Here is a 115,343-nt window from a genome sequence, read left to right as displayed (position 1 = left end):
CGCACGCGCCAACACTAACACTAACGGCAAATACTCAAGTGTACCTGCTTGATACGATGGGCAAACTATTTGCGTTTTATCGTGATGCCCACGTTGCCTTTATCGGTGGCTCGTTAGTTAAGCTCGGTGGTCATAATCCTGCCGAAGCCATTGTCCAAGGGGCTGCTGTTGTAATGGGAAGTAGTCGACGAAATTGTGAAGATATATGTGCGCCGCTGAGTCAAGTTGGTGCACTTGTTGAGGGTAACGAACCACAGCAAATAGCTAAAGAAGTCATCGGCTTTTGGCAAAATAGTGCTGCAACAGCACAACAAGTACAGGCTGGGCAAGCCGCAATCGCAAAGCATAATGGCGCACTACACAAAACCACATTGCAAGTTTTATATCAGTTAAAGCAAGCGCAACGGCCAGTTCATAGTACCCGATTACATCCAATGGTGATCAGATAACATGCAATACAACAATATCCTTATTGTCCGGCTCAGTGCCATTGGTGATATCGTGATGGCGTCAGGCCTTATTTCTGCACTAAAGGCACGTTATCCAGAAGCAAAACTGAGCTGGTTAGCTGAGCCTGCTGGCGCGACCTTGCTACAACAAAATCCATTGCTAGATGAGGTGATCCTGTGGCCTCGCAATGAGTGGCAAAAAGTGCGAAAAGCAAAAGGGATCATAGCGCTACTGAAGCGAGTTAGTAGCTTTAAAAAGCAGTTGGCTAGTCGACAATTTGACTTAGTGCTCGACGCCCAAGGACTCCTTAAAAGTGGTGTGCTAGCTTGGCTTAGCGGCGCTCAATATAAGGTTGGGATCAATAGTCGCGAGGGCAGTCAGTGGCTTATGAATAAGGTAGTGACCTCGCCTTGGTCTGCTGATATCAGCTCGGAATACAGAGCTGCAGCGAAATTTTTTGGTGCGCCAGAAGCGGCGTTTCAATATTCGCTCATTGCCTCGAAAGAGACACAACAACACACAGAAGCACTGCTATTGGAGCATACTCAAGGTCAACCTTATGTGGTGTTTTGCCCGTTTACAACGAGAGTACAGAAACACTGGGTAGATGGGCATTGGCGTGAGTTGTATAAACAAGTAAATCAGTCTATTTGTGCGCATATTATTATATTGGGTGGACCAAGTGATATCGCTCATAGCGAGCGTTTAGCAAAACAGATGCCGGGGATCATTAATCTAACCGGGAAAACGACATTGCTTGAGTGCAGCGAGATCATTCGGGGGGCAAAAGGTGTGATTGGCGTCGATACAGGGCTAACTCACATGGCGATGGCGCATCATACCCCGGTTATTGCATTGTTTGGTTCAACCTTACCGTATGAAAACACCTTCAATCCAAATGGTCGCGTGTTGAGCGATAAACTTGCTTGCTCACCATGCAAACGCCGGCCAACCTGTGAGGCTCGTTTTGATTGTATGGTGGGGCTCACGCCACAAAGAGTCTCGAGCGCACTAGGAGAAGTGCTATGAAAGTTCTGCATATTGAAGCGGGTCGTCACTTATATGGCGGCGCACAACAAGTGGTATATTTAACCCAAGCGTTGCAGCAAAAGGGCATTGAAAACGTACTGGTTTGCCCGCCAAATAGTGAAATGATTGCAGCCGTTGATAAGCAAGTAGTTGTAGAGCCTGTGAAAATGGCAGGCGATCTCGATGTCATGCAATGGTTGCGGTTACGAAGGGCTATTACCCACCATCGGCCTGATTGTGTTCATATTCACAGCCGTCGAGGGGTTGATACTTGGGGATTACTTGCCGCGAAGTCGCTTAATGTCCCTGTTATTTTATCGAGACGAGTCGACAACACCGAGCCACGCTGGTGGTCAAAATTAAAATACCCAGCCTACGATAAAGTTATCGCTATCTCAGAGGGGATCCGTCAAGTATTACTCTCGCAGGGTGTTGCCTCTGAGCAAGTAAAGTTAGTCCACAGTGCAGTCGATACCCAGCGCTTTGCACCAAGTAGCGCGGAGCGGCAATGGCTGCTTGATGAGTTTGAGCTGCCACAAAATGCCTTGGTTGTGGCTAATTTTGCGCAGCTGATAGAGCGCAAAGGGCAAGATGTGATCATGCGTGCAGCCAAAAAACTCATTGTTGAGCATCCTAATTTGCGCGTATTACTGTTTGGTCGAGGGCCAAAGCAGCAACAGTATCAGGCGCGTATAGACGAGCTGGGGCTGCAAAAAGTTGTCCAGCTGGTGGGATTTCGACAAGACGTAGCGCGTATTTTACCTGCGGTTGATATTGTTGCACATCCAGCATCGATGGAAGGGTTAGGTGTCGCGTTATTACAAAGCTGCGCATCTGGCGTGCCTGTTGTGGGCTTTGCTGCTGGCGGCATTCCTGAAGCGGTTGCGCACAATGAAACCGGATTACTCGCTCCGGTTGGTAATCAAGTTCAGTTTACCCAAGATCTTAATCGTTTATTGCAGGACCAGATTTTACGAGAGCAAATGGGCCGTAAAGGTCGTGCTAAAATATGCAGTGAATTTGCCATTGAGGTGATGGCGGAAGGTAACTTGTCGGTGTATCGAAGCGTGTTAACTGAGTTGGGAAGAGCGCCTTTAACCAGCCAATCACAGAAAGTGTGAGTTCCAATAAGGATAATCACCAATGCGACCTACTAGCTTGGTTCTTAGTGGGTTTGCAGCAATATAGCGGGCAATGGTATGCCTATCTTCTGTGGACCTTAGCTGATGATCGTAATACGCGCTTTGCCAAACTTTGTATTTTGAATCCAGTTGGTTATTTAGCAGGTAAGCTGTTCTGCCTTTTAATTCTCCAACAACCTTACCAAGTTGCGTATTTCCAAGTGTCAGTAAGCCATGAAAGTGATCTGGCATTAATACCAATTGAATTAATTCTCTAATCAATTTGAAGGGTGAAATAGCATATTAGCTTCGTTAAAAATTTCTCATTTAGAACAACTAAATAGCAAAATTTTTGCCTTGCTACTAAAGCTATTTCCCCGCTTCAAAATAGATCATTTACTTAATACAACTGGTATAACACCCATGTTTGCCAGCAGCACTCAAACTTTTGTTCATTATGTGAGATAGATTGGCAAAACAATCGTGCCAGCCGATAATCCGTAAAATAGGGCGTGCGTTTATGGCAGTTAAACGTAATGAAGTATTCCGCGTACGGGATTGATATCCTGCCTTTTCTCAGGCCATTCCAGCTCATGTGCACTCCTTGCAATTGAGAGATGAATTTTAAAGATAATCCCTTCGATTAAATCTGTCGAGGTAAACCTCGACCCACATTTGGATGGTAGGTCGTGATTTATCACGACAACAGGTTCGCGACAAAACATTCACGACAATCAAGGTGAACCAAACACGCACATATGTCGTTTAATTATTAATCGGTTAAACGAGGAGAGTATTATGCTTGCTGCCACACTCAAAGAAAAAATCGCTAATAAAGAACTCCATGCCATCGTGCTTAGCTACGCGGATTCAAATCACTATCTTGCGGGTGGTCAGGATGTTGATGGGAACTTGCATATCTTAATGCATGCCGAGGGTAAACTAACGCCGTTTAACTCGCTGCGAGAGGCCGAGACAAAGCTGGCGGAACTCGGCGCAACTCAAGCCTACCTCAGAGTTGAGTCTGCCTATGATGAAATTGGTCCAGAGGACTCTTCGGGAACGCATATCAGCAATATGGAGATCCGTCACTTAACTCCATCCGACATATCCGTTTAAACAAAAAGGCTTAAGCGCCCATAGGTGAGTGCTTAAGCCTTACAAGGTATCGAGTAGAGAGACCTTATTCTACTGAGAGTGTTATCGTTTTAGTTGCAACGGAAGCGGACTTTTCATCAACAACACTTAAACTTACCTGATAGTCGCCTGATGCTACAGGAGTGAATTGTAGGTTCGAGTCATGAGCTGCGGTACTGTCAATCACTTCACCAGACGGAGCAACCACCTTCCAAAAATAGGTCAAATTGCCTGCGTTGCTGTCGCTATCCATAACAGTTGGAGTTATCCAAAGCGCTGCATCTGTTTTCAGTACACCTTGATAGTCCAGTGCCGTAATTACAGGAGCGCTATTTTGAACTGCATTTACTGTGATGAGTGCTGCGACTACTAGTTCAACCTTGCCATCAGACACTATGCATTTCAGCACATAGTTACCAGCTTCATCAAAGGTAATAGATGCGCGATTATCAGCATTATTGACCACTGCCGTGCTATTCTCTGGCCTCGTTTCAAGCGACCAGCGATAAGTGATCGGATCGCCATCTTTATCTTCTGCGGATACCACAAAGACTTTGGTTTCCCCTTCCGTAGCTGTAGATATTTGTGGGCTCATAGACGCTGTAGGTCCATAATTTTCAGGGTAACTCTTTATCACGCCACTGGCGGTTTGGCTTAGCTCACCGTTACTTACCTCCACAAAATAACGGTAACTCCCCTCTCCGTGAGGCGTAAAAATCACCGTATCGGTATCTTCATTCGTAACGGAATAGGTCAAACCGGCTTCAAATGGCTCAAACGTCCAACTAAAGGAGAGTGTTCTTCCGCTTGTATCTCTACTTCGCTTGGCACTAAGCTCGATGGCTTCATTGATTTTGGTTGACTCCGGCGCGTCGACGAATACAAGAGGTTTGTTTGCTTCGCCTAATTTGGCCGTTAAGGTATGGGTTGCTTCACTTAAACGGCCCTGTTTGTCTTTAAGGCTAAAGCGGATTTTATATTGTCCAGCCTTATCTAATTGAAGCGAGGTGAGAAATCCATTTGGTGTTGCCATTGCGGCTTGGCTGCCGCTCGGTTTGCTGTCAAAACTCCAAAGCGGTGTTACAGCGCCTTGATACTGACTACCATCGCTTTTCAGCTCAACAAAAGTCATTGAGCTTAATGTAACCTCTGAAGGTGCTGAAATAACCGCTTTAAGAGCTGGTTGGTTATCCACAACAATGACTTTTTCTGATTTGCTATGTGACGATTTACCATCATAAACGGTTAAAGTAATAGTGTATTCACCCGCAAATTTAGAGGCGAAAGAGGCAAGGTTATTGTTAGGGCTTACCAATGTGTATTCATCAACATGAGCAGGTGCAGTAACTTGCCATTTATAACTGAGATTATCGCCGTCTGAGTCTGAGCTGTTGCTCGCATCTAACTGTAGATGCTCGTTGATGGCAATTTCCTGTTTTGTGAGTGTGAAATCAGCGACAGGAGGCGTGTTCACACTTGGTGTGGTTTTTTCTTTTACACGGATCTCAAACTGTGTTGTCGATTCGTTACTACCTGACTTGATTGTTAGTCCTACTATGTAGCTACCTGCAACATCAGCGGTAAATTGCGCTTGCTTAGTGTTGGGGTTAGATAACTGAGCGTTACTGCCTTGGGGTTTGGCTTGCCACTGCCATGTTATTTCGGCATTTTCAGGGATCGTACTTCCCGCAGTGCTAAGCTGAATGACGTTGCCTGTCTCCCCAAAGGCACTTGCCTGAATTTTAGCGACTGGCTTAGTCGTGGTATCCGTTCCTGAATCTGTATTATCGTTATTTGAATCCGTGTTGCCGTTATTTGAATCTGTGTTGCCATTATTTCCATTTTTGCCGCTATCCTGATTGACTGGTGTGGTGTCACCGCCTGAACCGCCGCATCCTGCTAGTAATAGTGAACAACAAAGTATTGATGTTATTAAGTTTTTGTTCATTTAATTATCCTTTTAAGTACCTCAACTGGGAAATGTATCCTGATGACCAAAATATTTCCAGTTAAAATTTGTTCAGTGCAAAATTTAACTTGTTTAGGTTTTGAAGTTTCGACTATAATCGCCTTAAATTTCGAAACGAAACTTATTTAATGACTAAACGAAATACTCAACAGCGCAGACATACCATTCTTTCATGGGTGAATGAATACGGTGAAGTAAGCGTAGAATCACTCGCCGCTGAGTTTGAAACGTCAGAAGTTACGATTCGTAAGGATTTAACGGCACTAGAAAAAAGCGGCCTGTTACTACGCCGCTATGGCGGTGCGATAGCCCTTCCTAAAGAGATCATCGCATCAGGTAAAGACGAGCAAGACTCGGTACGTAAAATGGCCATTGCCAAAGCGGCCGCCGAGCTGATTAAAGATCACAATCGCATCATTATCGATAGCGGCAGAACCACTGAAACCCTAATTCCTGAGCTTGCGCAAAAGCGCGGTTTAGTCGTGATGACCAATGCGATGAATATCGCTAATCGATTGTTATCACTAGAAAATGAGCCAACCTTATTGATGACCGGCGGGACATGGGATCCGCACTCAGAATCCTTTCAAGGGCAAGTAGCAGAACAAGTACTGCAATCCTATGACTTTGATCAGCTTTTTATTGGTGCCGATGGCATTGATGTAGAGCGCGGCACAACTACATTCAACGAATTAATTGGGCTGAGCCGTGTGATGGCAAAGTCAGCCCGTGAAGTGATTGTGATGGTCGAATCCGACAAGATTGGCCGTAAAATTCCAAATTTAGAAATACCTTGGGCACAGATCACCACTTTGATCACCGACAACAACTTGGCCGATGACCTCCGCCAAGCGATCGAAGCGCGTGGCATACAACTTATCTGTGCTGAACTACACACAACGTGCAAATAATGGAGAGATTATGTGTGGAATCGTAGGCGCTGTTGCTGAGCGTCCAGTAAACAAAATTCTTATCGAAGGCCTAAAACGCCTTGAGTACCGTGGTTATGACTCTGCGGGTGTCGCGCTTTGCGAAGGTGGTGTACTCAACAGCGTGAAAGCCGTAGGTAAAGTGGTAAACCTAGAATCTGCGCTTGAAAATGCAGAAGTAAAAGGTACTACCGGTATCGCGCACACGCGCTGGGCAACACACGGCGGCGTAACAGAAGCTAACGCGCACCCGCATATTTCTAACAGCGAAATTGCGCTGGTACACAACGGCATTATTGAAAACCACGAAGGCTTGCGCGCGGCATTAAAAGAAGACGGTTACGAGTTTTTATCTGACACCGACACCGAAGTGATGGTGCACCTGATCCATCAACTCAGACAGCAACACACTACATTACTTGCTGCCGTGCAAGCAGCGGTAAAACAGCTTGAAGGTGCATACGGCACGGTATTGTTTGACAAAGCAAACCAAGATGAAATCATCGTGGCACGCTCAGGCAGCCCACTGGTTATCGGCCTTGGCCTTGGTGAAAACTTTATTGCCTCTGATCAACTTGCACTATTACCAGTAACACGCAGCTTTATCTTCCTAGAAGAAGGTGATGTAGCACGCATTACTCGCGAAACGGTAGAAATCTTCGACATTAACGGCAATCCTGTAGAGCGCGAAGTGGTTGAGTCTAACATTACTCAAGATGTGTCGGGCAAAGGCGAATATCGCCACTACATGCTAAAAGAAATCTACGAGCAGCCAATGGCCGTACGTAACACACTTGAAGGCCGTTTAGATAACGATCGCGTCAGTATCGACGCATTTGGCGACAAAGCCAACGAAATTTTTAAAGATGTAAAACACGTACAGATCATCGCGTGTGGTACGTCTTACCACTCAGGCATGGTGGCGCGCTACTGGCTAGAGCAATTTGCAGGCGTAAGCTGTAACGTTGAAATCGCCTCAGAATTTCGCTACCGCGACTCATTCGTTCACGAAAACAGCCTATTGGTAACCATTTCACAATCGGGCGAAACCGCAGACACGCTTGCGGCACTACGTCTTGCCAAAGAGCAAGGCTATATGGCGTCGATGACCATCTGTAACGTACCTGGCTCATCGCTAGTACGTGAGTCAGATCTTGCCTTTATGACCAAAGCCGGCGCTGAAATTGGGGTGGCATCAACCAAAGCATTTACAACTCAATTAGTTGGCTTATTGATGCTAACTGCATCGATCGCGCAGGAAAAAGGCCGTGATCAAAGCGCAATCGTCAACGCTATCAAAACCCTGCCAACCAAGCTTGAAGAAACCCTAACGATGGCCGATGGCATTGAGCTACTGGCAGAAGAATTCGCCGACAAACATCACTCATTGTTCCTTGGCCGTGGTTCACAATACCCAATCGCAATGGAAGGTGCACTTAAGCTTAAAGAGATCTCCTACATCCACGCAGAAGCTTATGCGGCAGGCGAGCTAAAACACGGCCCGCTAGCGCTTATCGACGCAGATATGCCTATTATCGTCGTTGCACCAAACAACGAGCTGCTTGAAAAGCTCAAATCAAACGTTGAAGAAGTGCGCGCACGCGGCGGTATCATCTATGTATTTGCAGACAAAGACTCAAACTTTGCCTCGGATGACACCATGCGAGTAATGAACGTCAATCACGTAGAAAACATCATCGCCCCAGTGGTTTACACCATCCCACTACAGCTACTTTCATACTATGTAGCCGTGATCAAAGGCACCGATGTTGACCAACCGAGAAATCTCGCAAAGAGTGTAACGGTAGAATAAGAAAAGGCGCGCAAGCGCCCTTTTTGTGGGTGAATAATAAAGTTCCCAACCTCAAATTTCCAAGCCGAAGAATAAGCCCTACAGCCCCGCTCAGTATGAAACTATATTGCTGGGCGACATTTTTGTGGGAGAAAGAGAAAATTTAATACATTGAATTTTGAGCAGTCGATAGACTAAGAACCAAGCTTAGGCTTTTTGTAATTTGAGTGTTGATGGAATGGTACTGATGAACTTACTCACCAATTTGTTGGGTTCAATCCATACGGGTACTTTTGGTTAAGCAATTCGCTTTATCTTCTATGATCTCGTTGATGTTAACAGAACATCCAAAACCTCTGAGTCTTCCATATTCACGCTTTCATAATGGCTTTCAAAAGTAGGATCTTTAAGACACGCTCAATAGGGCCAAAAAGTAGCGGCTGAAAGTGTATTAAGAACGGAATGTTAGTATGAAACCTGACGGGTAGAAGCTTTTGAGTGAGCATTTAAAAGGTACGGTTGCGCATTAACCCAAAAAATTGAGTGTCTAAGCATTAATGATACAGTAAGATAAAGTCAATATAAGCCAACTACTTGGCTACAGGTTTACCAAAGAGAATCATGATGTTAACAGGCAAAATTCGTAATCAGATCGACCAAGTTTGGGAAATGTTTTGGACAGGCGGTGTCGCGAACCCAATCTCAGTGATTGAGCAGATCTCCTACCTGCTGTTTATTCGTCGTTTAGATGAGCTGCAAAAGACCGCAGAGCGGCGCAGCCAGGCAACGGGTCTACCGATGAACAACCCAACCTTTTCGCCTGAAGAACAAGCCCTTCGCTGGAGTAGTTTCAAAGACAAAGATCCAGACGTCATGATGGAAATCGTCCGTGATCGCGTGTTCCCTAAAATCAAGGCGCTACAAAATGAAGGTAGCTTTGCTGAACACATGAAAGATGCGATTTTCATGATCCCATCGGCTAAGCTATTAGATCAGGTCGTACAGCTACTAAGTGCTATCGACATGAACGACAAAGACACCAAAGGCGATCTGTACGAGTATCTGTTAAGCAAGTTGCAACAATCAGGCGTAAATGGTCAGTTCCGTACTCCGCGCAATATCATCCAAATGATGGTCGAGCTGATGCAGCCAAAAGTGGGCGACACCATTTGTGACCCATCATCAGGGACATGTGGTTTCTTAATGGCGGCGGTTGAATACGTTGAAGAGCATCACGCGAAAGAATTGAACAAACCTGATAACCGTAAGCACTTTAACAACGAAATGTTTACTGGCTTCGACTTCGATAAACACATGCTACGCATTGGTGCGATGAACATGCTGCTGCATGGGATTGAAAACCCAAGTGTTCACTACCGCGATAGCTTACAAGACCAAGGTGACGAGAATATCTCTGAAGCCTACAACCTTATCCTTGCCAACCCACCGTTTAAAGGCTCAGTTGATTTCGATATTGTTGCACCAGACTTACTTCGTGCATTAGGTAAAAACCCAATTGTTAAGAAAACGGCACCGAAATTCAAAACTGAAACTGACGAAAACGGTAACGAGATCCAAGTTGAGGTTAAACAGAAAAAGCCGACTGAAAAATCAGAGTTATTATTCTTAGCCTTAATCCTTCGTATGTTGAAAGTTGGTGGCCGTGCCGCAGTTATCATTCCAGATGGCGTGTTATTTGGTTCAACCAAGGCGCACAAAACCATTCGTCAAAAAATCGTGCAGGACCAAAAATTGGAAGCGGTCATTTCACTTCCTTCTGGTGTGTTCAAACCCTACGCAGGGGTAAGTACCGCCATTCTTATCTTCACTAAAACCAACAGTGGTGGTACCGATAACGTTTGGTTCTACGATATGCAGGCAGATGGTTACTCATTGGATGACAAGCGCTCACAGCTGTTCAAGGATGGCGAACAGCCAACCCACGAGCAAAGTAATATTGCCGATATCATTGCACGCTTTAAATCGCTAACCAACGAAGACTGCACCCCAAACAGTGACAGCCCAGAACATAAGCGCAAGAAGACTGAGCAGAGCTTTATGGTTCCGGTAGAGGACATTACCAATAACGACTTTGATCTAAGCATCAATCGCTACAAAGAAGTGGTTTACGAAGAAGTGCAATACGATGCGCCGCAAGACATCTTGAAGCGAATAAAAACGTTGCAGGATAAGATGGCGAAGGGGGTAGCTGAGTTGGAGAAGTTGCTGTGAAAACCGTTAAATTAGCGACTTTATGTAATGTACTCTCGGGGTTTGCTTTTAAATCAGAATTGTTTGGAGAGAAAGGAATACCAGTAGTAAGAATAAGGGATGTTGTTAGAGGCACCTCAAACACTTACTACTCCGGTGAGTTTGACGAAAAGTACATTCTTGAAAATGGTGATATTTTGGTTGGCATGGATGGTGACTTTAATACTGCATATTGGCGCGGTGGAAAAGCTCTGTTAAACCAGCGCGTATGCAAAATAGAAGTAGACCCAACGAAAGTATGTAAGAAGTTTATCTACTACTTACTACCTCTAAAGCTAAAAAAGATTTGGGATGACACTCCTTTTGTTACTGTAAAACACCTGTCGGTTAAAAAACTCTTAGATATAGATGTCCCAGATTGGCCACTAGAAACCCAAAAGCAAATCGCAGCAGTGCTAGAACAAGCCGACCAACTGCGTAAAGACTGCCAGCAAATGGAGCAAGAGCTAAACAGCCTCGCTCAGTCAGTGTTTGTTGATATGTTTGGTGATCCGGTGACTAATCCGAAGAGTTTTGAAGTTACGAAACTCAAAGATCTTGTTTCAGTACTGAGTGGAGCTACGCCATCTAAATCAAATGATAGTTTTTGGGTCGGAGATGTACCTTGGGTTTCTCCGAAGGATATGAAAGTACCAGAATTATATGACGCCATTGATCATGTTAATGAGATTACTTTTACTGAAACTAATTTAAAAAGTATCCCCTTAAATTCAATACTTATTGTCGTTAGAGGAATGATTCTGGCACATACGGTTCCGTTGGCAATTACTCGAAAAAAACTTGCTATCAATCAAGATATAAAAGCATTAATGGTTAAGTCTGAATCTATCACCAGTGAATTTTTACTAGCGGCATTATCAAGTATGCACGCTCATTTGCTAGGTATTGTCTCTACGGCTGCACATGGTACAAAACGAATCGATATGGCCGATTTGTTGAACATTAGGATCATCGTACCAAGCCTTGAAAAGCAAGAAGAGTATATCAAGGCAATTCAAGTTATTAGAGAATTGTTGGCGAATCAAAAAGCGGAAGAAGCCTTGCATGAGTCTAATTTTAAAGCCCTTATGCAAAAAGCCTTTAAAGGCGAGCTAAACCTATAACGAATAATAACAATATGATGTAAAAAGGAAATTCAATGTCAGATACGGCTAACTCTTCATCTAGCTCTAAAGGCAGCTTTTCTCAAAAGAGCAATTTTGCGTTTATGGACGTTGCCCTTAACGGTGGCAGCGATATATACACCACACGTTGTGCCGAGATTCAAACTCGTGCCCAAAATGCGGAAAGCAATATCAAAACCGATCCGCGTATTGCTGGTTTCTATGCCCGTAACGCACTGGAGTTAATGGTTGAAACCGTATTTGACATTGATAACTGGTTAACTCGCCCTCGCCACGATGCGACCTTAATGTCGCTGATTCATGATAAGGGCTTTAAGCAAAACCTCACCACCAACCTCTTTCCTAAGCTTAAGCTGGTGATTAAGGTTGGTAACGAGGCTGTACACAGTAAAACCACACTGCCACAGCGTGATGCGTTGCAAGCTGTGAAAGAGCTGCACCATGTGCTCTATTGGTTTATTCGCACCTATACACCCGCTTTTGCAAACGGAGATTTGAATCGTAGGCAATTTGTCGTCCAACCATTTGATGAAGCGCTTATCCCACAGCGAGTCTCAATTGATGCGGCTGTAGCGACCAAAGCGCTAAGCAGCATCAAGCGGGTTCAAGAGTTAGAGAAGCGGCTAGAGCAAGAAGACAAAGTAGAGCGTGACACTTACCTCAAGCAGCTAAAAGAAAACGAAGCGCTCAAAGCCGCAAACCAAGCCTTACTTGAGCAGATTGAACAAGCTAAGCAAAGTGCCGAAAAGGTCACGGATACGCACGACTATAACGAAGTAGAAACACGTACTTATCTTATTGATGTGCTGCTTTCTGAGGCCGGTTGGGAATTAGCGCATCAGCGAGACCGTGAATACCCTGTATCAGGCATGCCAATTTCGCAAGTTAACCCTAATGGGAATGGGTTTGTTGACTACGTTCTATGGGGAGATGACGGTACGGCGCTCGCGGTTGTTGAGGCAAAGCGCACGCATCGTCGAGCCGAAGACGGGCAACAGCAAGCGAAGCTTTACGCTGATTGCTTAGAAAAACAGTGTGGTGTACGTCCAGTTATTTTCTACACCAATGGTTATGAGACTCATCTGTGGGATGACCATTTTTACCCGCCACGCCAAGTTCAAGGCTTTTACACCAAAGCTGAACTTGAGCTTATGGTGAAGCGTCGTACTGATCGTAAACCATTCTTTGAAAATGGCATGCCTAACAGCAATCTTGTTATTAACAACGAGATCACCAACCGTCACTATCAAAAATCAGCCATCACTAAACTATTACAGGACTTTGAACTAGAACATGAGCGCAAAGGGTTATTCGTGATGGCGACGGGGACAGGTAAAACCCGTACTGTGATAAGCCTTGTCGATTTGTTGGTGAAAAACGACTGGGTTAAGAACATCCTGTTTCTTGCTGACCGTAATGCGCTGCTCACTCAAGCCAAGAAGAACTTCGTTAAGCTACTACCCCGCGTTAGTTGTTCTATTCTGGATTCTGGTCAGAGTAAAAACAGTGTCGACAGTCGCTTGTACTTCTCGACATACCCGACCATGAAGAATCTACTGGATCGTGGCGCAAATGAGCGACCATTTGGTGTCGGTCATTTTGATTTGATTGTTGTCGATGAGGCACACCGTTCTGTCTACTCGAAATATCGGCAAATTTTCGAGTATTTTGATGGCTTCTTGGTAGGGTTAACCGCCACACCAAAAGATGAAGTTGAAAAAGATACTTATGGCATTTTTGACCTGCAAAAGGGGATGCCAACTTACGCCTATGAAGACGATAAAGCGTATGACCAAGGTTACCTTGTGCCACCAACTAAGATTTCTGTGGCGACCAAGTTCCTGCGTGAGGGCGTTAAGTACAAAGATTTATCACCTGAAGAGCAAGAAGAGTGGGAGGGCAAAGCTGAGCTAGAAGGCCGAGATGAAGTGTTACCATCTGAGGTGAATAAGTTCTTATTCAACGAAGATACAGCCGAGAAGATGTTTGCTCAGTTGATGAGTAAAGATGAACGTGGCGGTATCCATGTCGAAGGTGGAGATGTAATTGGTAAAACCATCATCTTTGCCGCTAACAATGATCATGCAATTTTTCTTGAGAAAATATTCAATAAGAACTATCCCAAGTGGGCGGGGAAATTGGCGCGAGTGATCACATGGAAAGAGACTTATGCACAAAGCCTCATTGATGAATTCAGCGGAGACGAGAACAAGATTGACGAATTCGACCCCAAGAACCCTACATGTCGTATTGCAATCTCCGTAGATATGCTCGATACCGGTATTGATGTACCGGAAGTCGTGAACCTTGTATTCTTCAAAGTCGTTCGCTCAAAAGTGAAATTCACCCAGATGATTGGGCGTGGTACACGTTTGTGTAAAGACCTCTTTGGTCCGAATGACGATAAGAAAACATTTAAGGTCTTTGACTACTGCCAAAACTTTGAGTATTTCGATGCTAACCCTGGAGGTATTGCGGTGGGTGTAGCGAAATCTGTGACTCAACAGGTATTCGAGAAACGCGTTCTACTTAGCACATTACTTAACAGCAAGTTGAATAATGAAGCGTTCCGAGAGCAAAATCCAGAAGACTACGAGCGTTATTCTGAGCTAAATCGTTACCAACTGGATATGTTGCACCATATTGTCAGTGGGATGAATCTTGATAACTTTATTGTAAGACCGAAGCGCCGAGCGATTGAGCCGTTTTTAGAGCGTGAGCATTGGAATAACATTGATGATGCTAAGTTTACTGAGCTAGAGAGTCAGATTTCACAACTACCAACGGAAGCAGAGGCATTTAACTCTGATGAGCAGCTTAATCACCTATCACATCGCTTTGATAATTTAGTTTTGACCATGCAATTGGACCTGCTAGAGAAAGGCATGATCTCGGAAGCGAACCGTGGGCGTGTCATCGAGTTTGCAGAGCAGTTAGAAGCCAAATCAACCATTCCAGCAGTACAGGCTCAGCTACAACTTATCCAAGATATCCAGACCCAAGAGTTTTGGCAAGATATCCAATTAGCTACACTGGAAGTGCTACGACGTAAGTTACGAAGTCTTATGTTTGCGTTGGACAAAGATAAAAAAGAGATGGTGTACACCAACTTTGAAGACGATGTTCAAGGTGTTCATGACGTGACTAATGTGTACAAGAACCCGAGCATTGATTTAGCCCAATATCGCAAGAAAATTGAGCTCTATATTCAAGATCACCAAGACCAATTAACCATCCAAAAGTTAAAGCGAAATAAAGCCATTACACAAGCGGACTTAGACGTTTTAGAAGGCCTGTTATTGGAAGCGAGTGGTATGAGTGATGTGGAAACCTATCGCGAAAAAATCCTACAAGATAAGCCTCTAGGCACGTTTATTCGCGAGCTTGTCGGCTTAGATATGAATGCAGCTAAAGAAGCATTCAGTAGCTTCCTTGATGAAGAGGCTTATAACGCGGAGCAAATTCAATTTGTCGACCAAGTGATCGACTACCTCGTTAATAATGGCATCTTAGATATGTCGCAGCTATTCGAGTCACCATTTACTGATAAGCACGGCGAAAGCGCCTATGGTTTCTTCGATGAAGGTACTGTGGTCGAGCTGTTTGGTGTGATCCGAGCTGTCAATGCGAATGCAGTGGTTACAGCAAACCAGAGTGCTTAACGTGGGTAGGATTTAAGTAGTGTCTTATTTATACGAGTATATTGATGAGCTCTTACGCCTTCAGTCAACAGCAGTTGAAAAATTTAAGCATAAAGGGGTATTAGGCGATGCTCGCGAGGAATTCCTTCGCGATCAAGTGAAAGGCAGGTTAGATCGCGTTGGTGACCGATTGCACAAAGGAGAGGTCTTCTACCAGAATATTGAATATGGGCAACACGATATTATTCTAAGACGAGAAGACACTGTGAACCCAAATATAGGGAATCAAGTTCGAATTTGTAGCACAGAATGTGCAGCAATCATTGAAGTTAAAACCAATGCAAAGTTAACAGAAATTCGAGACTTCGAACGTAAATCAAAGGAGCTCAAAAGGCATAATGCAAATCTAGTATGCGGTATATTTTGCTATAAGATCGCCGGTAAAACGAGCACTGTTCTTGCTAGATGTGGATATAAATTTGATAAAACGTATCAAACCTTTGAGTCAGATAACTCTAAAAAAGAATACTCGAGCATAGACTTTATAATTTGCTTAGATGAGGAAGAAGAGGTGAATGGTACTGACCATAATAGGGAGCCAATCACCTATAATAAAGGTTTCTTTTTAAAGAGGAGCTCTATTTCCTATGACTTGTTCAAAGGTGCTCCGTATTCAGAGTGGTTATTTCAAGAGCTTCTAAGGGCAGATAAACTGAACTCTTCTAACTAAGATATTTCTAACCCTGCGGTTTAATTGATTATTTATTATAAGCACTAAGCTCAGCAACATATCTGTGGTAGCCGTTTTCTTCTAGAGTTTCGATTATATCGGCAACGGGGAATACTGTGGCCCGGGCTATTAATGCGGTAATGCTGTCTGCGTATGTTGTTCAAATTGAATCTTAAACTAACTACGTGCTGTGTTAGAAAATATTTAAACTTGTTTTGTTTTATTTAAATTTGTTATGTGTTAGGTTTGCAATGCCTTAAATTTCAAGGGCTTTTCTAATAAATGAACTTAATAAATGTATAAAGGAATAATATACAATGAAAGTATTGAACAAAGTTTTTGGTGCAACCGTTTTAGCGCTAGGTGTATCTGCAGGGTCGGCTTCTGCTGCTGAAGTAAAAATCACAGAAGTAGATTATGGCAGCGTGGTCATTCAAACTGCTGAAGTTGTATTAAACCACAGCCAAGCAGGCACTTTCTCTATGAATGTGAGCGAAAACCATTTAACTGTAAATGCTCAAGACTCTAATGGACGTAAGTTCCGCTGCGTAATGAATGGCACTGTAAGCTACAGCGATCCTACTATTCTTGAAAGAGTAACGAACATCGCAGCGACAATCTCTGAAGGCGACAGAGTACAATTTGAGGTGCAAAAAAATGTATTACCTCAAGTTTGTCATGTTAAAAAAATGCTAAGCTTCTAAGCTTTGCTATTTCGCAATGGAAAGTGTGCGCACCTTCCATTGCTTTAGGTACTCAGCTGCAATTCAATTGCCGTGAGCAAAACACAACATCTAACTAGCAACAGCCAATAAGCCCTATATTCTAATTAGCATTAGCATATGTTCTAGTTGCTTACCTCTTTCTTGCTCAAACTTCAGGATTGATATTTCCTTATTCTGCAGGGACAATCTCCCACTCAGTGACATCAAGGTGCGTTTCAGTTGCTTTGCACAGTGCCGACCAAATCGTCACAAAATGCACTTTTTGAATATCGCTGCCACTGTGCATGATGCTGTTAGAAATCGCTTCTGTGCTCGGGGGCGCATAAAGTCTGGGGTGTGAGTCTTTATACTTCTTATAGGCCCAACTAGTTTGACCAAAAGTATCTTTTAGCTGTTGCTTACGTCGAGTGATTTGGTCATTTTTATCTTGTATTTCTTGATAAGCTTGTTTAGCCTCTGGCCGTTTGACGATGGTGGTCTTTAAAATCAAGTTAGGTAAAGGCACATTGGCTTGGGTGGCCATTTGCGTAAAGCCGTCTTGCATCTCTCTGAGGCGTTTGTTCCCTGTTGCTACACTTTGTGAGCGTATTGTGCTTGGCCAAACATTATCTAGCCTTAGCTTTGCCATGGTGGAGTTACTATGCACACCAAAGTACTCGTCAGGTAGCCCAAGCATATGCCCAAATTCATGCGTCATCACAATGTATTTATGCGGTACGGTGCGATCAACATTATGGGGTGTGCGAATAACGATAAGTACACCCCCATCTTGGCCAGATACGGTGTGATTTCGAGTTCTGGTTTTTAAAAAGGTCACGGCATCTTTTGCCCATTGCTGAGACGTGTTGGCCACAATAGCAAAGTTGTCGCCGACAATGCGTTGATTAATATAGTTGGCAATTGAATTTGCTCGGCGTGATTCTAAATTGTACGTAAAGGTGCTGTCATTTTGACCTTTGAGACCAATAATATAAGCTTTAATACCCACAACGTCAGGTGTGCGTCTCAATCTAACTATCGCAAGAAAGCGGTCGAGATAGGTTTTTATGCCAGTAGTGAGTAAATGTTGATCTGATGAGAAGGTAATATAGTCGCCATCGCCCGCAGGTAGCAACCCCCTCAATCCTGAGCGCAGCAAACCCTCTTTGTAATTGAAGATCCGCTCTTGGTTTTTTGTGATGTCAATTTCATTGGCAAAATTGTTGACGTCGCAGACATGTGGAACCACGCCATGATTGATGCCGCCGCTAGACTTATACCGCGCAAGCTTTTTAACTTCTACAACATAACGACAGTACGCTGGGTTGTTCACTTCTGCAATGACAAAGTTAATGTCCATCACAAATTCTTCCCAGTTCTGCTTGGTACAGCGGATCTTATAATTGTTCTTCCACTTTTCTAAAATTACGCGTCTTGCGTTGCGTTTAAACTCATTTTTTTCATTCATTGACCACGAGAGTTGATCTTCGGTGTTGTCGATAAATCGATAAAAGATTTTGACAATCACGGTGATTTTCTTTTTGTGTGGTTCTACTTTGAGATCAAACTTGCCGATTTTTGTGGCAGGCACAAAGTCTTTAACAACTAAGTTGCCCCTAATACCATCCCTGATGAAATTCTCTTTCATGTAAACCTCTAGATATGACCTCAATTAGCGCAACTATAGTTGAATGTAAAAGTTGAATCAAAGTTAAAAAAACATAATTAAAGTGTTTAATTTGATTGCTTTATTTTTGTTCGAAAAACGAAAAAACACCGCTTAAATTCATTTTTCATCCACAGTTGCTTGCTATTTTTGAATCATTTAAGGCTGATTACATTTGCGTTAATAACTTTAAATATTGATGTCAATATTTGGCCTGAATCAAGGACAATCACGGTTCTTATTTTACAAGATATTAATATCTTGACTTTGGATCATTCTGCTCCACAATGGAATGAAGAATAAATTATAAACGAGTATTAAGGTTGTAATTGGTCGCCTATGTTACTTTTTTCTCCGAGTACTGAGCTTGATGCCGGTGTATTTCTTAAAGAAGAGCGAACAAAGTTTCGGGAACTACGTAATTTACTCAATATTGCGCAATCTAGCCTACGCAAGTTGCTAGAAACGCCATCTTCAGCACAAGACCAAGAACTTCAGCGCCAAAATGCCGAGGATTGGTATCAACTACAACAAGCAACTGGCGAAACGCTAAAAAATGACTCAAGAGATATTGAAGTCTTTGTGTGGTGGTTGTCCTCGTTAGCGTACAAAAAAGAAGATCTATCCTTATTTAATGCAGGGTTAGACGACTTTTTGTTTGCACTAAAACAACTCGGTGAGTCAATTCATCCTAAACTACCTGAAAAAAAAGTAGCTAAGCTCGATGACGCTGAAGCTGCGCAAAAACACTGTGAAAATCAAACCAAACCGCTTGAACAGCTGACCGGCGATAGCCCAAGTTCAGGGCTGTTAAATGTGCCACTAATGCGCTATCCGTTTATTGATGACTACACTTACAGTGATTACGTTTCGGCTCAGAAAGACGGCAGTCTCGAAGCCAAAAAAACCGAATTCGCCGCAGTTTTACAATCCAGAAAAGCAGAACTGGTCTCACGTTTTAATACCTTGAGTGAGATTGAAAACAAGCTTAAAGAGGTTGATTTATTCGTCAACGGATACCGTAATAAGCACGGGCTTGCATTGCTTGGTTTTCGTTTTGTTCGCGATGCGATAAAGCAAATTAAGCTGATGTACCAACACTTCTTTCCTGATGTTGCAAAACAACAAGAAGCGACTGACGTTTTAGTACAAAAGGAAGAGAATCCAGTGGTTGTTGAAGCAAGTAAAGAGCCCGTACCACAACCACAAGCGACGGTGAGTGCAACCGTCGCAGAAGCGACCATCACCCAGCCTGTGATTGCCAAAGCGGCGTATACCCGTGAGCATGCACTGGAAGACTTAAATAAAATTGCGGTTTTCTTTAAGAAGACGGAGCCGCATAGCCCCATTCCCTATTTGCTCGCCAGAGCCATACGTTGGGGCAACATGTCATTCTCCGATTTGATGGGAGAATTGATTGCAAAAGATTCACCTGCGCTTGCTGAGATAAGCAAGTTAACAGGCGTTGACAATGACTTAGGTGAGTTGTTGTCGGAAGAGAGTGTAGCAGTATCTAGTCCGAATCCCGCGGTTGTAGAAACGGTGGTGCCTGAAGTAGTGCAACCGATTCAAACAGACGCAGAGCCAGTACCAGAAGTTAAGCCTGTAACCAAAGATAGTTCCTCGTCAGGGCCACTCTGGTAATTAATAAAGATTAAATTTATGCCTACACTTTGTAGGGAAAAATAACATAGCTATGGAGAATACAAATGGCGTCAATTTTCATGAGAATCGACGGCAATGACAGCATCAAAGGGGCTGCAACAGTTGCCGATTTAAACAGCAAAAAAGGTTGGTTTGCGGTAGATAGCCTATCTTGGGGCGCTATGCGTGGCGTTTCTGTAGATATTGGTAATGCAAACAACCAAGATAACGGTATGGTAGCACTTGGCGAGATCAGCATCTCAAAGAGCTATGACGGTGCAACACCTTACCTACTTACCTATTTATTCCAGCCAGGTGCAGACGGTAAAACCGTTGAGCTAGTAATGACTAAGCCATCTCGTGACGGTAAAGGAATTGTACCTTACTACGTTATTTCTCTAGAAGAAGCACGTATGGCGAACTTTAGCATCTCTGGTAGTGACGGTGGTCAGCCATCTGAGTCATTCTCGCTTACTTATACTAAAATTGAGCAAATCTTCTTCGTTGAGGATGAGGGCGGTAAGCTAGAGAAAGCAGCATCTGTTAAATACGATGCAACGACTAACCAGCTTACTTCTGCTGCAGATCTTAAGTAAGGTAAATCACTATGGCACTTAATTCGCAACATAAGCGCGTTAGTAAAAACCGCGTAAGTATTACCTACGATGTTGAAACTAATGGCGCAACTGAGAAAAAAGAGCTGCCGTTTGTATCAGCGGTACTCGGTAATTTCTCTGGAGACAGAGAAGACCCAAAAGAAGTTGAAGATCGTGAATTTATTCAAGTAGATCAAGACAACTTTGATGACGTACTGGGCCGTATCCAACCTTCATTGACCCTAAAAGTCGACAATGTGATTGAAGCTGATGACAGTCAGTTTGAAGTTAATTTAGATTTTGACTCAATGAAAGACTTTGAGCCTGATGCGTTGGTTCAACGCATTGAACCTTTGAAAAAGCTGCTTGAAACGCGTAATCAACTGAATGAATTGTTGAGCAAAGCGGATCGCTCTCGTGACTTTGAAAAGTTACTAAAAGACATTCTACAAAGCGCGGATTCTTTGAGCGCGTTGTCTGATGAACTTGGCGTTAAAGGAGAGGAATAATGTCTGAAGAATTACAGCAAGATGGTGGTGCAGCTGGTGAAAGCGGTTCGTTTTTAGACCGTGCAATCAGCGCGACAAGTCAAACTGCGCCAGACAGAACCAAAGAGTTACTTACTTCTTTAACCAAAGAAGCGATGTCAGGCACGGTGACTTGGGATAAAAACTTAACAGATACCATCGCGAATGCGGTGGCAGAAATTGATAAGAAAATGTCCCAACAGCTTTCAGCAATTATGCAACAAGATAGCTTTCAAGAGTTAGAAGGTTCATGGTTAGGTCTGCAAAAGTTGGTCCGTAACAGTGCGCTTGGCACTTCACAAAAGGTTAAGTTACTCAATATCAAAAAAGATGAGTTACTTGAGCAATTTGAAGATGCACCAGCGGTCGACCGTAGCCCGTTATTCAATACGCTATATCAGCATGAATATGGCACAGCAGGCGGTGAGCCTTACGGCCTAATTTTAGGTGATTACGAGTTTTCTCAAAAAGATGAAGACGTTGCGCTTTTGCGTTACATGGGTGAAGTGGCTGCAGCTAGTCACGCGCCATTTATCGCAGCAGCAGCGCCTGAAATGTTCGAATTAAGTAGCTTCTCAACATTTAGTGAAGGAAAGCCAATCGCACCGGCATTTGACTCGCCAAGCTATGCGTCTTGGAACTCATTTAGAGAAAGCGATGACGCACGTTATGTGGCATTAACTATGCCTCGCACGATGGCGCGTTTACCGTACGGTGGTAAAGGCAAAAAAATCAAATCATTCGAATTTGAAGAGCTAGCGACAGATACCGCAGGTAATCCAAAACCAGCGAGCAATGACGAGATTGTTTGGTCTAATGCTGCGTATGAAATGGCGCTGAAAATGAACCAAGCTTTTGAAGCATACGGTTGGTGTACTGCGATCCGTGGTATGGACAATGGCGGTAAAGTAGAAGCTTTGCCTAACCTGACTTATTTGACTGATTCCGGTGATATCACGCAGCAGTGTCCGACTGAAGTTAACTTAACGGATGAGCGCGAGAAAGAACTGAGTGATTTAGGTTTCCTTCCGTTAGTTCACTATAAGAACACCGATTATGCCGTGTTCTTAGGCGGACAAACAACGCAAAAACCTAAAGAGTATACCGATCCGGATGCGACAGCGAATGCCGCAATCTCAGCACGTTTACCATATATCATGGCGAGTAGTCGCATTGCACATTATCTCAAAGTAATGGGTCGCGACAATATTGGCTCTAATATGGAAGCGGCTGATATCCAGAAGGAAATGAGTGAGTGGATCGCAATGTACACAAACTCAGGTGCGATGGGCAATGCAGAGCGTGCAAAAACCCCACTTGCTGAAGCACAAATCTCAGTGATTGAGCAGCCTGGTCGTCCAGGTGCTTACTCGGCAATTGCGCATTTGCGTCCTTGGCTACAAATGGAAGAACTAACAACTTCTGTGCGTATGGTCGCAAGCTTACCGGGCTAAGTTTACAACGCCTAATTCAAGCGTTAAAAACACTAAGTGGAGCGAGGTATGCGATACCTCGTTTCACTTCTGCGTATTAACCGATTGATCGCTGGAATATTACTCCTCATGTCTAGGACTGAACACCATTCAAACAATGTTGCGCTGGTAAAGCACCTAATTGCTGATATTGACCGTTTGATCAGTGAACAGTTGTCTTTGGTTATGGCCCATCGCAAATTTACGGCATTAGAGGCGCGCTGGCGGGCGTTACATGAATTAGTTAATTTACCGGTCAACTATAAAACCGTCCGAGTAAAAATCTTAAATATTGCTTGGTCAGAAATTTCCCAAGATCTCAATATTTCTCCATCAGTCAAACAGGCTAAATTATACAACCTCATTGCGAATCGAGAGTTCAATACTATGGGGGGAGAACCTTATGGGTTAGTTGTGATAGATCACAACATTAGCCTTGATATCGATTATGCCAATGAATTTGACGATATTTACACGTTAGAGTTACTTGCTGAGTTGGGAGAGAAAAGCCTCTGTCCTATCGTCTTGGATGCTGATGAAGCTTTCCTCGGGGCGATAGGAGAGTCTTTTTTATGTGATACTGCGAAGATCAAACGAGTGCTGGCAGCGCACGATTTTGAGAGCTGGCATCGCTTGCGGGCTAAAGACAATAGTCACTTTATTGGCTTGGTTTTCAATAAAATAGGTTATCGTCGCATTTACCGTTTTCATCCTGCAGGGTTTGTGTTCGACGAAGAAGCCGATGACAATTTTCGTTGGGGAAACACAGCCACAACCTTTTTGAAAAACGTGATGATTGAGTTCAATCGCGTGCGCTGGTTTGGCTTTTTGAAATCTCGCAAGCTAGACGGTTCTGGTGGCAGTGCTATTAGCTACTATGGCGCAAAGAAAGATGACCTGCCAGTGGTTTTTAAAACTCGTATTTCAGCGAGTAATGCCGCCTTTATTTCTCAGCTTGGTTTGATCCCTATATTTCATAACCCATTAAATGAACGATACTTTTTTCAATCGAATAGCTCAATCAAAGTGGAAAATGAAACCGAAAATCGCTACCTGATCCAAACTACGTTGATGGTCAGCCGAATTGCACATTATCTCAAAGTACAACTTAGGGAGATGATTGGCTCTTCGATGGAAGCGCATGATTGCGAAAATCGACTTACCCATTGGCTTGAACAATACTGCTCGAACTCAATTGTTTCTGATGAAATGACGTTAGCGAAAATGCCACTCAAATCTGCGAAAGTCAGTGTTGTTGAAGAGTCCGGCGAATTTAAACGGTATGGCTGTCATGTTGACCTTGTGCCGCAATATCAATTCGACAGAGTGGCGAGTACAGTGAGTTTATCTACGGCGGTAGAGCGATGAGTTTTTTTAGTGCGTTTTACATGGATAGAGAAGACGTATCGGTCGACCAAGGTAACGAAGTGGTGCAGTCTATTCATCACAACATTGGCCTTATTTTAAAAACTGAAGCGGCATTTTTACACGACAGTGAGAGCGATCTGGTTAACCAATCCAGTATTTGTTTTGGCCTCGAAGATATCGCGCTATTTAGTCGGCTCAATAGTGGTGAGCAGATAGCGATGCGAATAAAAAATAAAATTAGCCAATTTGAGCCAAGGTTACACAGCGTTGAGGTCAATTATTTAGCTCAAGATGAGGAGAAGCACATCGCGAATACGATGCGCTTTGAGATTTCAGCGATGTTGTCGTTTGAGGGGAAAGAAGAGTTATTACAGTTTGATACGGACATCGACTTAACCCGTCTCACTGTGTTGATAGAGAACGAGAGCCAATATGATTAGCCGCATGTTAAAGCACTTTGAAGATGAATTAGCGAGCATTCGTTATGGCCTTGAGGGGTTCCGCAAGCGTTTCCGTAGAGAAGCTGAGCATATTAACCTCAATGATAAGGGGCAAGAAGATCCGAACGTAACCCGTCTCATTGACAGTTTTGCATGGGTGGCAGCGAAAAATGCCATGGAAATAGATGCTCTGCGCACACGTCATGTGGAAGAGTTTGCTGATATTGTCTCCCCAAATTTATTCAAATCACTGCCTATGGTGGTGCAAGCGCATTTTCAACCTAATGCGGATGACTTTAATAAGCCTGTGTTTTTAGACAAACAGGTAGAGGTTGAGCTTGATGTTATTAATAAAGGTGATGACAACACAACCGTGAAGTTGTGTAATTCTTTGCCCGTCACCTTTACGCCGATGACTGTTTCTCGTTTTAAGTTGGAGCAAACGCCGTTTCAACATGCTATCCCTGAAAATTTTGATAGCAAAGAGGCGCCTTATTGTCTGCGCGTCGAGCTATCACCGCTAAGTGGTGATGTTGATGTTCAGCAGGCGCTGACGCAACCAATTCAGCTGCATTTTAGTAATGAGTCGATAGGCCGAAATGTTGCCGACATTATTAACCAAGCGGTGAAGAAAGTCGCTATTTGTGTGGCGGATGACGAGTTTGCCTACGATATCGGTGAACACAATTTTCACCCTTTGCTCGCGGATGATGATTTTCTTATCTCACCAATCAAAAGCAATGAAATTCCGGTTTATTTTAAGCTCAAAGAGTATTTCTCAATCCCTGCTAAACGACAGTTTTTTATCTTGAAAAACCCTCATAAGATAAACGTCGCGCATGGCAAAAGTGTTTACATCGACTTTTATTTAAATGAGCTAGGCGCAGTGTTACTTGAAGAGAAAAACCTCTCGGTCAAAATCAATAAGACACTCTTTAGTAACTTATTTCATCAATCTTCGGAACCGGTGAGAGTCAACTATCAAGAGCTATCTTATCCCGTTATTGCAGACGCCAGTCAGCGTCATATTCAGATTTATTCAATCGATAAAGTTTACGTCGTAACTTCGGCTGGTCAAAAGGAAATCCCACCAGTGGTCGGCACGCAAACTGTTGATTTTCAGTCGCAACTATATTGGTCACAGAGCAATAAATTAGGCCATATTGAATCAGCAGATAAGGCCGCTTCTTTAGATGAAGTGAAGCACTTAGTGTTGCCAATCAATAAGGCGACCAAGGCTTACCCCAACGGGTTTACCGCATTTGCTGAGATCAGCTGTTACGATGCGCAGTTAGCCAACAAAATTCATGTTGGTAATCAAATCGTTGTAAACACAGAAGAAGCGCTAGCTGGGGAGTTTGAAGTCGGTGGCGTGACGATTCAACCCAGTAGCATGGTGACGGACGAGAAAAATTACTGGAGCTTGCTCAAGCTGATGTCCTTTAATTTATCTCAGCTGTTGCAGGCACAAGATGCGAAGGCTACCTTGATTGGTTTCTTAAAATTGTTTGTTAATGCCAATGCCACACACCAAGAACTCAATTCAATTTATGATGTCACGGCAAAAAAAATGAATGCCCCGTTTTTGGTTGAAAATCGCATGATCTTTGTACCGGGGATGTCGCTGACATTGACGCTCGATAACTCAGAGCTAAACGCGGATTTTTCGTTGTTTGCTGAACTACTCAATGACTTTTTAGCGGCGCAAACACCATTTGATCGCTGCAGTCAGCTAACAGTGAAATACACCAGTTATAACTGGCCAGCAAAGCGCTTTGAAGCACAGCTAGGAGCGCGCGTATGCAGTTAACGAAACGCTTATTTAGCAAAGTATCGTCGGTACTTCATTTTACGCGCTTACTGAGAGTCGCTGGGGCAAAAAAAATCAGCTTTAAACAGCACTTGTTTTCAGACACGTATGGTAAGCGAAAAATCGACTACCAAGAACTGGCTGATCAGCACTTTGTGGTCGATAGCAATGAAGCAACGTTATTTGGTGAGCGCGGCGGGTTACCTCATTTCATCCTAGACTGGCTGAAAGAGGCTTACTTACGTAATAATCGTGCGTACCTCCGGTTTTTAGCCATTTTCGACAATACCTTTGTTCATCAATCTTTAGAACTCAAAGCATTTGCATCTAAGGTGTTTCGTGCCGAGGCCACGACAACAGAGCAGCAACAGCGTCAGTTATTGCAAAGTTACTTCAGCTCGCTAACCGAAAATTACGAAACACTATCGATGATCCCAGCGACTTTGATTACGAGGGCTGAGCATTACTCTTTGAGTAATCTTCAGCGCTTGCTTAAGCATTATTTCCCCCATCCAATTCGGCTAGCGATGAGTGATATCGAGGTGAAGGAAATTCCCCCTGCTGCACGAAGTCGTCTAAGCGCTTGTCAACTTGGTAGAGGGGCTGTACTGGGAAAACAATTTGCCCAGTTAGGTAGAACCTTAAGGGTAACAGTTAGCTTTGATGATGCCATGGTTTTTTCAAAACTAGAGAAACAGGAAGCTGAACAGGTGGCGTTGTTAAGTGCCATCAAGTCACTTTGTTGCCACTACGTCAATCACGAGGTGGCGGTGGAAGTTGAAGCCGAATACATCGGAACAGTACCTTCTACTTTGGTACTCACTAATAATTATAAGGGCATTGTGCTTGGGGTAAACGCCAACTTAGCAAGGCGCAATGACGACCAGAAACGAACGGTAAGGGCTCTGTAGAGTTAGGGATAAATATGTCTCAAGTATCTATTTCAAAACTAATTTCTTATTTAGACAGTAATTTAAAAAATGCGCTGGAGTATGCCGCTGCAGATGCCATGAACAGCCAAGCTGGCGCCATTGAAATTGAGCATTGGTTCATTTCGTTACTGAAAGGACGTGATCCTAAGTTGCAACAGTTTCTTGAGTCGCAACAGGTTAATATTGCACAGTTTGTGCAAGAACTAGAGCATAAACTAGGTCAGTTGGCACCGAGTCATTCAGGACAGCCTACCATCAGCCCTGAGTTGATAGACTTAGTGAAGTCTGCGTGGTTGGTTGCGTCGGTTGAGTTTTCTCACAGTGCTGTTGCGGGGCTACATCTGTTACTTTGCATCTTGCAGCCTGATCCATTGTCGTTTAAGCAAAAAGAGTTTACTGCACTTAAAAATGTCTCTGTTGAGAGCTTAAAAGAACATATAAAAACGCTGTCTATTGCGGCGAAAACGCCAGCAAAGGGCGCAGCAAGTGCACCGCAGAGTGTGGTTACAGGGGCGTTAGACAAATATACCATCAATCTCACTCAGGCTGCTCAGGCAGGTGAGCTAGATATTGTTTCTGGGCGTGCAGACGAAGTTAGGCAAGCCATTGATATTTTATGTAGAAAACGACAAAACAACCCTATTTTTGTTGGTGAACCTGGAGTGGGTAAAACCGCCGTGGTGGAGGGGTTAGCGCAAAAAATTGCAGCGGATGAAGTACCTCCGGTTTTGTCTGGCGTGCAAATTCATTCACTGGATCTTGGTTTACTGCAAGCGGGTGCGAGCGTTAAAGGGGAATTCGAAAACCGCTTAAAAGACGTAATTAACGAAGTCAAAACTTCAGAAGTGCCCATTATTGTCTTTATTGATGAGGCACATACTTTGATTGGCGCAGGTGGTGCGGAAGGACAAAACGATGCCGCTAATTTGTTAAAACCAGCACTAGCGCGAGGCGAGTTTAGAACCATCGCGGCAACGACTTGGGAAGAGTATAAAAAATACTTTGAAAAAGACCCTGCACTGACACGTCGTTTCCAAGTGGTCAAAGTCGGTGAGCCGAACGCAGAAGATGCGTTGCAAATGCTGCGTGGTGTCGCAGAGTCGCTAAAGAGTCACCACAATGTGTTTATCACAGAGGCGGCGCTACAGGCAGCCGTTGATCTGTCTATTCGTTATTTACCTAGTCGAAAGCTCCCAGATAAAGCCATCAGTGTGCTAGACACATCGTGTGCTCGTATTGCCTTAACGCAAAACGCAAAACCTGCAAGTATCGAGGCAACAGAGCAGGGTATTCGCTATTTGGAGAAAGAGCTGGTAGCGCTGACAAAAGAAAACGACATGTTGGCGAACCAAGCAGCAGCCATAGCCGCAAAAGAACAGAAAAAGACTGAACTAGAAGCGCAACTGGTTACGTTGAATACGCAATGGGAAAAAGAAAAAGCGCTTGTATCTGAACTGGCACAAATCCAAGCGGGTGAGCAAGCGGGAGATTTTACGGCGAAATTGGCTGAACTCAAGTCGTTACAAGGCGAGCAGCCTATGGTTCATGCCATTGTCGATGAGCAAACTATTGCGGAGGTTATAGGCGCTTGGACTGGCATCCCAATTGGTAATTTAGTTAAAGATGAAGTGGCGAAACTACTGACATTAGAAACCGCTTTACATCAGCGTATTATTGGCCAAAAACATGCGCTACATGAGCTGTCAAAGAGTATTCGGGTCTCGCGTGCCGGTCTGACTGATAAACGTAAGCCAGTTGGCGTATTTTTGATGTGTGGCCCAAGTGGTGTGGGTAAGTCAGAAACTGCGCTTGCACTTGCGGATCAGCTTTTTGGTGGCGAGCAAGATATGACGGTCATCAATATGACCGAGTTTAAAGAAGCGCATAAGGTATCTATGTTACTTGGATCGCCTGCAGGTTACGTTGGTTATGGTAAGGGCGGTGTGCTAACCGAAGCGATTCGTCGTAATCCTTACTGTGTACTGTTACTCGACGAAATGGAAAAAGCGCACCCAAGCGTCCATGACATTTTCTATCAAATTTTTGATAAGGGCTGTATTCAAGATAGTGAAGGTCGTAATATCGATTTTAAAAATACCTTGATCATCATGACTTCTAACGCTGCTGACAGTGAAATTGTCGATTTTTGTAATGTCAGTGAATCTCGCCCTGATTTAGTGGAGTTGGTGGATAACGTACGACCTGCGCTACAAAGCTTTTTCAAGCCAGCCTTTTTAGGTCGTTGTAATATCATCCCATATTATCCTTTAAATACTGCGGAGTTAGCTGAGATCACGGGGATATCGCTAAAACGTGTTGCGCAAAAACTACAAGAAACCTATGGGGCAACATTAAATTATGATCAAGCCTTTGTGGATTATGTGGTTGCCAAAGGAAATGAACCGACCATTGGTGGTCGTGCCATTGAGCAAATAATCAATCGAAACCTGATGCCGCAATTGGCTGAACGCTGTATCGAACGGATCAGCTTAGGCGAACCTATCCGTGAAGTGGTGATCTCAGGTTCAGCGGATGTCTCGGGCTTTGAGTTAGCTATAAATTGATGAAATGATGCTAAAAACCAGACTAATACGAGGCCTTATGTTAGGCCTTACATTGTTTACCATGCATGTGACAGGCAAAGAAGTCGTACAGCTGGCGACGCATGATGCTTACCCCTATCACTATGTTGAAAATGAACTCGTGAAGGGTAACGTGATCAGGCAAGTTCAGTGTGCTTTTAGTCGAATGGAAGCTCCATATCGCGCAGAGTTTGATAGCTGGGTTGAAGCCGAGCTCAAGTTGCGTACTGGTAAACTCGATGCCATCTTTGCGGTTGCCCAAAGTGATGCTCGAATGCGTTACGGAACGCTTTCTATTCCGATGGCGAGAAAACACTTGTACTGGTATTTCTCTGGTGCTGAAATGGATATCAATGATAACAATCCGTTGTATAAGAAATATAAAGTCGCCGCTGAATTCGGCTCTGACGAGTGGTTTGATATCAAGCGCAAAGGTTATAACGTGCAAATGAAGCCGCGCAGTGGTAATGCACTATTAAAGTTGTTATTAGGCCATGAAGTCGATGCCATTTTAATAGATGAACATGAATTTGAGCATGAGTTGGCTAAGTTCAAGCTACAGAACACCAACTTTTCTCGACGTGAATATGGCACCATAGAGTTAGGTATATTGTTTTCAAAAGCCTTTTTAAAGAAGCGTCCAACCTTTCTAGAGGCGTTTAATACTGCTGCCTCGAATTGTATTGTTGCCGATGATAGGAAGTTATAGATGAATGCTGCAATGTTGCAAGTCACTGAGTGCCCTGAAGATGTTCGATTATTATCGAGAATGGCGACGGTTTCTCAATCCGGCGTGGTGCTCGGAGCGTCAATTGAATGTGATTTGATTTTGCCGCATGCCGAGCAAGAAACGCAGCAACATGACGTATATGCTCGCATCGAACAGGATAAAGATGCCAATCAACTACGGTTATATACAGAAGTTGAGGGGGTAAGTTTAAATGGTCGGCCACAGATCACCCACTCATCCTCCGTGCTTTCTGATGGTGACATCATTGTACTTTTTGGCTACACCCTATTGCTTTCCATGCAGTCGGAAATCGGTGAACCTGTTTTGGCCGCTGAAAAGCAAGAAGAGACTTTTTTTGATGTGATTGATGAAGTTGAATTTGATGCGAGTAATATTTTTGCCGATTTAGAGACTGAACTTGACCAAATAAACACGCAAAAAACGAGTCCTGAGCAAGAAGAATTTATAGAGTATAAAGCAACAGATATCGGCGCTCATGATACGCACAGTACATTAAATCAGGCTGCTATTGAGCAGAAACTGGATAAGTTATTAGAGGCGTCGCGTAGCCCTTGGCAGCAACAAAAGCAGATGTTGTTGATGTTGGATCAGGTGATGGATGAATTTCTAAAAGAATTCGATCCTCAGTTGATTGAAGACATGGTTGGCTCACCATCAAGGTGGAGTGGTAAGCACTGGGCGGCGTATAAAAATTACTACACAAGAAAAATGAACGAAGGACACTTTAAGCGTCAGTTTAAAGCGCTATTAATCGAATGTATGCAAAAGTAATCTTAGTCTCATTATTGATATGCTTAGCGGTTGGCTGCTCGAGTGCCGATCCGCTCCAGCGTTTCTCGTTGCCGATACAGTTGCAGCTGGAGACCAACGAAAAGCTCAATTGGGCCAATGAAGGTGCCAATCCGGTTGCTATCCGTTTATATCAGCTCACCAAGTCAGACCGATTTTCACAAAGTGAATTCATCGAGCTGTTTCAATCGGATACGCAAATATTGGCTGAGCAATTGATAGAGAAGCAGCGGTTATACCCAGTGATGCCGAATACAAAAGAGCAAAAGACAATTAAATTGCTTCCTGGAGTAAGATATTTGGCGGTATTGGTAGAATTTAGTGACTATCAGAAAGGGACGACAAAGGCCGTCGTGGAAGTGCCTGAGGACGTTTCTGAAAGTACAGTAATTTGGCTTGGGCTCCAAGGAACGACGATAAAGTTCTCGGTAATGCCACAGCAGAGCTGGATGGATAGTTTGTTTGGTTGGGGAGCATAGTTTTGAGTAATAAAATTGTTTGGCGAGAAGGTACCTTTTTATATCCTCAGCATTTTCAGCAGATGGAATCACACCTTGAAAACGTCACACAGCAATATAGTGCACTGACAACCAGTGAATTTGCACCGCATTGCGGTCTTGCTCAGCTGAGTATCAATGAAGGGTTACTAAAACTGGGTCAGTTTTCTGTGGTAGCGTGTGAAGGCATTCTACCCGATGGTCAGTACTTCAAGTTAGATCAAGAGGTCGCGCTGCACATTCCTGAAGGCACGATAGATCAAATGGTCTATCTGGTTGTGCCAGCCAATCTTGCTGGAAACAACAGCTTTGATAACGGGGCTTCTAGCTCTCGCTATAAAACCCAGTTTAATCGCGTTTTTGACTTTACCAATAACCAAGCTGCTGAACTTGAAATTGAAACCGCACGGTTAAACGTTGCGCTTAAGCTTGAGCAAGAAAACTTAGATGGTTTTGTCAAATTAGCGGTTGGTAAAGTGCTGGAGGTGGATGGTAATGGGGCTGTGATCATCGACCGCGCCTTTATCCCAGACTGCCTCAGCATTGGGGCTGCAGATATTTTGTTAGAGCGCGTGCGAGAACTCGACACTCTGGCAAATGCCAAAGTGAATCAGCTGCTCACACGATTACAATCCGTTGTTGATACACAAAGCAACAGCGCATGGTACAAAGAGCAGCAGTTGCTTACCGTGATCTATCATTGGCTACCTTGGCTTGAGGCAACCCAACGAACACAACATTATAAATTAGGCCGTTTCTATTTTGAGCTAAAACAGTTTGAGGCGGCGCTATTGAGTATCGATTTTGAGGTGCGCTCCCCGTGGACACCGCTTACGTTCGAAAGTTTATATGAAAAGTTTCATGGAGTATTGGCACGGATCAAAGACAAGCTGTCGATCACCCAGCAGCAAAATGTTATTGAATACACATGGGATAAGTCGCTTTTCGATAGCAGAAGAATGTTACTGGTAAAGGTGAAGCAACACGATATCAGCCAGACTAAACGTATGGTTATTGCGGTGACTAGTCCGCAAAGCCTCGCCAAAGAACTGTTCACAACAGGGTTTAAGCTCGCCGGTAACAAGAGCATCATTAATTGTATTAAAAACGCCACACCAGGCGTGCGAGTGAGTGCATTACCTTACGCTCCACCAGAGCTAAAAGAGCAAGGGTCGACGGAATATTTTCAAATTGATTTAGAAGATCCTCTGTGGGTGAAAATGGTGGATAACAAAGAAATGCTGGCGTTGCACATTGATGCCCGAATTCATGTCGATGACGTTAAATTATTTTTGATTAGCTAACTATGAGTGCAGCCAGTTATACGGTTAACCAATTCTCACTTGTTGATGAGAAAAATGCAGCGCTAAAGGACTTGCTAACGGAATTTAGTTGGCAGGAAGAGGCGTTATTGCAACTAAGCCTGCCGCTTCTTGCGATGGTTGAGTCTGTTTCTTCATTGGAAGATATCGCCGCGCTGGAAAATTTCAGAGCTAACCTCATTACCGAGCTCAAGAGCATTAAACAAAGAGGTCGGGAGCGAGCAGTATCACCAGCGCTACTGGATAAGTTGTGCTTTATTTGGGCGGCATTTTTTGACGAAAGGGTAAGCTATGGTTGTCAGTTGGATACGACACAGTGGCAAAACAAGACCCTAGTGAGTCAATTATTTGGTATTCGCAACAGTGGGGACACCTTTTTTAGCTTAGTATTTCAGTTGATGGAGTTTCCTAAGAAGCACTTAGCGTTATTAAAGATTTGCTATCTCATTCTACAGCTTGGCTTTAAAGGGAAATATCACACAGGTCATGTGACTGAGCTGAAAAAGTTAACCGCCGAGATCAGTTTTGCATTAACTGAGCTTGGGGCATTCAAGTTGAAGCTTGATACGAATACAACAACGGCTCCCAGAAAGTCATCTCGTAACCTAGGGCTATTTACCGGTATTTCACCATTGAGCTTTTGGTTAGCGTTTGCGGTGCTTCTAGTGGTGGGTTTATTTATCTATAACCAGTATTTCGGTGAGATTTATGAGCGCCAAAACCAAGAGTACAAAGAAATGGCGGGAGACACTTTTCAGCATATTCAGCAGTTGCAACCAAAGAAAATGTTTATTGAAAATGCAAGATTTTACGAAAGTGAGCAAATGCATGCATTAGAAACAGCAAAACCAACTGCGCAACCACAGACAATTGAGCAATCTAAAGCGCCCGCAGTTGCACCGGTTATCACAGAAGAGCCTATGACATTGTACTTGGTGCAAATTGGTGCTTTTAATAATATGGCACGCGCACAAAGTCTTAAACAAAAATGTGATAATAGCCGTTATCCACTCGTTATTGAGGAAGTGGGCGATAGCCAGTTTGTAGGTTTTATTGCAACAGGTTTTACGCAGGCCAAAGCGGTTAGTCAGTTTTTTGTGCAAAGCTGTAACATTTCACCTTATATCAAGGAGTATCAGTGAAGACTCCGTTAGTTCGCCTATGGATCGGTGCATCCTTCGTGTTATTGGCTGTACTACTTTTGGTACTTACTTTTTCGCTAGCGTTAGCAACACATTGGTATTGGCTGAGCGGACTGCTGGCGCTGGTTGGTGTGCTGGTGGTGTATGTGCCTAGTATCAATCGTTTTGTCATCGGCAAGTACCAAAGAAGAAACTTCTTTAAGCAGTACTCGACCCTATACAAGCGCATCGCAAAAAAACTGAAACTGAGCAGCAATGTTTATAAAACCGCATGGTATTTGGTGATTTCAGAGGGCAATACCAGTGACTCGTTCGCGCAATTTAATCGCGTTAAACTCAATGGTATGCCACCAAATATAGCGGTTTATCACGTTCAAGGGGCGTTGATTTGGCATGTAAAAGCAAAGGTTGAAGATCAACAACACTTCTTAGCTTGGCTGAGCTTTATTCGTGCAAAACAACCGTTGAACGGGGTACTGTTATTAAGCGATGCATTTAGTGTGATCCAGCGTTCGCAAAAGGCTAAACAAGAGTTTATTGCTGACTTTAAAGCGCGGCTCGAATCTATTTATCTGCGTAGTGGCTATCCCGTTCCCGCACACTTATTTCTATGTGGAATTAACAAGTTAGATGGGATAGCTGAAAGCTTGAATGAGCGGGTCGAGCTTGCTGATCTGTCCATTTACTTCTCTGAGCAGGGATTACAATCCTCTCATGCGCTCAATGAAGCATACGACTTACTGTTTAAGAAGCTATTTGCCAATAATCTACAACAAGTCTCGTTGCAGCTTGACGATGAGTTCAAGCGTAAACAGCTGCTGGGGCCGATGCAGTTGCAATATTTAAAGCTTGCCGTTGCACACTTTATCGATGAGCTGGCCGACTTTAATGGTCAGGTACTGCCGTATAAAATTGAGAGCTTCCACTTAGTTGAGTCTGAAAATGCAGAGCAGCGGGTAAACCTTGCAACGGCACATACGTTAATTGAAGTGAATCAATCTCTCCTACCGGTTGTTGCCGAAACCACGTTAAAACCTAAAGCAGAGATCACCAAGACATTCACAAATCAGGTTTTGCCGTTGGCACATTTAGCACCTGTAAATAGATGGAAGATTTGGCGCCACAGCGTTAGGCAGTTTTTAATGCTTTGCACAGGTGCAGGTCTACTCGCTGGAGCGGCTTGGGTAGGCTGGCAGGCCTATATCTATAACCAGTCGTTACATCAAGAGTTTAGCAAGTTACATCAAGATTATAAGTATATCTTAAACAAAGATGTGATTAGCTTTGATGAGTTAAGCTCCTTGGTTGAACCATTGGCATTGCTGCAGTCTGGTTATAGTAAATTTACTGAGGGGAAAGAAAACCAGCCTTGGTATGCGTTACCAATTCTTGCCTCGATTGATCGTGAAGAGCATTATCGTTCGCTATATCAACAGCAACTAGCTACCACGTTAGAGCCAACCATCAGCAAATACCTTGAACAAGAGTTGTTTGTTTATTTGGAGCTTGAAGACTATCTCAATGTCATCAATGTAAAGGATATTTATCAATCGTTTGCACTAGGTGAAAACAAAGGATTGGTTAAAAAACATTTGGCAGAATCTCTCGCACAGAGTGCTTTGCTTGATGAATCTCAAGTTCAAATGGTATTAAGTCTCGTTGATGACCTGTATTTCCTCGGCTATAACAAAATCGATATCAATGAAGAGCTATTGGCCTTAGTCGATAGCCAATTAGCGCTGCAAGATACCAACCAACTGATGTATGAGTACGTTAAGCAGCTTCCTGAATTTGCAAAGCTGATTGATATCAGACCAACACTACTCGCCAAACATAGCGATCATGTGAGTTTATTTGGGATCACTCGAGCTAAAACACAGTTTTTGGTTCCCGAGTTGTTTACACCTAAAGCACTGCAACAGCTATCGTTTTTGCCGGAGTCTGCGTTTATGCAGACGCTAGTGCAAGACAACCATGGGTTATTTCAAACTCCGCCATCCAAGCGTGAACTAACTCGCATTGGGAACTATATAAAGTTTAGCTATATTAATGATTATATTAGCTTTTGGAGACAGTACTACTCAGGTATCCACCTTGCTCCAGAGCTGTCGCTAGAGGTGTTGCTTTCCGAGTTAACCGAAAGCGAGCAATCTCCTTTGTTGCAGCTATATACCACACTTCGAGCCTATATCTATCTGCCGCAAGTGGAAGTGCCGAGCTTTGAAAAAGCCGATGCAATTACTGAAAATGCCCCGAAGAAGGTCGCAGCCAAAGCACAAAAAGCGCAGCAGTTAATTGATAAAGCTAATCAGAACTTAAATAAGCAACAGTTGTTGGAAATCGAGCGGGCAAAAGAGTTTAACGAAATTGCGGGTAAAATCCGTCAAGCATTCTCTGATAGCCCAATCCTAGTGCAAAGCGCTGAAACATTATCAAAGCAGTATCAAGCGTTTGTGGCACAGTTAAAAGCGCTGAAGGATTGGAAAACACAGGCGGACAGCACTGTGATCCCCGGGCTAAGTTATTTTCAGCAGCTACAAGACCCTAATAACTTCAAGGCCTTTTCAGGACTGTGGTTAACCCGTTACGACGAGCCTTTAATGGCAGAGCTGGTGGATTTGGTTTTGCGTGAAACTGCAACGCATGTAAAGCGAAAAGCATCAGAGTACTTACAAGAAAAGTGGCAGCAAGACGTCGTAGCGCCTTACCGTAAAAATGTTGCTATTTACTACCCATTTAATAAATCTGGGGAAGATCTTAAGCTCAGCGCACTGGCCGCATTTTTCGCGCCCAATAGTTCGATCAGTAATTTTGAGGAGCAGATCTTAGGGCAGTTTGTTTCGGTTGATGGCACGTTACAATTTCCGGTATTTGGTCGTCAGGCTGCGCTTTCACTATCACCTGCAGTCACAACATTTTTATCCACCTACGGCAAGCTTCAGCGAGAGCTTTACGGCCAAGATGGCAATCTTAAGCTGAATATTGTGGTTGCACCAAAGTCGATGTCTGCAGCCTTGAGTGAATTTACATTGCGCGTTGGTGAGCGAAAACTAACCTATACCCATGGTCCTTTGGTTGAAACCCAGTTTATCTGGCCGACAGATTTTACTGAGCAATCACTAGAACTGGTGTTAACCGATCTGAGCAACCAAAAAATGACGGAAACACTGGAGGGCGTCTGGTCACCCATGCGTCTGGTTGAGCGTTACCAACAACAAAATGGGCGAGATACGGTTGAGGTGAGCAATAAACAAGGTGCCGCTGTCGTGTTGAGCATGAAAGGTGCTGGCGATGAAACGAGTTTGCTAAACCCCGAGTTTTTCTCTCGGTTACTCGTACCCGATGCTGTTTTGCAGTGATATTACCCGTCGATTAAGGTGTGAACATGGAAACTTATATTGCAGGTGAAGTTAGCTACTTAGTTGCTAAGACAAGTAGCGGCAAAGCTTATCGCCTGAACTATTGCGATATTAATGATGCAGTAGATAAAGGCGTCTCTGCAGAAATTGAGTTAGTCACTGACGGCGATGATGTTTCAGATACGTTAGGGGACACAATGACCTTAAACTGGTATCAGGATGTTGCTGGACGACCCAATAACTTACTGGAATATCAGGCTTATGTAGTTGAAATTAATGAGCTTGATAGTCGTGCTGATACACTTCGTCGCTTCAAGCTAACGTTGAAATCTTGGCTATGGTTGCTCAGTTTTAATCGTACCTATCGGATCTATCAAGCTCAGTCTGCAAAAGACATTTTGTCAGATATCTTTGATACGGCAGGATTTAAAGGGATGTACCAGTTTGGCACTATGCCAACCGCTAAATTGGAATACTGTACTCAATATGATGAAACCGACTTGGAATTTGTGACGCGCTTAATGTCGCAATCTGGGGTTATCTTTTATTTCTCTCAAGACAGTGGCAAGCACACCCTGCAGGTTCATAGTGCAAGTTCACCACTCGATAGCAATAGCCAAGCTAAATTCGATCATGCGCAGGTTAAAACGGCAAAAAACTTGCTGCTACAGCGCTTTGAACCACAGCAAAAGCTGGTTAAAAAATCTCTGTCATTGGCAGGTTATAACTACACAAAAACGAAAGTAGAATCCGCCAAAAGCCAGCTCTCTAATTCAAGTGTCACGACGATAACCTCAAATAACTTTGAGCATGTAGCGTTAAATAGTGATAGTAACGACTTTAGTGATGTCAGCACGCTCGCGGCTCAACTTAATAGCGCAGAGCAAGCATGTGGTGGTGACATCGAGATGGAGACGGATGCAAACGTGGTGGTGGTGGGTAACAAGCTCACCGTGGCGACTCACGTTAATAGTCAACTCGAAGGTGACTATAATGTATTGGCGGTTAATCATCATATTGATGTGCAGCAATCAAGCCAAAGCGCGAGCTATCGCTGTGTGGTTCAGTGTCGCGATGAGGCGCTTCCGCTAACGCCACCTTATCCCAAAAAACCGTTGGCACGGGGTATTACGTCAGCGGTGGTGGTAACCGAAAGTGGTTCATTAGATAGCAAAGGCGAAATCAACCAAGACACGGATGGCCGAGTCAAAGTGCATTTCTACTGGGATACCACAGACGAAAAATCAACTAGTTGTTATTTACGTGTGATGCAGCAAACCGCGGGCAGCAAAGCGGCGATGCAATTTATTCCGCGCATAGGCGATGAGGTTATCGTAGATTTTATAAACGGTGATATTGATCAGCCAATCGTTATTGGTAGTGTGTTTAACAGCAACACGAAACCACTTTATCCACAAAAAGACGCGACGCAGTCGAGTATCAAAACAGGTTTGGCTGATGATACCGCGCATGAAATTTGCTTTGATGATAAAAAAGGCGAAGAGCTGCTTTCTATTACATCAGGTAAAGATCTCTCCATTACGGTTGCCAACAATGCCACGAGTTTAATCAACGCGGACGATAGTTTAACGGTTAAGAAAAACCAGACAACGACAGTTGAAGAATCACAAACCGTCTCGGTAACTAAAAATTACAGCTTAAAAGCAGATAAAATTGCGCTTGAAGGGGACACCGAGATTGAGCTGAAAGTGGGCAGTAATAAAATTACTATTTCAAGTTCTGGTATCAAGATAGAAGGTTCTGCCATTGAGCTTAAATCGTCTCAAGATACAAAAATATCAGCCATGAATCTGACAACCTCAAGCCAAGCATCTACCAAAATTAGTGCGACAGCAAACTTAGATCTCAAAGCAACCGCACAGGCAAACTTAGAGGGGACGGCTGGCGTTAACGTAAAATCGACCGCAATTGCTAAGTTAGAGGGAACGGCGGGTGCACAAGTCACCTCAACGGCGATGGCCAAACTGAGTGGTACGGCAATGGCTGAGATCAGCGGCGCATTGGTCAAAATTAACTGAGTATATTGATGACGAGAATTAACGAGCAAGTGCTAGAGCAACTCAAGCAAGCATCGATTGCGACTATTATCAGTCGATATCAGGCTTCTGAAGAAGCAAGCAAATTACTGGAACCAACATTAACCCCACGGCAGGCGGTATCGGTTTTACTAAAAGCTGATCTTGAGCGAGATGCAATTCAACTCGTCGCGCATGGCTTAGCGGTGATGAATGCTATCCGATGGGGGCTTCAGGTCGTGAAGGCCTCAGGAGGGAAATCAGATGATGAACTCAAGGTATTGAGTTGTGTCGAGGGGTGGTTGCAATCACCTAGTGAAACCCTGCGTATTCGTGCACAACAGCTCGCTGAGCGGGTGGGGCTAGACAACGCGTTTGGGTGGTTAGCTTACTCTGTCTTTTGGTCAGGAACAGGTTCAATAGTTGCGCCTGAGTTACCTGTGGTATTACCACCCGAAAATATGGTTGGCCATGCTATCAATGCTGCAATATTATTATCTATGATTGATCAATAATCTTGGAGCCTACATGCCCTTTGCGACTACTCATATCCTTAATACATGGCGTAATGACACGAGTATTAGGCTGACACCCAGAGGGAAATTGTTGCGTAAAGTTGATAGTAAGGTCGCAGCCTATCGAGAATCAGCGACCCCAGCCAACTTTAGAGAACTAAAAAGTGCCTACTTTCTATGGCAGGTAAGTAAAGAAGAGAAATATTTAAAACAGGATGGCTGGCGCTCTAGTTTACGTAACTCGGCTGATAATAACTTCCCTGTTGAGCGTTTACATAACTTCCTTTTCCCGAAGGAAGAAGATCAAGGTATTGATGATTTTTCATTGTTGCTTGCCAAAGAGGCCAAACGAGACTGTGTCAGGATCTTGTATGGCAGCCGTGCAAAGTTTCTTTATAAAGATGACTTAAAAGACATGGTCAAGCAGGCAAAGGAAGACATCACAAAGTCGAAGCGAGAAAAGCAAGAAAAAGACCGTCAGGTGCAATCGAATTACAACGAAGAGCAACGACGAGAATCCTCTGAAATTCATAGAATTGCTAATTCAATCGTCAGCCAAGTTAAAAGTGGTAATGTCATGGCAACGGCAGTTAAGCAGGGCTATCACTGGGTAAAAGAAATTGCGCAAACTGTGATCGACTTTTTGAAAGGCATAGCGCAAGACTTTATGTTATTTGTCAAAGAGTGTTGGGTGAGCATTCGTGAGCTGTTGATCAGTTTAGTCGCCGAAATTTGTATCGCTTTGGTGCCTGGGATCAATGCCATTGTATCTGCTGCGAAGTCGGTGAAAGACTACACTGAAGCGGTTAAAATGGCTGCCAAAGCTTGTTCTCAGCGTTTTAAAGATAGTAAAACGATGATGCTGGCGAATAAAACTTATCAATTAAGAACCGCACTAACGACGTTTGCTAACAATCAGTTTTTACTGGCGATGGCCGAAGCGGGTAAGCAATTGGTCAAAGCAATAGATAATAGTTTTTCTGTTATTTCCGGGATCACATTGCCCGGAAATGTCACGAAGGTGCTGACGCTCACGGCTTTTTATGTGCAAAAAATCGCAGTATTGGCAAAAGAGTATTACTACACGCGTAAAATTAATCGGCATTTATTACAAATCAACAAATATCATCCATATTTGGATGATAACCTCCTTAAAGACCCATTAGTTGCTGCGTATCTTATTGTTAATGCAACCGATTCCACATTGTTTGCAACGGTTAGAGACAACACTGATATGGCTGTTTGGCTCGACTATTGTAATGAGCATTTGTCTGAATTTGAGTCACTCAAGGAGCGGGCGCAAGAGTACATAGAGTCACGCAAAATTCGACTTAAAGATTTAAAAACGAAGGCAAGCGAAGTAGGTCCTGCGCCTTTTCTGCAACAAGTACAAAATTTTGATAAATCGCTACTCAGTAAAGTCGAATTATCTAAACCTAAATCTGTATTGGACGAGGTTAGAGGGTTCGATAAGTCTAGCTTGAAGCCAACGGTGACCGTGGAAAAACGAGGGCATGGACTACTTGATGATATTGAGCTTTTTAATAGCAAAAAGTTGAACTCGGTGACGACGCTAGAAAAGCGTGGTTTGGGGTTACTCGATGAAGTGACGCGTTTTAACCCGTTACAATTGACACCAAGTAAAACACAGGTAAAGCGTGGGGTCAGTGTGCTTGATCAGGTTGAGCTGTTTAATAACAAGTCATTGAGTAGTGCTAACACGGTTGTAAAACAGGGCGTCAGCGTGTTGGACCAAGTTGAGTTATTCAATAAAAAAGTACTGAAGCAACAAAGTACAAACAGGTTGGACTATTTAACGCAATTAAAGAAACTGGAGATGGAATTGCATACGCTGGACTACAAGATGTTAGCGCATACTTTGCTAGGTAAAGGCTCGTTGTCCAGTGACTTGAATAGTATCGAAAGTACACCCGTTAATATTGCGCAGTGGAAAAAACTTACTTGGGTAAAGTTTGGTCGTCGTCACGAAATAACCAAAGCGATAGATAGTGGAATTGGTAAATATTACCAATTCTTTTGCCAGCGCAAACATGCTTTTACAAGGCCTAGCAAGTGTGAACAGATCCCAAAATGCTTGGCGTTGATTGCAAGTAGAATAGAAATTTTGCAGCGAGATGTACTTTATCCGACGCAAAAGTGGTTGTCACAGCTGGACTCGACACACCGGACGAGTCCACGTCGTCCTGCGATGACTAAGCTGAATGCCTCGAGCCAATCCGAGAGAAATGCGTTGCAGGCACTAGCGATGTCGTTAGAAAAAATAAACCGACGATATAGCGTGTTGGCAGGGTACAAAGCATAGGGTCTGCGGCAGTGAGTAAAATGGTTTTTTGAGGCAAATACATCATGGCGAACATTAAGATTAAATCGCTAGTTGATTGCTATATATGGGGTTGCTAACGCATTTGGCGTTATCACTTCGTGCTCAAATCAAGTTGGTATTGTAACTGTAATGGATCATTACTAAGGATATAGCGTTGAAAAGCGGAATAGAAAATGCGGAGCTGTTGGCTGGGATCCCAGAAGCCCACTCAGCGGTATTTGCGCGTGTAGCAAAAGAGACAAACTGTGTTATTTCCTCTCGCGCGGTTGGTATTTACGCAACCCAGCTGATCACACAAGGCTACGCCACAAAAGGTTATCATGTTAAGGCTAAGTCATGTGATTGGGGACCAATGGCTGGTTTTGTCTTAGCTGATCCTGCCCTTGGAAAGAAGGGCACAGGGGGTAAGGCGAGAGGTTGGCAAGAAGGGAAGGTAGCCGAAGCAATTAATAAATATGGCGCAATGTCTATTCCACTTTATATTACGGATGCTCGTCGGCAGGCGATGGCAGGGCTAATGCTACGAGCCAGTAAAGGCTACGCGCAAGAAACCGTGAATGACCATATCATCAAAGTGACTGCAGCCGCTAAAGATGGGCAGCGACATGTTTTTTTATTGATTAAGGTAAGCCAAATTCAGCCAGCGTCTCGTGCCTATGGACCAGAACAGAGCGACTGGGCAGTTTGCTATGATGCGAGTAATACCCTTGCTGCAGCCTGTCCTGATCCCCGCAAACATACTATCACGCTGCAATCTGGGCATACCTATGTACAACTTTGCGGACTAACAAACCCGCTAGGTTATGGTGCCAAAGCGCCATCAAACTACAAAGGTGTACAAACTGGTGATTATGACTTGTGGGGAGTATTTCCGAAGGAGAAGTTTTTCGGTGAAGAAGAAAGAGCGGTCGCGCGAGCTGCCACCAATGGTAAAAAGGATGGCTTTTGGCAACGAGACGTGGATGGCAGTGATAAGTTTATTCGTACGTTTGATGAATATAGCCGCCAAGAAGGTCCTCACACCGGTAACCTTTCTCTATTGATCGAAGAAATAGCGGTACGCGTCAACACTGGCTGTATGAATGAAGGCAGTGGCGGGTGGATGGTTCACCACAGTGATGAAGCCGGCCGACCTATGGTTGATGAACTTGATTATGAAGCCGTGGTGTATTTTCCAGATTCTCGTATTTGGATCATGGAAAGCGAACAGGATGTGATAACGCTGCGGGCACAATTAGTACAAATGGACTATGTGCCGCTATTTAATCCAATTTGGAATTTTAAACTTGGTTTCCAATGGATGAAAATATTAACTGAATGGCTGCAGCGACATGGCTCAATGAAAGGCTTCCCGTTGAAAGACTATCAAGGCTTGTCATTGAAAATCTAATTGAGCATGCCTTTCACTTGAAAGGCATTCGCTTTTTGAAGCTCAGTTTGTGGTGTCGTCCGTTAGCCAATCAGGACGGTTGGCATTCCCAGCACGATATTGCCACCATGGCTGGTGGTATCACCCATTCTCGCCGCTGGTCTGCCATTGATAAGCACACTGGTGCTGCCTTTTACTATAGTATCAGGTGGGCCAACACAGACAGCGATATCGCCAACAACAGAAGCAGGCATATTTCCTATTAGCACGTTAGGCACCGAGGGGCCTGATATCGGCCCACCTACATGTGGCACGGTGCCTGTTACCATAGAGCAGACATGCATATCTGAAATCCGTGCAGCTGGTAATCCTGGCATGGCATTCTCCTTTTATTGTTTTATTTAACCTGAGATTACTTAACCTGAGGTTTGGATAAGGAATGTTCCAACTCATTGTTGCTAAAGCACAACTTAGTTTTTTCCTTGCCTAGCTAGAGAGTTTTAGGGAAAACACCGCTTCCGCGTCCTGCTCTCGCTAAGGTACCTACATCCTGTAGGCAAGGCGAATTTACGCACCAATAGCTGGCTATTGGAAGTGAATTCAACGCAGTTAGCGCTAAAACTGGCTGCTAGAAAGGCCTTAATTATCCACAGCTCAGGTTACTTAGTATATCGCCTTTATGAAAATTCCCAATACACAGAAAGGGTGTAATGTCTGCCAGAGGTTGCATTACGTTCCCAAACTGTTTACACTTGCCGCGATTCTAACCATTCATTCACTGTAGAGGAGAAAAAACATGACACAAACAACTTTATCCTTTGCAGGTCTTTCTCTGTAATTCGCGAGCGCGAATAAATATTTCCTAGCTTGTGAAAGCTGTATTTAGCGATTTTATGTTGCCTATGTAACCTAACATTTGGTTGCTATAACTAAGCCATTCTAGACCTGCCAATACACAATTATTTTTAAACCTCATTGAAAGGTATTGGTAACTATGGGCAGATCCGTCCAACAAATTTCTGATCGCGTGTGTCTATTTGCATCTCAAGACACTTGGATTGAAGGCGCTGCGATCCAACAACTTACAAAAACCGCTGAACTAGCCAGTATGCATCGTGTTGCAGGTATGCCTGACTTGCACCCGGGACGTGGTTATCCAATCGGCGCGGCATTTTTTAGCCTAGACCGGCTGTATCCCGCGTTAGTCGGAAACGATATTGGCTGTGGCATGGCGCTGTGGCAAACCACCACAAAGGTTGCCAAAGTTAATGTCGATAAGTTTGCTAAACGGCTAAAAGATATCGAGCAACCGCTCGATGCCAGTTGGCAAGAGACGATTCAAGCTGAAATGACACATCGTGATATTTCAGCTGGATTATTTGAAAGTGCACTGGGTACGATTGGCGGCGGTAATCACTTCGCCGAGTTTCAAGCGGTGGAACGTGTTTACAATGAAGCCGCGTTTACTGCGCTTGGCCTTGATAAAAAGTATTTACAGCTGCTGGTTCACTCAGGCTCGCGTGGGCTTGGGCAAACTATTTTAGTCGACCATGTTGCGCGTTTTAATCATGATGGTTTGGTGGCTGAAGCGGCTCAAGGTAGTGAAAGTTCACACTATTTGGCACGCCATGATGAAGCGGTGCGCTGGGCTGAGTTAAACCGCTTTTTGATTGCAAAAAGATTTCTCGCAGCCATTCGTAGCGATGGTGAATGTACGCTAGATGTTAATCACAACCTCGTGTGCCCAAAAGTTATTGATGGCCGCGCTGGTTGGCTGCACCGTAAAGGTGCGACCCCAAGTGACAAAGGTGCTGTCGTGATCCCCGGCTCACGAGGTGACTATAGCTATTTGGTTCAGCCTGTAAACAATGCGCCTGCGTTAACGGCTAGTTTATATTCTTTGGCTCATGGTGCTGGTCGAAAGTGGAAGCGAGGTGACTGCCAAAGCCGCTTGAGTCACAAATATAAACGCGAAGATCTTTATCGCACAGCGTTGGGGAGTCGTGTGATCTGTGGCAATAAGGAGTTGCTGTACGATGAAGCGCCGCAAGCTTATAAAAAGTGTGAAACCATTGTTAGTGATTTGGTTGACGCTGGATTGATAGAAGTGGTTGCAATATTGCGTCCGGTGCTAACATTTAAAACCAACGGGAGCTGTTCATCATGATCTTGTTGCAACTTTCAGCCGGTCAAGGCCCAGCAGAGTGCGGGAAAGCCGTTGCATTGGCGCTCAACTTAGTCAATAAACAAGCCAAAGCAATAGGCGCAGAATGTACCGTGTTAGCGCAAGAAATGCATGCACACAAAGGCTGCATGAAATCCGTATTGCTACAGCTTTCGAGGGACGCAAAAGCGCTTGCCGAGTATTGGCATGGCCCGCAGTTGTGGGTGTGTCAGAGCCCATTTCGTGCCAAACATAAACGGAAAAATTGGTTCTTTAGCGGCAGCATGGCCGAGATAGATGAAGTCGCAATGGCATCCGATATTCGCTATCAAACTTGTCGCGCGTCAGGAGCTGGTGGGCAGCATGTTAATACCACAGACTCAGCGGTACGAGCGACGCATATTGCATCAGGATTGAGTGTGCGAGTGGAGAGTGAACGTAGTCAGCACGCCAACAAGCGCGTTGCAAAGGCGTTATTGCTACAGAAATTGGCCGCGCAGGCAGATACTGAGGAAATGGCTCGTGATAAAGCAAGGTGGCAGCAGCATCAGGCGCTACAACGCGGTAATCCTAAAAATACTTTTAAAGGAAACCAGTTCAGCCCAACGGTGCCATTTAATAAAGGCACTCCGCATGACAACTAATGTGTTATTCATCTGTAGTCGCAACCAGTGGCGCAGTCCAACCGCTGAGCGTATCTGGAAAAATCATCCGGGTATTAGCGTGAGATCGGCAGGCACAAGCCCAAGAGCACGTCGCAGCGTAAATGCGAGTGATATTGAGTGGGCCGATACTATTTTAGTCATGGAAGAAAAACATAAATCGCGGCTGCGTGCACTATACGCCAATCTATTGCGCTATAAAAATGTTCAAGTGTTGGATATTCCTGACGAATATCAATTTATGGATGACGAGCTAGTGACGCTACTACAAGACAGCGTCGCGAGTATTTTAGTGGTTTAACCCAGCCCATTTTGGGTGTTAATAAGGTTGTAGGGAAGAGGATAGAGCAATGTAATTCCATCGGGAACAAGCAATTGAGAACACAATAAGTCGTTTTGTCGCTATTAATTGCTGATTTTGCGGCCAAGTACCAACTTGGCTTTTTAATTTTAAAAATGGAGCAACTAAGATGAGAATTAAATATCCTCGAACTCCGCACTTGGTGTGGTCAAAAGGGATCACAAGTGATGATGTAAGGTGTGCCAATACGGAACACTTTAAAAACAAACAAGTAGTCGTGACCGAAAAAATGGATGGTGAAAATACCACTTTGTATGCTGATTATATGCATGCACGTTCACTCGACAGTCGTTTTCATCCATCTCGCTCTTGGGTAAAAGCACTACAGGCTCAAATAGGTCTAAAGATTCCAAAAGGATGGCGTATCTGTGGTGAAAACTTGTATGCAAAGCACGCCATTCATTATCAGAAGTTGCCTAGCTACTTCCTCGCTTTTTCTGTGTGGAACGCGAGTAACGAGTGTTTAAGTTGGGATGATAGCCAAGCTATTTTTAATGAGCTTGGTCTGCATAATCCAAAGGTGCTCTATCGTGGGGCATGGTGCGAAAAAACCATCAAAAGTATTGTTGTAGATACAAACTTACAAGAAGGCTATGTGGTCAGAGTGGCTGATGCCTTCCATTATGATGAGTTTGCTAATTGTGTTGCCAAATGGGTGCGCTCAGATCATATTGTGTCGGATAAGCATTGGATGCATAGCGTTATTACACCAAACAAACTCATGGAGGAGTAACACTGTATGTTAGCGAAGAAAAAAGTAGCGGATTGGTTGCCTTTGCTTGCAGAGCAACATCAGCCTGATTTTACAGAGTGCTTAGCCATGTTGGGGGAAACCTTTCCCCTTTTGCACGAACTTGAAGCAACACCACAAGATACTATTTGGCATGAGGAAGGTAATGTTGCCATTCATACCAATATGGTATTGGAAGCACTTTATGCATTGCTGCAGAGTTCTGCCTCTCATATAAAGGGGGAGCGAAGGCAGGTGCTGATACTCTCTGCGCTGTTGCATGATATTGCCAAGCCTGTCGTGACTAGAGCGAAGGAGATTGATGGTCAACGGCGGATTGTTGCACCGCGGCATGAGGCGATCGGGATGAGTTACCTAGCAAGTAGACTCGTTGACTTACCGTTGCCAATGCAGACTATTCAAACGATTTTAGCATTAGTCGGTTTTCATCAAATGCCCAAATTATTGGTAGTTAAAAACAAAGGCTTCAGTGAATATCTTAATTTAGCGCTAAATGCTGATCTCGAGATGCTCTACTGGCTCGAAGTTGCAGATATGCGAGGTCGTATCTGCCCAGATCAGAATATGCAAATTGAACTGCTGAGCTTGTTTAAAATGTTTGCTCAAGAATATAAGCTTTGGTCGGTTGCAGATCCGGCTGAATCACTACTTGCTAATATATCGCGATACCCAACTGTTGAAGAACAGTGCTTCATTGCTGCTTATACAGTTAGGCAAATGGCTTTTGGCGAAATCACAGTTCCTGAAGAAGCTCCTATCAAATTTTACCAACAGGCAAAGCACTATGGTCATTTTTATATCATGTGTGGAGCTAGTGGGAGCGGTAAATCCAGTTGGATAGCAAAGCATCTTCAAGGATTTACACTGGTCTCTTTGGATGAACTAAGAGGCGAGATTAATGGTCGTTCCACGAGTCAAAAAAACCGTGGTCAGGTTCTACAAGCCGCCAAGCAAAAGCTGAAAAAAGCATTAGCAGCAAAGGAAAATGTTGTGTGGGATGCGACAAACCTGCGAAAAGATTTTCGTAAGATACTTTGCGATTTAGGGTGTGACTACGGTGCGCTCGTGACGTTAGTTGTATTTCAACAAGGTGAAGTACAACTTCGGCAAAATAACCGAGCAAGAGCACGAGTCGTCCCAGATGAAGTGATAGCCCAGCAGCTGAAAAGGTTGGAGTGGCCATCGGTGACAGAAGCGCATCGGATACAGGTGATTGGCGAACAAGGGCAAGTGCTTTGGCAAAAGGGGGCGTTTTAGCCACCGTTCAGTGAGATTAGCTTTACTTGTCAGCTAATTTTGATAGCTGACAAGTAGCCAATATAGAAGTGTGAATAGTGGCAGAGCGCTATCCTACGAGCTATGCTAATTTTATCTTGCTCAAGAACAGTTCTTTTGTCGGACTGCTCCTGAACATCATCCAAAATTTCGAAGCCTAAAACGTTCCCTTTCTTTGCATTTAACAATCGTTGCACCAGTTTATATTCTTGTGTTGTATAGCCTAGCCAAGGAGCAACTGCACTAGTGTTGTTGGTCATACTCCCTCATACCACTTTTACCAATATCAATGAGAGTATTAAGGTTATATGTATAAATTTTAAGCGCTTTTATATAAAACTTATATACCTTAAAGAAATGACGGTAGACCCACTGTCAGACATAGCTATACTTCATTCTCGATACGCCAAATACAATTATTTTGTGTGGTGGTTTTTAGGATTTTGTTTGTGGAATATAGGGCGGAGGCGCGGAAATACACACATAGATACTTTTAGAATGAGCACAGGTGCGCTCAATATTAATGCGTTTAAGACTATAAATATTAATCCATCATAAGCTTTTTGCGGCAGCAGCATATGGATACTGAGGAATTTATCCGCTAAGAGAATCAATAACCATGATAAAAAGGTGGCTAGAAAATGGTCTAATTTTAGGAAGTAGGCAATAGGGAAAGTTGCAAAAAATATCATCAGGTAGCCGTAGTTTAGGTTGGTGCTGAGTGTGTTACAAAGCCACAGGGTCACGGCTAACAAGGAAATAGTAGATGTGTGCAAAAAGTGTGATTTTATTCCCTGACTTCCAGTAGCCATTTACGTTCCTTAGTGACTGTGGTGGTGTATATTTGTTCAGCAATTACATCCGAACTTGTTCGATAACGCAACGGCTTTTTCAATAACTCCACTGTGCTGCAAAGTGCCTCGCTAACGTAGCGCTTTAAAACGCTTCTATCATTGCTTGTGAAGAAGCGCTTAACTTGTTAAAAGTGCAAATTAAAGCGGTTTGATGGCAATAATATCCACCGCTTTTGCCAACCATCCTTGATACAGTGTAAATACTTGTTTGGTGTAAGCTTGCTGATGATGAAAATCGAACGCGGCTTGATCGACGAAGCGCTCAACTAAGGTAAGCTGGGTGCGGCTTTCACTTTCATAAAGTTCAAAGCGTAAACATCCTGCTTCTGCTCGAGTGGCTGGCAAGATCTCTTGGATTGCGTTAATACAATCTTGATAGTGCTCGGTTTTAGGCGTGATATGGGCGATAAAGTTGACGTTATTGTGGCTGTTGGGCATGATATTTCTCCATAATGCGTTTAGTAACGGCGGTAACTGGGGCTGATAAAACATAGGCGGCGATGAAAGAGGCCGGCCAAGCATTGGCAAAGGCATGTGCCCATCGCGTGGTAAAGTCCGCCACTAATCCCAAATTGATGTACGTAACCCATCCAGACACCATAAACGACAGGCACAATGACAGCAGTAATGTAAAAATGAGTTTTTGCATGTTTCCTCCTTTGGCTGTTGATATGATTGTAGGGAATTGCCAGCCGATCAGAATGGCAAAAATGGAAAGCTAAGATTGCGGAGATAACTATGCTAGATGACTTACGACTCTTTGTTGAGGTAAGCCGCCGAGGAAGTTTTGCCAAGGCGGCAGAAGACCTTGGCATAGGTGCGCCGACCTTATCTAAGCGGATGTTAGCGCTGGAGGAGAAACTCGGTTATCCGCTCTTACTGCGTAGCGCCAGAGGACTTACATTAACGAATCATGGTCAGGCGGTGGTGGATAAAATGGCGGAGTCTTTGCTCGCCTTGCAAGCGCAAAGTGAGGCGCTATCAACACTAGAAGCGTCCACTTTCCATCTGTTATGTCCGCAAAACTTAATGATTGGTCCTTTGTATAATGCGCTGCAATCGTTTCAGGCTCAGCATCCTGAGATCCAATTGCATGTGGAGCCTGCCAATAGTGTGGCTTTACTCAGTCAAAAGCGATTTGATTTAACCGTGCGAGTTGGGGAGCTGGATGATTCAAGCGTCTATCAAAAACGGCTGGGTCAAATCGTGGTAAGAGCGGTGGTCGCCACGGAAATTGCGACTACACAAACCTTGTTTTTGCCCTTTAAAGCATCGCAACTGCCTGCAACCGAAGCGTGGCGAGCACTGCTCGAGCAGTTTAGTCACGTCTCTTATGTGGGTGATATTACCTTAGTGCGTAAATTGGTAGGCTCGGCTAACGGTGCTGGGGTATTGCCGATGACAGAAATTGCAGTGTTGGCAGCGCAATCTCAAACCGCATTTAGCTATATCGGTGACTGCCAATTTACTCGCAACATCTACGCGCTTTGGCCAAATCAACGAACTCCACCGACTTACACCAGAGATTTTATTGAGTTACTGCAAATGCGGTGTCAGGAGCTTGATTATCTGCAAGGGGCAGTGATAGTTCTGAAATGAACACCGCACAACCGCATTTTATCCTAAGCTCAGATTGCGCTCAAAATGCACGATATCGACATCAGGCTTTAGCTTATAGAGCTGTGCTAACCGTCCGCCTGACTTGACCTTTTCATCCAGTGCTTCAAACATGTTTGAGGCTTCAATGCGTCTTACCAAGCTCTTGCGCTGAATGGGTTTGGCGATAATAGCCTCGATGGCGGTTTTGAGTTGTCCAATGGTAAATTGATCTGGCAAACAATAAACCGGGATCATGGAATATAACGCCTTTTGCTGCAGCCTTGCCTTGGCTTTTTCAATAATATGCTTATGATCAAAAGCCACAGCAAGATCTGGGATCTCGCTAAGATCCACCCATCTCACATCATCTACCGAGTCTATTTGCGTTGCCACTTGCTGAGGTGAAATCAAGGCGTAATAAACCAAGGTGACACTAAAGCCTCGCGGATCACGGTTGATCCCAGAAAAGGCCTGAAGTTGCTCTAGGTATTGTGGGGCAACACTGGTTTTCTCTTTGATCTTACGCAGCGCGCTCATATCCGTGTTGTCATCCAGCTCAACATCAACAAACCCTCCTGGTAATCCCCAGCGGCCTTTAAAGGGAGCGTTAGCGCGTTTCACCAGCAGCACTTTTAAGCTGTCCTGCAAAATTGTAAATAACACGCTGTCTACCGTGAACAGTGGGTTTTGGTATTGGGTTAAATCGTAATCAGGGCTCATGAGATTTTTAATTTGTGTCTTTTGGACACAGTAAACAATTGTAGCCAGTATGGCAAATATACTGAATATCCCTATGTTAAAAATAAACATTAAATGTCTTTTAGACATAAAGCTGTTGATTGATCAAAAAATGTTTGATACCTTATTTGTGTCTTAGGGACATTATTAAGGAAAGGTTATGAAAGTCACGAGTTATGAATTCTCTGGAAACAAAAAAGATGTTCAATATGAAGCATTTACCTTCTCTGGTGGGGAAGAGCATATTCGTTTCAAGGCATTTGATTTCCGTGATTGCGAAAAAGTTCAAATCACAGCCAGAGTAACCAATTCTTCTCATATCATGCGTTTACTGATGGCGGTGGATGCATTGAAGCGACTTTGTTTGGCGCGGACGCCGATAGAATTAGTGTTACCCTATTTCCCCTACGCGCGCCAAGACAGAGTATGCGTAACGGGTGAGGCGCTAGGTGCAAAAGTGATGGCGTCACTTATCAATCAACTGGCGCTAGACAAAGTCACCGTGTGGGATGCACATAGCGACGTTGTACCTGCACTCCTTGAGCGAGTGGAGAATGTTGAGCAAACGACATTGATATCGCAGTGTCCGGCTTTACAGCAACAGTTGCAGTGCGGTGCACTCAGTTTAGTTTCACCAGACGCTGGAGCGAGTAAAAAAACACTGAAAATTGCGCAGCATTTTGGTGGTGAGGTTGAGGTTATTCAAGCACAAAAAGTACGTAATCTTAAAACGGGTGAAATTGTACAAACGCAGGTACTTGGTGAGGTAAAAGGTAAAGATTTACTGATCGTTGATGATATTTGCGATGGTGGTAGAACCTTCACTGAGCTTGCTAAGGTACTAAAAGCACAAGGCGCTAACTCAATTGCGCTTTACGTAACACACGGTATTTTCTCTCAAGGATTAGGCGTTTTTAGTGGACTGATAGATACCGTTTACACGACTAATTCGTGCCGTGATCAAGGCGACTTGGTCGAACACCACGATGTGCAACTCAACATGATTGAATTATAAGGAATATAGCCATGACAATTACCGCAGCAAGTATGCAAAAAGACGTGTATAAAGAATTTCACAGCCGCGCATATCACCCTGAAGTGACAGAGGTTTATGCAAACTTTACCTCGCGCAGCGGCAAACTAAGCAATGTTGCAAATAACGATAAAGTGGCCTTTGTGGGGCTGCAGTATTTTATCAAAAGTTACTTACAAGAAGAGTGGCAAGACTTTTTCGCAGCAGACAAGCACACCGCAGTGGCAAATCATAGACGGATCATGACAGCAATGTTGGGCTATCCGGTGGATGTAGGTTATCTCGAGGCGCTACACGACTTAGGCTATTTACCGCTGAGGATTAAAGCGCTGCCAGAGGGGACTTTAGTACCGTATCAGGTGCCACCCATCACTGTGGTCAATACCAAGCCTGGATTTGAATGGCTAACCAATATGATTGAGACGGTCTTAAGCTGCGAAAACTGGCCAATCCAAACGAGCGCTACCACCTCAGTTGCATATTTAAAAGTGTTCCGAGAATTTGCTCAAAAAACCGGCTTACCCCAGGAGATCGTGCCGTTTCAGGGTCATGATTTTAGTTTTCGCGGTATGTTTGGTAAGCACGCTGCGGCTATGAGTGGTTTTGGTCACCTTGCGTCTGGCCTTGTAGGGACGGATACCATCCCTGCGGTACTATTTGCTGAAAAGTACTATGGCGCGGATGTCGACAAAGAGCTGGTTGGCTGCTCAGTAGATGCAACCGAGCACTCTGTAACCTGTTCTTGGATCCAAGAAGGTGAAATCGAGTTCTTCCAATATTTGATGCATGAGCAGTCACCGACCGGGATCCTCAGTGTGGTCTCTGATACTTGGGATTTTTGGAAGCTAGTCACCGAGTATTTACCAGAATTAAAAGCAGAGATCATGGTGCGTGATGGCACTGTGGTGATCCGTCCAGACTCCGGAGATCCGGTGAAAATCCTGACTGGGTATTGTGTCTCACCAGTATCAGAATATAGCGAGTTGGTTGACTCTCAGCAGCAAGCGCAAGAAATGGCAATGACAGATGGCTTTGAAGCGTATCGTTGGCAGGGAAATTACTATTCAGTTGAATCACACCCAACGCAGCTGCAGGAGTGTGAAGTAAAAGGGCTGATTGAATGTCTCTGGGATACCTTTGGTGGCACTGTGACCGATAAAGGCTTTAAATTGCTAGATGAGCATATTGGCGCAATATATGGCGATGCAATTACTCTTGAGCGTCAGCGTCAAATTCTACAGCGACTGATGGACAAAGGATTTGCGTCCAAAGTGGTGCTTGGCATTGGCTCATACAGCTACCAATATGTCACCCGCGATACCCATGGCTCTGCGGTAAAAGCAACTAGTGTGGTTAAAAACAACCAGCGTGTGGCAATTTTTAAAGAGCCAAAAACCGACAGCAAAAAGCGCTCAGCAAAGGGACTGCTGAAAGTAGAACGCGTAAACGGTGAGTTGATCTGCAAGGACAATGTGACCGAGGAAGAAGAAAAGCAAGGCTTGTTGGAAGTGGTTTTTGAAGATGGAGAGTTACTAAAAGAAACCACTTTGGGTGAGATCAGAGCTTTGATCAGCGCGCAAATTAGTTAGATTCCATTGTTGTTCTCATTGTCTTTTGGTCGCGATAGGTTCCAGCCATCGCGACTTTTGTGCTTCACAATTGTCCATCTAATAATTACAATCAGGACAAAAAGCGCCTCCCTATGTCTGACCAATATACAGTTTTATATGTAGAAGATGACCCAAGCAGTGCTGAGATCTTACGTTTATATCTGGCACAAGCGGATATGCAGGTTGTCCATTTCGATAACGCCCCAGATGCCCACCGAGCCCTACAAAACCTAACATTTCAACTCGCTATTTTAGATGTCATGCTACCCGGCGGTGATGGCCGTGAGCTGCTAAAAGAAGCCGTTGCGCGCAACATTCCTACCATTATGGTGACCGCCAAAGTATCTGAAACTGATCGTCTTGAGGGGTTTGAGCTTGGTGCGGATGATTATGTATGTAAGCCTTACAGCCCACGAGAAGTGATCTCTCGAGCAAAGGCACTATGTAAACGTAGCTATCGCGGTCAGCAGAGTGCCGCTTTGTTGTTTGATGGCTTAAGTATCAACCTTGAGAGCAAATCGGTGACGGTAACACAGCAAACACCAGCGTTAACGGCGGTGGAGTTCGAGTTATTACTGGCTATGGCCAAGCAGCCGCAACAAGTATTTAGCCGGGCGCAATTAATTGAACAAGTATGGGGAAGTGATGCACCTATTACGGATCGGGCAGTCGATACTCACTTGGCTAACTTGCGTAAAAAACTAGGTGACAGTAAGGCTGAGCCCAAGTTTATCGCCACGCGTTACGGGCAAGGCTATCAATTTATCGCGCGTAAGGTGTCTTCATGAAGCTAAAAACCAAGTTTACCTTACTTGTGGCGCTTTGTACCTTTGCGCTACTCGGGAGCTTCTATCAACTATCTAAAAACTCAGCCGAGCGCACTTTTTTAGCATTTAATAAGCAAAGTGCGGTAACGTTTGGTCATTCATTGCTTGATGATGACTTAGTGGAAGAAGCATTGGCTGGCAACACCTTTGCGAGCCCAGAAGCGACGTTAACGTTTTTAGCATCAACCTTTCCTGAGCAGCTATTTATTTGGCGAGATGCTAACTCAACAGCGGATGTAAAGATCCTCAATCCCGATCTCACCATAGACTATGAGCAGGTCAAATCCGGTCATCAATTTTCTATCCATCACCCCGGTGTTGCGGCGTTTGTGGTGCAATTTAATGAGGCGCAATATGTGTTATCACCACATGGTGAGTTGTTTTGGTTGCCTGAGGTATTGCTAGATAGGTCGTTTGAAAAGGAAGCGCTGCAGCAAGCTATGCTGGATGATTTTATGCTTACTTTGGTCATCTTATCGATTATTGCTGCATTACTTGCTTGGTTGGGGTCGTGGTACTTTTTGTCGCCACTTAAACAGCTCAAACGTAGCTTTAAGGCGATAGAGTCGGGCGAGTTAGACACCCGCTTAGCGCTAAAACGTCATGATGAAGTGGGTGAAATCATCAGTAGTTTCAATAATCTTGCGGCTTGGCTACAAGGGTTACACCAGCAATATAAACAAATGAACTCCGACTTATCTCACGAGCTTAGAACACCACTTAACGGCATTCGTTCGCGCTTGGAGGCGATGGAAGACGGTATAGTCCCGATGGATAAGGCTCAGTTAGCGGCGATAACCCAAGACCTTCACAATGTTAACCGTATTATCGACGACCTGTGTTTGTTGTCATTAACCGAGTCAAAGCAGCTGACGTTGTCATCGACACGGATAAATCTCTCTGAGCTGTTAACATCGACCTTAGTGCGTTACCAAGCACAGGCCGAAGCGCGAGGCGTGAAATTGGACGCAGATATTCAAGAAGGTGTGACCGTGACGCTTGATGCCGGAAGAGTCAGACAGATAGTGGTGAACTTATTAGATAATGCCTTTAAATATGGCGCTGATGGTGGCGTTGTGACCTTACAGCTCAGTTATCAAGACAATGAACTGGTGATTACGGTTGCTGACTGCGGCCAAGGTATGTCGCCTAATCAACTCGAGCAGGTGTTTGAGCGCTTTTATCGTGCGCAGGGGTCGCGCCACGATACATCCAGTTTGGGGCTCGGCTTACCAATTTGCCGTCAACTTGCCGAGTTAATGGGCGCGACATTGACCGCGACCAGTGCTGAAAATCAAGGCGCTAGCTTTTCACTTCGGTTTTCTCGACTAACTTGATAATTGCTTGACAATTGCTCGGCATAGTTAGCTCAACAACGACATCAACAGTTTGAGAGCAAGATTATGAGAGCAATTATTTTATCAGCATTGGCATGTACCACCGTAGGTTGTGGGATCACCGCGTCTACCGCGCCACAATCGCTCACCTTACCGATGAAATATACCGAGAAAGGTCATGCCTATGTGATGGCAACGCTTAACCATACGGTTACCCATCCTATGATTTTAGACAGTGCTGCGAATGTTGGTATTTTACCGGTTAATCTGAAAGCAGCACTTGCCTTGCCAGAAGATAAGCTAAGCAAAATGGACGTACAAGGCGCAAGTGGTAGCTCAGAGCTAGTATTGGCAACGATAGACCACACCAGCGTCGGTCACTTAGCAGCAGAGTCGCTTCCTTATGTATTTAAAGATATGACCCGCTTAGATGTGGAAGGCGTCTTGCCTGGAATTTTGGGGCATGGATACATGTCGCAATATTGTAATGTGTTTGATTTTAAAAATAATGAGCTGAGTTTATATCAAGGGGCTTGCCCAAATAGCGTGACACAGGGCTTAGAGAGTAAAAGTTTTAAAATAGATAACAATTTCATCAAGCTAACAGCAAGTTTTAATGGCGAAGAGGTGGACGCCGTGCTTGATACCGGCGCTCCAACCAACTACATCAACTCACATTTGGCCAATAAACTAACATTAACGCTGGGCGAAGAAGACATCAGCCGCGGGTTAAACGACCAAGCGACTAAAAAGGTGGCCATAGGATCACTGCGCTTTAGCTTAGGAGGCAAGGAAATCATCAATACCGAAAGTCACTTATCGGATATGCCAGTGTTTGAGGTGCTTGGATATAAAGACGAGCCGTTTATCCTGCTGGGTTTAAGTAATTTCAACGATGATAAGCTAATTATCGACTACGCTGAGAATAAAATTTACTTTTAACCCCAACGCTGCTGGCTTGACCCGACCAGTCAGTAGCAAATTAAATTTCATATTAATTTAGACAGTTATGGTGTTTACTATAGCGAATAGTTATTTGAATGACCATTCAAGTAAGGTTAGTCTAGCACCCAATGAGTAGCTAACCTGAGGTTTGGATAAGGAGTGAGCTAACTCTTTATTCTTAAGCTCACATTAAATTTTTTCCTTATCTAGCCAGAAAGTTTTTGGGGATAACAAGGCGAATTTACGCCCCAATAGCTGGCTATTGGAAGTGAATTCAACGCAGTTAGCGCTAAAACTGGCTGCTAGAAAGGCATTAATTATCCGCAGCTCAGGTTAGTTAACCTGAGGTTAGTTAGATCTCAGGTTATACCAATACAAAATGCACCAAGAGGAGCAACAGATGACTGACTTTACAATCCATACCGTAGAATCTGCACCGCAAAAAGGTAAACCATTACTTGAGAAGTCCCAGCAAGCATTTGGACGTATTCCGAACCTTCATGGTGTAATGGCGGAATCACCAGAGCATCTGCATGGCTATCAAGTGTTACATGAGGCTTTTTTAAATAGCTCGTTCAATAACGATGAAAAAACTGTGGTGTGGCAAGCGATTAATGTAGAACATGAATGTCACTACTGTGTGCCGGCTCATTCTGCCATCGCAAAATCAATGAAAGTAAGTGATGAATTGGTCAAAGCGCTGCGCGAACAAGTACCACTTGGCGATGAGAAACTAGAAGTGCTGCGTGCCACAACACTTGAAATGCTGCGCGAGCGTGGCAAGTTGAGCGATGCACAAACGAAAGCGTTTTTTGCCGCAGGTTATACTAAACAAAATCTGCTGGAAATTATCTTAGCGCTAAGTCAAAAAGTGATGAGTAACTACGTGAATCATATCGCGCATACTCCGCTGGATGATGCTTTTAAAGCGTTTAGCTAATTAGTAGAGAGGTATTTATTTTGTTATAAGTGAGGCTGTTTTACATCCACGGGGATGACTGATGGACGTGTAAAAATATAGCTGAGTACGGCAGCCTCAGTTATCGCGACAGACCACACTACCCAAATAGGCGCGCTACTGAAACTCAAAGCCAGGAAACCAACACTCATGCCAACCGCAGCGCCAATCTTGCCTTTTATGGGGATCACCTGATGTTGCCGCCATGCAACCAGACTCGGGCCAAATTTGGGGTGGGTGAGCAGCCAATTTTCTAGCTTGGGAGAAGAGCGGGTAAAGCAAGCGAGAGCGAGAATAAAAAAGATGGTGGTAGGCATAACAGGCAGTGCCATGCCGATAAAGCCGAGACCAACAAAGACGATGCCAGCAACATGAAGCCAAAAACAACGATTGAATAAGGGGATTTTTTTACGCATAGGCATCCTCATATTTCGGGAGTGCTGAACTGACAGCGCATCACGATGACCTGAGCCAACATTGTTAACCAGAAGCCAATTATTAAAAGCATATCACAGCGGCTGAAATTCGCGAATTTTCAACTAAGCTAAAGCAAAGAGATTATCAGTCGGACGTCAGTGTTTAAAATAGCGAATCTGATCTCAGGTTAAATACAGGGAAGTGGTGCGACTGAAACGTTGAGGGGCAAAGTATGCAAGTAAATTTAGAACGTCTTAAGTCTACCTTATTTGCGCTCGCGGAGTTCGGCTATAACCATGAGGATAAGGGAATTTATCGTCAAGGTTTTAGCAATGAGGATTTTGCAGCGCGTAAATGGCTGATGGAATGCGCACAAAGCGAAGGGTTTGTGAGTCGTATGGATGGCGCTGGCAATGTGATTATTGAAATGACCAGCCCGGATATTGCAGCAAAACCCGCGGTGATCATTGGCTCTCATCTCGATAGTGTACCAGCAGGTGGCATGTTTGATGGCACCCTAGGCGTCATTGCGGGGTTTGAGTGTATTCGTATTTTAAAAGAGCACAATGTGCAATTGGATAGGCCGATTTGGGTCATCGGTACCAGTGAAGAAGAAGGGCGTTTTGGTGGCATGATCGGGGCACAAGCGCTCACAGGAAAGTTAACGCCTCACCAATTACTCACAAGTCATGATGCGGATGGCTGTATGCTTAGCGATGCCATGCGCGCGCAAGGGTTAGATCCCATGGATGCACTGAATGCGAGGCTAGAGCCTGAGCAAATAAATAGTTTTTTTGAATTACATATAGAGCAAGGACCTGTGCTTGATCAAAAAGGCATTCAAATTGGTGTGGTGGAAGGTATTTCAGGGGTATTTAAATGGATGGTGAAATTAATCGGGAAGGCCGACCACGCAGGCACAGCCCCCATGGAGATGCGTAGCGACGCCTTTATGGGGCTGGCTGATTTTGCCTACCAGTTAGACCGCATTATTGCAGAGGACGGCACAGATACCACGAGGATCACCGTCGGTAAGGCAGAATTAAAGCCGGGTTTTGCACATACGATTGCTGGAGAGGTGGATTTCACCATCGTCGCGCGTGATATGGACGAAACGGTGATGGAGAACCTTGAAATTGCCTGTCGTAAAGCGCTTTCAGCTATCGCTCGAAAACACCATTTAATGTTTGAATACGAGCAGGTGAGTTGGCTGTCTCCAATGAAGTGCACACCTGAGATGGTGGAATTTATTAGTCAACAGGCAGAGGCCTTGTCACTGAATTATCAAATCATGCCAAGTGGTGCTGGTCACGATAGCCAGTTTTTTTCAGAAGTGTGCCCCACGGGGCTGATATTTATTCCATCACTCAACGGCGTTAGCCATGCGCCAGACGAATGGAGTCATTGGCATGATGTTGAAGCTGGGAGTAATTTACTGCTGCAATGTGTTCAAAAAAGAGCAATAAAAACAAAAGAATAAATGTAAAGTGAAGATAAAGTTGGGTGACGGCTTACTAGACAAATTTGATCCTTGGGCTAGTCTTTGTTACTACTAGAATAATGTGGATAGCAAAACTTGCGGCGAATTCAGGCTTGGATAACCGCAGTTAGGGATTATGAGGATGTGGATCGCCCGAGTAGTAACCTTAGTCTTACTTGCTGCGAGCTTTAATGGGCTTGCCGCATCGTTGAGGGTGAGCGATGAGGTCGTGACTGCTGGGTTTATTACACTGCACATTGAGCGTACAGGTCCGCCTCTACAGCAATCAACACAGCTATCCATTCAACATCTTTCAGAACCTTACTCCCTCTCCCTTTCGCTTCAGCCGACTCAACAAGCGGTAACCATTAGTGGCTTGGCCGATGGTGATTATCTCGCAACCTTAGATAGCCCTTCTGCTAACTCGGTACAAACGTCGGTCTCATTTTCAGTCAAACATCATCAGTTAACGCTGGCGCTTGCACTGTTTGTATTGGGCTTTTGCTTATTTGTGCTGCTTGTAGGGATGATTGTGGTGGGTAATAAGCAAACGCACGATAAGGAAAGCGTATGATAAATGCTTCATTGGCGCTCGGTCTTGCCCTAGCGTTTGCTTTGCTATGGGTATTTTTTGGCTGGTGGGTTGGCAGGCGCGTGCAGTCACATAATGAATTTGCGCTGGCCGGTAGAAATGTTGGGTTGGCCTTTGCTTGTGCCACTGCGATGGCAACTTGGGTCACCAGTAACACCACTTTAGTTGCGCCACAGCTCACTTATCAGTTTGGCATTTGGGGCATGATAGGCTATGCCTGTGCCGCATTCGGATTGTTGCTATTTGCGCCGCTAAGCCAACGCATCAAAACTTTACTACCCCACGGCTACACCAGTGGCGATTTTATGCGGTTGCGGTTTGGGCGTTTCTCTTGGTGGGTCTTTTTGCTGATCTCTTTCGTGTATGCCATGAGCTGGCTCGTTAGCCTAGGCATGGCGGGTGGCATTTTGCTACACACCCTAAGTGGCTTAGATTATCACCTTGGTATGTCGATTATTCTGCTGATGTGTGTGGTCTACACGCTCTTTGGCGGTCTAAAAGCGGTGATCGCCACGGACTTTCTACAGGCCATTATTATTTTGGCAGGTGTCGTCGGAATTGCCATTGTCGTGGCGATGAATGTTGGGCTTGAACCAATTCACCAAAAACTCAGTAGCGACCACCCTAAACTACTCGACCTGCTTTTTCCTGCCGCTGTGATGTTTTTGTTCAATAATATCTTTTTTGGTTTAGGAGAAATTTTTCACAGCAACGTATGGTGGTCAAGGGCGTTTGCATTTAAAGGTGGGGTGGGCAAAAAGGCGTATTTTATCGCAGGTCTGCTGTGGCTACCGATCCCCATCGTAACTGGGTTTATTGCGCTGGCAGCGCCGAGTTTAGGTTTGTATCCCGCTAGCGCCGATATGGTGGGACCCTTGGTTGCAAGCCAAGTGCTCGGCTATACCGGCTCGATCATTCTGTTCATTGTGGTGTTCTCCGCGCTGGCATCGAGTTTGGACTCCTTGCTTGCCGCAACGTCAGATCTCATCAATCAAGATATTTACCTGCAATACATCAAACCAAAGGCAAGCGATAGCGAACGCTTAAAAAGTGCTAAGTGGATTATTGTCATACTCGGTGTGGTGACTTGGCTCTTGTGTTTACCAAAAATCGCCACACTGGGCGCCTTGTTGAACTTCGCTGGCGCCTTCGTCGCCAGCACTATTTGGCCTATCGTATTTGGTTTGTACTTTGCGCGAATGACGGGAAATAGCGCTGGCTGGGCTATGTTGCTTGGCACGCTATCAGGTTTGATTGGGTATTTTTATATTGGTTTTTATGTCGCCGCATTAGTTTCTTGTGCGGTGTCGTTATTAATTTGTGTGATTGCTTGGCGTTTTAGTCAGCAATCATTCCATTGGCAAGCGTTGGGCACGCAAAGCAAAGTGGAGGATGTATGATCTCATTGGGCGCATTTTCTAGTTTAATTTGGCTGGCCATAGTGCTCAGTTGTTTATGTCCTGTTGTCCTTGTCGTTATGTTCCTTATTGATTTTAAAAAGAGGCAGTTATGGTAAGTGCGCAGCAAGTAGAGTTTAATCGAGCGCAGCCGGATGTTTACGGGGATGCACATCCCAAAGCATTACTCAGAGCGATACAAGAAGACGGTGACAGGCTGCATTGTTTGGAGAATAAGCACATTATCAGTGTCGACCACCTTGACCGAGACGTGCTGATCCAGTTGTTTCGCCTCGCCGCGAAATATGAAAGTAACCCTGCAAGGTTCAGCTCGCCGCTTAGTGGCAAAATTTTGATCAGTGCGTTTTATGAACCCAGCACCCCACCCGTCTGTCGTTTGAAAGTGCATGGCACCGCTTAGGGGGCGATATTATGTCGATCACTGATCGCTCCTCTACGGGCATTGCGAAAGGGGAGTCGCTGCAGGATGTCGCCGAGATGTTCAATAATTATGGCGATTGTGTCGTCTTACGTGACACCTCAGTGGAGTCTATTGAAGAGATGATCCACAGTCTACGCATTCCAATTATCAATGCTGGTAATGGCATTGATGAGCACCCAACACAAGCAATGTCTGATCTCTACACTATCTTCAAATGGCGGCCGTCGTTATTACTCCCTGACAGCGAAGCCTTTAGCCCTATAAAAATTGGCGTGATTGGCGTGCCGAGCCAAATGCGTACGGTGCGTAGCCTGTTGAAAATGTTTACGCATTTTCCGCGCATTGTGGACGAAATATACCTGCTCTACGACGAGAGTGTCGAGGACGCAGTGTCAAGCGAGCAATTAGCCCAGCTAGAGGAGGCGGGGGTCAAGGTGTCTATCGGCCATGACTTGAACGCCGTTTTACCTGAGCTTGATGTGGTGTATATCAACTCCATTGCATGGGTTGGTGAAAGCTTCGAAACCTATGGAAAGTCGTTTAAATTGAGCGCAGATTCCCCCTTTAAGCCTGATGCGATAGTGCTTCATCCTTTGGCTCGAGGTGAAGAGCTGTGCACCAGTTTAGATGCCACGCCACACAATTGGTATTTTAGTCAGGCACGTGGTGCCGTCTTTTTACGCCAAGCCTTATTGACCTGTATGGTGCAGCGCGCCAGTACTGTGATGGATGTGATTTAGGGAGATATTATGTGCGGAATTGCTGGTATTTTTTCAACGCAAGCGCAAACACAAATAGATAATCAATTATTGGTAAACATGGCAGCCATTCAACATCATCGTGGTCCTGATGGTTTTGGCTATAAACAAATGGCTGGCGTGGGATTTAGTCACGCCAGACTGTCGATAATCGACCTCGACGAGCAACGAGGGCGACAGCCCTTTATTAGTTCTGATAAGCGCCTAATGTTGGCGCACAATGGCGAGTTTTACGATTACGCGCGGATCCGAGCTGAGCTAGTAGCAAAAGGGGCAAGGTTCCAAAGTAAGAGCGACTCAGAAATTGCTATGCACTTATATCAGCAGCTTGGCCTTGATGAGATGCTGACGCATCTGCGCGGTGAGTTTGCGTTTGCGTTGTATGACCAACAAACCGATACGTTGCACTTAGTGCGAGACCGCTTTGGTATTAAACCTTTGTACTACACCCAAACAGAAGACGAAATAGTGTTTGGCTCAGAGCTGAAGGTGCTGTTTGCCAACCCTAAAGTTAAGCGCCAATTCTCAAGTGAAGGTCTATTTCATCAACTGATCCAAGTCATGGTGCCCGGCAGCACGGCGTTTGCGAATGTGCATCAAATCAAACCTGGACATGTTGTTAGTATCACCAGAAGCGAACAAGGTTTTAGCATTGAAGATAGACCTTATTGGGATGTTAACTTTCCGACGGCGCAAGCGTATTTAAATAGCAAAGATGAAGCATACTACATTGATGGCGTGCGCAAACAGTTGCTAGAAGCGGTGCAGTTGAGACTCACCGCAGACGTCCCGGTAGGTTGTTACTTAAGTGGTGGCATAGACTCATGCGCCATTTTGGGCTTGTCTTCGGCCGCTGCACAGGCGCCAATTAAAGCCTTTACCATAGGCTTTGATAGTGCAGAGTACGACGAAACGCCGATTGCACAACAGATGGCACAAGCCACCAATGCCGATCATCATATTATGTCGTTAAGCGGTGACGAGCTATATGGCCATTTTGAGCGAACTTTATGGCATACCGAACGAACCATTTATAACACGCTTGGTGTTGCTAAGTATTTGATGAGTCAGCAAGTTAATGAGTCTAATTATAAAGTTGTGATGACTGGGGAGGGCTCCGATGAGCTTTTTGCGGGTTATCCTGCATTTAGAAAAGACCTGTTTTTATATGGCTTAGATGAACTTGATGACACCGAAAAAGCCCAGTGGCAAACCATGCTGGAAGACAGCAATAAATTATTTAAGGGGGCGATGTTGTCGCGTGAGCAATACGACAGTGCGGCATTAGACGAAGTTGTAGGCTTTACGCCGAGCTGTTTACAGCCTTGGCTGTCGTGCAGTCACTTTGCCCATCAACTCGTTGCCGCCGAACACAGAGAGCTACTCACGGGTTATGACGCAGGCAAAGCAATCGCTGAGACTTTAGATGATGCCATGTTAGAGTCCCGCCATCCACTCGATAAAGCCCAGTATGTATGGATTAAAACCATGCTTGAGGGACAAATATTAACTTGGGGCGGTGATAGGGTCGACATGGCCAATTCGATGGAGGCAAGGCCTGCCTTTTTGGATCATCACCTTGCTGAGTTTGCCTTTACCATTCCCCCGCAATATCGCATTAAAGACCGTAAAGAAAAGTATGTGTTACGTGAAGCGATGAAAGGGCTGCTGCCAGAAGTGCTGTATGAACGAGAAAAGTTTGCTTTTATGGCACCACCGGCGCACTCGGATGAGAAAAAATGGGCGGCAATGCGGGTGCTGGCTGATAAATACTTATCTAGACAAGCGGTAGAAGCCGCAGGTTTATTAGACTTTGAAGCGGTAAATGCGCTATTTGAGTTACATGAATCGCCAGACGCAGATGATTCACTCAAAGTGCAACTAGATGCCGTGATCAATCACTTGCTTGGTGTGCAAATACTGCACAAACAATTTATCGCCGCAGACTTACCTCAATTTGCCGCCGCTGAAGCGGAACGCCTTGGTTGGAGGGCAGCCACAAACTAACGTTGGTCTTATTGGTATGACAGAAAACAAGGAAATAAAAAGGCGATGCATCAACTTGTGCATCGCCTTTTTCATTTAATACCTAAGATTAATCCCTTAGATTAAAAGTAATAACCGAAGTTAATATTGAAGCGACGCTCGCTTTCGTCACTATCGCCGGCGATTGAACCACCAATAAATGGCTGATTTTTCGCGTGAACTAAATCAACATAGGTGAAGAATGCACCCGCAGCGAGTGACACACCAGTGACATTCATCCAAGTGTCTTCGGTGTTATCGGATTTGTCGTAAATAATACCGAAGTCGTTATAAAATTGCAGATCGGTAATTGGACCGAACTCAACTGGCAGGTTGTACGCTACATTAAAGTTCGACATGGTGGCTTCTGCTGCGATGGAATCATAAAACGCATAAGCACCTACCGCCATACGGTTTACGTCATCAATATCGTACTGGTACTCACCGTGTTGTAGCTGTAAGTTCCAAGGGCCAATGTTACTATTTAAATGCAGTGCCCACGCGTTGTAATCACCTGCTCGGTCATTACCATCGTGAAGGCCACCGGCAAGACCAGAGACGCCAATTTCAGTTGTGCCACCGTTGTGTTCAATATGATACGCGTAACGACCAACAAAGGTGTTGTATTCGCCGATTGGTTGCGTAGGGTCGTCATAAACGCCATCGCCCGCTTTACGGAAACCTACCACGTCATAAGAGTAGCGATCGCTGCGGTCATCCACGTAACCATCGACACCACCTAGCTCATCATTTTTGAAAAAGCCAAGATCAAGCTGCCAGTTGTCCGCCACTTTACGTTTAAATACCACCCCCATGTCGTGGTCGTCTTCAAGACCAATATAATAGGTAGTGTTAAAGAACCAGTTGTGCGAATTGTAAGGTGAGTTACCAAAAGGTACTTTAGTCATACCTACCTGAGCTTGCCAATGATCGGCAAAGTCATAGTCTAGGTAAGCGTATTTTACCGCAGTCATATAGTCGAAAAAGCGGATTTCAGCATTTAAGCCAAAGCCTCCGACATTGCCAGAGAAGTTCAATCTGAAAATATCGAAGTCAAAATCGCCGCCACGGTTCTTGTTGTCATCGTCATAAGACGTATGGCTGTAGTTTGTTCTGATCGCGCCGCCGACTTTGATGGCCGGTTTTGTTTCAGCTGCTGCAACTTGAGTTTTAGTTTCAGCTTTTGCTTCGGCTTTTTCAGCCTTTGCGATTTTTTCCTGTTGTGCTCGCGCCTGCTCTTTTTGTTCTAGCTGCGTGAGTTTCTTCTGAAGTTCAGCCAATTGGCGCTTTAACGCATCAATTTCTGAGTTTTCGGCAAGCACTGAATTAGAGCAAAGTGCTAGACCTAATCCGAGTGAGATGGTTGAAAGTTTTAACATAGTTGTCCCGTTGTTAAATGGTTGAGCGCAAAACCTCTTACAAATTGTAGACCACCAAAGCTATCATTGCAGAAAGCAGGTAAATTTTATGGCCCTTGATTGAATTATCCATAGTAACACTGTGGCCTATCCGACCTCAAAGTTACCCAACATTTAACCATATCTAAGATGAATATAAGGCGAACAAGTGATCACATTTGTATGTCATTCTTGCCCAATAGTCTATCCCTCACTATATTTTTACTATCTGTGAAATGGTGTTTATTCATGAATATATCGCAAAAATTAAAGCTGTCTTTCGCAACGGCAATCGCGCTTCCTTTGTTAATCATCGCGGGGCTTATTATCAGTCAAACTCGGCAGCAGGGGATAGAGACCTTCTCAGAGCTCAGTGATCGAGAGGCGCTTCAGGTTGAGAATGGTATTCAGATGTTTTTTGATGAAATTGCAAAAAACGTAGACTATTTAGCAACCCATGCACAAGTCTTGAGTGCGCAGCAAGACGTGAAAACTTATATGGATTCAACCAGCACCACTCGACTTAATTCGAAAGCAGGAAGCAAAATAGAGCAAGCAGCATATTCGTTATTTGAGCACTTTGGTAACACGCACCCCGGCATTGCCTATATCTACATGGGAAATCAGCAAGGTGGTTATATTCAATGGCCTCTAGGTGAAGTGAATGCAAACTACGACCCTAGGCAGCGTCCTTGGTATCAAACGGGACAATCGGGAAATGGCGAGACGATCCGCACTAGCGCCTATTATTGGGCGCCGGATGATATGGTGATTGTGTCGACGGTAAAAGCGATAACTGCCAATGGTCAAACCGTGGGTGTCCAAGGTATGGATGTGTCACTGCAAGGGCTGACCAAAATCATCCGCAATATCAAATTGGGCGAGACCGGCTATTTAATGCTAGTGGAAGACACCGGAAATGTGCTGGTCGATGCCAAGTTCTCCGAACATAGATTTAAAAAGTTGGCAGACATTGCGAACGGCCGCTATCGCGAATTGGCTCAAAATAAAGATGGGCTATTTGAGCTCGAAATTAACGGGCAAGACTACTTTGCCAACATCTATACAGCACCCAAATTAGGCTGGAAGTTTATTGGTTTAGTTGAAAAAGGTGAGGTAATGGCTGCAGCCAATGCGATGACGCTGACGATATTGATTTTAAGTGCCGTCCTGATCACCGTGTTCCTGTTACTGGCAAGTTATATTTCTAAGTTAATTTCAGCGCCCATTGTAGAAGTGAGTGATGGCTTAACTGAAATTTCACAAGGCGGTGGTGATTTAACGCAGCGTTTAGACATTAAAGCTCAGGATGAAACAGGCAAACTGGCGACGAGCTTTAATTTGTTTTTAAATCTCATTGCTGAGTTGGTGACGCAAATCAACGAGTGTGCGCAGCAAGTTAATGAAACCTCACGACAAACCGCTTCGCAGTCTGATCAGCTCACCGGCGCTACCAGTCAACAACAGCAAGCGCTTGAAATGGCTGCCACCGCAATTAATGAGATGGCGGCAACCGCAAACGAAGTGGCGGCAAGCTGCGCCAATGCGGCTGAGCTAGCCGGACAAACTCAGCAAGCATCTGAGTTGGGCCAAAGGGTGATCACAGAGTCTGTCGAGAGCGTCACAACATTATCCGAAGTGATCAATAAGGCAACCGCAGATATCATGCAGCTCGACACCGAAAGCGAAAATATTATGTCGATACTCAGCGTGATCCGAGGCATAGCAGAACAAACCAATCTTTTAGCGTTAAATGCGGCAATAGAGGCGGCACGCGCAGGTGAACATGGCCGTGGTTTTGCTGTTGTGGCTGATGAAGTACGCGCGTTGTCACAGCGTACCTCTGAATCGACGGAAGAAATTGCCTCTCAGCTTGATAAGCTTAGAAAAATGACAGAAATGGTGTCGGGAGAAATGAAGCGCAGCCTAACGCGTACGGAGCAAACGGTTGAACTGACAAACTCAGCGCAACAACAATTTAGTGAAATAACCCAAGCGATTGTCAATATTAGCGACCTTAACACGCAAATCGCCACCGCAGCTGAAGAGCAGCAACATGTTGCTGAAGACATTAATCGCAACGTGGTGGAAATTAAAAATGCTGCGGATAGCGTGAGTGATATCGCTGTGAATACCAATCAAAATGGCGTGAGATTACATTCATTGTCGAGCACGCTCACAGAGCTGGTGGGCAAATTTAAAGTATAGCTTTAACTCAATCCTCAAGTTCCATAAACCGTGAGAGCAAGACTCTCACGGTGCTACCGCATTGGTATAATTGAATAACTTTCAAATTGGATGGATAACAGTTTACTCGTAGTATTTAAGTGGTAAGGTAGGCATATCATTGAGTTGACGTAGGAATCACCATGGAATTATCACCTTCAGTTTCAATCGAGCGCACCGAGTCCGGACTTGAGTATATTTGGGTCGACAGTGCATTTTGCCAAGCGAAGATCTTTTTACAGGGCGCGCAACTTACCGAGTTTACACCAGCAGGAAAAGGCAATTTAATTTGGGTTTCTGAGGCGGAAGATTACCTTGAAGGCAAACCAGTACGCGGTGGTATTCCAATCTGTTGGCCTTGGTTTGGCGTACATAGCAAAGCGGATTGGCCAATTCATGGGGTTGCTCGCAAGCTACTTTGGCGCGCACACAGCGTTGAAGAAAAAAGCGATGAAATTACCGTTAAACTCACACTACCGATGACCTTAGTTGAAGCGCAATACTGGCCACACACATCACAATTAGAGGTCGAGTTTGTGTTATCAGACAAGCTTGAGGTGCGACTGACCAATATCAATACTGGTGATGCGCCATTTACGTTAACGCAAGCCTTACATACGTACTTCCCAACGCCAGAAGTCAGTAATACCACGGTAGACGGGCTACAAGGCGCGAAATATATCGAATTTGGTGAAGGTCCATTTGAGCAAACCGAAGTGGTTGGCTTTGCCCGCGAAACCGATATGGTATACACCCAAGCAAGCCCAGTGCAAACTATCAACACGCCTGCGGGCATTATTGAAGTAAAACGTGAAAACTCAACTTCTTGTGTGCTTTGGAACCCATGGATTGAAAAGTCACAGCGTTTAAGCAACTTTAATGATGATGAATACCACAAGATGTTGTGCTTAGAAGCTTGTAACGTAATGGATGATGCCGTGCAACTTGCACCGGGTGAAAGTCACACGTTAAGTACAATCATCCGTTGGTTATAATTTTATATTCGCGGAGCACACTATGCTCCGCTGAAACCCGATAACAATAAAAATTCTCCCTATGGAAAAGCCCACAATACTGGTTATCGATGATAACGCTGAAGTACGCCTCAGTGCCGTATTCTTTTTAGAAGATCAAGGTTTCAATGTAATTGAGGCGGCAACCTTAGAGCTTGCCAAGCCACTGCTCACCGCTAAGCAAGTGTCATTAGCCTTGCTCGATATGAACTTCTCCCGAGATACCACTTCAGGCAATGAAGGGCTGGACTTTTTGCGCTGGCTACGTGACTCCAATCTTAATGTGCCTGTGATCTGTATTACCGGTTGGGGAAATGTCGCGTTAGCGGTGTCTGCAATGCAGCTTGGTGCGAGCGACTTTATCGAAAAGCCGTGGGACAATCAGCAGCTACTGCAAGCCGTGCAGCAACAACTCAAAATATCATTAAAGCAAGCGAATATCGTAGCAAAACACAGCGAGCGCGGCGCGTTTCAATGGCGCTCTCAGGCGATGCAATCTTTATATAAACAGCTTGCTAAAGTAGCAAAAACCGACGCTCGGGTGCTGCTTACTGGGCCAAGTGGCGCGGGGAAAAGTCATTTAGCTCAGTGGTTACACCAACAATCTAATCGTTCAGCAGGACCTTGGGTTGAAGTGAATATGGGCGCGGTGCCAGAGTCCTTGTTCGAAAGTGAGATGTTTGGTCACAGCAAAGGGGCGTTTACAGATGCAAAGCAGCATCGTGTTGGTCGTTTTGCAATGGCAAAGCAGGGCACATTATTTTTGGATGAAGTTGCGACTATTCCACTTCCTCTACAAGCAAAACTACTGCGGGTGCTGGAAAATGGCAGTTATGAAGTTGTGGGTAGCAGTCAGACGCAACAAGCGGATTGTCGACTTATTTGCGCAACCAATACCAATCTTGACGACTTAGTGAAAGCCGGTGAGTTCCGAGAAGACTTGTTATATCGCATCAACACGATTGTGATTGAAGTGCCGAGGCTCGCCGAGCGGTTTGGCGATATCGTGCCGTTGGCTGAGTATTTTGTCGCTAAATTCTGTGCGCAGTATGGTGAGCCAATTCGTGAACTTAGCCCTGCGGTTAAAGCTGCGTTGATTGAACACGCTTGGCCCGGCAATGTGCGTGAGTTAAGTCACGTCATGGAGCGTGCCGTGTTAATGGCGGAGGGCTTGCAGATTGAGCTCAGTGATTGCCAACTACGCTTTACCGCCGCACCTAAAGTGATCAGTGATATGCCAAGCAAGACTTTGCAACAAGTGGAGCAAGAAATGGTGGAGCAAGCGATGCAACGCGCTCAAGGCAATGTCGCAGAAGCCGCTAAAATACTTGGACTCACGGCTTCTTCTCTTTATCGGCGTTTGGAAAAATATGGCCTTAAAACATCTGGCTAGTGCCGAGTGGCGGTTTGGGGCTTACTGTACGCTGTTAACCATTAGCTGTACGGTTTTACTGACTTTACTGCTTCTGCAATTACAGCTTGGGGTAATGTGGGTGGCTGCCGTATCGGTGAGTGTATTGGGGTTATTGGGTGGGTTACAAAAAATACTGCTGTCTCACCTTAAGCGTATTGCCATGCGTGCTAATTGGCAGCTAGAAGCGATTGCACAAAGTGATTTTACGCAAACCATTAAGCCACATTACACAGCGGGCGTGGTAGCCGAATTTGAACAGCGCTTGCTGGCCTTAAGTGCACAGCTGCACAGTCAAAAGCGCCGCTATCATAGTCAGCAGTTTATCATTTATCAGCTAATAGACAGCCTTAATACGCCAATTATGATGTTTGACGAAAAACTCAAACTTGCCTATGCCAATGGTGCATTTGAGTCGCTTTATCATCGCCCTTGGTTAGAGTGTAAGGGAATAAGCGCGGCTCAGTTTGGGCTGGTGCAACAAGATAATCACTGGCATTTTGCAGATACAGCGCAGCAATCTCGGTGGCAACTACAAAGTAGTGAATTCTTTCAAGAGGGTAAGCAGTTTTCTTTACTTGTCGCACTCGATATTACTAAGGCATTACGTAAAAAGGAGCTGGCTGCTTGGCAACACTTAATCCGAGTAATAAGTCATGAGATCCACAACAGTTTGACGCCCGTAAGCTCCCTAGCGCAAACCTTATTAGCAAGAGCAAAGGACGAAAAAGAGCAACATGCGCTAAGTGTTATTGGTCAGCGTTGCCAGCATTTACAACAATTTGTGAGCCAATACGCCAAAGTTACGCAAACTCCAAGGCTAGATCGGGAGTCAGTCTCTATCATGCTGTTACTGTCTTCTGTTGCTGCGTTATTTGAGGATACCGACATCCAAGTAAATTGCACTGTGAATACGCTCAATCTTGATAAAGCCTTAATTGAGCAAGTGCTGATTAACTTAGTTAAAAATGCCATTGAGGCCAGTGGTGAAAATGCCAAGTTGACGCTACATGCTTATTATCAGCAGCAACAAGCGGTGATTGATGTGCAAGACAATGGCCCAGGCTTTGCCAACCTAGATAACATGCTTATTCCTTTCTATTCCACCAAAGAAGGTGGGCAGGGAATAGGTTTAGCCTTTAGCCGCACCATTATAGAGTTACACGATGGACAACTGAGTTGTCACAACACAGAACCGGGAGGATTGATAAAAATCACTTTACCTTGTTGATAATAATTATCATTAGCATATAATTAAAGTTCCTTCAAAACCTTGGCAAGGAGCTACCATGTTAGTCACTTATCTGTTGGCCAGCGGCTTTATCTTTATGGCGTATAGCTACTCCAAATCATTCAAACCACATGCACATACCAAGGCAAAACTGGCGGTGTTATTGAGCGCGGGTTTAATCGCCGCGGCAAAGTGGCAGGCGGGGTTGAGTTCAACCGTGGTATTTTTTGTGTTTGCGGTATCTCTTGCGGTACTTAGCTTGTTTATCACCCTTGCACAGCCACAAAAACACTGAAAAATTACGCGCATTTAGAGCAGCTAACATGTTGCTTGCCTCAAAATAGACGTTTTAAGGTGTAACGTGCGCAAGAAATTGTTACTAAAAAGCACACTTTTTCTTTACATCTCTTGTTAAGCTAGCGCAACTGGATTTATTTAGGAAAGGTAATGCGGGCGCTACTGATAATTTTTGTTGCTTTTACGAGCTTTGGTTTACAGGCTAAGTGGCAAACCATCAAAACCGAAAACTTTAATGTGCATTATCCTCAGGCGCTTCAGCAATGGGCGTATTCTGCAGCAAATGAGCTGGAGGTAGTGCGAGATAAAGTGCTGGCACAACAAGGTAGAGCCTTGAGTGAACGTGCTGATGTGATTATTTACGATCCAGAAAATACGGCCAATGGCTTTGCATTACCCAGCACAGATAAACCAATGATGGCACTGCAAGCAACGCCGCCTCAAGCTGATTCCGTCATCGCAAATAACACCAGTTGGCAGCAGTTGCTCATTTTGCACGAATATATTCATCTCGTTCACCTATCACAGCCTAGCCGTAATCAATGGCGACAACATCTCAGAGATTGGCACGATATTACCGACTTGCTCGATGCGGTATTACCGCGTTGGGTCAGCGAAGGCTATGCGACCTTGCTGGAGTCTAGATTAACGGGACGAGGACGTTTATACGATAATTACAGTGAGAGCATTGTGCGCTATTACGCGCAGCAAGGCGCATTACCGACCTATAGCGCTTTAGATAATGGCGACAAGTCTTACCTTTCCAACTCCATGGCATACTTAGTAGGCGTACGTTTTCTAGCATGGCTTGAGGATAATTATGGCGCACAGACGTTAGATGCCGTGTGGACAAGAGTGCAGGCGGTGGAATCTCGCAGTTTTGAAACCGCATTTAGTGGTGCTTTTGGAGCGCCAGCCAGCCAGTTATATCGTCGCTTTATTGTTGAATATAGCTATCAGGCCATGCAGCAGGAGCTGGCCTTGGTTCCGACACAGAGTGAGCTTTGGCAGCGGTTCGCATATGCTGCTCGAGATATTGCATTCTCTCCAGATGGCAGTCAGTTTTTGGTGGTAGAGCAAAATCGTAAACGCCAAGTCACACTCAATATCTACGAAAACAAAGAAAATGTAGAAGCCATTGAGCAATTTAATAAGCGCAATGAAGCAATACTAAATGCCGATCCTAAAGATATTGTGGATATCGCACCCGAAGTCTTTCCAAAAAAGCGACTTGCGCAGCTTGATGCTCACAATTTTGCTGGTATCTATTACCCCCAATGGCTGAATGACAGCCATATTTACTTCGTTGCAAAAACGCCAGCTGCAGACGATACCTTTATCAATGATTTGTTTGTCTGGAAAGTTGGTACTGGAAAGCCGAAGCAACTAACCGAAGGCGCGGGTATTCGTCGCTTTAGTATTGTTGATGCTAATACCATTATTGCAGAGGTGTCTCGTTTGGGTTACTCACAGCTAGTGACCATAGAGTTGGACTCAGGCAAGCAAGCGCCGATCACCACAAGCAAGCTTGGGGATGTCCATGACTTTCCTGTGCTCTCTAATAAAAAGACGACATTAGCCTATGTGCATGTTACTCCTAACAAACGCTGGCAACTTGTTGTTAAAGATCTTAGCCATGATACAACCGAAATCGTCTACTTACCCAAGTCACATCAATACCTTTCGGGGTTAACTTGGTCTCATGATGATGACAAGCTGTACTTTATTTCTGGAGTCGCAGGCCATTTAGCGGTGATGCGTTATGACGTGGCGAGTAAAATACTTGAGACCTTACCTGCAAGTGCTAAACCACTTGAGCAAATTATTACCCATTCACAGCAGTTACTGGTGAGCTATGCGACCCCTGAAGGGGTCAAGGTTAACAAAATAGTTGCTCCGGCTTGGCGCACCGTGAGCGTGTTGGAGCAAGTGGATGAGGCTGAGCTAAAAGAGCTGCATCCCCATCAATTACCTGCGGCTAAGATAGATCAAACCGCGCTGCCCAGTTCTGATTATTCGGTGTTCGAACAGTCTTATTCTGTCGCCTTATCAGGCGCATTAAATAGCGCCTCTTTTGATAGTTTGGGTGTGGCATTAAAAGGGCAGGATGTGCTGCGCCAACTAGCTTGGCAGCTTGGCGCCGAGAAAAGCATCAATAATGGTGCGTTGATGGGCGCATTTGCCCAACTTGAATATCGTCATGAAAACTGGAAAACGACGTTTGATGCTGGATATCAAGAGCTAGAAGCGGATAAGCAGTCTCGCTCGCCACAAGCAAATACCTCGAATGAAAGCAGCTTTAAGCAATTTGCCTTGTCATCTAGCTATCGTTTTGGTGAAGCATTGAATTACCTCGCTCCTGAATTGGGGGTTATTCGTGTGCAACATGGTGAAAAAGCATGGAGCGGCGGGCGCTACGGCTTTAACGGTCGTGCAATGTGGGATACACAGCAGCATGGTGTAGCACTGCAAGTCTCTGCAGCTCAGTGGCTAGGTGAATTAGATGGTTTTGATTATCAGCTGAGCTTGTTCGCTAAAGCATGGCAAATTCCATTCTATGCATCGGTCGATAGCCGCTACAGCAGCGAATTGCCTCTATCGGTGGGTGGTGGAGCACTTACCAGCACTAGTATTAGTAACAGTTTACACGCTGTCAGCGAACCTATGTTGCCGCATCTATTTGCAACGGGAAGCCGCTATTTAGGCTATGAATTTGCAACGTCATGGCAGCAGGGCAAACCTAAGTTATTTTATAAGCAGCATCAGCTAGATGGAGAAGTGATTGGGCAAAATTACGGTATTAAGATGCGCTTACCTTTGTCTCGAGTGATATTAGATAAAGCCGCTGATTTTGCTCCTGCAGGATTAACCGATCTACAGTTTAGTGCCGGAGTGGGTCGCATTGAGGGGCATAATATGACCAATGAAAACCGCGTTTGGTTTAGTGTTTGGTATGAGTTGTAGATAATCGCTGAAGATTGCTATCAAATAAGCGGGGGCGAGCCCCCGCAAATCATTCAGTTTGTTTATTCGAAGTTTAGGCTAGTTGTGATCTGCTACGATTTGCAAACCTGAGTAAGCATTATATCCGCGGATCATCACCCAATAACGCCCAGCCCCTTCATTTAGGCTGCAAGACTCAGTATTACCGGAGCGATAAGGACGACAAGTCCAATTACTGGTGGTGGGCTCTGCTCCTTTTAGTACGTACATGTCAGCATCACCAGTGCCACCGCTAGTGTTAAATGTCACTGTATTCGCGCCTGCAGGTGCATCATAATAGAAGAATATCTCACTGCTTCTCGCTCCAGAAAGCCCCGTTTTTGCAACTCCCTTGATAAGCTTTTGCTCTTCACCTGGCAGTGTCACGGCAACTTGCTGTGTTGTTGACGCGGTGTCGCCATTACTATCTGTCACGGTGAGCTCTACGGTATAGCTGCCAGAGTTTGTGAAGCTATGTGAAGTTTGTGCGCCTGAAGCGGATGCGCCGTCACCAAACTGCCAACTATGCTGTGTAATAGAACCATTTGGTGAACTAGAGCCTGAGCCATCGAAGCTGCAGCTTAGGTCATTACAGCTGTAAGTAAATAACGCAACAGGCAATGGATCGGTAGTGCCGTTATCACCAACAGGGATTTGGCCACCAAAGTGAGTAGAAACCTGAGGCCAAATTAAGCTAATTTTAGCACCTTTATTGGTACAGCCACCTAAGTGGTGTAGCGCAACAACATTATTGGTCGAGGCTGCAAGTACTGGTGAACCTGATGAGCCACCAATAGTGTCGCAGTAATAACCTATATCTGTACCAGTACCTCGGCCATTCGCCGTTGCTTGGTTAACAGAGCATAGTCCATTGGTGTCTTGATCAGACTCAATCGACAGCTCTTTAGGGTTACCTGAACCATGTTGAGGTATGTAAATACGCTCGCCCTGCGATGGATTTCGCACATCTAAGCCAAAGTAACCAAACGGCTGGGCCTTCGCGAAATCATTGATGGTAAACAGCGTATAATCTAGCGTGTAATCTGTTTTAAGGAAGTCTTTACCTGTGACTTTAACCACAGTCTCGCGCTGACTGCCGTTACAGCTCGTGCTTTGATAGTTAAACCATACCTCAGTATTCGCCAGCTCCGATGCTGATCCCACACAGTGATTATTGGTAAACATGCGGTTATCTGCACCAACACGCCAACCCGTACATAAACCACTACCGTTCATAAGCAGTCTGGCGACTGGACGCGAGCGCTCGAATTCTACCGGATGCGATTGCGCCCAGCACTGCACGTCTTTACGTTCCATTGAGCCACAAGTTGACATAGGCGTCACATCGGTCAAGCCCTCAACAGTTGCTTGTCCTTCAGTACCATGATAGTAAAAATCGACTTCGGGTGTTTTGCCTGCATTACCTTGGCCTGGAGTATATTCAATGATGACTTTATCAGCAGAGACTGACATAGCAGAAAACTGTTTAACGCCGTCATCGCCCAGGCTTGGATCAACAGTTGCTGCGCGGAGGTTTGCTTGGGTGTATTCATAGCGCTCGCCACTATCCTCCGAGCGAACAACGAGTTTACCGCCGTTTGCAAGAGTGAGGTTTTTAAAGTGTAGTTTGATGTAGCTTGCATCTGGGTGTGAAACTGTTTGCACAATAGTTTGTGTAGACGTTGAAGTGCTTGTAGCACTGCTTTGAGTAATAAGTGGAAGGTTGAGATCGTACTTTTTACCAATCATTGCTTTGCTAGCTTTGCTGGTATATTCCATCATCTGAGCTTCAGTTAATGGCGCTTGTGCCATCGCGATACCAGATGCTAAACCTAATGCTGTGACAAGAATGTGTCGTTTCATTGTTATTCCTTTTGAGTGTGTGGTTATCCAACTTGAAATTAAAAAGTTGGGCGTCGTTCAATACCAAGCCTTGGGTGCACTGTAGAGCACGACCAATTAGTGGTATGTTTTTTGAACATCCACACACCAAAATAGAAACAATAATGTGGTTTGTAAAGTTTTATTTATATTATTTTAACATAAGTTTTACTTAACTTATGTCATTCTTTATTTTATATCCTCATTACGAACCAATAAATGGTTCAACATATTTTGCTTGGCGGTGTATAGGTCTTTTTTATACTGCTCTCTGGACTTATTGACTGCTTGCTCAAAGTATTCAGATGCGGCTTGGTATCTTTGCTCTAAATAAGCAATTTTCCCGAGCTCGACATAAACTTCCGGCAAGTAATGATAATTCAACAATAAAGGCTCGATAAGTTTTTTGGCTTTTTTATAGCGTTGTTGTTCAATGTAGCTCGAAGCTAACGAGAGGGTATCGAAAGGGGAGGTAGGGCTTTTTTCAAGCTCCGTCTGAATCATATTCTTGAGCACGGTTTGATCTTTGGGAATATAGTTAAGGTAATTCAATAACAAGTTGGTGCTGGTGAGATGATTGTTGAAGGCATAATCATAGATTTGCTTCGCACTATTTATATCACCAACATGCTTGTGTAACAGCGCGGCAGTATTGATAGCTTCAGCATCTCTTGGAGCGTATTTGAGCGCGGCAGACAATAAAGAGTAACTTAGGTCATAATCAGCTTCCAGCAGAGCAGAAACGGCTAAGTTAGTATAAAACTTTGCGACTAAATCTTCATAATGTGCGTTTCCAGAAAATACACTATCTTGATCTGGGAAGTAGTCAACGACAGTACCTTTAATCAAAGTCTGTTGTTCATTCTCACCACCTTCTGTCGCCCTATTTGCGAATAACTTGGTTTTAAAATGGCTTGAGGTGATGATAAACTTTTGGTGCTTCCGAAACATTGGATAGCTGTCAACTTTAGCATAACTTGTTTTGATCCCTAATACATTGGCGTACGCTTGTGTTAATACGGCAAGAGAAATGCAATTGCCAGCTCTGTTGAGCGTTGCTTCAGTCGCGGTAAGCGTTTCTCCATCGTAAGAAAAGTTATCCAATTTTGCGTCTAGGAATCTTCCTAATACTTGGTCATCTCTCATGTTGGCATCTGCATATTTGCCAAAAAAGGAGATTGCAGCTTGCTGTTCGGATTCAGGTAAAGCGAAAATTTCAGCTTCAGTTTGCACTGGTTTCAGCGTAAAAAGAGAGTGGTTGAATAGAGAAGTTACGTCTACCTTCTGTTTCATGTCAGTTGTAGTGGTGTGAGTGGAATTGCATCCGCTCAAGCCAATGCTAGTAAGTATAATGAATAGCCACTTCATCGTAATTCCTTGTATTTATTTATATACACCTGTATTCCAGCCTTGCCACCTATTCAAAGTTGGATGTTAGGTGTCCAGTTGTATTTTAAAAGTTAGCTCTTAAAATGCGCGCCTTCAAAAAATAAAACCTTAAAAATCATAAATTTACAATGTGTTTTTAAAGGTTTTACAGCACTTTAACTTTGCAACAATTTAGACATTTGGAGTTGGCATTGAGCGAATATTTACCGATCGTTTCTTCCTTCGTTTTGGTTTTAAGCTTTGTTCCTTTGATTAGGAAGATCCGTAAAAATCGCAGTGTGTCAGGTGTATCACTGTTAATGATGAGTTTTGGTGTTGCACAAAGCTCTTACTTTATTGCCTACAACGTTTTCTTTGAACGTTTTTTTATGGTGCTGCCTTTTGTTGTTACAGGTTCTTTAAGTGCACTTATTTTATATTATTTTATTCGGTACAACGCAAGCTCGAAACAGCGTAATCAATTAGCACTCTTGCTTGCTTTGTCGACCTTGCCATTTGGGCTTTTATTGGCAAAGGACATCGAAGCTGCTGCGTTGCTAAATGCGTTAACTTACTTAGGGCTAGTGATGAGTTCAATTCGCGTTATGCCACAAACCTATAAAACGATTAAAAGCGGTGATGTCTCTAACTTAAGCGCTAGGTATTTCTCACTGCAGTTTTTAGCGGGAGGAATTGGATTGGCTGCAGAGCTAAGTCTTGGTCATGTGAGTGTCGCTCACGTGTTGATGTTTGTGATGATTTTACTGACTAATGCCGCACAATTAGGTTGTATTCAGTACTATCGCTCTAAACCTGCTTTAGCTTAGTGACATAACCAGACAAAACAAGGGCTAGCAAATTGCTAGCCCTTAACGTTTTCGCTCATTTCACTCGCGTAATACAAAAGCTTTTGAGTTACGCTTCTAGCGCTTTTGTGATCATACGGTCGATATACGCTTTATGTGCCTTAGTTGCCTGATCGGCACCCCAAGCTGTGCTCTTATCCAAAATACTCTGCAGCTGGAATAGTGCAGCGGCTTTTGCCAAATTGTCGTATTTGCTCGCTTTACTCAAGCCTGCGACATTAATCAAGCGAGAAACGTACTCTATTTGCAGGTTTTGGCTTAGTGTCGTTGCATTCTTATCAGCAACGAAAATAGCGGCAGTCAGGTCGTTCATAACCTCGTTTAGGCTGTATTCGTTACCATAGTACGCAGAGTCGCTGATACGCTGTAATACATTCGCGTGTAGTACTTGGTCTAGTACCGACTTTTGCATACCAAGTACCATCTTATGGACTTTAGGGTCTTCGTTCTTTCCATAGTGGTTAAAGCCACGGCGCTGTGCTTGCATGTAGTTATAAAGAGGCTGCATATTTTCAAGCACGGTCGGTGCGAAAACCATTTCCTTAAGCGCGGTCATTGCCGCTTTTTGGCGCGCAAGTGGTACTGGTGTAAATGGTTTCGTTTCACCTTCTGTGCCTACTACGCTGCGCTCAACGTATACACCGCCAATTTGGCGTGAAATCACAGTTGCTTGAGCACGGTATTGACCAAACAGCATATTCGCAGAGGTTAATAACTGTTGGTTAGACTGACCTTCAACACGCGCTTTGTCTTTTAGTTCGGTGAATAAATGGTTGACCAGAGTCATGCGGTCAACGCCGTATGTCACTGGATCTGACGATAAGTCGCCAATCATCACGCGAGGATCAATATGACGGCCCGGCGCACGCATGTCGTCGGCATCGTTGCCAAACGCTAAGCCATGTTCACCAGAACGAGATAAGATCTTTTCAAGGCGCTGTTGCTCTTGGGTGTCATCGTTAAGTGCCGTGCTGTAGCCAAATTCTATCGCCCAGTCATCGTATGGACCTGGTTTGGTTTGGAAGATATCACCTTGTTTAACGCCTGGAGGGGCGATGTTAGCTGCTGCGTAGTCCATCACAGAGCCGGTTACGATACCTTGTGTTTTTGACTTGTCGTGTACTTCTTTAGGCCCCCACAAAATCGAAGACTTCATGTTGTGGTTGAGGCCTAAGGTGTGTCCTACTTCGTGAAGAACCAACTGTACTAAGCCCTGTCGTAGCATTTCTTTGCGTTCGATGTCAGCACCTGTTGCAAGGCTTGCCGTCATCAATTGGCCTTGCATTTCATGTCCAAGCGAACAGTGTAGTGTATCGCTTGATGCCTCAGCACCATGGTTCATCTGCCCTTGAGAATAGAGTGAGTCATATATCCAGCGGTTACGCATAAATACATACTCTAGCATGATGTCGGAACCAAGAATTTGGCCAGTAAGCGGGTTGGCAGTTGCTGGGCCATAGCCGCCAAACGGTGGGCGAGGTGATGAAGTCCAGCGTAGGACATTGTAGTTGATATCGCCCGCATCCCAAGTGGCGTCGTCAGGCTGTACTTTCACCACAATAGCATTTTTAAAGCCGATTTTCTCAAACGCACTATTCCAACCTAGTACACCGTCACGCACCGTGTCACGCCATTCGACTGGCGTGGTATTTTCAATCCACCACACGATTGGTTCAACGGGTTCAGAAAGCGCTGCACTCGGGTCCTTTTTCACTAAGTTCCAACGCTTGATAACGTCTTTATATGGCGTCCAATCTGGTGAAGTTTGCACGTCGAACTGATTAGTGAAATAACCGATACGTGCGTCATCGTAGCGAGGTTGGTAGCTATTGTCTGGCAGAGCGACAAAGCTGTGTTGTACTTTTAGCGAAACAAAACGTGAGTCAGTCACTGCATTAGAGCCGGCAACTTTCGGGTCTGGGTTACTAAAGACATAATCAACAACGATATCTAAGTTGTTGCTGTATGGGCGGTGCTTAACGATGCGAGATTTTTTGTCATCCAGCTTACCAAGGGCAAAACGTTTGCTTGCCTTTTTGTCATCCGCACGTTTCCAAGGAGACACTTTATGCAGTGACTCACTTAAAAAGAGCTTATCCGCTTTGAATAAAATTTTACCGTCTTCGGCTTTTTCAATTTCGATACTGGCGAGTACGGCTTCACTTATGTTGGCATCGCTCGCGTTGGCGATGGCTGAGTTTTCATCAAAAATAAAACGCGGTGTTTTGCTGATAATATCAATGCGATCAAAGTGCTTTCTAAACTCAATTAGTTTAGTTTCGCGGTAGTTACCTCGAAAATGGCCGGCATCGGTAACGCCATCAACTGTATGTGCGAAATATAAAAATGGCGTGTCGAGTTGCGACTCATTGAGTTGCATTAAATACTCACCACTTTCTTTATCTTGATAAAGCGGGAACAGGCCATCGATACTGGTTTTATTTTCGATAAGTGAAGCGATGGTTTTTTCTTCTTCTGTTTTGTCTTTCTTAGCAAAGCTTGGGGCGCTTGCGAAGGTGAGCGCGAGGGCAATGCTTAATGCCGTTTTCTTCATTATTTTGACTCGAAATAGTAAAAACTCGAGTGTACCCAAAACATCAGAGCCTGTCAGAAACTCAAGGTAAAATGAATGTAACAAAAGATAAACGACAAAATTTTAATTACATAAAATGTATTTTCGATTCCGGAGTACAACTTTCGATTTCGGAATATCCGCTGACTTTCGCAGTTATAGTGATTTTAAATTATTGAAATTTAAAGTTATTAAATTTTGGCATAAATCTCGCTCTTAGCGCTTAGTCAGTTAGGAGGGGAAATGGATCTAGTCAAGCCAGCGAAGCCAAAAAAGACCACACACTATATCGTTGTTGCCTGTTTAATGGCGGCGATAGTTGTTTATTTGCTGTGGCAACAATGGGCGCCTCATTCTAGTGTGATGCGCGCTGAAATACTGGTGGCGGAAGTGAAACAAGGTCCGTTTACCTTATCAGTAGATAGCTTTGGGGAATTACGTAGTGCTGAGCAGTTTTTATTAAACGCGCAAAGCGCGGCTATCGTTAAAACTATCCACCATAAAGCGGGCGCAATAGTGCACAAAGGTGAAGTGATAGCCGAGCTTGTGAGCCCTGATCTCGTGTTGCAGGTTCAACAAGCCACACAAGCTTTGCGTCAGTCGTGGACAATAAAAGAGCAGCTGTTACTGACTCAACAACGGGAGCTGTCAAACGAACAAACACAGCTGATGCAAAAACAAGGCGCGCTAAAAACCTTAGTATTGCGTCACCGCGCGGAGCAAGGCCTTGCACAACAAGGTATTATTTCCGCGCTGAACTTTGCCCAAACTGAAACCAGTTTGAGTACCTTACAACATGAAATTACCATGCTAGAACAGCAAGCTAAACAGCTTCAAGCACTGCATGGTTCGGCGCTTACACTTGCCAACGAAGAAATTAACATTCGTGAGCAAGAACTCAATAACTTGCTGGAAAAACAACAACAACTGGAGATTAAAGCCAGCACTTCAGGGATCATTGAGCGCATGCCTCTGGCGCTTGGACAACGAGTCAATGTTGGTGACGAGCTAGCATTGATTGGCTCTAACCAGTCGTTGGTGGCGGTATTGTCTGTGCCACAATCCCAAGTGCGCTGGGTTGAAACTGGGCAAGACGTTATGGTGAACATGCAAGCCAACAAAGTAAAAGGCGAAGTGATCCGAGTTGACCCAGTGGTGACAAACAATAGCGTGGAAGTAGAGGTGAGTTTACCAAATACATTACCAAAGCAGGCACGCTCGCAGCTGAGTATCTCTGCCAGCATCGCCATTAAGCATCTTGCCAATGCCACCTATGTTCAGCGCCCTGCCAATGCCAAAGATAATCAAACGAAGACCTTATTTGCCCTGAATAATGATGACACCGCAAAGCCGATAGAAATCACTTTTGGTGCTTCAACTGGGAAATATATTGTTATAGATTCTGGCGTTGAAGCCGGGAGACGATTAATCATTTCTGATCTAGCCTATCTTGCCAGTCTAGATGAGACAATCTTATTAAAGTAGGAATATCAAAATGATAGTGCTTAAAAATATCAATAAAGTGTTCGAAACCGAAGAGCTGCAAACACACGCACTGAGAAATATTTCACTGGAAATAGCAAAAGGCGATTTTATTTCGATCTCTGGCCCCTCTGGTTGTGGTAAATCTACTTTGTTATCCATCATTGGTTTAATTGACCAAGCAACAAGTGGCAGTTATACGATTGGCGCTCATGATGTAACAACCCTGACGCTTGATCAGGCCGCTGAGCTTCGCAATGAGCATATTGGGTTTGTCTTTCAGGCTTTTAATCTCATTGATGAAATTTCGGTATTCGATAACGTCGCTTTACCCCTAAAGTATCGTCCTGAGAAGTTGAGTAAGGCTGAAGTAAAGCTACGAGTCGAGTATTGTTTACAAAAGGTTGGATTGTCGCATCGCGTTCAACACAAGCCAAATCAGCTATCAGGCGGGCAGCAGCAGCGTGTCGCGATTGCTCGTGCTTTGGTGACCGAACCAAGCATTCTACTGGTGGACGAACCGACGGGTAACTTAGATTCGAAAAGTGGCGATCAGGTGATGCAATTAATCGCTGAGTTGCATCAACAAGGCACCACAGTTTGTATGGTGACGCACGATCCACGTTATGCCGATATGGCTCCAAGGCAGGTGAAATTGTTTGATGGTGAGCTGTTAGGCACTGTCGCTTCTGCTCAACCTGTTAGTCAACGAGCATAGAGAGGGCACCATGCAAGTGTTCAACTTAGGCCGTGCAAATATTTACCATGTTAGTGTGGTGACTACGCTGAGTTGCGTATTCGTTGTGATGCTGGTCGCAATGGGGATGTTACATAGCCTGTATTTCTCACCTCTACCATACCCGGGTTCAGAACGTATTGTTAAACTTGAATACCCGATGTTTGATGAAAATGGCAACGAGAGCAGCGAAGCCTTTAACTACCCATCATTGATGCATTTATACGAGCATAAACCTGCCGCAATGGAGCAACTGGCGATGGTGCATTATGCGGAGCAATTGCTTACCTCAGATGCTGGTGCGCCTCAAGTTGAATCGGCTTATGTCTCGCCCGAGTGGTTTAGTATTTTTGATATGCCGCTTGCGATGGGGCGGGTTATTACCGAACCTGTCGATGAGAGCAGCCCTGTGGCTGTGCTGAGCTTTCAAGCTTGGCAAAACCACTTCAATGGCGATCCTAATATCTTAAATAAAACGCTGCGACTGGATGGGCGAGAGTTTACGATTGTCGGAGTTGCTGCAGAGCAGTTTTATGAACCTAACTTAAAAAAGCTGACACACAACACTGCGGTATGGCTACCTTGGCAATACAACCTAACTTCAGAGGAAGCTAAACCTTACTGGTGGAACCGATATGCGCTTAACTTGATGGTGGGTAAGCTGGCTACAGGGGTGGAGCATGAACAAGTCAGCCTCTTGCTATCGAACGAAATGAACACACTTTGGCGCAGCAAAGTGAGCGACAGTGAGTATTTTGCGAAGTGGTATATTGGCATTCGCGCGGTGTCGTTGAAATCAATTATGCTCGGTAAGTCTCCCTTATTGTTATTTGGAATGTTTGTGGTATCGCTTGGTTTACTTGGTATCGCGCTATTAAATATCAGTAACTTATACCTTGCAAGACTCAGTCAGATCCAGCGCACGCTGGCAATTCAAGCGGTGGTGGGAGCAAAAATAAGAGATATTGCGCTGATGCAGTGGTTACCGCTGCTAGCACTTTGCTTAGTATCACTCGTGGTTGCAATTGGCGCGTCTTATGTTATCTGCCAGTGGCTACAAAAAGAACTAGTGGGGCTGTTGCCGCAAGCGCAGCTGATAGCGTTAACCTGGCAAAGTATACTTGCACTGGGATTGGTTGCTTTATTGACGAGCTGGTTATTGTTGTTAGCTGGAATGTCAGCAATACGCTTTCGTCACTTAACGCACATGCTAAAACAAAGCGGTAAGGGGAATGCCGTTGTTGTGAGTGCGCGAGTGCAACGGTTCATGGCGGTGAGTCAGTTAAGTATTTCTATTATCTTGCTCTTCTTCTGCTTCAATGTCGGCGTTGCTGCCTTATCTCATCTCAAAAATGCTTATGCGGTAGATCTCAAGAATAAATACGAAGTGACGTTTTATGCCCCTGATACTATGCCAAGAGATGAATACACAGAGGTAATGCGTCAAGCCAGTGAAGTCCTTGCGAATACCGCAGAAGTAATCGCGGTGAGTCGAAGCCGTTCACCGATCGGACAAGGCGTTGGCACTTGGTCATTGCAAGAAGTCGAGACGCTTGAACGCTTGCATCCGGTTGGCCGAGTTGTGGATAGTGGTTATCTTGAGTTTTTTTCTTTGCCGTTACTACAAGGTCAGTTTTTCGATAGTGAAGCGGTGCGCCGCGGTGAGCAGCAGTTAATTATCAATAAAACCTTTGCAGAGCAACTAGGTGGAGAGGAAAAGGCGCTAGGCAAGCGCTTGAGCTTTAACATTACCGACGAAGATGCGGCATTTGAAATTATTGGTGTCGTTGCTGATTTAGCCGTGCCAGGCGAACCCGCACTGCCCCATGTTTATCGAGCTGTACAAGGAAGTAATACGGCGTTAATTAAGACTCAGCAGCCAGTTACTAAACCCCATTTTTCAGCGCTGCTTACACAAGTTCATCCAGCATTGAAAATCTTTAGTTTTAAATCACTTACTGCGCAGCGTGAGCAATACCTGTTGACCGATACCTTGGTTACCTATGGAGCACTATTTATCTTTGCGTTGGCGTTATTGCTCGTGATTATTGGCCTGTTTGGTGTCTTTCGTTATAGCCAATCACTTAAGGTTTCTTATTACGGCACGAAAATGGTGCTGGGTGCCAAACACAGCGATCTCACTCGAGAGGATCTTACTACCCACTTTAAGCACATAGGTATTGCGTTAATGATCTCCCTGACAGGGTGTTTATTATTGTCGCCATACTTTCAGCAAACATTTAACGTGGCAGAGTTTTCGATTGCGGCTGTGGGGATAGTGTTGGTGTCGAGTTCGTGTTTGTACTTTTCACTACAGCAAATACTGCGCAGGCCACTCAACGCATTAATCAACCCATCTGAATTAGTGAAGGGATAAGCATGACATTATGGCATAAGCTATTGAGGCGAGTGAGGTATAGGCTAAATCTAATGCTAGTTGTGTTATTGAGCGGCGCTTTCGCCGCCATATTAAATGCGCCAGTCTTTAATATTAAGCGTTTAGTCGGTGCTAAGGTACGCGATGTTCTTATTGAGCAGTGTTGGAGCCGGCCTTCTCTCGTGTTAGTCGCGGTGGTTATTGCTGTTTTCTTGTCTTTAGTTGTGGCGAGTATGTTTGGCATCTTGAGTCCGCTGCTTGGGATCTATCTGTTGTTCGCTATCGTATTGGTAGGCTGTATCGCTCTAGTGCTTGAGCTTCATCATGTCACTAAGCAGATCTAGGGTGATAAATGTGACAAAAAGCCGAAAGAATTGTTATATAACTCACAAAAATCGCACTTAGAAAGACCTTTGTAAATCAAAGGTTTTGGTGCTTAATTGTTTGAAATTACTTTATAATTTCTGCTGTTTTTCGATAGTTATAAAAAGCTGTTCTAAAGGTGTAACAGATTCTTACAAATGTCACATCCGAGAACGCGCTAAACTTGGTACTATACGGTCAGGAAATTATCAATAGGTACTGTCATGCAAGCTAAAACTTTAAAATGGATTCTACCCTTTACCGTGCTTATAGTCGGTGTTGTCGGATTTATGTTCGTCAATGCCGTTGCTAAGAGTGAACCTGAGAAGCAAGAAGTCGATTCTCGTCCTGTTGTTGAAGTTGAAACTCTCGCTGCGCAAGATCATCAAGTTGTGATCCAAAGCTATGGCGAAGTAAAACCGCTAGAAAGTACACAACTTTCTATTCAAGTATCGGGCGAAGTTGAATTCTGGCACCCTAACTTTGTAGAAGGCGGTGTGGTACAAAAAGGCGAGGTGTTACTGCGTATTGAGCAAGATAACTACGAAGCCGCGTTACTACAAGCAGAAGCAGAACTTGCCAGAGCCGAGGCGCAGCTTATCGAAGAGCAAGCACAAGCTGATGTAGCTGCTGATGAAGCAAGAAGATTTCCAAATAAAAAGCATACCGACCTATTTTTACGTAAACCGCAGGTCATGAGTGCCAAAGCCTCAGTAAAATCGGCAAAAGCTGCACTGCAGCGTGCAAAGCGAGACCTAGAAAACTGTGAAGTTATCGCGCCTTATAACGCACTAGTGGTGAAAAAAGACGTTGGTCTTGGTCAGTTCGTTTCTATGGGTAGCTCAGTTGGTACGGTCAACAACATCGAAACTGCCGAAGTGATTATTCCTATCGCGGGTTTTGATTCTGTGTTTTTACCTGAGCGAGTGTCAGGCCTTGCCGCTACGGTTTATCAGCGTGGTGTGAATGCCTTCACTCGTGAAGCGGTAATTGATAGAGATTTAGGTACTGTTGACCAACAAACGCGTATGAACAACTTGGTGGTGCGTATTAACGACCCGTATGGTCTCACAACGCGCCAGCCAGCGATAAAATACGGCACGTATGTACAAGTTAGCTTTGCGGGTAAAACGTTAAAACAAATCTACCGTCTACCTCAAGATATCGTGAATAATCAGTCGGTTTGGTTACTTAATCAAGATAACCAGCTTGAGCCACGTAAAGTGCAAGTTATCCGCGAAGAGGGTGAGTTCTTCTTAATCGGCGATGGCATCACAAGTCGCGATAAAGTGGTCATGACACCACCTGAATATCCACAAAAAGGCATGGAAGTTAAAGTTGCTGGCACGGACTCCTCATCAAAGCCAAGTAGTCAGCCGGAAAAGCTGTAACAGCAAGGAGCGACCATGAGTGATATAGAAAAAGCATCGCAGCGCGGTATTATCGCTTATTTTGCGAATAATACGGTAGCGGCAAACTTGTTGATGGTCTTCATACTGATAATGGGTTTTATCAGTTATATGACTATCCAAAGGCAAATGTTTCCAAACTTTGAGATCAATTATGTGACGGTGTCAGCCGTGTATCCTGGCGCGTCTCCTCAAGAAATTGAAGAGGGGATCTTGATCAAAATTGAAGAAGCATTAAAAGACGTTACAGAAATCAAAAAAGGGGTTTACCGTGCCGCTAGAGGCAGCGGTAGTGCGCAACTTGAAATCTATAAAGATGAAGACCTAACGGAAGTGGAAGATAAAATTCGCTCGCGTGTGAATAGTATCGCGACCTTCCCAGCATCCATGGAGCCTGTGCAGGTTCAGCTTATAGAATTTCGTCAAGACGTGGTAAACATCGCGCTGGCTGGTAATCTCCCGTTGAATGCCCTCAAGCCAATTGCCAAAGAAATCGAGGATGAATTACTCGAAATTCCAACGATTTCACTGGTTGACCGTTCAACCCCTGATTACGAGATTGGCATTGAAGTTGATCCAGATGCTCTGCGTCGTTACAACCTAACGATTAGTGATGTAAGTAGCGCAATTAGACGTTATTCGACCAACATTTCAGCAGGTCAAATCAGAACCGAATCTGGCATTATTGCAGTGCGTGTTGAAAACCAAATGTACCGCGGTAATGAGTTTAGAAACATACCTGTTAAAGTCGGTGATAACGGCGCCAAAATTTATCTTCAAGATATCGCAGAAATTAAAGACGGCCTAACTGAAGGTGAATATTACTTCCGTTTGAATGGTGAAAATGCGGTATTCCTGTCGGTTAAAGCGACCAAAGACCAAAATATGATCCCAATCGCGAAAGCGGTACATAAATATATCGAAGAGAAAAACGCTAAATTACCTGCAGGCTTAAGATTAGAACCAATTGTTGATATGACGTACTACCTGAACGCTCGACTCGAGATGATGAAGAGCAATATGATCCAAGGGGCGTTACTCGTCGCAATCATGCTGACTATTTTCCTACGCTTCAAATTAGCGCTATGGGTAATGATTGGTTTGCCGGTGTGCTTCCTCGGTGCGTTCCTATTTATGCCAGCACTTGGGATCAGTATTAATATTGTATCGCTGTTCGCCTTTATCATGGTACTTGGGATCGTGGTGGATGACGCCATTGTCATAGGGGAGTCCGCCTACTCCGAAATTGAACGCAAAGGCCACAGCGTTAAGAATGTGGTAATTGGCGCTAAGCGTGTTGCAACGCCAGCAACCTTCGGTGTATTAACAACCATTGCTGTGTTTGCACCTATGTTGTTCTCATCTGGTCCTGAAAGTGCATTCTTTAAGTCAATCTCGGGCGTTATTATTCTGTGCTTGGTATTCAGCTTGATTGAATCCAAATGGATTTTGCCAGCGCACATTGCTCACACTAAGATTAAACCACTACGTCCAAACAGTCGTCGTGCTGCATTTAACAAGAAGTTCTTCGCATTTGTAAACGGACCATACAGACGCTTTATTCAGCGCTGTGTTGACTGGCGCTGGACCGTATTATTAACTTTTGTGGCGATGCTGGTATTTAGCTTTAGCTTAGTGACTTCGAATTTAGTGCGCTTTATTCCATTCCCGAAAGTGCCAGAAGACTATCCAAAGATCGAAATTACCATGAACGACAACGTATCAGACGAGCAGACCATTACAGCGATGCAGTCTATTGAGTTAATGGTACGCAATGTCGATAAAGAGATTGCTCAAGAGTTCGGTCAAGGCATGATTAAGGATGTATATTCTTGGAACCAAAGCCGCACTAAGGGCTCAGTGTTATCGACGTTAGTTGACGAAGAGCAAAGACCATTTACGGCTTTTGAACTTGCACGTCGTTGGCGCGAGGCAATGCCAGAGATCACCGCTGTGAAATCAATCATTGTGTATGACAGTGTTGGCGATCAAAGTGGTGGTGAGGGTGAATTTGGTTATCGCTTGCTAGGTTCTGATATCGAGACCCTCAATGCGGCGGGCAGACAGCTTATTTCTATGTTGCAGCAGCAACCCGGGTTATTTGATATCAGCTCGAGTATTGACCCTGCGAGTAAAGAAATGCAGATCGCGCTTAAGCCAGTGGCTTATGAGCTTGGCTTGCAACTTGCTGATGTTGCGATTCAGGTTGGTAATAGTTTCTACGGTGGCGAAGCACAGCGTGTTATTCGTGATGGCGAAGAGATCAAAGTGATGGTGCGTTATCCTGAACTAGATCGTAAAGCTTTGGCTTCACTTAAGCGTACTATCATCACAACGCCAAAAGGCAAAGAAGTGATGCTAGGCGATGTCGTAGAGTTTACCGAGAAGCCGGGTATCAATTATATTCGTCGTGAAGATGGCTTTAGAACGGTATATGTATACGGTAGCATCGATGAAGAGCTGATTGAGCCAGATGCCGTGGTTAAGAATATCGAAGAAAATATCTTACCAGAGCTACTAAAACAGTTCCCAGGCGTAAAAACTAAGCTAGGTGGTAGTGTGGAAGAGCGTCAAGCACAAACCAGTGAGCAGATCTTATTCTTTGCCGCTGGTATGTTGATGGTTTATATCCTATTGGCTGTGCCGCTTAAGAGCTATGCGCAACCGCTTATCGTGATGTCGGTTATTCCGTTTAGCTTAGTTGGCGCGCTATGGGGTCACTTAGTGTTTGGCTTAGATATGAGTACTATGTCTATGTTTGGACTAGTAGCCGCCGCAGGGGTCGTGATCAACGACTCATTGGTAATGACGGACTATATCAACCAAGCACGTGCCGAGGGCGTTAAGCTTAAAGAGGCAGTTATTGAAGCGGGTTGTGCACGCTTTAGGGCAATCACGCTAACCTCTATCACGACGTTTGCTGGTGTCATGCCAATCATCTTTGAAACGAGTCTACAAGCAAGGTTTGTTATTCCGATGGCGGTATCACTTGGCTTTGCAGTGCTATTCGCAACGCTTATCACGTTGGTGTTAGTGCCTGCCTTATACATCATCCTAACGGATGTGCAGGGTGCGGGTTCACGCTTAAAAGCGAAGATCAGACGTAAGCCTAAATCTGACGATAACCAACTAGAGAAAGCAGAAGCTTAGAAACTCTCATTTACACTCAATAATATAAAGGCCGCGCAGTGATGCCCGGCCTTTTTTGTGTATTAAAAACCTAATTCGTTTCCGAAAAAGGGAAATTAATAATTTCTTGCCATACCTGTTTTGGGTAATTTTAATATAATTGCAAAAAATTGTTTAATTGAGGGGTTGTTTTGAAAGTATCACTTATTTCAGGCGCTATTACATTTGCTCTGGGGGTCATCAGTGCATCAGCTAAAGTACAAGCAAGTGATGACGTTGAACGTATTGAAGTTAATGGCTGGAAGCACGAGAGAGAATGCGTAATTAATGTACGTAGTATGAGGCAGGCACGATGTTTCTCGGGGGGCTGGGGAGATTCTGGCGGTGGCAGTTCAAGTAGCAGTGGAGCATCTTCGGGTAGCGGGAGTAATGGTAATTCAGACACTACAGCAGAGCAAGAAGCCAAATTTAATGAAACCGCAAATGATCTTGCGGTGGCAGCAAAGGAAATACTAAATGCTCTAGAAGAATATCGAAAGAAGGTGAGAACGAATAGAAGGCTACATCAGAAAGTAAGTGAAAAAATAGCGAAAATTAACATGTTGATAGTCGCTACAAATGGAACATTGCAGACTTTTATCCATCTAGCTAACGGCGAGAATCGGCTTGCTATTTCAGAGGCGATGACATTTGTTGTAGGGATCAGTACAGGCATGGGAGTAGCCAAAGCTGTGTCAATATTAGCGGGGACCAGTCCACAAGGTATGTTGCTTTCTGCATTTGCTGGTACAGCTTCTAGCTTTTTCGTTGGTAGTAAGTTTGAGTCATTTATGGATCAAGCTATACAGCAAGAGTTTAATATTCCAACTAGTTGGTCAAATCCGAATGACGGAAGACCGGAAACCGTTACAGATATAGTTTGCGGTATGATGAGTGTAGTACATAGACCTGATGAGCCACCTTGCCGAGGCTATAGAAGCCTAGATACTTTAGCTACGTCAGGGCATTTTATCGCACTTGATCTGGCACAGGATGGAGTAGAATGGTCACTTAATCCAAACACCAACTCCATTACAGTGGGAAGTGATGATGCATTATTGATCGTTGATGCAAATCAAAACAATCAGTTAGATAGTGCGAGTGAGATATTATTCAAGCCATTTACTGAGACTCAAGACACTATTTCTCTATTAGATTCAAACCAAGATGCAATACTCGATAAGTTTGATAATAATTATCATTACCTTAAGGTTTGGCAAGATGTTAATTACAACGGGGTGATTGATGATGGTGAACTCATTGCAGCAGCAGACAAGTCTTTAACGATTTACCTTGATGAAATGAGTACAGGGAATAGAAATCAGCAAGGACGCATGGATGTTGAGGGGATTGAATATGCTATTTCTGTGATACGTATTGGCTTTAAGCATGAGTAGTTAGTAGTTCTGTTCGCTCACAATACTTACTAAAAGTGAGTATTGTGAGCTGATAATATTTCTTATCATTTGTTAAGTAATAAATTTTCTGAGTTTTATCCTATGCAGACAAAAATTACGTTTACAAAACGCTCCGGCTATCTGCCAATATGAGTCCGTATCGCCACTTCTTTCTTTGCTGCTTTGGCATATGGCAAAAGAAAAATGAGGGCTGTTGGGCCTACATCTAAGCTATTTTAGCTGCTAATTTAACGTCTTAATATGCGCTATACCAATAGAGTTGATTATCAGTGATTAGAAAATAAAGGATATTATGATTCAGTGCGTTACATTAAAAAAAAGCTTTAGGCTTCTACCTTTGCAAATTTTGGCATGCACTATATTTTTTGCATTGGGTACTTATTATGCGATAACGGTTGAGGATGTCGTTTCTGGCAATTCATTGACTGTGGATGCTAGTTTGGCAAGACCAGCAATAATAGTGATGCTACTGCTCACTGCAGGTGTCATTGTTTATGCAATCATTAATCTGGAACACACATTAATCCTCAACTTTGAGAATCGTGAAATTCACATTTATAACTGGCGCTCACCACTGCCGAAAGTGTATAGAATGACGAGCAACAATAAGCTTTGTGTTTATCGCCATCCAAATAAGCAGGATCAATTTGGGGTTGAGCTACTTTCTGTAGAAGATGAAGAAGTTTATCTATATTCGAGTTTTGCCTGTAATTGGCTTGTGCCTAAATCACAAGGAGAGCAATTGTGGCAGGTTGCAAAGTCTCAGGGTGTTGCTGTAGAGGAAACACCAGAAAGCTTTTTAGATGGTTGTTAATTCCTAAATTTGCTGTGATACACTGGCGAAAAATAACGAATTTAGGATGACAACTTGGTGATGGAAAAAACTCAACCGCTAGCCAAAAAGCAGCCGAAATCCTTGCTGCACCATAATCATGAACGTATCGACAACTACTACTGGATGCGTGATGACGAGCGTAAAAATGCTGATGTGTTGGCACACCTCAAAGCAGAGAATGATTACTGTGAAGCGCAAATGACGCCTCATCAAGCGCTGCAAACCCAGCTGTTTGAAGAAATGAAAGGTCGTATCGTAAAAGACGATAGCTCAGTGCCCGCCAAAGATGGCAACTATTGGTATGTGAGTGAAGTGAGTGGTGATGAGGAATATGCTAAGTATTATCGTGCATCACAAGAAGATTTGTCGGATAAAAAACTGCTGTTAGACATTAATCAGTTAGCCGCTGGCAACGAGTTTTATGACATCGGTGATATTACTGTAAGCCCAGATGAGCAACTGCTTGCCTATAGTGAAGATACCGATGGGCGTCGAATTTACACCATCAAGTTTCTTGATTTAAACACCAATACATTACTACAAGACGTGCTGTATAACACGGAAGGTCAGGTAATTTGGGCGAACGACAATAAAACCGTATTTTATGTCAAAAAAGACGAGCAAACGTTGCTCGGCTTCCAAGTGTATCGCCATGTGTTGGGAACGCCACAAAGTGATGATATTTTGGTGTTTGAAGAGCAAGATCGCCAATTTTATATGGGATTGGGTAAAAGTCGTGACGAAAGCGCTATTTATATCTATCTCGCAGCGACGGAAACGAGCGATCAGTTAATACTGGATGCAAACGATCCTTGCGGTGAGTTTAGTACCCTTATTCCAAGAGAAATTGGCCATGAATATGGTCTTGAAAAAATGGGAGAGTTCTTTTACATCCTGAGTAATAAGAATGCTAAAAACTTCCGTTTAATGCGTGCAACAGCAGCAACCGTTGGTGATGTCGAGCAATGGGAAGAGTTGGTTGCCCATCGCGACCATATACTATTAGAAGGCTTGGAGCTGTTCAATAGTCACTTTGTGCTGACTGAGCGTGAACAAGGGCAGATCCGTTTTGTTGTCCACGATTATCAAGGGCAGAGCTATCACCTTGGATTTGATGATGCTTGTTATTTTGCCACGGTTGGAAATAACCCTGAGCCAAGTTCAAGTAATATTCGTATCCACTATTCGAGCATGACAACTCCAAGCTCAGTATACGATTGTGACTTAACCACAGGTAAGAAAACGCTTAAAAAGCAGCAGCAAGTGTTAGGTGATTTTAAACCAGAATATTATCACTCTGAACGTTTGCACATAACCGCCAGAGATGGCGTTAAAGTCCCTGTATCTTTGGTCTATCGTAAAGATAAGTTTAATCAAGACGGTAGCAATCCACTATTGCAGTATGGCTATGGTTCTTATGGTATTACTATCGACCCTAACTTCTCTAGTCAAATTCTAAGCCTGTTAGATAGAGGGTTTGTATACGCGATTGCGCATATTCGAGGTTCTGAGATGCTTGGTCGTGAATGGTATGAGCAAGGCAAAAAAGCGCATAAGCAAAATACCTTCAACGATTTTATTGATGTTACCAAGGCCTTGGTTGAGCAGGGCTACGGCCATAAAGACAAAGTGTTTGCATCAGGCGGAAGTGCAGGCGGCCTGTTAATGGGTGCAATTGCAAACCAAGCTCCAGAGCTGTATTTAGGGTTAGGCTGCCATGTGCCTTTCTTGGATGTGTTAACTACCATGTTGGATGAGTCAATCCCATTGACCACCAATGAGTATGATGAATGGGGTAATCCGAATAATGAAGCGGACTACCAGAATATTTTAGCGTATTCACCGTATGACAATATTGAAGCCAAAGCCTACCCAAATATTCTAGTCACCACAGGTCTGCACGACTCGCAAGTGCAGTATTGGGAGCCAATGAAGTGGGTTGCTAAGCTTAGAGAATATAAAACGGATGATAACGTACTGGTCTTTAAAACCGACTTGGAAGCGGGTCACGGTGGTGCCTCAGGCCGATTTAAAAGCTTACATGAAAGAGCGCTAGAAATGGCATTCTTTATCAGCTTATTGAATGGTAGGTCGTAGCTCTAACTCGACAAAAGATCGCGAGGTGAACTCGCTCCTACAAGAGGAAAACCTAGGTAGGAGCTGGCTCTGCTTGTAGGTCGTAGCTTTAGCTCGACTCGTACATCCTGACGTTAGCTCGACAAAAAAGCGATAAAAGCTCGCGAGGTGAACTCGCTCCTACCAGAGGAATCCTAGGTAGGAGTTGGCCCAGCTTGTAGGTCGTAGCTTTAGCTCGACTTGTACATCCTGACGTTAGCTCGACAAAAAGCGCTAAAAGCTCGCGAGGTAAACTCGTTCCTACCAAAGAAGAATCTAGGTAGGAGCTGGCTCGCTTGTAGGTCGTAGCTTTAGCTCGACTTGTACATCCTGATGTTAGCTCGACAAAAAGCGATAAAAGCTCGCGAGGTGAACTCGCTCCTACCAGAGGAAACCTAGGTAGGAGTTGGCCCAGCTTGTAGGTCGTAGCTTTAGCTCGACTTGTACATCGCAGCCTTAGCCCGACCTATCCGTCTATCTTAGTTTAAATACGCTTTAAGCATCCACACCAGCTTTTCTTGCTCTTTGATGTAGTCGCTCATTAGCGCTGCTGTCCCTTCATCTTCGGCTTCGCCCGCTTGCGCTAAAATTTCACGCTGCATAGAAATAAGCGTTGTATAGCCATCAAGCAAGGTTTCTAGTGCTTGTGTGCCATTGCTGATCCCTTTTGCTTCTTGAATTTTACTGGTTTCTAAATAATCAGAAAACGCATGCAATGGATTGCCTTCAATCGTCAAAATACGCTCTGCGATTTCATCGACTTTCTCAAGTAATAGCGTATAAATTTCTTCAAATTTTAGGTGTAGTTCAAAAAACTCACGACCTTTGATGTTCCAGTGAAAACCACGGGCATTCATATATTGAATTTGGTAGCTACTTAGTAGCGTATTAAGTGACGTTACTAGTGCTTGGCTCTTAGCTTTGTCTAAACCGATAGAATTAATGTTTGTCATGCGATGCTCCTTGTTGATTCACAGTCAGTATGGCGCAACCTTAGGTGATTGCCCAATGATTAAAATCAAAGTGTTTAATCGGAAAAATCAATTAATAAAATCAAAACATATCAAATATTAATACAAGATGACGTTGGGATGAGCGTGGTAAAAAACAAGATGAAACCCCAAAAAGCGCTCAAAAATAACAAGGTGACATGAATACTTGGCAGGAATAAAGCTTGCCAACTTTTCCTAAAACCTTACCAGAGCGCGTAGTTTTTGATCTAAGACAAGTGTTTAATCACGTTCGTATTTTGGCGGTTTGAAACCTTGATTTAGGTCAAAATATCACCGCACTGTAAGCGCATAATCATCTCATCAAGACACAAAAAACCAGTGTCTACTACTTGAGGAAATGAGTATGAAAGGCAAAACACAATCAGAACATAAAATGGAACTCGTCGTCGTTGTTATCGCTTTAGTAGCATTTGTTGTTGGGCTAGTAGGTCATTTAGCTGGCGCAAGTATCGCAAACTCAGACACCTTTGGTTATATCGCTGCACCAGTGCCGCTAGTAGTTGGTTTGATCGCTGTGATTGCTTACAAAGTGGCTGCAAGCGCAGAGCACTAAGGCCTCTCTAACAGCTCGCAGATATAGTCCATTACCGCACGGGAATATATTAAGCTCGTATGGCTGAGATGAAATACTTTGTGCTCGGCCATGCCACTGAGCTTGGTTTCTTCTAACAACACAGTACCATCCGACTGGCTACCTTTTTGTAGTAGTGGCATTAGTCCGATGGGTAAGTCACCAGCAATACTGTAAAGCTTGGCGTCGAAAGGCCAATCTTGATTGTTAGATAATAAAAACTCCACACTGTTTTTTAACAGTAGCTCCAGTCCTTTGTCGTGCATATGCTTGGCAATGGCACTGCCTTTATGTGGTGTCCCCAAGGTCACCACTTTTTTTACTTGCTTGCTCGTTGCAGAACCTCGTTCTAAATACGCCCTTGCAACTAAGCCTCCCATGGAGTGGCAAACGAGTGCGGCGGGGCGGTCGCCAACGAAAGTATCAATAGCAGCGCAGATCTCATCAACATCTGGCGTTAATGTGTTATAGCTTAAATTGAGAATACGGTAGCCAGATTTACCTAAGCGAGCGCTAAGCGGCCGCATCACAAACCCAGACATGTACAAGCCATGCAGTACCACAATGCTTTCGATTTTGGCGCTCGCGGTAATATTGAGTGGAATAGGAGAGTGGTTCATGCCGCCTCTTTAAACTTGAATACTTCTAAGCCTTGTGCGAGTGTACCACCCTCACTTGAATACTTGATGTATGAATCAAGTCAAATTGAAAAGTTATTATCTTAGAGCCTGTGATCTTGGCTAATCAAATTGCCACTCTTGCTTGTAATCGTACCTAAAGCCAATGGAGATGGAGTCCATATCGACTTGATTATCAAAGGACTTGTTCAAATACTCCAAGTGCACTCTGAGCGGCGGTGTTGGTAGCCACTCAAGTGTCACATTGTAGCCATCGAAGCTTTGATTAAGCGGATCATGACTGCCGTAACCGTCATCAAAATCAAAATATCCGGTTTTGAGTTTATAGTGTTTTGCGAGTTGATAGGCCAACGAAAGATCAAAGGTGTGGCCTTGTCGAGAATCAAGAGCGCCCACGCGTTGATAGTCTTTGTCTTGATACGCCATGGCAGCGTAAAAGCGGGAGGTAAATTGATAAGCCAGCGCACCAGACCAAAGTTGGTTTTCGCCAATATGCTGCTCGTTATCGTATACATCGTTTTGTTGATAAGTAATCGCTGCGTGTAAACCTGCGTTATCGTAACTTAACCCAGTGTTGAATAAATCCGTTTGGTTATCGCCTTTGTCACCATTAAATTGGCCTGCGGCGATAAACGTCATCGGCCCCAATTCGTAGCGGTAAGTAACTAAATTATCAACGAAAAAAATGCTCTCTGGATCGTAAGCAAATGGGCTGCTGGCGTGATTAAAAATATCAACGTATTCGGCAATAAACAGATACTGTGCAGGCCTTTGTTTGCCAATGCCAAACCGACCATACGGTGTACCTAGTGCAGTATAAGCACGGCGTGACTTGCCAAAATTTCCTTCATTGGCGAGGTCGATGCCCCATTCACCATGAAGTTCGGCCTGCCAGCCCGGCATAAATTCATGAGTCACTTTAATCCCTGCGTGGGATAAGGCGTCACGAACATCCCAGTTACTTGCGTCATCTTGATTGATTACGCCAAATGTCGGGCGTATTGTGGCATAGGTTTGGAGCGTGGTTGAGGGCTCGGTAAGTGGTTTGACGGGGTCACTTTGTGGTGTTGATTTTGCCACAGGAGCTGCGGCCTTTGGTTCGCTATTTTGCGTCATAAACCGAGCTTTAAGCTCAGCTAATTGCCGCTCAAGATTTTCAATGTCGGCCATGGTAACAGGTCGATCGGCTGCTAAAGCTACTGAAGAAGTCAGTAAACAGGCTAGGCCAATCAGTGCGGTTGAGTTGCTCAAAGTAAAATTCATGGTTTTTACATCGCTCAGTTGCCAATAATCGAATTATAGACAACACTTTTGATATTCGAGCACTTTTTATTCAGGCTGTTGAATATGAAGATCCGCACTAAGTTCTCTGTGACTTCTGCCATAGTGATCTTATTGATCATCACCACAACGACGCTTTCTACTTACTGGTTTGTTAGCGATTCGGTAAAAACCAAAACCCATGCCTATGTAACGGATAGCACGCAATTGCTTGCCGTGAGCATAGAGAATTGGCTGGCCGGTAAAGCAACGCAAATTAATGTGATAAAAAGTCAGTTAGAGCAAAACTTTAGCGATGATAACTTTCAACAAGCACTGAATACACCAGTGTTTAAAAAGGAGTTTCTGCTGGCTTTTGGTACTTTGGCTAATGAGGAAGGGCTCAGGTCGAACAACCCCACTCGCAAAAATCCTCCGGGCGTAGATTTTAGAGAGCGAGCTTGGTATAAGCTTGGTAAAAACCAAAATAAAACCGTTTATACCAGTCCATATACTGACGCGGCGACAGGTGAGTTATTGCTGTCGGTGGTATCTCCCATTGTAGTGAATGGTAATTTTAAAGGGGTAATTGGGGGAGATTTAAGCCTAAAAACCATCGCCAATAGTGTCAATCAGGTCAATTTTGATAATACCGGTTATGCCTTTTTGGTCGACAAGTCTGGTAATGTCATTTCTCATCAACAGGCCGAATTTAACGGCAAAAAACTGCAACAGGTATATCCAGCTTTACGCTTAGATAGCGTAGATAAGTTGCAAGAAGTGGATACCAAAGAAGGCAAAAGGTTGTTTTACTTACATTCGCTTGATAACACCTTTGGTACGGACTGGTACTTGGCGGTATTAATCGATAAATCAAAAGCCTACAAAACACTGACTGAAATTACAATAAACTCCCTGATCATTGCTATTTTAGCTGTGGCTATTGGAGTATTCTGCGTACGGACGTTAGCAATTCACTTACTCCAACCATTACGGGATTTGGAATCTGCAATCACCGGCATGGCAAGTGGAGGCGGTGACTTAACTCAGCGCTTAAAAATCGTGAACGAAGATGAGTGCGGTACGGTAGCGCGACAATTTAATTTGTTCTTGGGCTTTTTGCATGGGTTAGTAAGTAACGTAAAAGAACGTGCAGACGATGTGGTGATAAGCAGTGATGCCGCCAAAGAGCTGTCGACACATTCCTCACAGAAACTTGATCAACAAGTTAGCCTAATTGAAAACCTCGCTACCGCGATGAATGAAATGAGCACTACCTCGACCGAAATCGCGGGTAACGCGCAGCAAGCCGCAAGCTCTATCACCTCGGTGAATGAAAAGACCTCTGAAGGGCAAGAGATATTCTTTAAAGCGCGAAGCCAAATTAATGCTTTGGCTGACGATATTACTGCATCGTACGAGCTGAGTACGCAACTTGCAGAATATAGCCAAAATATCGAGAATATTCTTTCAGTCATTAATGGTATTGCAGAACAAACCAATCTACTGGCACTTAATGCTGCAATTGAAGCCGCACGTGCCGGAGAGCAGGGCCGAGGTTTTGCGGTTGTGGCCGATGAAGTGCGCTCTCTAGCATCAAAAACACAGGAATCCACCACTGAAATTAAATCCATGATCGACCAGATCCAAGCCTCATCCATTCAAGTTCAGCAATCTATGGGAAGTAGCCGAGATAAAACCCAGCAATGTGTGTCACAAACCGAGCAAGCGACACATATGCTAGAAGAAATCTCAGAAGCAGTAAAAGAGCTTATGGATCGCAATATTCAAATCGCAACCGCCATAGAAGAGCAAAGTGTGGTGATTGAAGAAATCAATAAAAATACAATACATATCAACGATATTAGCGTGGAGGTCGGCAGCTTTTCAGACAAACAATATAATGCCAGCGAAGAACTCGCGAAAAATGCCCATGAACAAGAGGCACTGCTGTCTAAGTTTACTTTGTGAGTTTTTGAGTTTGAATAATCCACTCCCTTTTTGAGTGGATTATTCAAGGCGAGTATATTCTCCACTGCGCTGCTAACGTCTAACAAAATGCCTCGTGAATCTGTCTGTAAGCTAACTCTATGTTCCGAGTTCAATTTAATTGTTATTTTATTGCTTTAGAAACCAAGCTGGTCATATCAGTGATTTCCATATCTCCCATATCTGCAAGTAAGTGTAGATGTTTGATGAAGTTCACTTTTTCAATATTCTCGGGTAGACAGTTGCCACCCATGAAAAGTGTGATGGAAGATGGAATAAGCTGTTTGCAAGGGTTACAAAAACTATCAGTATAGCCTCCCAATTCGCAGTGCAAATAGTTTCGTGGGAAGCGGCTCACCCGCCGAGAAGTTATGCTTTTTGGGTGTGATGGAGGGGGAATAAGTCGCCTGTTAGCTGTTCACAAAGCCATCAGCAATGAAGCTGTTTGCAAGGGTTACAAAAACTATCAGCATAGCCTCCTAATTCGCAGTGCAAAAGGTTTTGTGGGAGCCGGTTCACCCGCCGAGAAGTTATGCTTTCTGGGTGTGATTGATGGGCGCCAAAACCTGTCAGGAGGACGGGCTGACTTTACTCATAGCAGCGATACATAGGCAAGTATTTTGAGAGTGATACGTGAATTAAATAGAATTCATAGCCATTAACCCAATCCTGTCAATTTATAGTAGAATAGCCAACTTAGTGATGAGGTACTGCTGCTGTATTAAAAGCGTTTAGTACCCTATGTTGTATCCTTAACCTATCTCTTGCTTCGTACGAACGACGTTATGGCGTGTGTGAGTTTGGCAAGGTATTCAACATATGAGCTTTTAAAGTTAATTAATACAGGTGGTTATAATGGCAATACAGTGGTTCCCAGGGCATATGAATAAAGCGCGCAATGAGATCAAAGAGATCATGCCGCAGATGGATGTCATTATTGAAGTGCTGGATGCTCGTATTCCATACAGTAGCGAAAACCCGATGGTAGGGCAGTTACGTGGTGACAAGCCTGTTATCAAAATCATGAATAAAGCGGACCTTGCCGATCCTGAACTGACCAAGCAGTGGATGGAGTATTTTGAACGTGAGAGCGGTGTAAAAGCGCTGGCGTTTGGTCATGATAAGGCGAATGAAGTACAGCGTATTAATGCGCTTTGCAAAAAGCTTGCACCTCATAAAGTGGGTCAAGATAAGCAGCTAAAAGCCATGATCATGGGTATTCCAAATGTGGGTAAATCGACGCTTATCAATACACTTGCCGGCAGAATTGTTGCAAAAACAGGTAATGAACCAGCGGTAACTAAAGCGCAACAGCGTATTAAGCTTGAAGACGGCATTATGCTTTACGATACGCCGGGTATGTTGTGGCCAAAGGTTGAGAATGAAAACTCGGGCTATCGTTTGGCGGCAACGGGTGCTATTCGCGATACGGCTATCAATTATGAAGAAGTGGCGAGCTACACCGCTGAATATCTGCTAGGTGCATATCCAGAGCTTTTAAAAGCACGTTACAAGCTCGACGAATTACCGGACTGTGATTGGACATTTATCGAGATGGCTGGCCGCAAGCGTGGTTGTGTAAAGGGTGGCAATCAGGTTGATACGCATAAGATGTCGGAGATTTTAATCAACGAACTGCGCGATGCTGTTATCGGGCAGATCACGATGGAAACGCCGGAAATGCGAGAGTCGGAAGAAGAAATGGTTGCTGAGTTACGAGCACAAGCTGAGGCTAAAAAGGCCGCGCGTGAAGACGAAAAACGTCAGCGCCGCGCAAGAGCGCGTAAGAATCGCCGCTAAGCGGCGAATTTGGTTTGATTCCGGCCTTGTTTGGCACGATAGAGCGCGGCATCGGCGCGCTTTATAAAACCATCTTCTGATTCATCAATATGGTATTGTGCAACGCCAATACTGACTGTCACTTTGACCTCACATTCCGCTTGCTCTAGTGCAACATGGATCTTCTCAGCAATCGCAATTCCTTGCTCTAACGTCGCTTTGGGTAGCAATACCATAAATTCTTCACCCCCCCAGCGGCACAGCAAACCGTTGTTTTCTATCTGGCGTTTACATACGTTGGAGAAGCATTGCAGCACTCTGTCGCCTACCACATGGCCATGTTGATCGTTCACTTGTTTAAAGTGGTCAATGTCCATCATCAACATCACTACTGGGGTTGATTGGGTACGCGCTTTCGCTAAATGGTGCTGAAGCTGTGGCTCAAAGGCTTGGCGATTAAAGGTATCGGTGAGTTTGTCGTACTTCGCCATTTTTTCTAAGCGTTTTTGATAGTGATTAAACGTCAACTGCGCCACGGCCAATATTAATAAGGTGACTAGGCTCCCTACCCATAAATTGGTTGTGAGTATGTCGTTTATTCCACTGGATTTATCTATTGTTTGCTCAACAATTAAATACCAGCCTATAGAGTCCAAATAGCGCGAATGGACAAACTCGGCATGGTCGTCGGTTTCCAACCGAAATTGATATTCGGATTGATTGAGCAGCGCCGTTGCTTGGGTTGGAAAACGATCATGAATACTGGTGCCAGATAGGGTCTGATCGTTAAAAAATAATAGCCTGCCTTTGTGGTCAATAAAGTACAGTTTGCGTGCATAGCTGGCTTCGTATTGTTCGATTAAATGGTGTAAATCAGCCAATAAGATACCAACCCCAACAACGCCAATCACATCGTTGTTTTGTTTTATTTTATGATTGACGTAAACAATAGCTTCGTTGTTATCTCTTGGGTCTATATCAACATTGAGCGCATAGTCAGCATCGCTATGCAGGCTTTCACGGTACCAATCGTTTTGTTTGGCGCGAATGTCTAACTGCTGGGTGTTACCATCAAAGTGGTAATAAGTGAGGCTCTTGTCGTCCACTAAAAAGCTCGTTTTTGCGTGATGTAATGCTCGAGTATCTTCTAAGTAGGTGAAAATAAGCGCAGGGTCTTGCTGTGAAGACGTTAGCCAACGTTTAATAAAGACGTTATTTGCCATTTGCTGAGAAACAATGATTGGAGCTTGAAGCCGCTTTTGTATGTCTAAATCAATCAGATGGCTGGTGAGTGGCAGAGCATCATCGCTTACCCCTTTATACAACGACTGTTTAGCATGCTCGATACTTATCCAGCTGGTGAAAATAAACCCTACCAGCAGCAGCAGGCTTAACAACATGTTATAACGGTAGCGTCGAGCGTTCATATTATTGTTATTTTTGGAAAAATAGAATGATACGGATTCTAGTAAAAGAAAACGATTACACGACATTACAGCTGAACAAACGCTGATAGAAAATGTAGGCATAAAAAAAGCCCTGAGCAGGGCTTTTTGATTCATATCTACCGTCACCGATATGAGCAATGTAGCAAGTAAAAAGTGGTTGCCAGTGATACACATCAAGGGGCGTTGTAGCACATCACCGACAACACGATTCAGGGTCGAATCAGCAAGAGTATGTCCTCTTGTTGATATTGATTATCAATTAGATTAGCCGTTAGGTCAATACCTTTTTGGAAATAATTCTCATTAATATTTGTGCGACTGTTTTTCGGTAAGTGCTGAAAATAGATATAAATTTTGGGCATAAAAAAAGCCCTGAGCAGGGCTTTTTACGTTCATATCTACCGTCACCGATATGAGCAATGTAGCAAGTAAATTGTGAGAATAAACTTAGTCAGGTTTAGGGGCGACTGAATTAAGCTCATTCAAGCCATTAACGTTGGCCAGCCGTGTTTCAGGGTCGAGAAACAAACTAGAGTACTAATGCCAATCTCAAGATAGCGAGTACATCAGGTAGACAGGGCTTTACAACTATCAACCTTACTAACTGAGTTGGCGAAACAACACGTTGCCGTCTTGTTGATATTGATTATCAGTTAGATCTAACAATGAGTCAATACTTTTTTGAAAATAATTCTCATTAATATTAATGCGGCTGTTTTTCTAGGAAATACCGAAGTAAAAATAAATTTTGGGCATAAAAAAAGCCCTGAGCAGGGCTTTTTGATTTCATATCTACCGTCACCGATATGAGCAATGTAGCAAGTAAAAAGTGGAGTTAGCGTCTAAATACGAGGAGCAATGCAAGTGCCTGCTAACGTCCTTGGTAGTTGTGGATACCAGCCTTGTTTCGGGTCAAGAAACTATTGTGATAACAAGTTGAGCCGTCACTCTCGTCTTGTTGATAGTGATTATCAATTAGATTTGAGGGGCTGTCAATGTTCTTTTTGAAAATAATTCTTATTTAGATCTAAGTGGTTGGAATTACACCAAATTTAAATTTATTGAGTGTATTGTTTTATTAATGTGATGGTTTTTGGTGTGTTGTGTGTCTTATTTCTGCTTATTCTAGGGGGCAAAGTATTATTCTATATTGAGCTTTGTAGGCTCACCGTTTCCAGAGCCTCAGAGAAAAGCTAGGTTAATTCATCATCCACATCTTAGATATTTTGATTAACGCAGCGGTCATACTTTCGCTTCACTCGTTATTTATTTCCTCACCACTTTTGGTTTTGTGCATATTGCTCATGATTTTTATGCACAAAACGCGTTTTACTCAACTTAATCAACTTATTTCCGTAATCTATGGTTAATTGAGGGTTAACAATAAGCTCGTACTTGATAGCAGGTTGTAGTCGCTAGTCACAATACGTTTAAGACAAATGAGTACAGAGCAATGAGAATAACAATAATGAAGCCAGTTGCAGCAATGTCATTAATTGCAGTAACTGCTTGCCCCGTTTTGGCACAACAAGATGAAGCACTAGCCAGCAAGGTTGCAAAGCTAGAAGCGCAATTAAAGGAATTACAGTCCAATAAATCACTGAACCTTGAGTTTGGCGGGCGTGTACAACTCGATTTTAACCATTTTAGTGGTGCATACAGCGCCGATAATGAGGGTAATGCCGCCAGCGACTTTTTCCCGCGTCGGATCCGCACCTATGTAGAGAGTGAGCAAGGCGATTGGGAGCATAAGTTGCTACTCGATTTTGCTGAAGGCGATGCCGAGATAGTCACTGTAAGAGTGCGTTATACCGGCTGGAACAACGGCCCGCGCTTTCAGTTTGGTAAATTAAGAGAAGATATCACCCTAAATGCGCTCACCAGCAGCAAACACATCAATACCATAGAGCGCAGCTCTATCGCTGATACGTTTTCTCCTTACTTTCGTTGGGGCGCATCAGCTTATCAATATTTTAAAGATTCCGGTTTTCGCTATGCGTTAGGGGTATATAAAAACGACGCTTTTGGTGCATCTGGGCGTGACCAAGATGACCGTCTGGCACTTGCCTATTCGGGGCGTTTGACTTGGTCGCAACACACTCCTGGTAAAACTCTGCATTTAGGTGGTTGGGGTTCGTACCGTGATATGGGCGGTGCAACGCTGGGTAATCGCCTTGCTCGCGGTGAAGTACGTGAAGCCAAAGTGCGCCTCGTGGATTATGCTGCAGGCGGTGATGTAGTGGCCCTTGATAGCATGTCACAAGCCGGGTTAGAGCTCGCTTATCAACACAACGCCTTTATGCTTGAGGCCGAATATGCCACACGCAACTTAGATACCCTCGACCCTACTTCTGCTTTAGATGGGGGAGATATTTCGGGTTATCACTTGTCCTTGAGCTATTTCTTGACCGGTGAACACAAACAATATTCCGCTGGCTCTGCGGTATTTAAGCAGCCTAAAGGGGTAAAAAATGCGTGGGAGTTGGTTGCGCGTATTTCCAGTATGGATGCTGAAAACGCCAACCAAGGCACGCAAGTCGACGCCTACACACTGGGCGGTACCTATTACCATTCCAGCAGCTTAAAGTTCATGGCTAACCTTGTCTATGCGGATGTTTCAGGAGCAGGAAGTACCGCGTTGGTTGGTGACGAAGATTCAGGATTTGGTTTTGCTGCACGCTTGCAGTATCTATTTTAACGGGAGCAGGTTATGAAGTTTGCATTAAAGCATCTCAAATTAGCAATAGCTGGCGTGGCAATGATGTCTACTCAGGTATTAGCGGATACCCACTTTTTAATTCCCGGTGGTCCAGGTGGTGGCTGGGATACCACGGCTCGAGCTGTGGGCGAGGCGTTAGTGAAATCAGGGCTTGAGTCCAATGCGTCGTTTCAGAATATGTCAGGCGGTGGTGGCGGCCGTGCTATTGCTTACTTGATTGAATCGGGCAATAAAAAAGGCGATATGTTGATGGTTAATTCAACGCCAATCGTGCTGCGCGCGTTGTCGGGTAAGATCCCCTATAGTTATCGTGATTTAACGCCTGTTGCCAGCGTAATTGCCGATTATGGTGCATTCGTGGTGCGTGATGATTCGCCTTTTAAGAGCTGGAAGGAGGTGATTGCTCGTCTAGAAGTAAACCCGGGCTCTGTGACCGTCGCGGGAGGTTCTGCTCGCGGCAGTATGGATCATCTCGTTGCAGCACAAGCAGTAAAAGCGGCAGGCGTTGACGGTCGTAAGCTGCGTTACATTCCTTACGATGCCGGTGGCAAAGCCAAGGCGGGTTTATTATCTGGCGAGGTGAAGATGCTCTCGACCGGATTAAGTGAAGCGCTCGACATGGCAAAAAGTGGTCAGGCGCGCATTCTTGCTGTTACCGCGCCAGAGCCTATCGCGGACTATCCAGAGATCCCAACCCTGAAGTCTCTAGGCTATGACATGGAATTTGTTAACTGGCGTGGTTTTTTTGCGGCTCCGGATCTCCCTCAAGCAAAACTCGACGAATATACCGTGAGATTACAAAAGCTGGTGCAAAGCAAAGAGTGGGAAGCGGTGCGTGCTCGCAACGGTTGGTTGAATCTATTTAAGCCACAGCACGAGTTTATTGAGGCGCTAGAGGCACAAGAAGCGCAGCTGAAAGTGGTGATGGAAGAATTGGGTTTCGTTAGACGCTGATTAAATTAAATAGGTGGCTGCAGTGAGGTTACTGCACCACCTAAAAGTGGGTAATTCACTATGTTAAACCGAGAATTGTTAGGCCCAGTGCTGTTTTTAATTCTGTTTTCACTCTATGCGGTATCTGCTTGGCAAATCCCGATTATGCCTTTTGAAGAATACGAGGCGGTAAACTCAGCAACTTTGCCTAAGGTATACGCGCTGATTGGCATTATTGTTTGTCTTTTGTCGATTGCCGCAACACTGTTTAGAGGCGTCCCTGCGCTTGATAAACGTGAAGGAACGGAGACTATCTCCAAGGCAACCATCGCCCAATGTGCAGCACTGATTGTATTGATGCTTATCTACAGCAGTGTGCTTGACGAACTCGGGTTTATTGTCTCGACCATTTTGTTTTTAGGCTGTGGCTTTTTAATTATGGGTGAGCGACGTAAGCAAATTTTGTTATTGGCGTCGGTACCTGTGGTTATCGTATTTTGGGCCATTATGACGCAGCTACTTGGGATCTATCTGGTTCCTGGGGATTTTTGGAGTTAAGCCATGTTAGACGGTATTTTAGTTGGCCTGTCCACGGCCTTTATGTGGCAAAATTTACTGTACGTAATAGTTGGCTGCTTTGTCGGTACTTTTATCGGTATGTTGCCCGGCTTAGGGCCAATCACGGCGATTGCGTTGATGATCCCTATCACTTACAACATCGGTGCCGACTCCGGTATGATCTTAATGGCGGGCGTATATTACGGCGCAATTTTTGGTGGCTCGACTTCCTCTATTTTGATTAACGCTCCCGGTGTAGCTGGTACTGTGGCATCGTCATTTGACGGCTATCCAATGGCAAAACAAGGACATGCAGGCAAGGCTTTGGCTATTGCCGCTTATGCTTCATTTACTGGCGGAACGATTGGTGCGTTGATGCTTATGATAGCCGCACCACTACTTGCAAAAGTGAGCTTAAGCTTTCAGTCTCCAGACTATGTGATGTTGATGTTTTTGGGCTTGACTGCGATTGCTGCTTTTTCTGCAAAAGGGCAATTTTTAAAAGCCATGATGATGACTGTATTTGGCTTGATGCTGTCGACGGTGGGAATAGACCCTTCATCTGGTACTGAGCGTTTTACCTTTGGTCAGGCGGACTTGCTAGACGGCGTAAGCTTTTTGTTGGTCGCAATGGCAACCTTTGCATTGTCTGAGGCGCTGATCAACGTGATCCGTCCAGAAAAAGCTAATCAAGGTTCGAATGATGATGACACCCCTGTTATTGGCTCAACAAAACTATCTGGCGCTGAAGTGAAAGAAATGGCGCCAGTTGTGGGGCGCTCTTCAATTTTAGGATTTATCATTGGCGTATTGCCGGGGGCTGGCGCAACGATAGCAAGTTTTATGGCTTATGCGACAGAGCGAAATTTGGCACCCAAAGCCATTCGTGAGCGTTTTGGGCGTGGTGAAATCCGTGGCTTAGCGGCACCTGAGTCGGCAAACAATGCCGCTTGTACTGGGTCGTTTGTGCCATTGTTAACGCTTGGGATCCCGGGGTCTGGCACCACTGCGATTATGTTAGGGGCGCTGATTGCTTATGGTATTCAGCCGGGCCCTACGTTAATGCAGGACAATCCTACGGTATTTTGGTCGGTAATTGTAAGCATGTATTTTGGCAACATTGTGCTGCTGATTTTAAATTTGCCACTGATCCCTTATTTTGCAAAGGCTTTGACTTTGCCACGCTCAGTTCTCACGGTGATGATTTTATTCTTTAGCTTGATTGGCGTGTATCTGGTGTCATTTAATACCTTTGATTTGTTTATGATGGTGGGTTTTGCCTTGGTGGCGGTGGTGCTGAGATTATTGAGTTTCCCGATGGCACCTTTGCTCCTTGGGTTTATTCTTGGCGATATGATCGAACGCAATTACCGCCGCGCCATGATGATTTCGGATGGCTCTATTAGCTTTATTTGGGAGCGGCCACTAACTTTAGGCATATTTGCGCTTGCCATGTTAGTGTTGTTGATCCCATTAAAAGAGTACTTCCAGCAACGAAAAGTTGCGCAGTAACCCAGCAGTGAGGAAATACGTGTGTCGCAATCACAAAAATTAGCACGCAGACCAAAACGCTTAGAAACGCGACTGATCACTTGGGTTGTGGGCTTGTGTGTGATCCAAGCATGCTTATTTACCGCGTTGGTGTATCAGGTTATTACGCAAAGCTTACACCAGGAAGTGGGAGAAAAAGCCTTGGCTTTGGCTAAGGCGGTGGCGGTTCGTGAAGATGTTATGACGGCACTCATAACAGATAGGGATAGCTCACAGATCCAACGCCTCAATACTAATGTTGAGTTGCTGCGCCAGGCAACTGGCGCAGATTTTATCGTCATTGGTGACACCGAAACGCGACGTATTGCCCACCCCGATGAGCAAAAAATTGGTCGCACCATGGTCGGAGGGGATAGCCAAGCCGCATTGTCTGGAGAGAGTTATATCTCAACGGCACAGGGCAGTTTAGGTGAGTCTATTCGCGGCAAAGTGCCGGTGTACTCTCCCGCTGGTGAGGTGATTGGTTTAGTCTCGGTAGGCTTTTTAGTGCAATCCGTTGAGTCGTTGGTGCTGCAGCGCAGCATTGCCGTTTTTGTTGGAGCTGCAGCGGTGTTACTGCTCAGTGTCATTGCCGCGATTTGGATTGGTCGACGTGTCCGCCAAGCCATTTTTGGCCTGCAACCAGATGAAATCGGGCGCTTATTTGCTGAGCAAGAGGCCATACTGAATACCGTACGTACGGGGATTATCGCGCTCGACCCCGATGGCAGCGTGCGCCGTTTGAATCAACGAGCGTGCGAAATTCTCGAAAAGCCTCGCGGCTTGAGTAAGCAAGGTTTGCACCTGAGCGATCTGTTACCAGAACATAGCGATTTCTTGTTGCATAACCCCAATCGCCCTTTGGTTGGTTTTGAGCTATTTGTTGCTGACAAGCGTTTGGTGTTGTCGCGGTTTGCGCTGCAAGTGCAAGGTCAACACGAAGGTATTTTATTGAGTATGCGGCCCTCCGATGAACTAGAGTACGTGTCTAAGCAGCTCACTAAAGTACAGGCTTTTGCAGAGCTATTGAGAGTGCAAACACATGACTATTCAAACAAGTTAAATACCATTGGCGCGCTTATCCAAATGGCGCAATATGACAAAGCGATTGAGCTGATAGGCCAAGAAAGCCAAGGCTCACAAGCGCAAATTGAAAACCTCCTTACCTATATACAAGAGCCAGTGATCGCGGGCTTATTACTCGGTAAATACCATAAAGCACGAGAGCATAATGTGGCACTCGAGGTGAGTTCCGACAGCGCGCTGTGTGCTATCCATCAAAAAGAGATGTTGGAACGAATAGTTTCAATATTAGGTAATCTCATCGATAATGCCATCGAAGCGGCGAGAACGACGGCACAGTTACGGCCTGCCAAAGTGGTCGTAACAGTGGATGAAACGGTTCAGGATATTATCTTTGATGTTGAAGATAGCGGCACTGGACTGATTGGTAACGTCGAAGAGGCGTTTACGCCGCAGTTTAGTACTAAGTCCGGCGACCAACATGGTGTTGGCTTATATCTCGTAAAAACAAATCTTGATTCCTGCCACGGAACCTTAGAGGTTGGGGAGTCTGAATTACTTGGTGCAAGGATCACGGTCTTTATTCCCAAGCAAGTAAAAGAGCAATAACAATGACTTATTCTGTGGTGATCATCGAAGATGAAGTAGCTGTGGCACAATTATTAGCGCAATACCTAGTGACACCGGCAACACCAAGTAGCGCAAGGCAAGGGCAATATCGAGTGGTGGCCAGTAGCGACAATGTTTCTACCGCGACGGTACTGTTGAGTGCGATACAAGCCGACTTAATTTTATTGGATATTTATCTACCCGATGGTAACGGTCTTGAGTTTTTAAAGATGCTACGCGAGCAAGGCTGTAAAAGCGAAGTGATGCTGATCACCGCAGCAAAAGAAGTGGCGACGCTAGAAAAAGCGATCCGTCTGGGAGTCTGCGATTTTTTAGTTAAACCGCTGATCTTGGAACGGCTCGACCTCGCACTCGCCCGCTTTGAAGCACGTCAGCAGTGTTTAGATGGTGCCAATGAAGTGACGCAATCTATGGTCGACACCTTATTTGGTAGTGAACAGGCGAACGTACAAAGTACGGCTAGACTACCTAAAGGCGTTGACCCACTTACTTTGGAAAAAATTCGTACGGCATTTCAAAGCCAGCCCAAGCAGGTGTTTACAGCAACCCAAATGGGAGAATTGGTGGGGGTGAGTCGCTCAACCGCTCGGCGCTATTTAGAGTTTTTGGTTAGTATAGAAGAAGTAAAAGCCGACCAAAGCTACGGTAGCATTGGCCGACCAGAGCGAAGCTATCATTTAAATTAAGGGTGTGCCTGTAGTGACTGCCATGGGATCACCGGCGCATCATTGCTGCTAGGGCGAGTGAATTCGCTGAGATAAGGTGTAGGTCCCGTGAAGAAACCGGTGTTACGTAAGTAAAAACGGTTTTGCTCCTCACCACCTTGATAATCCAAGCGCGACCCTTTTCTGGCGGTGGCGTCATAAGTGAATTTAGCCTGATTTAACTCAACCCAGTTACCTTGGGTGTCACGCAAAAACTGGCGATTATAAAATGCCTTACGCTCAAACTGTCCAGCTTCGGGTAAAAAGTTTTCCAAAAAGCTATGCGGTCTTGCAACATAGGTGTTGGTTTCAGGGCGGCTAAAGGCTGCGATCAACTTCCATTGACCGGTTTCCGGCGCATAAAAATAGCCGCGATATTCAGTATGGCCCGCATTCGTTGTACTGGGCTCGATATTGACTAAAAAGCGATATGTCGTATCCGGTTGCCAGTTATAACGTAAATAGCTTTGTCCTCCAGAACCTTCATTGCCAAATTCACCGACGTAAACGCCTTCGCCTTTAGCGAGTAATTTAATTTTAAGGTTGTCAGGAATCGTGCTTGGATCATCCGTTTGGTATGGGCTCCAAACCGAAAACAGCACGCGGCGCTCGGTGGGTGAGTTTACCTGAATACCAAAGTACCCTTCGCCAAAACCATTCGCCATAAAATACGAACCTTGTGGATCATAGCCAGATGGCACCGTTACTTCGTTGTAAAACCAGTTATAGTCCTTTTTGTCAGGTACGGTATAGGAAAGGTGTACTGAAGGGCCGCGACGACCCCAGTAAAAGTCTTCTTTAACATAGTTAGGCGCGGGGGTCATGGCCTCGCCATCGAGACTAAGCCCGGTAATGGCGGGGAAGGTACTGTTTTGCCCATTGGCTAATGTGTCACCGGCTATTTGGACAGTTTGATAGCCAACTTGCGTCACGGCAAAGTCACCGACTTTAAGCTTATTCGGGCTTTGTCTATCGAGGTTAAGCGTCACTTGTTTGTTGTTATGAGTTACCAGTAATGTGCTGGGTGCACTTGGTTTCTCAAGGTGTAAATAGAGGGTATAGGTGCCAACGTTATTGGCATAAAAATAGTGATTAAATCTAAGCTGCTTATCTTGCCA

92 protein-coding genes (2 of these 92 running past the window's edge) are annotated in these 115,343 nt (G+C 44.5%); 73 read left to right on the top strand and 19 right to left on the bottom strand.

Annotation, left to right across the window (positions count from 1 at the left end; translation table 11 throughout):
- The 3 genes in view from EXT48_RS17625 to EXT48_RS17615 are tightly spaced (at most 1 nt apart) and all read left to right on the top strand, a layout consistent with a single transcriptional unit that may run on beyond the window.
- Nucleotides 1-449 carry the final stretch of a 3-deoxy-D-manno-octulosonic acid transferase gene (locus EXT48_RS17625; protein ID WP_130165198.1) on the top strand. 904 nt of this gene lie to the left of the window's left edge, so 449 of the gene's 1,353 nt are visible here — the last part of the coding sequence; its start codon lies off the left edge, out of view; its stop codon occupies nt 447-449.
- 1 nt (nt 450) lies between these two features.
- Nucleotides 451-1,479, top strand: a complete 1,029-nt coding sequence (locus tag EXT48_RS17620) for a glycosyltransferase family 9 protein (RefSeq protein WP_130165197.1) — start codon at nt 451-453, stop codon at nt 1,477-1,479.
- Complete coding sequence (locus tag EXT48_RS17615; RefSeq protein WP_130165196.1) at nt 1,476-2,600, top strand: glycosyltransferase; 1,125 nt, start codon at nt 1,476-1,478, stop codon at nt 2,598-2,600. Before EXT48_RS17620 ends, EXT48_RS17615 begins: the two co-directional genes overlap by 4 nt.
- Here the strand turns inward: EXT48_RS17615 and EXT48_RS17610 are convergent.
- Nucleotides 2,586-2,861, bottom strand: a complete 276-nt coding sequence (locus EXT48_RS17610; protein WP_276320168.1) for a transposase — start codon at nt 2,859-2,861, stop codon at nt 2,586-2,588. The genes EXT48_RS17615 and EXT48_RS17610 overlap by 15 nt on opposite strands.
- A gap of 537 nt (nt 2,862-3,398) precedes the next feature.
- On the opposite strand from EXT48_RS17610, the gene EXT48_RS17605 reads away from it, so the two are divergent.
- Nucleotides 3,399-3,719, top strand: coding sequence for a DUF6482 family protein (locus EXT48_RS17605; RefSeq protein WP_095729450.1), 321 nt, complete (start codon nt 3,399-3,401; stop codon nt 3,717-3,719).
- 64 nt (nt 3,720-3,783) lie between these two features.
- On the opposite strand, the gene EXT48_RS17600 is transcribed toward EXT48_RS17605, so the two are convergent.
- The gene (locus EXT48_RS17600; RefSeq protein WP_130165194.1) at nt 3,784-5,685 is read right to left on the bottom strand and encodes a PKD domain-containing protein; all 1,902 of its coding nucleotides are present in this window, start codon (nt 5,683-5,685) and stop codon (nt 3,784-3,786) included.
- A 149-nt stretch (nt 5,686-5,834) separates the two neighbouring features.
- On the opposite strand from EXT48_RS17600, the gene EXT48_RS17595 reads away from it, so the two are divergent.
- From EXT48_RS17595 to EXT48_RS17565, 7 genes are all read left to right on the top strand, one after another.
- The gene (locus EXT48_RS17595) at nt 5,835-6,617 is read left to right on the top strand and encodes a DeoR/GlpR family DNA-binding transcription regulator (protein WP_130165193.1); all 783 of its coding nucleotides are present in this window, start codon (nt 5,835-5,837) and stop codon (nt 6,615-6,617) included.
- A gap of 10 nt (nt 6,618-6,627) precedes the next feature.
- Complete coding sequence (glmS, locus tag EXT48_RS17590) at nt 6,628-8,448, top strand: glutamine--fructose-6-phosphate transaminase (isomerizing) (RefSeq protein WP_130165192.1); 1,821 nt, start codon at nt 6,628-6,630, stop codon at nt 8,446-8,448.
- 603 nt (nt 8,449-9,051) lie between these two features.
- Complete coding sequence (locus tag EXT48_RS17585; RefSeq protein WP_130165266.1) at nt 9,052-10,659, top strand: class I SAM-dependent DNA methyltransferase; 1,608 nt, start codon at nt 9,052-9,054, stop codon at nt 10,657-10,659.
- Nucleotides 10,656-11,801: a restriction endonuclease subunit S gene (locus EXT48_RS17580; RefSeq protein WP_130165191.1), complete on the top strand. Its 1,146-nt coding sequence runs from the start codon at nt 10,656-10,658 to the stop codon at nt 11,799-11,801. Before EXT48_RS17585 ends, EXT48_RS17580 begins: the two co-directional genes overlap by 4 nt.
- A gap of 35 nt (nt 11,802-11,836) precedes the next feature.
- Entirely contained in the window at nt 11,837-15,484 is a 3,648-nt protein-coding gene (locus EXT48_RS17575) for a DEAD/DEAH box helicase family protein (protein WP_130165190.1), read from the top strand.
- 19 nt (nt 15,485-15,503) lie between these two features.
- Entirely contained in the window at nt 15,504-16,193 is a 690-nt protein-coding gene (locus EXT48_RS17570; RefSeq protein WP_130165189.1) for a DUF6602 domain-containing protein, read from the top strand.
- 317 nt (nt 16,194-16,510) lie between these two features.
- Nucleotides 16,511-16,897 carry a hypothetical protein gene (locus EXT48_RS17565; protein WP_130165188.1) on the top strand — a complete coding sequence of 129 codons (387 nt, stop codon included), beginning with the start codon at nt 16,511-16,513 and terminating at the stop codon, nt 16,895-16,897.
- 190 nt (nt 16,898-17,087) lie between these two features.
- Here the strand turns inward: EXT48_RS17565 and EXT48_RS17560 are convergent, their stop codons facing one another.
- Nucleotides 17,088-18,545 carry a hypothetical protein gene (locus tag EXT48_RS17560; protein ID WP_130165187.1) on the bottom strand — a complete coding sequence of 486 codons (1,458 nt, stop codon included), beginning with the start codon at nt 18,543-18,545 and terminating at the stop codon, nt 17,088-17,090.
- A 357-nt stretch (nt 18,546-18,902) separates the two neighbouring features.
- On the opposite strand from EXT48_RS17560, the gene EXT48_RS17555 reads away from it, so the two are divergent.
- The 19 genes from EXT48_RS17555 (at nt 18,903) to EXT48_RS17465 (ending at nt 44,079) form a co-directional block, all read left to right on the top strand.
- A complete protein-coding gene (locus EXT48_RS17555) occupies nt 18,903-20,207 on the top strand; it encodes a type VI secretion system ImpA family N-terminal domain-containing protein (RefSeq protein ID WP_130165186.1) in 1,305 nt (434 codons plus the stop codon).
- 65 nt (nt 20,208-20,272) lie between these two features.
- On the top strand, nt 20,273-20,803 hold the full coding sequence (locus tag EXT48_RS17550; RefSeq protein WP_045989241.1) for a type VI secretion system tube protein Hcp: 531 nt from the start codon (nt 20,273-20,275) through the stop codon (nt 20,801-20,803).
- An 11-nt stretch (nt 20,804-20,814) separates the two neighbouring features.
- Nucleotides 20,815-21,312 carry a type VI secretion system contractile sheath small subunit gene (gene tssB, locus EXT48_RS17545; protein WP_045989242.1) on the top strand — a complete coding sequence of 166 codons (498 nt, stop codon included), beginning with the start codon at nt 20,815-20,817 and terminating at the stop codon, nt 21,310-21,312.
- Entirely contained in the window at nt 21,312-22,784 is a 1,473-nt protein-coding gene (gene tssC, locus EXT48_RS17540) for a type VI secretion system contractile sheath large subunit (RefSeq protein WP_045989243.1), read from the top strand. The genes tssB and tssC overlap by 1 nt, the downstream gene beginning before the upstream one ends.
- A gap of 108 nt (nt 22,785-22,892) precedes the next feature.
- Nucleotides 22,893-24,170 carry a type VI secretion system contractile sheath large subunit gene (locus EXT48_RS17535; RefSeq protein ID WP_130165185.1) on the top strand — a complete coding sequence of 426 codons (1,278 nt, stop codon included), beginning with the start codon at nt 22,893-22,895 and terminating at the stop codon, nt 24,168-24,170.
- The gene (gene tssE / locus EXT48_RS17530) at nt 24,167-24,610 is read left to right on the top strand and encodes a type VI secretion system baseplate subunit TssE (protein ID WP_045989245.1); all 444 of its coding nucleotides are present in this window, start codon (nt 24,167-24,169) and stop codon (nt 24,608-24,610) included. The genes EXT48_RS17535 and tssE overlap by 4 nt, the downstream gene beginning before the upstream one ends.
- Nucleotides 24,603-26,420 (top strand): type VI secretion system baseplate subunit TssF, encoded by a 1,818-nt coding sequence (locus EXT48_RS17525; protein ID WP_045989246.1) that lies wholly within the window; start codon nt 24,603-24,605, stop codon nt 26,418-26,420. The genes tssE and EXT48_RS17525 overlap by 8 nt, the downstream gene beginning before the upstream one ends.
- Nucleotides 26,411-27,331, top strand: a complete 921-nt coding sequence (locus EXT48_RS17520; protein WP_130165184.1) for a type VI secretion system baseplate subunit TssG — start codon at nt 26,411-26,413, stop codon at nt 27,329-27,331. The genes EXT48_RS17525 and EXT48_RS17520 overlap by 10 nt, the downstream gene beginning before the upstream one ends.
- Nucleotides 27,332-27,345: 14 nt before the next feature.
- Nucleotides 27,346-29,916: a type VI secretion system ATPase TssH gene (tssH, locus tag EXT48_RS17515; RefSeq protein WP_130165183.1), complete on the top strand. Its 2,571-nt coding sequence runs from the start codon at nt 27,346-27,348 to the stop codon at nt 29,914-29,916.
- Nucleotides 29,917-29,953: 37 nt separating this feature from the next.
- Nucleotides 29,954-30,643: a transporter substrate-binding domain-containing protein gene (locus EXT48_RS17510; RefSeq protein ID WP_239360112.1), complete on the top strand. Its 690-nt coding sequence runs from the start codon at nt 29,954-29,956 to the stop codon at nt 30,641-30,643.
- Nucleotides 30,644-31,456, top strand: coding sequence for a hypothetical protein (locus tag EXT48_RS17505; protein WP_045989249.1), 813 nt, complete (start codon nt 30,644-30,646; stop codon nt 31,454-31,456). It abuts the gene before it with no gap.
- A complete protein-coding gene (tssJ, locus tag EXT48_RS17500; RefSeq protein ID WP_045989250.1) occupies nt 31,441-31,953 on the top strand; it encodes a type VI secretion system lipoprotein TssJ in 513 nt (170 codons plus the stop codon). Before EXT48_RS17505 ends, tssJ begins: the two co-directional genes overlap by 16 nt.
- Nucleotides 31,954-31,955: 2 nt before the next feature.
- Entirely contained in the window at nt 31,956-33,275 is a 1,320-nt protein-coding gene (gene tssK / locus EXT48_RS17495; RefSeq protein ID WP_128727255.1) for a type VI secretion system baseplate subunit TssK, read from the top strand.
- Nucleotides 33,276-33,277: 2 nt separating this feature from the next.
- Nucleotides 33,278-34,435, top strand: coding sequence for a DotU family type IV/VI secretion system protein (locus tag EXT48_RS17490; RefSeq protein WP_045989252.1), 1,158 nt, complete (start codon nt 33,278-33,280; stop codon nt 34,433-34,435).
- Nucleotides 34,432-37,794 (top strand): type VI secretion protein IcmF/TssM N-terminal domain-containing protein, encoded by a 3,363-nt coding sequence (locus EXT48_RS17485; RefSeq protein WP_130165182.1) that lies wholly within the window; start codon nt 34,432-34,434, stop codon nt 37,792-37,794. The genes EXT48_RS17490 and EXT48_RS17485 overlap by 4 nt, the downstream gene beginning before the upstream one ends.
- Nucleotides 37,795-37,820: 26 nt before the next feature.
- The gene (locus EXT48_RS17480; RefSeq protein WP_130165181.1) at nt 37,821-39,833 is read left to right on the top strand and encodes a type VI secretion system Vgr family protein; all 2,013 of its coding nucleotides are present in this window, start codon (nt 37,821-37,823) and stop codon (nt 39,831-39,833) included.
- An 8-nt stretch (nt 39,834-39,841) separates the two neighbouring features.
- Nucleotides 39,842-40,345 (top strand): hypothetical protein, encoded by a 504-nt coding sequence (locus EXT48_RS17475; RefSeq protein WP_130165180.1) that lies wholly within the window; start codon nt 39,842-39,844, stop codon nt 40,343-40,345.
- 91 nt (nt 40,346-40,436) lie between these two features.
- Entirely contained in the window at nt 40,437-42,668 is a 2,232-nt protein-coding gene (locus EXT48_RS17470; RefSeq protein WP_130165179.1) for a hypothetical protein, read from the top strand.
- 175 nt (nt 42,669-42,843) lie between these two features.
- Nucleotides 42,844-44,079, top strand: coding sequence for an anthrax toxin-like adenylyl cyclase domain-containing protein (locus EXT48_RS17465; protein WP_130165178.1), 1,236 nt, complete (start codon nt 42,844-42,846; stop codon nt 44,077-44,079).
- A 62-nt stretch (nt 44,080-44,141) separates the two neighbouring features.
- On the opposite strand, the gene EXT48_RS17460 is transcribed toward EXT48_RS17465, so the two are convergent.
- Nucleotides 44,142-44,435 (bottom strand): PAAR domain-containing protein, encoded by a 294-nt coding sequence (locus EXT48_RS17460; protein WP_130165177.1) that lies wholly within the window; start codon nt 44,433-44,435, stop codon nt 44,142-44,144.
- 617 nt (nt 44,436-45,052) lie between these two features.
- Here EXT48_RS17460 and EXT48_RS17455 point away from each other — a divergent pair.
- The 5 genes from EXT48_RS17455 to EXT48_RS17435 all read left to right on the top strand — a co-directional run bounded on the left by EXT48_RS17455 (nt 45,053) and on the right by EXT48_RS17435 (nt 49,253).
- A complete protein-coding gene (locus EXT48_RS17455; protein ID WP_130165176.1) occupies nt 45,053-46,225 on the top strand; it encodes an RNA ligase RtcB family protein in 1,173 nt (390 codons plus the stop codon).
- Nucleotides 46,222-46,866, top strand: coding sequence for a peptide chain release factor H (gene prfH / locus EXT48_RS17450; RefSeq protein WP_130165175.1), 645 nt, complete (start codon nt 46,222-46,224; stop codon nt 46,864-46,866). Before EXT48_RS17455 ends, prfH begins: the two co-directional genes overlap by 4 nt.
- Nucleotides 46,856-47,185, top strand: coding sequence for a low molecular weight protein tyrosine phosphatase family protein (locus EXT48_RS17445; RefSeq protein WP_130165174.1), 330 nt, complete (start codon nt 46,856-46,858; stop codon nt 47,183-47,185). The genes prfH and EXT48_RS17445 overlap by 11 nt, the downstream gene beginning before the upstream one ends.
- Before the next feature lie 169 nt (nt 47,186-47,354).
- On the top strand, nt 47,355-47,978 hold the full coding sequence (locus tag EXT48_RS17440; RefSeq protein WP_069021149.1) for an RNA ligase family protein: 624 nt from the start codon (nt 47,355-47,357) through the stop codon (nt 47,976-47,978).
- Nucleotides 47,979-47,984: 6 nt separating this feature from the next.
- A complete protein-coding gene (locus EXT48_RS17435) occupies nt 47,985-49,253 on the top strand; it encodes an AAA family ATPase (protein ID WP_130165173.1) in 1,269 nt (422 codons plus the stop codon).
- Between the two features lie 29 nt (nt 49,254-49,282).
- On the opposite strand, the gene EXT48_RS17430 is transcribed toward EXT48_RS17435, so the two are convergent.
- From EXT48_RS17430 to EXT48_RS17415, 4 genes are all read right to left on the bottom strand, one after another.
- Entirely contained in the window at nt 49,283-49,531 is a 249-nt protein-coding gene (locus EXT48_RS17430; RefSeq protein WP_130165172.1) for a hypothetical protein, read from the bottom strand.
- A gap of 156 nt (nt 49,532-49,687) precedes the next feature.
- Nucleotides 49,688-50,083 carry a hypothetical protein gene (locus EXT48_RS17425; RefSeq protein ID WP_130165171.1) on the bottom strand — a complete coding sequence of 132 codons (396 nt, stop codon included), beginning with the start codon at nt 50,081-50,083 and terminating at the stop codon, nt 49,688-49,690.
- A gap of 180 nt (nt 50,084-50,263) precedes the next feature.
- Entirely contained in the window at nt 50,264-50,563 is a 300-nt protein-coding gene (locus EXT48_RS17420; protein WP_130165170.1) for a putative quinol monooxygenase, read from the bottom strand.
- Nucleotides 50,544-50,774, bottom strand: coding sequence for a DUF2798 domain-containing protein (locus EXT48_RS17415; protein WP_130165169.1), 231 nt, complete (start codon nt 50,772-50,774; stop codon nt 50,544-50,546). The genes EXT48_RS17420 and EXT48_RS17415 overlap by 20 nt, the downstream gene beginning before the upstream one ends.
- Before the next feature lie 89 nt (nt 50,775-50,863).
- On the opposite strand from EXT48_RS17415, the gene EXT48_RS17410 reads away from it, so the two are divergent.
- On the top strand, nt 50,864-51,724 hold the full coding sequence (locus EXT48_RS17410) for a LysR family transcriptional regulator (RefSeq protein WP_130165168.1): 861 nt from the start codon (nt 50,864-50,866) through the stop codon (nt 51,722-51,724).
- A gap of 18 nt (nt 51,725-51,742) precedes the next feature.
- On the opposite strand, the gene EXT48_RS17405 is transcribed toward EXT48_RS17410, so the two are convergent.
- On the bottom strand, nt 51,743-52,444 hold the full coding sequence (locus tag EXT48_RS17405; RefSeq protein WP_010376576.1) for an NUDIX domain-containing protein: 702 nt from the start codon (nt 52,442-52,444) through the stop codon (nt 51,743-51,745).
- A gap of 178 nt (nt 52,445-52,622) precedes the next feature.
- Here EXT48_RS17405 and prs point away from each other — a divergent pair, with 178 nt between their 5' ends.
- The 6 genes from prs to EXT48_RS17375 all read left to right on the top strand — a co-directional run bounded on the left by prs (nt 52,623) and on the right by EXT48_RS17375 (nt 59,154).
- Nucleotides 52,623-53,477: a ribose-phosphate diphosphokinase gene (prs, locus tag EXT48_RS17400; protein WP_130165167.1), complete on the top strand. Its 855-nt coding sequence runs from the start codon at nt 52,623-52,625 to the stop codon at nt 53,475-53,477.
- An 11-nt stretch (nt 53,478-53,488) separates the two neighbouring features.
- A complete protein-coding gene (locus EXT48_RS17395) occupies nt 53,489-55,084 on the top strand; it encodes a nicotinate phosphoribosyltransferase (protein WP_130165166.1) in 1,596 nt (531 codons plus the stop codon).
- A gap of 113 nt (nt 55,085-55,197) precedes the next feature.
- Nucleotides 55,198-55,893 carry a response regulator transcription factor gene (locus EXT48_RS17390; RefSeq protein ID WP_130165165.1) on the top strand — a complete coding sequence of 232 codons (696 nt, stop codon included), beginning with the start codon at nt 55,198-55,200 and terminating at the stop codon, nt 55,891-55,893.
- Nucleotides 55,890-57,269, top strand: a complete 1,380-nt coding sequence (locus tag EXT48_RS17385; protein WP_130165164.1) for a HAMP domain-containing sensor histidine kinase — start codon at nt 55,890-55,892, stop codon at nt 57,267-57,269. The genes EXT48_RS17390 and EXT48_RS17385 overlap by 4 nt, the downstream gene beginning before the upstream one ends.
- A gap of 66 nt (nt 57,270-57,335) precedes the next feature.
- Complete coding sequence (locus tag EXT48_RS17380) at nt 57,336-58,211, top strand: retropepsin-like aspartic protease (RefSeq protein WP_130165163.1); 876 nt, start codon at nt 57,336-57,338, stop codon at nt 58,209-58,211.
- Nucleotides 58,212-58,614: 403 nt separating this feature from the next.
- Nucleotides 58,615-59,154 (top strand): carboxymuconolactone decarboxylase family protein, encoded by a 540-nt coding sequence (locus tag EXT48_RS17375; protein WP_130165162.1) that lies wholly within the window; start codon nt 58,615-58,617, stop codon nt 59,152-59,154.
- 23 nt (nt 59,155-59,177) lie between these two features.
- On the opposite strand, the gene EXT48_RS17370 is transcribed toward EXT48_RS17375, so the two are convergent.
- A complete protein-coding gene (locus tag EXT48_RS17370) occupies nt 59,178-59,588 on the bottom strand; it encodes a YbaN family protein (protein ID WP_130165161.1) in 411 nt (136 codons plus the stop codon).
- Nucleotides 59,589-59,821: 233 nt separating this feature from the next.
- Here EXT48_RS17370 and EXT48_RS17365 point away from each other — a divergent pair, with 233 nt between their 5' ends.
- The 6 genes from EXT48_RS17365 (at nt 59,822) to asnB (ending at nt 66,265) form a co-directional block, all read left to right on the top strand.
- A complete protein-coding gene (locus EXT48_RS17365; protein ID WP_010606935.1) occupies nt 59,822-61,069 on the top strand; it encodes a Zn-dependent hydrolase in 1,248 nt (415 codons plus the stop codon).
- A 142-nt stretch (nt 61,070-61,211) separates the two neighbouring features.
- Nucleotides 61,212-61,643, top strand: a complete 432-nt coding sequence (locus EXT48_RS17360) for a hypothetical protein (RefSeq protein ID WP_130165160.1) — start codon at nt 61,212-61,214, stop codon at nt 61,641-61,643.
- On the top strand, nt 61,640-63,061 hold the full coding sequence (locus EXT48_RS17355; RefSeq protein WP_130165159.1) for a sodium:solute symporter family protein: 1,422 nt from the start codon (nt 61,640-61,642) through the stop codon (nt 63,059-63,061). Before EXT48_RS17360 ends, EXT48_RS17355 begins: the two co-directional genes overlap by 4 nt.
- A gap of 109 nt (nt 63,062-63,170) precedes the next feature.
- A complete protein-coding gene (locus tag EXT48_RS23900) occupies nt 63,171-63,479 on the top strand; it encodes a hypothetical protein (RefSeq protein WP_240703397.1) in 309 nt (102 codons plus the stop codon).
- An 11-nt stretch (nt 63,480-63,490) separates the two neighbouring features.
- Complete coding sequence (locus EXT48_RS17350) at nt 63,491-64,240, top strand: aspartate carbamoyltransferase (RefSeq protein WP_240703396.1); 750 nt, start codon at nt 63,491-63,493, stop codon at nt 64,238-64,240.
- A 9-nt stretch (nt 64,241-64,249) separates the two neighbouring features.
- Entirely contained in the window at nt 64,250-66,265 is a 2,016-nt protein-coding gene (gene asnB, locus EXT48_RS17345; protein ID WP_130165158.1) for an asparagine synthase (glutamine-hydrolyzing), read from the top strand.
- Nucleotides 66,266-66,366: 101 nt separating this feature from the next.
- Here the strand turns inward: asnB and EXT48_RS17340 are convergent, their stop codons facing one another.
- Entirely contained in the window at nt 66,367-67,662 is a 1,296-nt protein-coding gene (locus EXT48_RS17340; RefSeq protein WP_069021179.1) for a porin, read from the bottom strand.
- 267 nt (nt 67,663-67,929) lie between these two features.
- On the opposite strand from EXT48_RS17340, the gene EXT48_RS17335 reads away from it, so the two are divergent.
- The 6 genes from EXT48_RS17335 to EXT48_RS17310 all read left to right on the top strand — a co-directional run bounded on the left by EXT48_RS17335 (nt 67,930) and on the right by EXT48_RS17310 (nt 76,822).
- On the top strand, nt 67,930-69,888 hold the full coding sequence (locus EXT48_RS17335) for a methyl-accepting chemotaxis protein (RefSeq protein WP_130165157.1): 1,959 nt from the start codon (nt 67,930-67,932) through the stop codon (nt 69,886-69,888).
- Between the two features lie 161 nt (nt 69,889-70,049).
- Nucleotides 70,050-70,901, top strand: a complete 852-nt coding sequence (locus EXT48_RS17330; RefSeq protein ID WP_130165156.1) for a D-hexose-6-phosphate mutarotase — start codon at nt 70,050-70,052, stop codon at nt 70,899-70,901.
- A 61-nt stretch (nt 70,902-70,962) separates the two neighbouring features.
- Nucleotides 70,963-72,312 (top strand): sigma-54 dependent transcriptional regulator, encoded by a 1,350-nt coding sequence (locus EXT48_RS17325; protein WP_130165155.1) that lies wholly within the window; start codon nt 70,963-70,965, stop codon nt 72,310-72,312.
- Nucleotides 72,290-73,561: a PAS domain-containing sensor histidine kinase gene (locus EXT48_RS17320; RefSeq protein WP_130165154.1), complete on the top strand. Its 1,272-nt coding sequence runs from the start codon at nt 72,290-72,292 to the stop codon at nt 73,559-73,561. The genes EXT48_RS17325 and EXT48_RS17320 overlap by 23 nt, the downstream gene beginning before the upstream one ends.
- Before the next feature lie 58 nt (nt 73,562-73,619).
- Complete coding sequence (locus EXT48_RS17315) at nt 73,620-73,856, top strand: hypothetical protein (RefSeq protein ID WP_039493327.1); 237 nt, start codon at nt 73,620-73,622, stop codon at nt 73,854-73,856.
- A gap of 152 nt (nt 73,857-74,008) precedes the next feature.
- Nucleotides 74,009-76,822, top strand: coding sequence for a hypothetical protein (locus EXT48_RS17310; protein ID WP_130165153.1), 2,814 nt, complete (start codon nt 74,009-74,011; stop codon nt 76,820-76,822).
- Nucleotides 76,823-76,900: 78 nt separating this feature from the next.
- On the opposite strand, the gene EXT48_RS17305 is transcribed toward EXT48_RS17310, so the two are convergent.
- Together EXT48_RS17305 and EXT48_RS17300 are read right to left on the bottom strand one after the other, a co-directional pair.
- Entirely contained in the window at nt 76,901-78,703 is a 1,803-nt protein-coding gene (locus EXT48_RS17305) for a PKD domain-containing protein (protein WP_130165152.1), read from the bottom strand.
- Between the two features lie 207 nt (nt 78,704-78,910).
- A complete protein-coding gene (locus tag EXT48_RS17300) occupies nt 78,911-80,014 on the bottom strand; it encodes a hypothetical protein (RefSeq protein ID WP_240703395.1) in 1,104 nt (367 codons plus the stop codon).
- Nucleotides 80,015-80,301: 287 nt separating this feature from the next.
- Here EXT48_RS17300 and EXT48_RS17295 point away from each other — a divergent pair, with 287 nt between their 5' ends.
- Nucleotides 80,302-80,916, top strand: a complete 615-nt coding sequence (locus tag EXT48_RS17295; protein WP_045987867.1) for a PQ-loop repeat-containing protein — start codon at nt 80,302-80,304, stop codon at nt 80,914-80,916.
- A gap of 88 nt (nt 80,917-81,004) precedes the next feature.
- Here the strand turns inward: EXT48_RS17295 and EXT48_RS17290 are convergent, their stop codons facing one another.
- Nucleotides 81,005-83,509, bottom strand: a complete 2,505-nt coding sequence (locus EXT48_RS17290; protein ID WP_130165150.1) for a zinc-dependent metalloprotease — start codon at nt 83,507-83,509, stop codon at nt 81,005-81,007.
- A 261-nt stretch (nt 83,510-83,770) separates the two neighbouring features.
- Between EXT48_RS17290 and EXT48_RS17285 the strand changes: the two genes are divergently transcribed.
- The 9 genes from EXT48_RS17285 (at nt 83,771) to EXT48_RS17245 (ending at nt 97,412) form a co-directional block, all read left to right on the top strand.
- On the top strand, nt 83,771-85,012 hold the full coding sequence (locus EXT48_RS17285) for an efflux RND transporter periplasmic adaptor subunit (protein ID WP_130165149.1): 1,242 nt from the start codon (nt 83,771-83,773) through the stop codon (nt 85,010-85,012).
- 10 nt (nt 85,013-85,022) lie between these two features.
- On the top strand, nt 85,023-85,727 hold the full coding sequence (locus EXT48_RS17280) for an ABC transporter ATP-binding protein (RefSeq protein ID WP_130165148.1): 705 nt from the start codon (nt 85,023-85,025) through the stop codon (nt 85,725-85,727).
- A 10-nt stretch (nt 85,728-85,737) separates the two neighbouring features.
- The gene (locus tag EXT48_RS17275; RefSeq protein WP_130165147.1) at nt 85,738-88,122 is read left to right on the top strand and encodes an ABC transporter permease; all 2,385 of its coding nucleotides are present in this window, start codon (nt 85,738-85,740) and stop codon (nt 88,120-88,122) included.
- A 2-nt stretch (nt 88,123-88,124) separates the two neighbouring features.
- The gene (locus EXT48_RS17270; RefSeq protein ID WP_130165146.1) at nt 88,125-88,466 is read left to right on the top strand and encodes a hypothetical protein; all 342 of its coding nucleotides are present in this window, start codon (nt 88,125-88,127) and stop codon (nt 88,464-88,466) included.
- 243 nt (nt 88,467-88,709) lie between these two features.
- Complete coding sequence (locus tag EXT48_RS17265; RefSeq protein ID WP_130165145.1) at nt 88,710-89,876, top strand: efflux RND transporter periplasmic adaptor subunit; 1,167 nt, start codon at nt 88,710-88,712, stop codon at nt 89,874-89,876.
- A gap of 15 nt (nt 89,877-89,891) precedes the next feature.
- Entirely contained in the window at nt 89,892-93,044 is a 3,153-nt protein-coding gene (locus EXT48_RS17260; RefSeq protein ID WP_130165144.1) for an efflux RND transporter permease subunit, read from the top strand.
- A gap of 170 nt (nt 93,045-93,214) precedes the next feature.
- Nucleotides 93,215-94,459, top strand: a complete 1,245-nt coding sequence (locus tag EXT48_RS17255; RefSeq protein WP_130165143.1) for a hypothetical protein — start codon at nt 93,215-93,217, stop codon at nt 94,457-94,459.
- Nucleotides 94,460-94,772: 313 nt separating this feature from the next.
- Nucleotides 94,773-95,294 (top strand): hypothetical protein, encoded by a 522-nt coding sequence (locus tag EXT48_RS17250; protein WP_010606911.1) that lies wholly within the window; start codon nt 94,773-94,775, stop codon nt 95,292-95,294.
- Nucleotides 95,295-95,354: 60 nt separating this feature from the next.
- Nucleotides 95,355-97,412, top strand: a complete 2,058-nt coding sequence (locus EXT48_RS17245) for a S9 family peptidase (RefSeq protein ID WP_130165142.1) — start codon at nt 95,355-95,357, stop codon at nt 97,410-97,412.
- Between the two features lie 497 nt (nt 97,413-97,909).
- On the opposite strand, the gene EXT48_RS17240 is transcribed toward EXT48_RS17245, so the two are convergent.
- Nucleotides 97,910-98,383 (bottom strand): Dps family protein, encoded by a 474-nt coding sequence (locus EXT48_RS17240; protein WP_010376518.1) that lies wholly within the window; start codon nt 98,381-98,383, stop codon nt 97,910-97,912.
- Nucleotides 98,384-98,786: 403 nt separating this feature from the next.
- On the opposite strand from EXT48_RS17240, the gene EXT48_RS17235 reads away from it, so the two are divergent.
- Nucleotides 98,787-98,996, top strand: coding sequence for a hypothetical protein (locus EXT48_RS17235; protein ID WP_128727307.1), 210 nt, complete (start codon nt 98,787-98,789; stop codon nt 98,994-98,996).
- Here the strand turns inward: EXT48_RS17235 and EXT48_RS17230 are convergent.
- Nucleotides 98,993-99,634, bottom strand: coding sequence for an alpha/beta fold hydrolase (locus EXT48_RS17230; RefSeq protein ID WP_130165141.1), 642 nt, complete (start codon nt 99,632-99,634; stop codon nt 98,993-98,995). The two genes, EXT48_RS17235 and EXT48_RS17230, sit on opposite strands and share 4 nt — an antisense overlap.
- A gap of 120 nt (nt 99,635-99,754) precedes the next feature.
- Complete coding sequence (locus tag EXT48_RS17225) at nt 99,755-100,915, bottom strand: porin (protein ID WP_045987857.1); 1,161 nt, start codon at nt 100,913-100,915, stop codon at nt 99,755-99,757.
- A gap of 84 nt (nt 100,916-100,999) precedes the next feature.
- Here EXT48_RS17225 and EXT48_RS17220 point away from each other — a divergent pair, with 84 nt between their 5' ends.
- Together EXT48_RS17220 and ylqF are read left to right on the top strand one after the other, a co-directional pair.
- On the top strand, nt 101,000-102,883 hold the full coding sequence (locus tag EXT48_RS17220; RefSeq protein ID WP_130127160.1) for a methyl-accepting chemotaxis protein: 1,884 nt from the start codon (nt 101,000-101,002) through the stop codon (nt 102,881-102,883).
- An 873-nt stretch (nt 102,884-103,756) separates the two neighbouring features.
- Nucleotides 103,757-104,701 carry a ribosome biogenesis GTPase YlqF gene (ylqF, locus tag EXT48_RS17215; protein ID WP_039493363.1) on the top strand — a complete coding sequence of 315 codons (945 nt, stop codon included), beginning with the start codon at nt 103,757-103,759 and terminating at the stop codon, nt 104,699-104,701.
- Here ylqF and EXT48_RS17210 read toward each other — a convergent pair.
- Complete coding sequence (locus EXT48_RS17210; RefSeq protein ID WP_130165140.1) at nt 104,698-106,107, bottom strand: sensor domain-containing diguanylate cyclase; 1,410 nt, start codon at nt 106,105-106,107, stop codon at nt 104,698-104,700. The two genes, ylqF and EXT48_RS17210, sit on opposite strands and share 4 nt — an antisense overlap.
- A gap of 1,489 nt (nt 106,108-107,596) precedes the next feature.
- Here EXT48_RS17210 and EXT48_RS17205 point away from each other — a divergent pair.
- From EXT48_RS17205 to EXT48_RS17180, 6 genes are read left to right on the top strand one after another with little or no spacing between them, the layout of a single operon-like run.
- Nucleotides 107,597-108,826, top strand: coding sequence for an OprO/OprP family phosphate-selective porin (locus tag EXT48_RS17205; protein ID WP_130165264.1), 1,230 nt, complete (start codon nt 107,597-107,599; stop codon nt 108,824-108,826).
- Nucleotides 108,827-108,838: 12 nt separating this feature from the next.
- Nucleotides 108,839-109,801: a tripartite tricarboxylate transporter substrate binding protein gene (locus tag EXT48_RS17200; RefSeq protein ID WP_010606899.1), complete on the top strand. Its 963-nt coding sequence runs from the start codon at nt 108,839-108,841 to the stop codon at nt 109,799-109,801.
- 60 nt (nt 109,802-109,861) lie between these two features.
- Entirely contained in the window at nt 109,862-110,338 is a 477-nt protein-coding gene (locus EXT48_RS17195) for a tripartite tricarboxylate transporter TctB family protein (protein WP_130165139.1), read from the top strand.
- 3 nt (nt 110,339-110,341) lie between these two features.
- On the top strand, nt 110,342-111,850 hold the full coding sequence (locus EXT48_RS17190) for a tripartite tricarboxylate transporter permease (protein ID WP_010606897.1): 1,509 nt from the start codon (nt 110,342-110,344) through the stop codon (nt 111,848-111,850).
- A 21-nt stretch (nt 111,851-111,871) separates the two neighbouring features.
- Complete coding sequence (locus EXT48_RS17185) at nt 111,872-113,500, top strand: sensor histidine kinase (protein ID WP_069021685.1); 1,629 nt, start codon at nt 111,872-111,874, stop codon at nt 113,498-113,500.
- 2 nt (nt 113,501-113,502) lie between these two features.
- Nucleotides 113,503-114,207, top strand: coding sequence for a response regulator (locus tag EXT48_RS17180; RefSeq protein ID WP_130165138.1), 705 nt, complete (start codon nt 113,503-113,505; stop codon nt 114,205-114,207).
- Here EXT48_RS17180 and EXT48_RS17175 read toward each other — a convergent pair.
- Nucleotides 114,204-115,343, bottom strand: the 3' portion of a protein-coding gene (locus tag EXT48_RS17175) for a DUF3472 domain-containing protein (RefSeq protein ID WP_130165137.1). It continues 150 nt past the right edge of the window; the window shows 1,140 of its 1,290 coding nt (coding positions 151-1,290); the start codon falls outside the window, past its right edge; the stop codon is at nt 114,204-114,206. The two genes, EXT48_RS17180 and EXT48_RS17175, sit on opposite strands and share 4 nt — an antisense overlap.

This window comes from Pseudoalteromonas sp. CO348 (genome assembly GCF_004208845.1).
Taxonomy (GTDB): Bacteria; Pseudomonadota; Gammaproteobacteria; order Enterobacterales; family Alteromonadaceae; genus Pseudoalteromonas; species Pseudoalteromonas maricaloris.
Note: the sequence above shows the minus strand (reverse complement) of the source record. Positions and strands in the feature narration are given on the sequence as shown.

Coding starts and splice junctions, on each gene's coding strand:
- EXT48_RS17620 (WP_130165197.1), top strand. CDS start 451: ATGCAATACAACAATATCCTTATTGTCCGGCTCAGTGCCATTGGTGAT.
- EXT48_RS17615 (WP_130165196.1), top strand. CDS start 1,476: ATGAAAGTTCTGCATATTGAAGCGGGTCGTCACTTATATGGCGGCGCA.
- EXT48_RS17605 (WP_095729450.1), top strand. CDS start 3,399: ATGCTTGCTGCCACACTCAAAGAAAAAATCGCTAATAAAGAACTCCAT.
- EXT48_RS17600 (WP_130165194.1), bottom strand. CDS start 5,685: ATGAACAAAAACTTAATAACATCAATACTTTGTTGTTCACTATTACTA.
- EXT48_RS17595 (WP_130165193.1), top strand. CDS start 5,835: ATGACTAAACGAAATACTCAACAGCGCAGACATACCATTCTTTCATGG.
- glmS (WP_130165192.1), top strand. CDS start 6,628: ATGTGTGGAATCGTAGGCGCTGTTGCTGAGCGTCCAGTAAACAAAATT.
- EXT48_RS17585 (WP_130165266.1), top strand. CDS start 9,052: ATGTTAACAGGCAAAATTCGTAATCAGATCGACCAAGTTTGGGAAATG.
- EXT48_RS17575 (WP_130165190.1), top strand. CDS start 11,837: ATGTCAGATACGGCTAACTCTTCATCTAGCTCTAAAGGCAGCTTTTCT.
- EXT48_RS17565 (WP_130165188.1), top strand. CDS start 16,511: ATGAAAGTATTGAACAAAGTTTTTGGTGCAACCGTTTTAGCGCTAGGT.
- EXT48_RS17560 (WP_130165187.1), bottom strand. CDS start 18,545: ATGAAAGAGAATTTCATCAGGGATGGTATTAGGGGCAACTTAGTTGTT.
- EXT48_RS17555 (WP_130165186.1), top strand. CDS start 18,903: ATGTTACTTTTTTCTCCGAGTACTGAGCTTGATGCCGGTGTATTTCTT.
- EXT48_RS17550 (WP_045989241.1), top strand. CDS start 20,273: ATGGCGTCAATTTTCATGAGAATCGACGGCAATGACAGCATCAAAGGG.
- tssB (WP_045989242.1), top strand. CDS start 20,815: ATGGCACTTAATTCGCAACATAAGCGCGTTAGTAAAAACCGCGTAAGT.
- tssC (WP_045989243.1), top strand. CDS start 21,312: ATGTCTGAAGAATTACAGCAAGATGGTGGTGCAGCTGGTGAAAGCGGT.
- EXT48_RS17535 (WP_130165185.1), top strand. CDS start 22,893: ATGTCTAGGACTGAACACCATTCAAACAATGTTGCGCTGGTAAAGCAC.
- tssE (WP_045989245.1), top strand. CDS start 24,167: ATGAGTTTTTTTAGTGCGTTTTACATGGATAGAGAAGACGTATCGGTC.
- EXT48_RS17525 (WP_045989246.1), top strand. CDS start 24,603: ATGATTAGCCGCATGTTAAAGCACTTTGAAGATGAATTAGCGAGCATT.
- EXT48_RS17520 (WP_130165184.1), top strand. CDS start 26,411: ATGCAGTTAACGAAACGCTTATTTAGCAAAGTATCGTCGGTACTTCAT.
- tssH (WP_130165183.1), top strand. CDS start 27,346: ATGTCTCAAGTATCTATTTCAAAACTAATTTCTTATTTAGACAGTAAT.
- EXT48_RS17510 (WP_239360112.1), top strand. CDS start 29,954: ATGTTAGGCCTTACATTGTTTACCATGCATGTGACAGGCAAAGAAGTC.
- EXT48_RS17505 (WP_045989249.1), top strand. CDS start 30,644: ATGAATGCTGCAATGTTGCAAGTCACTGAGTGCCCTGAAGATGTTCGA.
- tssJ (WP_045989250.1), top strand. CDS start 31,441: ATGTATGCAAAAGTAATCTTAGTCTCATTATTGATATGCTTAGCGGTT.
- EXT48_RS17490 (WP_045989252.1), top strand. CDS start 33,278: ATGAGTGCAGCCAGTTATACGGTTAACCAATTCTCACTTGTTGATGAG.
- EXT48_RS17480 (WP_130165181.1), top strand. CDS start 37,821: ATGGAAACTTATATTGCAGGTGAAGTTAGCTACTTAGTTGCTAAGACA.
- EXT48_RS17475 (WP_130165180.1), top strand. CDS start 39,842: ATGACGAGAATTAACGAGCAAGTGCTAGAGCAACTCAAGCAAGCATCG.
- EXT48_RS17460 (WP_130165177.1), bottom strand. CDS start 44,435: ATGCCAGGATTACCAGCTGCACGGATTTCAGATATGCATGTCTGCTCT.
- EXT48_RS17455 (WP_130165176.1), top strand. CDS start 45,053: ATGGGCAGATCCGTCCAACAAATTTCTGATCGCGTGTGTCTATTTGCA.
- prfH (WP_130165175.1), top strand. CDS start 46,222: ATGATCTTGTTGCAACTTTCAGCCGGTCAAGGCCCAGCAGAGTGCGGG.
- EXT48_RS17445 (WP_130165174.1), top strand. CDS start 46,856: ATGACAACTAATGTGTTATTCATCTGTAGTCGCAACCAGTGGCGCAGT.
- EXT48_RS17440 (WP_069021149.1), top strand. CDS start 47,355: ATGAGAATTAAATATCCTCGAACTCCGCACTTGGTGTGGTCAAAAGGG.
- EXT48_RS17435 (WP_130165173.1), top strand. CDS start 47,985: ATGTTAGCGAAGAAAAAAGTAGCGGATTGGTTGCCTTTGCTTGCAGAG.
- EXT48_RS17430 (WP_130165172.1), bottom strand. CDS start 49,531: ATGACCAACAACACTAGTGCAGTTGCTCCTTGGCTAGGCTATACAACA.
- EXT48_RS17425 (WP_130165171.1), bottom strand. CDS start 50,083: ATGGCTACTGGAAGTCAGGGAATAAAATCACACTTTTTGCACACATCT.
- EXT48_RS17420 (WP_130165170.1), bottom strand. CDS start 50,563: ATGCCCAACAGCCACAATAACGTCAACTTTATCGCCCATATCACGCCT.
- EXT48_RS17415 (WP_130165169.1), bottom strand. CDS start 50,774: ATGCAAAAACTCATTTTTACATTACTGCTGTCATTGTGCCTGTCGTTT.
- EXT48_RS17410 (WP_130165168.1), top strand. CDS start 50,864: ATGCTAGATGACTTACGACTCTTTGTTGAGGTAAGCCGCCGAGGAAGT.
- EXT48_RS17405 (WP_010376576.1), bottom strand. CDS start 52,444: ATGAGCCCTGATTACGATTTAACCCAATACCAAAACCCACTGTTCACG.
- prs (WP_130165167.1), top strand. CDS start 52,623: ATGAAAGTCACGAGTTATGAATTCTCTGGAAACAAAAAAGATGTTCAA.
- EXT48_RS17395 (WP_130165166.1), top strand. CDS start 53,489: ATGACAATTACCGCAGCAAGTATGCAAAAAGACGTGTATAAAGAATTT.
- EXT48_RS17390 (WP_130165165.1), top strand. CDS start 55,198: ATGTCTGACCAATATACAGTTTTATATGTAGAAGATGACCCAAGCAGT.
- EXT48_RS17385 (WP_130165164.1), top strand. CDS start 55,890: ATGAAGCTAAAAACCAAGTTTACCTTACTTGTGGCGCTTTGTACCTTT.
- EXT48_RS17380 (WP_130165163.1), top strand. CDS start 57,336: ATGAGAGCAATTATTTTATCAGCATTGGCATGTACCACCGTAGGTTGT.
- EXT48_RS17375 (WP_130165162.1), top strand. CDS start 58,615: ATGACTGACTTTACAATCCATACCGTAGAATCTGCACCGCAAAAAGGT.
- EXT48_RS17370 (WP_130165161.1), bottom strand. CDS start 59,588: ATGCGTAAAAAAATCCCCTTATTCAATCGTTGTTTTTGGCTTCATGTT.
- EXT48_RS17365 (WP_010606935.1), top strand. CDS start 59,822: ATGCAAGTAAATTTAGAACGTCTTAAGTCTACCTTATTTGCGCTCGCG.
- EXT48_RS17360 (WP_130165160.1), top strand. CDS start 61,212: ATGTGGATCGCCCGAGTAGTAACCTTAGTCTTACTTGCTGCGAGCTTT.
- EXT48_RS17355 (WP_130165159.1), top strand. CDS start 61,640: ATGATAAATGCTTCATTGGCGCTCGGTCTTGCCCTAGCGTTTGCTTTG.
- EXT48_RS23900 (WP_240703397.1), top strand. CDS start 63,171: ATGGTAAGTGCGCAGCAAGTAGAGTTTAATCGAGCGCAGCCGGATGTT.
- EXT48_RS17350 (WP_240703396.1), top strand. CDS start 63,491: ATGTCGATCACTGATCGCTCCTCTACGGGCATTGCGAAAGGGGAGTCG.
- asnB (WP_130165158.1), top strand. CDS start 64,250: ATGTGCGGAATTGCTGGTATTTTTTCAACGCAAGCGCAAACACAAATA.
- EXT48_RS17340 (WP_069021179.1), bottom strand. CDS start 67,662: ATGTTAAAACTTTCAACCATCTCACTCGGATTAGGTCTAGCACTTTGC.
- EXT48_RS17335 (WP_130165157.1), top strand. CDS start 67,930: ATGAATATATCGCAAAAATTAAAGCTGTCTTTCGCAACGGCAATCGCG.
- EXT48_RS17330 (WP_130165156.1), top strand. CDS start 70,050: ATGGAATTATCACCTTCAGTTTCAATCGAGCGCACCGAGTCCGGACTT.
- EXT48_RS17325 (WP_130165155.1), top strand. CDS start 70,963: ATGGAAAAGCCCACAATACTGGTTATCGATGATAACGCTGAAGTACGC.
- EXT48_RS17320 (WP_130165154.1), top strand. CDS start 72,290: ATGGCCTTAAAACATCTGGCTAGTGCCGAGTGGCGGTTTGGGGCTTAC.
- EXT48_RS17315 (WP_039493327.1), top strand. CDS start 73,620: ATGTTAGTCACTTATCTGTTGGCCAGCGGCTTTATCTTTATGGCGTAT.
- EXT48_RS17310 (WP_130165153.1), top strand. CDS start 74,009: ATGCGGGCGCTACTGATAATTTTTGTTGCTTTTACGAGCTTTGGTTTA.
- EXT48_RS17305 (WP_130165152.1), bottom strand. CDS start 78,703: ATGAAACGACACATTCTTGTCACAGCATTAGGTTTAGCATCTGGTATC.
- EXT48_RS17300 (WP_240703395.1), bottom strand. CDS start 80,014: ATGAAACAGAAGGTAGACGTAACTTCTCTATTCAACCACTCTCTTTTT.
- EXT48_RS17290 (WP_130165150.1), bottom strand. CDS start 83,509: ATGAAGAAAACGGCATTAAGCATTGCCCTCGCGCTCACCTTCGCAAGC.
- EXT48_RS17285 (WP_130165149.1), top strand. CDS start 83,771: ATGGATCTAGTCAAGCCAGCGAAGCCAAAAAAGACCACACACTATATC.
- EXT48_RS17280 (WP_130165148.1), top strand. CDS start 85,023: ATGATAGTGCTTAAAAATATCAATAAAGTGTTCGAAACCGAAGAGCTG.
- EXT48_RS17275 (WP_130165147.1), top strand. CDS start 85,738: ATGCAAGTGTTCAACTTAGGCCGTGCAAATATTTACCATGTTAGTGTG.
- EXT48_RS17270 (WP_130165146.1), top strand. CDS start 88,125: ATGACATTATGGCATAAGCTATTGAGGCGAGTGAGGTATAGGCTAAAT.
- EXT48_RS17265 (WP_130165145.1), top strand. CDS start 88,710: ATGCAAGCTAAAACTTTAAAATGGATTCTACCCTTTACCGTGCTTATA.
- EXT48_RS17260 (WP_130165144.1), top strand. CDS start 89,892: ATGAGTGATATAGAAAAAGCATCGCAGCGCGGTATTATCGCTTATTTT.
- EXT48_RS17250 (WP_010606911.1), top strand. CDS start 94,773: ATGATTCAGTGCGTTACATTAAAAAAAAGCTTTAGGCTTCTACCTTTG.
- EXT48_RS17245 (WP_130165142.1), top strand. CDS start 95,355: ATGGAAAAAACTCAACCGCTAGCCAAAAAGCAGCCGAAATCCTTGCTG.
- EXT48_RS17240 (WP_010376518.1), bottom strand. CDS start 98,383: ATGACAAACATTAATTCTATCGGTTTAGACAAAGCTAAGAGCCAAGCA.
- EXT48_RS17235 (WP_128727307.1), top strand. CDS start 98,787: ATGAAAGGCAAAACACAATCAGAACATAAAATGGAACTCGTCGTCGTT.
- EXT48_RS17230 (WP_130165141.1), bottom strand. CDS start 99,634: ATGAACCACTCTCCTATTCCACTCAATATTACCGCGAGCGCCAAAATC.
- EXT48_RS17225 (WP_045987857.1), bottom strand. CDS start 100,915: ATGAATTTTACTTTGAGCAACTCAACCGCACTGATTGGCCTAGCCTGT.
- EXT48_RS17220 (WP_130127160.1), top strand. CDS start 101,000: ATGAAGATCCGCACTAAGTTCTCTGTGACTTCTGCCATAGTGATCTTA.
- ylqF (WP_039493363.1), top strand. CDS start 103,757: ATGGCAATACAGTGGTTCCCAGGGCATATGAATAAAGCGCGCAATGAG.
- EXT48_RS17210 (WP_130165140.1), bottom strand. CDS start 106,107: ATGAACGCTCGACGCTACCGTTATAACATGTTGTTAAGCCTGCTGCTG.
- EXT48_RS17205 (WP_130165264.1), top strand. CDS start 107,597: ATGAAGCCAGTTGCAGCAATGTCATTAATTGCAGTAACTGCTTGCCCC.
- EXT48_RS17200 (WP_010606899.1), top strand. CDS start 108,839: ATGAAGTTTGCATTAAAGCATCTCAAATTAGCAATAGCTGGCGTGGCA.
- EXT48_RS17195 (WP_130165139.1), top strand. CDS start 109,862: ATGTTAAACCGAGAATTGTTAGGCCCAGTGCTGTTTTTAATTCTGTTT.
- EXT48_RS17190 (WP_010606897.1), top strand. CDS start 110,342: ATGTTAGACGGTATTTTAGTTGGCCTGTCCACGGCCTTTATGTGGCAA.
- EXT48_RS17180 (WP_130165138.1), top strand. CDS start 113,503: ATGACTTATTCTGTGGTGATCATCGAAGATGAAGTAGCTGTGGCACAA.